Origin of the sequence: Aminobacter sp. SR38, assembly GCF_014843375.1 — a bacterium.
Classification (GTDB): domain Bacteria; phylum Pseudomonadota; class Alphaproteobacteria; order Rhizobiales; family Rhizobiaceae; genus Aminobacter; species Aminobacter ciceronei.
In genome coordinates, this window is record NZ_CP062112.1 from 3932934 (window position 1) to 4027500 (window position 94567).

At 63.4% G+C, this 94567-nt stretch carries 99 protein-coding genes, 1 tRNA gene, 1 pseudogene and 1 riboswitch (1 of these 102 running past the window's edge); of the genes and pseudogenes, 53 read left to right on the forward strand and 48 right to left on the reverse strand.

Annotated elements, in window-relative coordinates; genetic code table 11:
* The first annotated feature begins 10 nt into the window (after positions 1 to 10).
* On the forward strand, positions 11 to 637 hold the full coding sequence (gene betI / locus IG197_RS19310) for a transcriptional regulator BetI (RefSeq protein ID WP_192314345.1): 627 nt from the start codon (positions 11 to 13) through the stop codon (positions 635 to 637).
* 486 nt (positions 638 to 1123) lie between these two features.
* Positions 1124 to 2014 (forward strand): NAD(P)-dependent oxidoreductase, encoded by an 891-nt coding sequence (locus IG197_RS19315; RefSeq protein WP_192319861.1) that lies wholly within the window; start codon positions 1124 to 1126, stop codon positions 2012 to 2014.
* 307 nt (positions 2015 to 2321) lie between these two features.
* Here IG197_RS19315 and IG197_RS19320 read toward each other — a convergent pair.
* The 8 genes and pseudogenes from IG197_RS19320 to IG197_RS19355 all read right to left on the reverse strand — a co-directional run.
* Positions 2322 to 2471: pseudogene (locus tag IG197_RS19320) on the reverse strand (homoserine O-succinyltransferase); the annotation flags it as partial.
* Between the two features lie 39 nt (positions 2472 to 2510).
* A complete protein-coding gene (locus IG197_RS19325; RefSeq protein ID WP_192314348.1) occupies positions 2511 to 2744 on the reverse strand; it encodes a hypothetical protein in 234 nt (77 codons plus the stop codon).
* 39 nt (positions 2745 to 2783) lie between these two features.
* Positions 2784 to 3134 (reverse strand): metal-sulfur cluster assembly factor, encoded by a 351-nt coding sequence (locus IG197_RS19330; protein ID WP_192314351.1) that lies wholly within the window; start codon positions 3132 to 3134, stop codon positions 2784 to 2786.
* Positions 3131 to 4282, reverse strand: coding sequence for an amidohydrolase family protein (locus IG197_RS19335; protein WP_192314354.1), 1152 nt, complete (start codon positions 4280 to 4282; stop codon positions 3131 to 3133). Before IG197_RS19335 ends, IG197_RS19330 begins: the two co-directional genes overlap by 4 nt.
* Positions 4283 to 4322: 40 nt before the next feature.
* Positions 4323 to 5051 (reverse strand): alpha/beta fold hydrolase, encoded by a 729-nt coding sequence (locus tag IG197_RS19340; RefSeq protein ID WP_192314357.1) that lies wholly within the window; start codon positions 5049 to 5051, stop codon positions 4323 to 4325.
* Between the two features lie 101 nt (positions 5052 to 5152).
* Complete coding sequence (locus IG197_RS19345) at positions 5153 to 6151, reverse strand: ABC transporter permease (protein ID WP_192314361.1); 999 nt, start codon at positions 6149 to 6151, stop codon at positions 5153 to 5155.
* Positions 6148 to 7662, reverse strand: a complete 1515-nt coding sequence (locus IG197_RS19350; protein WP_192314364.1) for a sugar ABC transporter ATP-binding protein — start codon at positions 7660 to 7662, stop codon at positions 6148 to 6150. Before IG197_RS19350 ends, IG197_RS19345 begins: the two co-directional genes overlap by 4 nt.
* A gap of 83 nt (positions 7663 to 7745) precedes the next feature.
* The gene (locus IG197_RS19355) at positions 7746 to 8873 is read right to left on the reverse strand and encodes a substrate-binding domain-containing protein (RefSeq protein WP_192314367.1); all 1128 of its coding nucleotides are present in this window, start codon (positions 8871 to 8873) and stop codon (positions 7746 to 7748) included.
* Between the two features lie 183 nt (positions 8874 to 9056).
* Between IG197_RS19355 and IG197_RS19360 the strand changes: the two genes are divergently transcribed.
* On the forward strand, positions 9057 to 10004 hold the full coding sequence (locus tag IG197_RS19360; RefSeq protein WP_246765406.1) for a helix-turn-helix domain-containing protein: 948 nt from the start codon (positions 9057 to 9059) through the stop codon (positions 10002 to 10004).
* Positions 10005 to 10316: 312 nt separating this feature from the next.
* On the opposite strand, the gene metA is transcribed toward IG197_RS19360, so the two are convergent.
* The gene (gene metA / locus IG197_RS19365) at positions 10317 to 11240 is read right to left on the reverse strand and encodes a homoserine O-succinyltransferase (protein WP_182575175.1); all 924 of its coding nucleotides are present in this window, start codon (positions 11238 to 11240) and stop codon (positions 10317 to 10319) included.
* A gap of 50 nt (positions 11241 to 11290) precedes the next feature.
* Positions 11291 to 11368: riboswitch (SAM riboswitch) on the reverse strand.
* A gap of 153 nt (positions 11369 to 11521) precedes the next feature.
* Between metA and hisC the strand changes: the two genes are divergently transcribed.
* Together hisC and IG197_RS19375 are read left to right on the forward strand one after the other, a co-directional pair.
* Entirely contained in the window at positions 11522 to 12634 is a 1113-nt protein-coding gene (gene hisC / locus IG197_RS19370) for a histidinol-phosphate transaminase (protein WP_067957633.1), read from the forward strand.
* Positions 12635 to 12637: 3 nt separating this feature from the next.
* Positions 12638 to 13573 (forward strand): prephenate/arogenate dehydrogenase family protein, encoded by a 936-nt coding sequence (locus tag IG197_RS19375; RefSeq protein WP_192314372.1) that lies wholly within the window; start codon positions 12638 to 12640, stop codon positions 13571 to 13573.
* A gap of 67 nt (positions 13574 to 13640) precedes the next feature.
* Here the strand turns inward: IG197_RS19375 and IG197_RS19380 are convergent, their stop codons facing one another.
* Positions 13641 to 14639, reverse strand: coding sequence for a DUF2125 domain-containing protein (locus IG197_RS19380; protein ID WP_192314375.1), 999 nt, complete (start codon positions 14637 to 14639; stop codon positions 13641 to 13643).
* Positions 14640 to 14695: 56 nt separating this feature from the next.
* Between IG197_RS19380 and IG197_RS19385 the strand changes: the two genes are divergently transcribed.
* On the forward strand, positions 14696 to 15214 hold the full coding sequence (locus IG197_RS19385) for a gamma-glutamylcyclotransferase (protein WP_192314378.1): 519 nt from the start codon (positions 14696 to 14698) through the stop codon (positions 15212 to 15214).
* Between the two features lie 73 nt (positions 15215 to 15287).
* On the forward strand, positions 15288 to 16343 hold the full coding sequence (locus IG197_RS19390; RefSeq protein WP_192314379.1) for a bifunctional transcriptional activator/DNA repair enzyme AdaA: 1056 nt from the start codon (positions 15288 to 15290) through the stop codon (positions 16341 to 16343).
* Between the two features lie 9 nt (positions 16344 to 16352).
* Here IG197_RS19390 and IG197_RS19395 read toward each other — a convergent pair whose 3' ends face one another.
* The 5 genes from IG197_RS19395 to ftsE form a co-directional block, all read right to left on the reverse strand.
* Entirely contained in the window at positions 16353 to 16787 is a 435-nt protein-coding gene (locus IG197_RS19395) for a hypothetical protein (protein WP_192314382.1), read from the reverse strand.
* Positions 16784 to 17569 carry a 1-acyl-sn-glycerol-3-phosphate acyltransferase gene (locus tag IG197_RS19400; protein ID WP_192314384.1) on the reverse strand — a complete coding sequence of 262 codons (786 nt, stop codon included), beginning with the start codon at positions 17567 to 17569 and terminating at the stop codon, positions 16784 to 16786. The genes IG197_RS19395 and IG197_RS19400 overlap by 4 nt, the downstream gene beginning before the upstream one ends.
* 105 nt (positions 17570 to 17674) lie before the next feature.
* On the reverse strand, positions 17675 to 18292 hold the full coding sequence (locus tag IG197_RS19405; RefSeq protein WP_246765191.1) for a YdcF family protein: 618 nt from the start codon (positions 18290 to 18292) through the stop codon (positions 17675 to 17677).
* 173 nt (positions 18293 to 18465) lie between these two features.
* On the reverse strand, positions 18466 to 19479 hold the full coding sequence (locus IG197_RS19410; protein ID WP_192314386.1) for an ABC transporter permease: 1014 nt from the start codon (positions 19477 to 19479) through the stop codon (positions 18466 to 18468).
* Positions 19472 to 20131 carry a cell division ATP-binding protein FtsE gene (gene ftsE, locus IG197_RS19415; RefSeq protein ID WP_067957659.1) on the reverse strand — a complete coding sequence of 220 codons (660 nt, stop codon included), beginning with the start codon at positions 20129 to 20131 and terminating at the stop codon, positions 19472 to 19474. The genes IG197_RS19410 and ftsE overlap by 8 nt, the downstream gene beginning before the upstream one ends.
* A gap of 439 nt (positions 20132 to 20570) precedes the next feature.
* On the opposite strand from ftsE, the gene IG197_RS19420 reads away from it, so the two are divergent.
* From IG197_RS19420 to IG197_RS19430, 3 genes are all read left to right on the forward strand, one after another.
* Positions 20571 to 21002: a hypothetical protein gene (locus IG197_RS19420; protein WP_246765192.1), complete on the forward strand. Its 432-nt coding sequence runs from the start codon at positions 20571 to 20573 to the stop codon at positions 21000 to 21002.
* 9 nt (positions 21003 to 21011) lie between these two features.
* Positions 21012 to 21554: a hypoxanthine phosphoribosyltransferase gene (hpt, locus tag IG197_RS19425; RefSeq protein WP_067957665.1), complete on the forward strand. Its 543-nt coding sequence runs from the start codon at positions 21012 to 21014 to the stop codon at positions 21552 to 21554.
* Positions 21555 to 21621: 67 nt separating this feature from the next.
* On the forward strand, positions 21622 to 22017 hold the full coding sequence (locus IG197_RS19430; protein ID WP_192314390.1) for a response regulator: 396 nt from the start codon (positions 21622 to 21624) through the stop codon (positions 22015 to 22017).
* Here IG197_RS19430 and IG197_RS19435 read toward each other — a convergent pair.
* Positions 21984 to 22928 (reverse strand): DMT family transporter, encoded by a 945-nt coding sequence (locus IG197_RS19435; RefSeq protein WP_192314392.1) that lies wholly within the window; start codon positions 22926 to 22928, stop codon positions 21984 to 21986. The genes IG197_RS19430 and IG197_RS19435 overlap by 34 nt on opposite strands.
* A gap of 306 nt (positions 22929 to 23234) precedes the next feature.
* Here IG197_RS19435 and IG197_RS19440 point away from each other — a divergent pair, with 306 nt between their 5' ends.
* Both IG197_RS19440 and IG197_RS19445 read left to right on the forward strand, forming a co-directional pair.
* A complete protein-coding gene (locus IG197_RS19440; RefSeq protein WP_067966130.1) occupies positions 23235 to 24095 on the forward strand; it encodes a LysR substrate-binding domain-containing protein in 861 nt (286 codons plus the stop codon).
* 96 nt (positions 24096 to 24191) lie between these two features.
* Positions 24192 to 24818: a glutathione S-transferase family protein gene (locus IG197_RS19445; protein ID WP_192314394.1), complete on the forward strand. Its 627-nt coding sequence runs from the start codon at positions 24192 to 24194 to the stop codon at positions 24816 to 24818.
* 291 nt (positions 24819 to 25109) lie between these two features.
* Here the strand turns inward: IG197_RS19445 and IG197_RS19450 are convergent, their stop codons facing one another.
* The 4 genes from IG197_RS19450 to argH all read right to left on the reverse strand — a co-directional run bounded on the left by IG197_RS19450 (position 25110) and on the right by argH (position 30848).
* On the reverse strand, positions 25110 to 27695 hold the full coding sequence (locus tag IG197_RS19450) for a TIGR02302 family protein (RefSeq protein WP_192314396.1): 2586 nt from the start codon (positions 27693 to 27695) through the stop codon (positions 25110 to 25112).
* A gap of 176 nt (positions 27696 to 27871) precedes the next feature.
* A complete protein-coding gene (gene lysA / locus IG197_RS19455) occupies positions 27872 to 29140 on the reverse strand; it encodes a diaminopimelate decarboxylase (protein WP_192314399.1) in 1269 nt (422 codons plus the stop codon).
* A 30-nt stretch (positions 29141 to 29170) separates the two neighbouring features.
* Positions 29171 to 29377, reverse strand: a complete 207-nt coding sequence (locus tag IG197_RS19460) for a lipoprotein (RefSeq protein ID WP_154386139.1) — start codon at positions 29375 to 29377, stop codon at positions 29171 to 29173.
* A gap of 70 nt (positions 29378 to 29447) precedes the next feature.
* The gene (argH, locus tag IG197_RS19465; protein ID WP_192314402.1) at positions 29448 to 30848 is read right to left on the reverse strand and encodes an argininosuccinate lyase; all 1401 of its coding nucleotides are present in this window, start codon (positions 30846 to 30848) and stop codon (positions 29448 to 29450) included.
* Positions 30849 to 30881: 33 nt separating this feature from the next.
* On the opposite strand from argH, the gene IG197_RS19470 reads away from it, so the two are divergent.
* The 6 genes from IG197_RS19470 to IG197_RS19495 all read left to right on the forward strand — a co-directional run bounded on the left by IG197_RS19470 (position 30882) and on the right by IG197_RS19495 (position 37239).
* Positions 30882 to 31574 carry a TlpA disulfide reductase family protein gene (locus tag IG197_RS19470; protein ID WP_192314405.1) on the forward strand — a complete coding sequence of 231 codons (693 nt, stop codon included), beginning with the start codon at positions 30882 to 30884 and terminating at the stop codon, positions 31572 to 31574.
* Positions 31575 to 31928: 354 nt separating this feature from the next.
* Positions 31929 to 33239 carry a sn-glycerol-3-phosphate ABC transporter substrate-binding protein UgpB gene (ugpB, locus tag IG197_RS19475; protein WP_192314408.1) on the forward strand — a complete coding sequence of 437 codons (1311 nt, stop codon included), beginning with the start codon at positions 31929 to 31931 and terminating at the stop codon, positions 33237 to 33239.
* A 213-nt stretch (positions 33240 to 33452) separates the two neighbouring features.
* Positions 33453 to 34337, forward strand: coding sequence for a sn-glycerol-3-phosphate ABC transporter permease UgpA (gene ugpA, locus IG197_RS19480; RefSeq protein ID WP_192314411.1), 885 nt, complete (start codon positions 33453 to 33455; stop codon positions 34335 to 34337).
* Between the two features lie 40 nt (positions 34338 to 34377).
* Positions 34378 to 35226: a sn-glycerol-3-phosphate ABC transporter permease UgpE gene (ugpE, locus tag IG197_RS19485; RefSeq protein ID WP_192319863.1), complete on the forward strand. Its 849-nt coding sequence runs from the start codon at positions 34378 to 34380 to the stop codon at positions 35224 to 35226.
* Entirely contained in the window at positions 35226 to 36272 is a 1047-nt protein-coding gene (gene ugpC, locus IG197_RS19490; protein WP_192314414.1) for a sn-glycerol-3-phosphate ABC transporter ATP-binding protein UgpC, read from the forward strand. The genes ugpE and ugpC overlap by 1 nt, the downstream gene beginning before the upstream one ends.
* 226 nt (positions 36273 to 36498) lie before the next feature.
* Complete coding sequence (locus IG197_RS19495; protein WP_182575180.1) at positions 36499 to 37239, forward strand: GGDEF domain-containing protein; 741 nt, start codon at positions 36499 to 36501, stop codon at positions 37237 to 37239.
* Positions 37240 to 37282: 43 nt separating this feature from the next.
* On the opposite strand, the gene IG197_RS19500 is transcribed toward IG197_RS19495, so the two are convergent.
* The 7 genes from IG197_RS19500 to IG197_RS19530 all read right to left on the reverse strand — a co-directional run bounded on the left by IG197_RS19500 (position 37283) and on the right by IG197_RS19530 (position 42687).
* On the reverse strand, positions 37283 to 38164 hold the full coding sequence (locus tag IG197_RS19500) for a 3-hydroxybutyryl-CoA dehydrogenase (RefSeq protein WP_192314417.1): 882 nt from the start codon (positions 38162 to 38164) through the stop codon (positions 37283 to 37285).
* A 111-nt stretch (positions 38165 to 38275) separates the two neighbouring features.
* Positions 38276 to 39205 carry an electron transfer flavoprotein subunit alpha/FixB family protein gene (locus tag IG197_RS19505; RefSeq protein ID WP_067957700.1) on the reverse strand — a complete coding sequence of 310 codons (930 nt, stop codon included), beginning with the start codon at positions 39203 to 39205 and terminating at the stop codon, positions 38276 to 38278.
* A gap of 24 nt (positions 39206 to 39229) precedes the next feature.
* Entirely contained in the window at positions 39230 to 39979 is a 750-nt protein-coding gene (locus IG197_RS19510; protein WP_067957703.1) for an electron transfer flavoprotein subunit beta/FixA family protein, read from the reverse strand.
* Between the two features lie 221 nt (positions 39980 to 40200).
* A complete protein-coding gene (locus tag IG197_RS19515) occupies positions 40201 to 40989 on the reverse strand; it encodes a rhomboid family intramembrane serine protease (RefSeq protein ID WP_067957706.1) in 789 nt (262 codons plus the stop codon).
* A 39-nt stretch (positions 40990 to 41028) separates the two neighbouring features.
* Entirely contained in the window at positions 41029 to 41610 is a 582-nt protein-coding gene (locus tag IG197_RS19520; RefSeq protein ID WP_192314419.1) for a cob(I)yrinic acid a,c-diamide adenosyltransferase, read from the reverse strand.
* A 12-nt stretch (positions 41611 to 41622) separates the two neighbouring features.
* A complete protein-coding gene (locus tag IG197_RS19525; RefSeq protein ID WP_192314422.1) occupies positions 41623 to 41817 on the reverse strand; it encodes a twin transmembrane helix small protein in 195 nt (64 codons plus the stop codon).
* Positions 41818 to 41844: 27 nt separating this feature from the next.
* Complete coding sequence (locus IG197_RS19530) at positions 41845 to 42687, reverse strand: SDR family oxidoreductase (RefSeq protein ID WP_246765193.1); 843 nt, start codon at positions 42685 to 42687, stop codon at positions 41845 to 41847.
* A 148-nt stretch (positions 42688 to 42835) separates the two neighbouring features.
* Between IG197_RS19530 and IG197_RS19535 the strand changes: the two genes are divergently transcribed.
* Positions 42836 to 43687 (forward strand): YihY/virulence factor BrkB family protein, encoded by an 852-nt coding sequence (locus tag IG197_RS19535; RefSeq protein ID WP_192314424.1) that lies wholly within the window; start codon positions 42836 to 42838, stop codon positions 43685 to 43687.
* Here the strand turns inward: IG197_RS19535 and IG197_RS19540 are convergent.
* Positions 43654 to 44547, reverse strand: coding sequence for a DMT family transporter (locus IG197_RS19540; RefSeq protein WP_192314426.1), 894 nt, complete (start codon positions 44545 to 44547; stop codon positions 43654 to 43656). The genes IG197_RS19535 and IG197_RS19540 overlap by 34 nt on opposite strands.
* A 198-nt stretch (positions 44548 to 44745) precedes the next feature.
* On the opposite strand from IG197_RS19540, the gene IG197_RS19545 reads away from it, so the two are divergent.
* Complete coding sequence (locus IG197_RS19545) at positions 44746 to 45042, forward strand: hypothetical protein (RefSeq protein WP_067957722.1); 297 nt, start codon at positions 44746 to 44748, stop codon at positions 45040 to 45042.
* Between the two features lie 66 nt (positions 45043 to 45108).
* Here the strand turns inward: IG197_RS19545 and gluQRS are convergent, their stop codons facing one another.
* Positions 45109 to 46023 (reverse strand): tRNA glutamyl-Q(34) synthetase GluQRS, encoded by a 915-nt coding sequence (gluQRS, locus tag IG197_RS19550; RefSeq protein WP_192314428.1) that lies wholly within the window; start codon positions 46021 to 46023, stop codon positions 45109 to 45111.
* A gap of 75 nt (positions 46024 to 46098) precedes the next feature.
* Between gluQRS and IG197_RS19555 the strand changes: the two genes are divergently transcribed.
* Positions 46099 to 46752, forward strand: coding sequence for a DNA-3-methyladenine glycosylase (locus IG197_RS19555; RefSeq protein WP_192314429.1), 654 nt, complete (start codon positions 46099 to 46101; stop codon positions 46750 to 46752).
* A gap of 118 nt (positions 46753 to 46870) precedes the next feature.
* Positions 46871 to 47428 carry an HNH endonuclease gene (locus tag IG197_RS19560; protein WP_067966138.1) on the forward strand — a complete coding sequence of 186 codons (558 nt, stop codon included), beginning with the start codon at positions 46871 to 46873 and terminating at the stop codon, positions 47426 to 47428.
* A gap of 75 nt (positions 47429 to 47503) precedes the next feature.
* Here IG197_RS19560 and IG197_RS19565 read toward each other — a convergent pair whose 3' ends face one another.
* From IG197_RS19565 to IG197_RS19575, 3 genes are all read right to left on the reverse strand, one after another.
* Positions 47504 to 48019, reverse strand: coding sequence for a disulfide bond formation protein B (locus IG197_RS19565; protein WP_182575187.1), 516 nt, complete (start codon positions 48017 to 48019; stop codon positions 47504 to 47506).
* Between the two features lie 37 nt (positions 48020 to 48056).
* Positions 48057 to 48644, reverse strand: a complete 588-nt coding sequence (locus IG197_RS19570) for a YqaA family protein (RefSeq protein ID WP_067957734.1) — start codon at positions 48642 to 48644, stop codon at positions 48057 to 48059.
* Between the two features lie 203 nt (positions 48645 to 48847).
* Positions 48848 to 49456, reverse strand: a complete 609-nt coding sequence (locus IG197_RS19575) for a DUF6506 family protein (RefSeq protein WP_192314431.1) — start codon at positions 49454 to 49456, stop codon at positions 48848 to 48850.
* A gap of 99 nt (positions 49457 to 49555) precedes the next feature.
* Between IG197_RS19575 and IG197_RS19580 the strand changes: the two genes are divergently transcribed.
* From IG197_RS19580 to IG197_RS19590, 3 genes are all read left to right on the forward strand, one after another.
* Positions 49556 to 50467 carry a LysR family transcriptional regulator gene (locus IG197_RS19580; protein WP_192314433.1) on the forward strand — a complete coding sequence of 304 codons (912 nt, stop codon included), beginning with the start codon at positions 49556 to 49558 and terminating at the stop codon, positions 50465 to 50467.
* A gap of 130 nt (positions 50468 to 50597) precedes the next feature.
* Positions 50598 to 50682, forward strand: a tRNA-Leu gene (locus IG197_RS19585).
* A gap of 217 nt (positions 50683 to 50899) precedes the next feature.
* Complete coding sequence (locus IG197_RS19590; RefSeq protein ID WP_067957740.1) at positions 50900 to 51754, forward strand: rhamnan synthesis F family protein; 855 nt, start codon at positions 50900 to 50902, stop codon at positions 51752 to 51754.
* A 20-nt stretch (positions 51755 to 51774) separates the two neighbouring features.
* On the opposite strand, the gene IG197_RS19595 is transcribed toward IG197_RS19590, so the two are convergent.
* Positions 51775 to 52707 carry a rhamnan synthesis F family protein gene (locus IG197_RS19595; RefSeq protein WP_192314435.1) on the reverse strand — a complete coding sequence of 311 codons (933 nt, stop codon included), beginning with the start codon at positions 52705 to 52707 and terminating at the stop codon, positions 51775 to 51777.
* 27 nt (positions 52708 to 52734) lie between these two features.
* On the opposite strand from IG197_RS19595, the gene IG197_RS19600 reads away from it, so the two are divergent.
* Together IG197_RS19600 and IG197_RS19605 are read left to right on the forward strand one after the other, a co-directional pair.
* Entirely contained in the window at positions 52735 to 52953 is a 219-nt protein-coding gene (locus tag IG197_RS19600) for a hypothetical protein (RefSeq protein WP_192314436.1), read from the forward strand.
* Positions 52954 to 53055: 102 nt separating this feature from the next.
* Positions 53056 to 54687, forward strand: coding sequence for an AMP-binding protein (locus tag IG197_RS19605; protein WP_067957746.1), 1632 nt, complete (start codon positions 53056 to 53058; stop codon positions 54685 to 54687).
* 17 nt (positions 54688 to 54704) lie between these two features.
* Here the strand turns inward: IG197_RS19605 and IG197_RS19610 are convergent, their stop codons facing one another.
* Positions 54705 to 55988 carry a GNAT family N-acetyltransferase gene (locus IG197_RS19610; RefSeq protein ID WP_192314439.1) on the reverse strand — a complete coding sequence of 428 codons (1284 nt, stop codon included), beginning with the start codon at positions 55986 to 55988 and terminating at the stop codon, positions 54705 to 54707.
* On the reverse strand, positions 55988 to 57247 hold the full coding sequence (locus tag IG197_RS19615) for a lipopolysaccharide biosynthesis protein (protein ID WP_371746556.1): 1260 nt from the start codon (positions 57245 to 57247) through the stop codon (positions 55988 to 55990). Before IG197_RS19615 ends, IG197_RS19610 begins: the two co-directional genes overlap by 1 nt.
* Before the next feature lie 250 nt (positions 57248 to 57497).
* Here IG197_RS19615 and IG197_RS19620 point away from each other — a divergent pair, with 250 nt between their 5' ends.
* Both IG197_RS19620 and mgtE read left to right on the forward strand, forming a co-directional pair.
* Positions 57498 to 57725: a hypothetical protein gene (locus IG197_RS19620; RefSeq protein ID WP_154386149.1), complete on the forward strand. Its 228-nt coding sequence runs from the start codon at positions 57498 to 57500 to the stop codon at positions 57723 to 57725.
* Between the two features lie 229 nt (positions 57726 to 57954).
* Entirely contained in the window at positions 57955 to 59343 is a 1389-nt protein-coding gene (gene mgtE, locus IG197_RS19625; protein ID WP_192314445.1) for a magnesium transporter, read from the forward strand.
* A 67-nt stretch (positions 59344 to 59410) separates the two neighbouring features.
* On the opposite strand, the gene secA is transcribed toward mgtE, so the two are convergent.
* A complete protein-coding gene (secA, locus tag IG197_RS19630) occupies positions 59411 to 62134 on the reverse strand; it encodes a preprotein translocase subunit SecA (RefSeq protein WP_067957754.1) in 2724 nt (907 codons plus the stop codon).
* Positions 62135 to 62374: 240 nt separating this feature from the next.
* Here secA and IG197_RS19635 point away from each other — a divergent pair, with 240 nt between their 5' ends.
* Positions 62375 to 63289, forward strand: a complete 915-nt coding sequence (locus tag IG197_RS19635) for a peptidylprolyl isomerase (RefSeq protein WP_192314448.1) — start codon at positions 62375 to 62377, stop codon at positions 63287 to 63289.
* 85 nt (positions 63290 to 63374) lie between these two features.
* On the opposite strand, the gene IG197_RS19640 is transcribed toward IG197_RS19635, so the two are convergent.
* Complete coding sequence (locus tag IG197_RS19640) at positions 63375 to 64301, reverse strand: hypothetical protein (RefSeq protein ID WP_192314451.1); 927 nt, start codon at positions 64299 to 64301, stop codon at positions 63375 to 63377.
* A 6-nt stretch (positions 64302 to 64307) separates the two neighbouring features.
* A complete protein-coding gene (locus tag IG197_RS19645; RefSeq protein ID WP_067957759.1) occupies positions 64308 to 64907 on the reverse strand; it encodes a TetR/AcrR family transcriptional regulator in 600 nt (199 codons plus the stop codon).
* Between the two features lie 97 nt (positions 64908 to 65004).
* On the opposite strand from IG197_RS19645, the gene IG197_RS19650 reads away from it, so the two are divergent.
* From IG197_RS19650 to IG197_RS19675, 6 genes are all read left to right on the forward strand, one after another.
* On the forward strand, positions 65005 to 65238 hold the full coding sequence (locus IG197_RS19650) for a hypothetical protein (protein WP_246340917.1): 234 nt from the start codon (positions 65005 to 65007) through the stop codon (positions 65236 to 65238).
* Positions 65239 to 65342: 104 nt separating this feature from the next.
* Positions 65343 to 66584, forward strand: a complete 1242-nt coding sequence (argJ, locus tag IG197_RS19655) for a bifunctional glutamate N-acetyltransferase/amino-acid acetyltransferase ArgJ (RefSeq protein WP_192314454.1) — start codon at positions 65343 to 65345, stop codon at positions 66582 to 66584.
* Complete coding sequence (locus IG197_RS19660; protein WP_067957768.1) at positions 66553 to 67359, forward strand: N-acetyltransferase; 807 nt, start codon at positions 66553 to 66555, stop codon at positions 67357 to 67359. Before argJ ends, IG197_RS19660 begins: the two co-directional genes overlap by 32 nt.
* A 1-nt stretch (position 67360) precedes the next feature.
* Positions 67361 to 67774: a (deoxy)nucleoside triphosphate pyrophosphohydrolase gene (locus tag IG197_RS19665; protein WP_154386154.1), complete on the forward strand. Its 414-nt coding sequence runs from the start codon at positions 67361 to 67363 to the stop codon at positions 67772 to 67774.
* A gap of 110 nt (positions 67775 to 67884) precedes the next feature.
* Complete coding sequence (locus IG197_RS19670) at positions 67885 to 68199, forward strand: hypothetical protein (protein WP_192314457.1); 315 nt, start codon at positions 67885 to 67887, stop codon at positions 68197 to 68199.
* A 102-nt stretch (positions 68200 to 68301) separates the two neighbouring features.
* Positions 68302 to 68463, forward strand: coding sequence for a Flp family type IVb pilin (locus IG197_RS19675; RefSeq protein WP_083948485.1), 162 nt, complete (start codon positions 68302 to 68304; stop codon positions 68461 to 68463).
* Between the two features lie 98 nt (positions 68464 to 68561).
* On the opposite strand, the gene IG197_RS19680 is transcribed toward IG197_RS19675, so the two are convergent.
* Positions 68562 to 69434, reverse strand: coding sequence for a methyltransferase domain-containing protein (locus IG197_RS19680; RefSeq protein WP_192314459.1), 873 nt, complete (start codon positions 69432 to 69434; stop codon positions 68562 to 68564).
* A 56-nt stretch (positions 69435 to 69490) separates the two neighbouring features.
* Here IG197_RS19680 and IG197_RS19685 point away from each other — a divergent pair, with 56 nt between their 5' ends.
* Genes IG197_RS19685 through IG197_RS19700 form a run of 4 tightly spaced genes read left to right on the forward strand, consistent with a single transcriptional unit; the run spans position 69491 to position 71867 of the window.
* A complete protein-coding gene (locus tag IG197_RS19685; RefSeq protein WP_067966144.1) occupies positions 69491 to 70276 on the forward strand; it encodes a ComF family protein in 786 nt (261 codons plus the stop codon).
* Positions 70277 to 70302: 26 nt separating this feature from the next.
* The gene (grxC, locus tag IG197_RS19690; RefSeq protein ID WP_067957776.1) at positions 70303 to 70566 is read left to right on the forward strand and encodes a glutaredoxin 3; all 264 of its coding nucleotides are present in this window, start codon (positions 70303 to 70305) and stop codon (positions 70564 to 70566) included.
* A gap of 15 nt (positions 70567 to 70581) precedes the next feature.
* Positions 70582 to 71445 (forward strand): carbon-nitrogen hydrolase family protein, encoded by an 864-nt coding sequence (locus IG197_RS19695; protein WP_192314461.1) that lies wholly within the window; start codon positions 70582 to 70584, stop codon positions 71443 to 71445.
* The gene (locus IG197_RS19700) at positions 71442 to 71867 is read left to right on the forward strand and encodes a DUF1178 family protein (RefSeq protein ID WP_192314463.1); all 426 of its coding nucleotides are present in this window, start codon (positions 71442 to 71444) and stop codon (positions 71865 to 71867) included. The genes IG197_RS19695 and IG197_RS19700 overlap by 4 nt, the downstream gene beginning before the upstream one ends.
* 53 nt (positions 71868 to 71920) lie before the next feature.
* On the opposite strand, the gene IG197_RS19705 is transcribed toward IG197_RS19700, so the two are convergent.
* The 3 genes from IG197_RS19705 to IG197_RS19715 form a co-directional block, all read right to left on the reverse strand.
* The gene (locus IG197_RS19705) at positions 71921 to 72298 is read right to left on the reverse strand and encodes a VOC family protein (protein ID WP_192314465.1); all 378 of its coding nucleotides are present in this window, start codon (positions 72296 to 72298) and stop codon (positions 71921 to 71923) included.
* 129 nt (positions 72299 to 72427) lie between these two features.
* Complete coding sequence (locus IG197_RS19710; protein ID WP_067957787.1) at positions 72428 to 72769, reverse strand: MmcQ/YjbR family DNA-binding protein; 342 nt, start codon at positions 72767 to 72769, stop codon at positions 72428 to 72430.
* Positions 72770 to 72872: 103 nt separating this feature from the next.
* A complete protein-coding gene (locus IG197_RS19715; protein ID WP_067957790.1) occupies positions 72873 to 73451 on the reverse strand; it encodes a winged helix DNA-binding protein in 579 nt (192 codons plus the stop codon).
* Between the two features lie 112 nt (positions 73452 to 73563).
* Here IG197_RS19715 and IG197_RS19720 point away from each other — a divergent pair, with 112 nt between their 5' ends.
* Positions 73564 to 74688 carry an LLM class flavin-dependent oxidoreductase gene (locus IG197_RS19720; protein ID WP_192314467.1) on the forward strand — a complete coding sequence of 375 codons (1125 nt, stop codon included), beginning with the start codon at positions 73564 to 73566 and terminating at the stop codon, positions 74686 to 74688.
* A gap of 14 nt (positions 74689 to 74702) precedes the next feature.
* On the forward strand, positions 74703 to 75218 hold the full coding sequence (locus tag IG197_RS19725) for a flavin reductase family protein (protein ID WP_192314469.1): 516 nt from the start codon (positions 74703 to 74705) through the stop codon (positions 75216 to 75218).
* Between the two features lie 25 nt (positions 75219 to 75243).
* Here IG197_RS19725 and ubiG read toward each other — a convergent pair whose 3' ends face one another.
* A complete protein-coding gene (ubiG, locus tag IG197_RS19730; RefSeq protein WP_067957794.1) occupies positions 75244 to 75990 on the reverse strand; it encodes a bifunctional 2-polyprenyl-6-hydroxyphenol methylase/3-demethylubiquinol 3-O-methyltransferase UbiG in 747 nt (248 codons plus the stop codon).
* A 293-nt stretch (positions 75991 to 76283) separates the two neighbouring features.
* On the opposite strand from ubiG, the gene IG197_RS19735 reads away from it, so the two are divergent.
* From IG197_RS19735 to IG197_RS19780, 10 genes are all read left to right on the forward strand, one after another.
* Positions 76284 to 77558 carry an aspartate kinase gene (locus tag IG197_RS19735; protein WP_067957796.1) on the forward strand — a complete coding sequence of 425 codons (1275 nt, stop codon included), beginning with the start codon at positions 76284 to 76286 and terminating at the stop codon, positions 77556 to 77558.
* Between the two features lie 76 nt (positions 77559 to 77634).
* Entirely contained in the window at positions 77635 to 79911 is a 2277-nt protein-coding gene (ptsP, locus tag IG197_RS19740) for a phosphoenolpyruvate--protein phosphotransferase (protein WP_371746468.1), read from the forward strand.
* Entirely contained in the window at positions 79908 to 80987 is a 1080-nt protein-coding gene (gene prfA / locus IG197_RS19745) for a peptide chain release factor 1 (protein ID WP_154386163.1), read from the forward strand. Before ptsP ends, prfA begins: the two co-directional genes overlap by 4 nt.
* The gene (gene prmC, locus IG197_RS19750) at positions 80980 to 81834 is read left to right on the forward strand and encodes a peptide chain release factor N(5)-glutamine methyltransferase (RefSeq protein ID WP_192314471.1); all 855 of its coding nucleotides are present in this window, start codon (positions 80980 to 80982) and stop codon (positions 81832 to 81834) included. The genes prfA and prmC overlap by 8 nt, the downstream gene beginning before the upstream one ends.
* Before the next feature lie 334 nt (positions 81835 to 82168).
* The gene (locus tag IG197_RS19755; protein ID WP_192314474.1) at positions 82169 to 82933 is read left to right on the forward strand and encodes a DUF4167 domain-containing protein; all 765 of its coding nucleotides are present in this window, start codon (positions 82169 to 82171) and stop codon (positions 82931 to 82933) included.
* Positions 82934 to 83246: 313 nt separating this feature from the next.
* On the forward strand, positions 83247 to 85853 hold the full coding sequence (gene clpB, locus IG197_RS19760) for an ATP-dependent chaperone ClpB (RefSeq protein WP_192314477.1): 2607 nt from the start codon (positions 83247 to 83249) through the stop codon (positions 85851 to 85853).
* A 67-nt stretch (positions 85854 to 85920) separates the two neighbouring features.
* Positions 85921 to 86283: an MmcQ/YjbR family DNA-binding protein gene (locus tag IG197_RS19765; RefSeq protein ID WP_067957809.1), complete on the forward strand. Its 363-nt coding sequence runs from the start codon at positions 85921 to 85923 to the stop codon at positions 86281 to 86283.
* Positions 86284 to 86460: 177 nt separating this feature from the next.
* Positions 86461 to 87837, forward strand: coding sequence for a L,D-transpeptidase (locus IG197_RS19770; protein ID WP_192314480.1), 1377 nt, complete (start codon positions 86461 to 86463; stop codon positions 87835 to 87837).
* A 102-nt stretch (positions 87838 to 87939) separates the two neighbouring features.
* A complete protein-coding gene (locus IG197_RS19775; protein ID WP_192314483.1) occupies positions 87940 to 88788 on the forward strand; it encodes a phosphotransferase family protein in 849 nt (282 codons plus the stop codon).
* A 60-nt stretch (positions 88789 to 88848) separates the two neighbouring features.
* Positions 88849 to 89343 carry a GNAT family N-acetyltransferase gene (locus IG197_RS19780; protein ID WP_192314486.1) on the forward strand — a complete coding sequence of 165 codons (495 nt, stop codon included), beginning with the start codon at positions 88849 to 88851 and terminating at the stop codon, positions 89341 to 89343.
* Here the strand turns inward: IG197_RS19780 and IG197_RS19785 are convergent.
* The 4 genes from IG197_RS19785 to IG197_RS19800 all read right to left on the reverse strand — a co-directional run bounded on the left by IG197_RS19785 (position 89340) and on the right by IG197_RS19800 (position 91999).
* Positions 89340 to 90278, reverse strand: coding sequence for an IS481 family transposase (locus IG197_RS19785; RefSeq protein ID WP_192314489.1), 939 nt, complete (start codon positions 90276 to 90278; stop codon positions 89340 to 89342). The genes IG197_RS19780 and IG197_RS19785 overlap by 4 nt on opposite strands.
* A 111-nt stretch (positions 90279 to 90389) precedes the next feature.
* Positions 90390 to 90860, reverse strand: coding sequence for an SRPBCC family protein (locus IG197_RS19790; RefSeq protein ID WP_192314492.1), 471 nt, complete (start codon positions 90858 to 90860; stop codon positions 90390 to 90392).
* Entirely contained in the window at positions 90857 to 91195 is a 339-nt protein-coding gene (locus IG197_RS19795) for a helix-turn-helix transcriptional regulator (protein ID WP_067957831.1), read from the reverse strand. Before IG197_RS19795 ends, IG197_RS19790 begins: the two co-directional genes overlap by 4 nt.
* A 123-nt stretch (positions 91196 to 91318) precedes the next feature.
* The gene (locus tag IG197_RS19800) at positions 91319 to 91999 is read right to left on the reverse strand and encodes a glutathione S-transferase family protein (protein WP_182576217.1); all 681 of its coding nucleotides are present in this window, start codon (positions 91997 to 91999) and stop codon (positions 91319 to 91321) included.
* Positions 92000 to 92280: 281 nt separating this feature from the next.
* Here IG197_RS19800 and IG197_RS19805 point away from each other — a divergent pair, with 281 nt between their 5' ends.
* Positions 92281 to 93801: an MFS transporter gene (locus IG197_RS19805; RefSeq protein WP_192314495.1), complete on the forward strand. Its 1521-nt coding sequence runs from the start codon at positions 92281 to 92283 to the stop codon at positions 93799 to 93801.
* Between the two features lie 92 nt (positions 93802 to 93893).
* Here IG197_RS19805 and IG197_RS19810 read toward each other — a convergent pair whose 3' ends face one another.
* On the reverse strand, positions 93894 to 94567 hold the 3' end of the coding sequence (locus IG197_RS19810) for a M23 family metallopeptidase (protein WP_067957839.1). 1297 nt of this gene lie beyond the right edge of the window; only the last 674 of its 1971 coding nucleotides appear in the window; its start codon lies beyond the right edge, outside the window; it ends in the stop codon at positions 93894 to 93896.

Below are 94567 nucleotides of genomic sequence, written 5' to 3' on the forward strand. Positions count from 1 at the left end.
ATGTATTGAAATGCCGAAACTGGGCATGGCGCCCATTCGCCAGAAGCAGTTGATCGACGCCACTTATCTAGTTCTGCATCGTGATGGCATCGATGACCTAACCCTGAAGAAGATTGCTACTCAGGCAGGGGTCGCCACCAGTATTATCACCCACTATTTCGGCACCAAGGAAGCGCTGATCGCCGAGACGATGTCGGACCTGGTCGGCAGTTTGCTCCGCGAAGTCCGCGACAGGCGCAAGCAGGCAAAAAGCACGATTGACGAGATCGTGGCGATCGTCGATGGCAATTTCGCGCCCTCGCAGGTGTCCCCCCTGGCGGTGTCGGCCTGGCTCTATTTCTGGAGCCGCGTCCCGTACGACCCGGCTTTCGATCGCATGCAGCGCCTCTGCGACTATCAATTGCGCAAGTATCTCGCCAGATCGCTGAAGGACTTGGTGTCGAAGGAAGAGGCCGACGACATCGCCGAGACCATTGTCTGCCTGTCCTATGGGTTCTGGCTGCAATTCGCCCATCGCCAGGGCGAATTCGACGTCGCGCGCGCTCATCGCATGGCACTCCAGGTCATCGAAGCCCGAATCCAGACCGCCTGGCAAAAGAACCTTCACCTCACCGAGCGAACCTCTCTGGGGGGATGAAGGGCATGGTGTCAGACACAGCGTGCATTGCTGCCGAACGGCGATCTACGAACCCAGAAATCAATTGGTCAGCGCGGACTGGAGCGGTCAGGGCGATGGTAGTGACAAGGACAAGCGAAACACCGGTAGCGGACACAGTCGACAGCTTCGGCATCGCATCCTCCACGACACTGGAAAACATGGTCTACAACCCAGAATCGATGCGATCAATTCGGTTCTGTTGCTAGTTCAGTATTTGATCAGAAATTCGAGCAGACCGGGCGCCGGTGAAAGGCGAAAGCGACTTGATTTGAGCTCATCCGCACAAATTTCGCCATGCTCCCGGCATCGGCTCCAGCCCTGCCACAGTCGTTCACGACATGCCATAGTGAACCATAAAGCGGTCCATCCTGAAGCAGCGGCCTGCGGTTGTGCCCTTCGCGGAAATCAGGCGTAGACGTGTCGCTTTATTGGGTTTTTGCGACAATGACCGTCGAGAAACAAGATATGCGAATAGTGATTACTGGTAGCTCCGGGCGGGTGGGTCGCGCTATTTTCAGCGCTCTGGCAAGCGACCACGATGTGGTCGGTATTGACCGCTCGCCTTTCTCAACCACGCATCTTGTTGGAGACTTCGCCAATGAACGGCTCTTGAGATCGGCATTCGAGGGGGCTGACGCGGTGGTTCATGCGGCCGCGCTGCACGCACCCCATGTCGGTCTCGTTCCGGACGAGGAATTTCACCGCATCAACGTAGAGGGCACTCGCCTCGTTGCAAAGGTTGCGCTTGCCTCAGCTGTGAAACGACTGGTCTTCACCAGCACGACAGCCTTGTATGGTCACGCCGTTGCCCCTGGCTCTTGCACCTGGATCGATGAAAATACCCCTCCCAAGCCCAAGAGCATCTATCATCGCACCAAGCTTGAAGCCGAGCGGGTCCTGGAAGACATGGCGTGCCCGAATCTGGACGTGCGCGTGTTGCGAATGTCGCGGAGTTTTCCGGAACCGGGCGACGTGATGGCGTCATATAGGCTGCATCGCGGCGTTGACGTTCGCGACGTTGCAGACGCCCATGTGTTGGCGCTGCGCAACGAAGGAGCGCATTTCCAACGCTATGTCATCTCGGGCGCCACTCCGTTTGTCAGGCAGGACTGTAACGCCCTCGCGCATGATGCGGCATCCGTCATCAGCCTGCGCGCGCCGTCCCTTGCTGCCGAATTCGGCCGGAGAAGATGGATACTGCCGCAGTCCATAGACCGGGTATATTGTTCCGTTGAAGCCATAGGTCGGCTTGCCTGGGTGCCGCGGTTTGGGTTTGAAGAGCTTCTCGCGCAGATGGATCGGCGCAGCTTGGAGGTGCTTCCCGCCGGTTCGCGCGTCAGCAGGAAGCCTGAATAGCCTGTGTCGCTGCAAAGCTTGAGCAAACATGTCGAGCATGGTTCGGGATGTTTGCGACGACAGGCGGATCTGCGACTTCTCCGGCCAAACCCGACAGTCCGCAAACCACCTGGAATTGCTCTGGCGTGTGCTCGATCGGATCAATGAGGTCCTCCGTTTGCTTGTCGACGTTGTGCGCGTTCTCGATGCCCACGCGGCTGGCGATGACGGCCTGTTCGAGTCACCATCGCCGCCTGCAGTCGAAGGGTTTCCAGCAGGGCGCCAAAGGGACGCGCCCGGGTAACGGACGCGGCCTTGTGACGGTCGGCTAGCGACCCTCGCCGATTGTTTCCAGATCATACTCGGTGGTCTGGTAGACCCGGTTGATCCAGTTGCCGAACAAAAGATGGGCATGCGAGCGCCAGCGGTTGAGCGGCTTACGCTGCGGGTCGTCATCGGGGTAATATTCGTGCGGCACGCCGTCCACTGCGGACAGCGGAGCCTTCCTTCTCCAGCGTTACTCGGAGAGTCGGGCTGCCTGCAATGCCCCTTCGACGTCGATCCTGGTGAAAGCATTGAAGCGCGCATCCACCACGTCTGCCCGCTTCAACACGGCATGGATCACTTCGACGGGCGACAACGATCCCGACCCGTAAGCCGAGGCCAGTTGCCGTGCGTCGAGCCTGCAAATGTCGTCCGCGTCAGCCAGCGGAGCAGGACATGGGTTACGACGGCTCATCGTCGCAGCCATGCGCGCTGGCCCAGGACGATCCGATCGGGCAAGACCTTGCTATGCCTCCGGGTAGCCAATCCGCGGACCGCTGAGGGTAGCGCGATAGGACGGGGCCATGTGGCCCGGCGTCCAGTCGATCTCCGGGGAGATGGTCACCTCGACCGAACAGATGCCGGGCAGGCTCATGAGCTTCTCCTTGGCTTGCGCCGTGAAGCTGGGGCCCATCATGCAGCAGGGCGACGTCACGCGCAGCTGCAATCTTACTGCTACAGCGTCGCCCTCCATCGCAAGATCGAGTTCCTTGATCAGCCCCATCCTGACAAGCCCGACCGGCTTGCCGATCCCGGCGCTGCAGGGATCGATGATCTGATCCAGGGCGTCCTCGACCGCGCTACGCATATCCATCATTTCGTCCCCCTGCCGCTTGTCCACGGTTCGGCGAGCCGGTCGCGTTTCGCAAACTCGTCGGTTGCGGCAACCCGCTTTAGATTTTCCACGTCGAGGCTGAGGATACGCGCCTGTGTCCCTCCAAGCATCATGCGCTTGATCTCGGGAGTCAGCGCTGGATAGGCATAACCTTCCTGCATGCTGAGCGGAATCTGGAAATTCCAGAAAGCCTCCAAGAACGGCTGGGGATGGATGACCGGCACGCCGGTTCCCCAAACGATGCGATCCGCAGCGCCCGCCTGAACCAGAGAACCCAGTATGTGGGCCAGCCGTTCCGGGGCGTAGAAGATCAGGGCGCTTGTGCCCTCAAGGTTGATCGTCACGTTGGAATTGTAGGTCGCCTTCAGCACGGTATCCTCGAGGAAGGCAAAGCCACCGTGGAAGATTTCGAAGTTCATCTCCGGGAAACTGGTCGCGGCATCGTTGACATCATCGACCATGAAATACTCGTGGCCGACGTTACCGAACGGGATTGCCTTGTGCATGGCAACGGTCTTGATGCCGCGCTTGAGCATCCGCTCGTAAAGCGGAAACATCAGTTTCTCGTCGTCCATCCTGGTGCCGCGCACCGTGCCGCCCACCAGATCAAGCGGGTAGAACTTGAAGCCCGACACTTTCTCCTCGTCCAGGAAGCGGTCGATCTCATCCAGCACGTTGTCGTGATAGGGGCTGATACCGCCATAGATGAGGACGCGTCCGGGCCACCGCTCGCGCATCTCCTTGCCGACATAGAGCGGACCGCCGCCATCCTTGAACAGGTTGAAGATCGGCAGGTGGTGATAGACGCAGGCATCGACCTGGCTCTCGCCGAAGAGCGAATGGCCGATCAGATCGGCGTCCTGCATGATCCGATGCTGTTGCGGGACAAGCCATTTGGGCGTGTCGCGCGGCGTGTAGAACTCGTGGATCCCCCACAACATCTGCGTCATCATGGGGGCATAGGAGCCGGGTATCAGGTTGTCGGGCGCATGATTGTAGGTATGCGCTACCCCATCTATGACGAAGATGTCGTCGGGAAGCGGTTCCCAGGCTTTTCCGTCGGATATCCGGGCGGCGATCTTCGGGTCGATTCCGGTCTTCCCACCGAATTTCGCTGTTTGTTCTGGCATCGTTTTTCCCCTGGCTCTGTGGCGTGGATCTGGCCGACCTTTATGTCTGCTTGTGGCGAAGCAGGAAGTTCAGCGCGGCATTGTTGAAAGCTGCCGGATTCTCGATGTTGAGAAGATGGCCGGCATCCGGCACCACGGTCAGCGTCGCATGCGCAATGAGCTGCGCGATCTCCTTGGACATGGAGAGCGGGGTGAGCGGATCGTCCGCCCCGCACATCACATGGACGGGCACGGTCATGTGGTCGAGGCCCGCATGAGTGTCGAGGTTCACCAGCGCCTCGATGCTCTTGATGTAGCTGTGCTTGTGCAGTCTCGACATGCTGTCTACGAGTTGCGCCAACGCCGCCTCGGACGCCTTCGGGCCCATCAGCGATCGCGCTACGGGTTCGGCGATGTCGGCTGGTTCCTTGCCACTCATCAGCGGTTCTTTGCGGGAGCGGATGAATTCCGCTCGGGCCTCCGGCGTGAAGCGGGAAAAACCAGTGTTGGTCGCGCACAAGGTAATCGTACTAAGCCTGTGAGGGTAGGCATGAGCGAAATCCATAGCGATGCGCCCCCCCATCGACAGCCCGATGATATGCGCGCGCTCCTCGCCAAAATGATCGAGGACTCTGGCCAGGTCGTCGGCAAAATCCCTGAACCGCAACGCCGCTTCGTAGTCGTCGCTGTCGCCATAACCCCTGGCGTCCCAGGCGACGGCGCGGAAATGCTCTCCGAAAACCGGCAGATTGTCACGCCAGTTCCGCCGGTTGCCGCCGATGCCGTGCATGAAGACGACAAGCTCTCCCTTGCCGACGCTCTCCACCGCTATCCGGGGCGATGACCCGACGAAACTCGTTTCGATTGTAGCGAGACCAGGCATGACAGACTTCACTTGCGCAGCAGGTGGCGGACGCGTGAACCACCGGTCGCAGCGATAAGCACGGCTCCCGCGAACAGTTGCTGCGAATAGGCCGGAGCGCCGATCAGAAGCAGGCCGAGCGTTCCGGTCCCGATGATGTAAACGCCGATTACCGTGCCGAGGATGTGGAAGCGCCGGTTGGCAAGGGTCACGTATCCAAGGAATGCCGCGGCATAGGCCGGGAGCATCATCGACGTGCCGAACAAAGGGGTAAGCGAACCCTGCCTGGCGGTGTACATGAAGCCGGTGATGCTCGCCAGGACGGCGCAGGCAACGAAGGCGAGAAGTACGTTTCGGTTGACCCGAATTCCGGCCATACGGCTGGCCGCCCGATTGCCGCCTGTCGCGTGCAGATGACGCCCTGTCACCGTATAGCGCAGCGCTATGGCGATCAGTATCGCCAAAACCAGGAGATAGAAGAAGGGCGCCTGCAACCCGGCGATGCGCCAGGAACCGTACCATATGAAAGCGTCGGTGAAGCCCATGAAAATAACCGAATTACCGGTCACCCAGAGGGTCGCGCCGTCAAGCAGGCTTGCCGTGCCGATTGTCGCAACCAGGGCCGGGATTTCGAGCACCGTTACGAGGACGCCGTTGAAGGCTCCAATGATCAGCGCGCTGGCGAGGACCACAAGGAACGCTGTCGGGACCGGCCATCCGAGCTGCGTGATCAGGACGGTTGCAAGCGCGCCCGCCAAGGATGCGGTCGCAGCGATGGAAAGATCGAATTCGCCGACGACCAGGACCAACGTCAGGCCGCACGCGAGGAGGGCGAGCAGCGCTCCGTCGTTGAGGATCGTTACGAAATTTTCGCGCGTGGGAAAATAGGCAGGTTCGGCGATCGAAAAGCCGACGATCAGCAGCACGAGGAAAATTACGGGTGCCGCGGATGCGGTGTCAAAACTGCCAATCCATGACGAGCGCGCCGATGTGTTGGGCGGTGTGTCGGTGATTTCCTGAATCGTCATACGGCGACCTTTGTGCTGTCAGAGGAAGACAGGAGGCGATGCAGCATCGCATCCTTGGAAATATCGGAGCCCCTTAGTTCGTCGATGATCGTCCCGCCCTTCAGCAGAAGGACTCGATCGCACAGGGCTTGCAGTTCCTCCAGTTCGGAAGACACCACCAGAATGCCGCGCCCTTCATGGGCAAGCTCGCGAATGGCGCCATAGATCTGGGTCTTCGAACCGATATCGACGCCATGCGTCGGCTCGTCGAGCAGGAGCAGGCGAACCGGACCCAGCACCCAGCGCGCGAAGATCACCTTTTGTTGGTTTCCGCCGGATAGGGCCAGCATCGAGGCGTTTATCGAGGGCATCCGTACAGAGAACCGTCGCGTCGCTTCCTCGGTTTTGCGCTGCTCGACGCGAAGGTTCAAAAAGCCCTTTGTTTTAAAACGGCTTCCCCAAGGCAGCGATACGTTCTGCCAGATAGGCAGCGTTTCGACGAAACCGTCATGGCTGCGCTCTTCCGTCACGAGGGCGATGCCCTCCTGCAACGCCTCCCGCACCGAGCCGATTGCGGCAGGCCTGCCTTCAACAAGGACATCGCCGGCAGTTCGCGGCGATGCGCCCGCAATCATCCGCAGTATGCGCGACCGGCCCGAGCCTCCAAGGCCGGCTATCCCGACGATCTCGCCCTTGGCAATGTCAAAGCTTATGTCGGTAAGTCTGTTGTCGCTGAGCCCCTGAACTGAAACCAGCGTTTCCCGTTTCTGGCCGACCGGTCCGTCTTCGCGCGCAAACAGGTCCTGCATGTCGGAGCCGACGATGTCGCGCACCAGTCCGGCCTCGGTCATCTCGTCAAGCCGCGTGGTCGATATGCGCCGACCGTCGCGCAACACGGTCACGCGATCGGCGATCCGGAAGACCTCTTCAAGGCGATGGCTGACATAGATGACGCTGACGCCCCGCTTCCTCAGTTTGCGGATGGTGTCGAGGAGGGTGCGGACCTCCGGTTCGGACAGGGACGCCGTGATCTCGTCGAGCACCAGGAGTCTGGGCTTGCGGAGCAACGCCCTTCCCAATGCCACCATCTGGCGTTGATGCGCGCTCAGCGAGGCGAGAGGCGTCCGCGGATCGACGGACAGTCCCAGCGACGCCAGGCTTGCCTCACACTCGCGATGCTGGGCTTTCCAGTCGATCAGGCCGGCCCGACGATGTTGATATGGAAGGCCGAGGAGAAAGTTCTCGGTAATTGAAAGATCGGCAATGAAGGGCGGCCGCTGATGGACGAAGCCGATCCCTGCAGCCAGCGCATCGCTGGGATGCAGGAGCCGCAGCGGACTTCCGGCCAGCATCATGGAGCCCGTATCAGGTGGGAAATCTCCCGCGAGTATCCGGATGAGAGTCGATTTCCCCGCGCCATTCTCACCGACCAGCGCGTGGATTTCGCCCTCGTGCAAATCGAAATCCACTCCCTTCAGTGCACGGGTCTCACCGAAGGTCTTCGAGATGTTGGAGAACTGGAGAATGGACATATCGATGCTTGCTCCGCGAGCGAATGAAGCCGGCGGCGGACTGCATGTCCGCCGCGACGGCCCTGACGCGTCTGTTCCGCAGGCTACTCAGCCGCCGCCCAGCTCTCACGGAACTTCGCCTTGAAATCGAAGCCCGGATCGTAGCGCTTGCCCGGCGCAGCATTCGACTGGATGGTCAGTTGAAGCGGGAAGTCCTTGTTCACGCCGACCTCGGCCTTGTTGATGGCGCGATTGCATTCGTCGATACCGGCCCAGGCCACCCATTCCAGGCCCCAGCTGATCGTCGCGACCTGACCGCCGCCGGAAACGATGGAGTCCAGCGCGACAGGTTCGCCGTCGAAGCCCAACGCCTTGATCTCGGTCCGGTCACGTTGCCGCGCGGTTGCGAGCACCGGAACGAGCGCTTCGTCATACGGCCCCAGCACCCACCGGATGCTATCCTTTGGATGCTTGGTCAGCAGCGCCTGTGTCTTGGTGATCAGGTCGGAAGCGCCCGCGCCTACATTGAACTCCACGTCTTCCACGACCTTGGCGACGTCGCCGCCATGTTCTGCGAGATAATCCTTGAACCCCTGGAGACGCTCCCCCAGTTGCGGAAAGGCGGAGGCGGTAAACATGACGACATTGCCGCCACCATTGGCAACCACATAAGCCGCAAGAAGCTTGCCCGCTGCGGTCTGATCAATGCCGAAGCCGATGTCGCCGCCAAACTCCCTCGGGTCGTCGGCGAAGCCCGTCACGAAGGCAATCCCCTTTTCCTTCCCGCGCTGGATCTGGGCGCGGATATCTCGCGAAGGTGAGCCGATGGTAAGCACGCAACTCACATCGCGGTTGATTGCCGCCTCGACGGCTTTTTGAGCGACGGCGGGATCGCCTTTCGAATCTATTGGGATGACTTTCCACCCTATGGCTTCGGCGGCGGCTGTGGCGTCGGCAAGAGCGGTCTGGCAGACCGAGAGTGCGAGAGGACATGGAACAACCGCGATCGTCGCGTCCTTCACGGGTTTCGGTGATGTCTCGGCGCCGGTCCAGCGCGACGAGCCCGCACCGAGCGGGTCACGCGACATCACCGTGTTGGTGGCCTGATCGACCACCTTCCTGGCGAAATCGATGGCGCCCTGATCTACGGCCGAGGCCGGCAAGGCGGTGGTCGCGGCCAATGCGAACGCAATCAGCGCGACTCCTGTCATTTTCCGTGAAGTACCGTTCATCCCGTTGTTCCCCAATGCGTGGTTGTGATCACCACTGCTTGGCCTTAGTAAAGCGTCGGCGCGGACAAATGTCGTGGTGCAATCGTGCACGACAAATGCTGCGTTTGTGCACTCCCATGGGTAGCGTTGCGGGCTTGTGAGAGACCAATCGCTGCGGTAACGTATCCAGGGTTGTTGGTGCCGATGATTACTGTCTTATCCACCGATGCGGTCGATCCGACCGCCCGATTTACGAGTTTCCAGCAGGCAATCTGCCAGATCGCTGATTTGTCGGCGCATCGGTCCGAAACCGACGCCTACCACGCCAAGATTCGAAAGAGCCGGGTTGGTTTCCTCGACTGTTCGTTCGTCGACTGCGAATCCGTCGTGATCGAACGAAGCCTTGCCAATATCGGGCGGGACAATGGCAAGGATTATCTGCTGGCACTGCAGATAGACGGGAGCGGTGTAACCCGCCACATAGGCCGCGATGTCCGGCTGACGCCCGGGGACTTCACCATCGTTGACGCCACTCTGCCCTATTCTGTCGAGTTCGATGGTCCAGTTCGGCGGATCGTCGTCCGGTTTCCGCGCAACGAGTTCGTCCACCGGGGGCTGAGTACCGACAGGCTGTGCGGACATGTATTCCGTGGGCAAAGCGGTGCCAGCGGCCTAGCCTCCCAGATACTTGGCTCGCTCGCTGCCGATCCCGCAGGTATCGGCCCGCAGGCCGGATACTCGCTGGCCACCGCCATTCTCGACCTCATAGCCGATTCCGAGCCCAATGACGGTTCATCGCGCGGCAATGGCCTCACGCAATCCCACGATCATCTCATCCGCCGCATTCGCAGCATCGTGCTAGTCAACCTCTCGGATCCGGAGCTTTCGGTTTCTTTCGTTGCGGCAAAGGCGGGTATTTCTGTTCGCTACCTGCACAAGCTTTTCAGCGCCACAGGAACGTCACTTCATAAATGGATCGAGAACGAGCGTCTCGATCGCTGCTACCGTGCGCTCCAACGCCTAAATCAGCGCAGCCAGACGATACAGGACATAGCATTCGCGAACGGTTTCAACGATCCCGGCTACTTCAGTCATCGCTTTACCCGCAAATATGGGAAGAGTCCGCGTCAGGTGCGAATGAAGGCGCTTTAGCTGCTTGTTCAATTCGCTAACCCACCAATGTCTGCTTTTCCTGGAGACTCTTCCAAAAGCCGACAGCCGCTGCCCACCCCTGACCTGCCCTAAGCGTCGGCTACCAGGCGTCAGGCTTTCACCACCAGCGCATGCTCGATCGGATCAAGCGTCTTCCGTTTGCTTGTCGACGTTGTGCGCGTTCTCGACGGCCACAGCGATATCGATGACGGCATGTTCGAGCCCATCGCCGGCTGCAGACGAAGGGTTTCCAGGACCAGCAGGGCATCAAAGGACCGCGCCCGGCGTCGAGCGCGGTCCTGTTCGGGGAGGCTAGCGGCCCTTGCCGATGTTTTCCAGATCGTACTCGGTGGTCTGGTAGACGCGGTTGATCCAGTTGCCGAACAAAAGATGGGCGTGCGAGCGCCAGCGATTCAGCGGCCGGCGCTGCGGGTCGTCGTCGGGGTAATATTCGTGCGGCACGGCAATCGTCACGCCGGCGGCCACGTCGCGGTCATACTCTTCCTTGAGTGAGGTCGAGTCGTATTCGATGTGGTTGAACATGTAGAGCCGGTTGCCGGCTTCTTCGGCCAGCAGGCTCGGGCCGGTCTCTTCCGATTCCATCAAAAGCTCCAGGCCGGAGCCTTCGGGGATGTCCGAGGCACGGACCTCGGTCCAGCGCGACACCGGTATGGCGAAATCGTCGGAGAAGCCGGCGAGATAGGGCGAGGCAGGCGCGTTGTTGTTGTGGCGGTAGACGCCGAACGCCTTGTGCTCAAGCGTGTGCTTGGGAACGCGGTGAAAATGCCAGGCGGCCGCCATCGCGCCCCAGCAGATGAAGAACGGCGAGTGCACGTTGGTCGTCGTCCAGTCCATGATCTGCTTGAGTTCGTCCCAGTAGGTCACGTCCTCGAAAGGCAGCAGTTCCACCGGCGCACCGGTGATGATGAAGCCGTCGAACTTGCGATCCTTGACCTCTTCCCAGGTCTGATAGAAGGCGATGAGGTGATCTTCTGAGGTGTTCTTGGCCTTGTGGGTGCCGATGCGCACCAGCGTCAGTTCGACCTGCAGCGGGCTGGCGCCGATCAGGCGCGCGATCTGCGTTTCGGTCCTGACCTTGTTGGGCATCAGGTTGAGCAGGCCGATCTGCAGCGGACGGATGTCCTGGCGGAGAGCTGTCTGCTCATCCATGATGGACACGCCCTCTTTTTCCAGCACTTGGCGGGCGGGGAGTTGATCCGGGATCTTGATCGGCACTGTGCGAACTCCAAAAAAACAAAACCGGCATTGCTGTCGCAAAGCCGGTTTACGGATCGCAAACGGCCCTTTAGCGACTTGTTTAACGTGGCTGCAAGCCGACCGGCCAAATCACCACGGGTCTATGCCCTGCTATTACGCCCGGTCGGGGATTGCGTCAACCGCGACCCATTCGTCCGGCCAGACCGCCCGGTTCCGCCGGTTTTCCTCGACATTGCGTGCACCGGGCGGTATTTCCGCTGCGGCCTCCGGCCGGAGGCGCCAATCCAGGATATTTCGAAATGACCAAGGCACCCGAGCAGATTCGCCCCGAACCCCGCGCCGGCATCATGGACATCGCAGCCTATGTCCCCGGCAAGAGCTCCGCTCCGGCAGGCGTCGCCAAGGTCCATAAGCTGTCGTCGAACGAAAATCCGCTCGGAGCCTCGCCCCATGCGATCGAGGCCGTCCAAAGGCTATCGCATAAGATGGAGTATTATCCCGACGGGTCGGCGTCACGCCTGAGGCAGGCGATCGCGGCGACCCATGGGCTGAATCCTGCCAACATCCTGTGCACCAATGGCTCCGACGAAGTGCTGGGCCTGTTGTCCCAGAGCTATCTCTCGCCGGGCGACGAGGCCGTCTACACCGAGCACGGCTTCATGGTTTACAAGATCTACACCCAGGCAGCCGGTGCCACGCCGGTCGTTGCCAAGGAGGATGCCGAGAAGGCCAGCGTTGACAACATCATCGCGGCGGTGACGCCGAAGACCAGGATCGTCTTCCTCGCCAACCCCAACAACCCGACCGGCACCTACCTGCCGTTCGAGGAGGTGCGCCGCCTGCACGCGGCACTGCCCAGGAACGTGCTGCTCGTCCTCGACGCTGCCTATGCCGAATATGTCCGCCGCAACGACTATGAGTCGGGTGTCGAACTGGTCGCGGCCAACGAGAACGTCGTGATGACGCGCACCTTCTCCAAGATCCACGGCCTCGGCGGCATGCGCATCGGGTGGATCTATGCGCCGGCGCACGTCATCGACGTGCTCGAGCGCATGCGCGGTCCCTTCAACGTCAATGCGGCGGCGATCGAAGCCGGCGTGGCGGCGATGGAAGACCGCGGCCATGTCGAGCGCACCATTGCCCACAATGCCAAATGGGCGGAATGGCTGGTCGCCGAGTTCGAAAAGCTCGGCCTGCGCGTCACGCCTTCTGTCGGCAACTTTCTGCTGGTGCACTTCCCCGATGACGGCAAGCACTCGGCCGCAGCCGCCGACGACCATCTCACGGCGCGCGGCTATATCCTGCGCAGGGTCACCGGCTACGGTTTCCCCAACGCGCTGCGCATGACCATCGGCACCGAAGAAGCCAATCGCGGCGTCGTTGCCGCACTCACCGAATTCCTGAAAAGTTGAACCATGTCAGATCCTCTCTTTGAAAAGATCGCCCTCGTCGGCATCGGCCTGATCGGCTCGTCGCTGGCACGCGTCATCCGCCGTGAAGGACTCGCCCGTCACATTGCGATCTCCACCCGCAGTGCACCCACGCTCGCCCGCGCCGAGGAACTCGGTCTCGGCGACAGCTACTCGACCGACGCCAAGGCAGCCGTCAAGGATGCCGACCTCGTCATCGTCTCGGTGCCGGTCGGCTCTTCGGAAGCGGTGGCTGTCGACATCGCCTTAGCGCTGAAGCCGGGCGCCATCCTCACCGACGTCGGCTCCACCAAGGCCTCCGTCATCGCGCAGATGGCCCCGCATGTACCCGCGGGCGTGCATTTCATCCCCGGCCATCCGCTGGCCGGTACCGAGAAGTCGGGCCCCGATGCCGGTTTCGCCGAGCTGTTCGAGAACCGCTGGTGTATCTTCACGCCACTGCCTGATACCGATCCGGTGGCGCTGGAGAAGCTGTCGGAGTTCTGGCGCCGCTGCGGCTCCAACATCGATACGATGGATCCCGAACATCACGATATGACGCTCGCCATCGTCTCGCACCTGCCGCACATCATCGCCTACAACATCGTCGGCACAGCCGACGATCTGGAGTCGGTGACCAAGTCGGAAGTGATCAAATATTCGGCTTCCGGTTTCCGCGACTTCACCCGTCTGGCGGCTTCCGACCCGACGATGTGGCGCGACGTCTGCCTGCACAACAAGGACGCGATCCTGGAAATGCTGGCGCGCTTCTCGGAAGACCTGGCGTCGCTGCAGCGGGCGATCCGCTGGGGCGACGGCGACAAGCTGTTCGAGATGTTCACCCGCACCCGTGCCATCCGCCGCTCGATCATCGACGCCGGCCAGGAAGTCGACGTGCCGAACTTCGGCCGCGAGGCCATCGAGCATCCGGCGAAGGGTTAGGGAATACGCGAATAGGGGAATAGGGGAATAGGGGATCGTCCCCCTACTCCCCTACTGCCTTACTCCCCTAATCTACCGCCGGCACCATGCCGAGCGGAATGAAGCCCAAAGTCGCCTTGCCCTTGACGATCTTGAGCGGCAGGGTCGGCGCGTCGCCGAGCAAAGCGAGGCCGGTGAAGGCGGTCTCGAACTGCTTGGCCTGCTCCGGAATGACCTGAGACAGGATGCGCGACAGCTCGCGCGGGTTCTGGATCGTCACCTTGAGATCTGCATCGATCAGCCCATCGTCGCCGACCGACCATGGGCCACTGAGTGCGACGCCGGTCGTACCGCCCGACGTCAGCGTCAGCGAGCGAATGCTGCCCGACTGGCCGCGCAGCGCCGGCTGCCTGCTTTCCACAAGGGCAACACCATTGTTGAGCGAGGTGTCTGCGCTGCCGTCGAGCTTGGGCAGCGTGCGTCCGCCGATCGCCTGCGGGTCGATCTGCAGACCGGTGAAGGTACCGGCGAGATCGATGTCGGCGCCGTTCGGGCGCAGATGCGTCTGCGTCTGCTCGGCGGTGAACAGCGGCTTGGCGACGCCGTCGATGAACGCTGCCTGGCCGGAAAGCTTGAGCGTTTCGACCGAGATTCGCTCTGGCAGGGGTTTTGCGATCCTGGCGCTGGCATGCAGCAAATCCCAGTTGAATTGCAACTGAGGCAGGTCGGGCGCGGCGATCCTGAGCGGGCCGTCGATCTCCAGCACCGAGTGCATAGGTTGATAGACCTGGGCGGCGGTGCGGAAACTGCCGGCGCTGGCCGAAATCCTGCGCCCCGCATCCTCGTAGTCCAGCCGGTCGCAGAACAGGCCGATGCGGAACGGAAAACCCTTGATCTCTGGGTTGGCGCATTCGAGCGACACGCCATCGCGGTTGATGCCGGCGATCGCCTTGCGCACCTCGCTCTCGGCCTTGCCGGCGAACCAGAACCATCCGGCGCTGTAGCCGCCGAACAGGAGCACGATGAAAAGCCCGAGCCACATGAAGCGGCGGCTGTAGTTTGCTCTTGGTTCCTGACTTGACGGCATGCTCGGGCTCTCGCTAACGCGGTTCTGTTCACCGCGATCACCAACAGGCTGGCGATATGGGCGATTTTTGGGTTTTTGGCTACGGTTCGTTGATATGGCGGCCAGGTTTCGCGCATGTCGAGACGCGCCGTGCCCGGTTGATGGGGTTTCGTCGTTCGCTCTGCATCCGCTCCTGGGTCCATCGTGGCACCGAGCAGCGGCCGGGCCTGGTGCTCGGCCTCGACCGTGGCGGCTCCTGCGTCGGCCTCGCCTTCCGCGTGCCGGGCGACCTGCGCGACGAGGTGCTTGCCTATCTCAGGGACCGCGAGCTCGTCACCAGCGTCTATCTCGAACGCCAGCTGACCATCCAGCTCGATGGCGGCGGAAAGGCGGAGGCGGTGTGCTACATCGCCGACCGCAAGCATCATCAGTATGCCGGCAATCTCGACGCGGCGCACGCGGCCGAAATCGTCACCGGAGCCGTCGGCCAGTCGGGCCGCAACGAGGATTATGTGCTCAGCACCGTCGAGCATCTCAGGGCGCTCGGCATTCGCGACCATTGGCTCGAAGAGGTGGCACGTCTGGTCGGCAAATAGTTCTGTGTCAGGAGGCAAAATCAACGCCCGTTTTTCGGCGGCGCGCCGAGCGGAGACGCGCTAAGGATCGGCCATGCTGTTCCAACGCCCCGATGACGACACGCTTTATGATGCCCTGATCGCCCGCGATGCAGGCTATGACGGTTTTGCCTATGTCGGCGTCAGGACGACCGGCATCTTCTGCCGTCTGACCTGCTCGGCGCGCAAGCCCAAGCGCGAGAACGTGCAGTTCTTCGACACCACCGCCGAATGCCTGCATGCCGGCTTCAGGCCCTGCTTGCGCTGCCGGCCGATGATGGGCTCGGGCGAAGCTGAGCCACTGGTCGCAGCGCTGGTCGAAGCACTCGAACGCGAGCCGGAGCGGCGCTGGCTGGAGGCCGATATCGTCGCCATGGGCCTCGATGCCTCGACAGTGCGCCGCGCCTTCAAGCGTCGTTTCGGCATGAGCTTTCTCGAAATGGCGCGGCTGCGCCGGTTGGGGCAAGCGGCAGAGAGGCTGACGTCAGGTGACAGCGTCGTCGACGCCCAGGTCGAGGCGGGTTTCGATTCCGGCAGCGGATTTCGCGCGGCTGTCACCCGGCTGCTCGGCGAGGCGCCGGCCAAGCTGCGCGGCAAGACCATGCTCAAGGCCGACTGGATCGAGACGCCCATCGGCCCGATGATCGCGATTGCGGACCAGCATGCCCTTCACATCCTCGAATTCCTCGAGCGAAAGGCGCTGGCGACAGAGGTGCGCAAGCTGCAGGCGGTCACCGGCTCGGCCATCGCCTTCGGCAGGGCCGCACCGATCGATCAGATCGAGGCGGAACTCTCCGCCTATTTCGCTGGCACGTCTGCAGAGTTCGCAACTCGGCTGGCACCGCAGGGCACGTCCTTTGAACGTCAGGTCTGGGACGGCTTGCGCCGCATTGCTGCGGGCGTCTGGGTGACTTATTCCGGCCTCGCCGCCGAGATCGGCAACCCCGCAGCCATACGTGCGGTCGGCCGCGCCAACGGCGCCAACCCGATCGCCATCGTCATCCCGTGCCACAGGGTGGTCGGCGCCAGCGGCGACCTGACGGGCTATGGCGGTGGCCTCTGGCGCAAGCGCTGGCTGCTCGAACACGAGCGGCGAATGGTACCGGGCTAATCAGGATGGTCACGCGCGAGTAAGCCGTCTTTCTATGTACGGACCAGAAGTCGAAACCACATCGATGACGTGATCCGCGCAAATAAGCTCCCAGTGCGAATATTTTCCCGGGAAATCGTCGGACGCGAAGGTTGACGCCCCGACGAAATCAAGGAAGGCCGATTGCGATCGCACTAGCAGGCGATCATCACAATCTGGCCGATTATCCGACTGCCAATAGCTCTCGTTGCGAACCGCATAGGCAATGTAGGAATCCCACGTCAGTTGCCAGGACTGTTCGTTGGTTACCGGCATGACTGGTCGGGCTATGAAGTCTGTCCCAGGAACTGTTGTTGCGTTCTCCTGGGCACTCGCCTCTGCCACGACAACGCGAAGGACGTTCGCCTCCGGCTCCCCGATTTCTTGCAGGAAGAATGTTCGGCGGCCGGTCGGGAACAGTGTCACGTGTTTACGCCCAGTTCCTTCAGCCGCTTCAGCGCCGTGGGCGGCATGGGGGGCGGGTTCTTCGAGCGGGCGGCTTCGATCAGGAACTCGTCGCAGGCGGCCTCGGTCTCCGAGATCAGGCGCTGCATGAATTCCTCGCGCGAAAGGCCCGCCGGAATCGGCTTCAGGAAACGCGCCTTGATGGTGCCGGGGTAACGCAGGAACTTGCGACGCGGCCAGTATAGGCCGGCGACATGGGCGACGGGCACGACGGGCATGTTGAGCGCCGCATAAAGTTCGGCGATACCCCACTTGTAGGCCGGCTCGTCGCCGGGCGCGCGGCGGGTGCCCTCGGGATAGATGATCAGTTGGCGGTCGTTCTGCATTTCCCGGCGGGTTGCCACGACAACGGCCTTCAGGGCTGCCGAGCGCTTGCCACGGTTGACCGGGATCATCTTCATTTTGGCGATGTACCAGCCGAAGAACGGGATCCACATCAGCTCGCGCTTGAGGATGTAGAGCGGGTCGCGCAGGTAGGGGAAAAAGGCGATGGCGTCCCAGAACGACTGGTGCTTGGGCGCCAGGATGAACGAACCCGCAGGCAGGTTCTCGAGCCCCATGACCTCGCTCTTCGTGCCAGCGATCTTTTCCTGCAGCCACAGGCTCGAACGCGCCCAGAATTTGGGGACCAGCCAGGCGCGGTGGCGTGGCGACAGGAAATAGTAGGGCGTCCAGAAGATCATCTGGGCGATCAGGCTGACATAGAAGACGAAGTTGAATGCCAGCGAGCGGATATGGAGCATTGGTGAGGGGCGCCTGAGGACGGGATTTCGCCGTTGGTTACACCAAGCCGTCCAAAAAGGAAAACGCCGCTTCGCCTTGGAATGAGCTTTTGCGTGGCAGAGTGCCTATTCGGCGGCGGCCTGCACCACGACCATGCCGTCCGAGGTCGGCTTGACCGGCACGATGCCGCGCGCCAGCGCCAGCAGGTACTTGTTGTATTCGGTGAACAGCACGCGGAACGCTTCGGGCTTGGTCAGCCATCGGCCTTCGCCAAGCTTGGAGTTGACGACCGGGTAGGGCTCCAGGCTGGCCTTGCGCAAAAGCCGGCCCATTTCCAGCATGCTGCGCGGCATGTGGTAGTTGTTGGTGACGAGGATGACACGGGCGTAGTCGTGGCTTTCGACCCATTTGGCGCTTTCCTCGGCATTACCGATGGTGTCGAGCGCGGCGCGGTCGATGTCGACACGGTTGAACAGCGACTTGTCGCTGCGAGTCGCCAGCTGCAGTTGCCGGCGCGTCGCCGAGGGATGGACGCCGCTGATCAGCAGGCGTTCGCCTTTGCCGGCCTTGAGCAGGTCAAGTGCCGCATCCAGCCGCGACTGGCCGCCGGTCAAAACGATGATGGCGTCGGCCTTTGCAGGGTTGGCCGGCGTGGTCAGTCGACTGACATGGGTTGCAAACAGCGCGAAGCCACCGGTGAAGATGAAGGCTGCTGCGACGAGGATGAACAAAATGCGGCGCAAAAAAACACTTCTCCGGCGCGGCTTGAGCCCGGCCGGGTAGGTTTTTGATCCGGAAACCGTCCCCGATGCGGCGAGCGCGTTCTGACCCATCACGAAGCCATGGTTAAGCAGGGATTGCGGCTTTTGCAGCGCCTATCTAAGCACATTCTGCAACAAAGTGACATCATCGGTGATCACATCCTTTCCGGATGCTGCACGTCGATGTCGCCGAGATAGCTGACGACGGTGAAATGTGATGTCGCGGCAGTCAATGCGCCAATGACAGCGACGATCACGGCGACGCCGAGATAACCGTTCAGGCCGATGGCGAAGTTGCCGAACAGGGCGGTTGCCTGGTCGGCTTCCGGCGTCGCGAGATTGAGCGACGACCACCACGAAAAGATGATGAAGACCACCACAGCGGCAACGCCACCGGCGGCCGCACCCGTCATGCCGGTGAGCAGGAAGTGACGGCGGAACTCGCTGGCTATGAAATTGGCCTCGGCGCCGACGAAATGCAGCACCTCGATGATGTGGCCGTTGCCGGCCATGGCGCCACGCGTCGCAAACACCACAGACAGCACAGTCGCTGCCAGCATCAGCACCAGCACGCCGGTGCCGATGGTGACCGTCGTGCGCGCCATCGCCACCAGCCGGTCGACCCAGGTGCGGTGATCGTCGAGCGTGGCGGTTGGCACCTTGGGGCTGATCGCCTGGCGCATCGCGCCGAAATCGGGCGGGCTGCTCTGGTCGATGGTGACGATCACCAGCCGCGGCACCGGCAGCTCGTCGATGTTCAATCCCGAGCCGAGCCACGGTTCGAGCAGCCGCGCGGTAGCGGCGCGATCGACGATCTTGGTGCCGCTGACGCCGGCGAATTCGCCGGCGATGCGTGCGGCCGTCTCCAGTGCCGCCTCCATGTCCAGCCCTTCGGCGGGCTTGATCTGGATCGTCGCCTCGCGGGCGATCTGGTTTTCCCACACCGAGGCGGTGTCGCGCACCAGCGTGACCGCACCCAGCGTCAGGCACGACAAGAACGTCATGATGGCGATGACCAGCACCAGCGCACGGCCGGCGATGTTCTGTGACGGCACGATGGGGGCGGTCTTGCGCTGCAGCCTTGGCGCCGGCTGCTGGAGCGGCGCATCCTCGAATTCGTCCTCGAATTCCTCGTCGTGTGTGCTGCTGTCGGCTTGGGCCTCAGTCATAGATGTCGAGCCTTCCGCCGGCGAGAATCATGCGCCGAGCATCGACCTGGTCCATCAGGCCGAGATCGTGGGTTGCGATCACCACCGCGGTGCCAAGCCGGTTGAGCTCGATGAACAGCCTGAGCAGGCGCCGCGCCAGTGGCGGGTCGACATTGCCGGTCGGCTCGTCGGCCAGCAGGATCTCGGGCTGCTCGATCAGCGCGCGGGCGATCGCGGCGCGCTGCTTTTCGCCGCCCGAAAGCACCGGCGGCAGCACATGCATGCGCTCGCCGAGGCCGACCCATTTGAGCAGTTCGGTGACGTCGGTGCGGTAGCTTGCCTCTTCGCGCCCGCGCACGCGCAGCGGCAACGCCACATTCTCGTAGGTGGTCATGTGGTCGAGCAGGCGGAAATCCTGGAACACCACGCCAATACGCCGGCGCATCAGCGGCAGCTCGGTGCGCGAGATGCGCGAACGGTCCTTGCCGAAGACGCTGATCAGGCCACGCGTCGGCTTGAGCGACAAAAACAGCAGCCGCAGCAGGGTGGTCTTGCCCGCGCCCGACGGCCCGCTCAGGAACTGGAACGAGCGCTCGGGGATGTGGAAGGAGATGTCACGCAGGATCTCCGGTCCCATCCCGTATCTGAGGCCGACATTCTCGAAGCGGATCACGTGCTGCAGACCTTGAACTTGCGAAACATTGGGAACTTACGAAACCCTGGGAACTTGCGAATCCACGGAGATTCATCGGGACCCTGGCTGCCCGTTTCTACGAAACGACCATGGGTCCGCATGGTTAAGAGACGGTTAATTTTCCGTCCGGAATGGGGCGCCGAAGCACCTCGGTGGCGAAGCATTAACCATTTCCGTTTACCCCCTCTCGGCAGAATGTCTAAGGGGTCTGATGGCTGAGCAGCGGAAAGCACGCCCGGTTTCCGGCGAAATCATGACCGATGACGGCCGCGACACATCCGCCCAACCCCGGCGCGCGCCTGCCTTGGACATTATCGACGCCGATTTCGAAGTCGTGGCTCGCGCCGATCGCCGAAACGAATCATCCGCCGTCCAGACTGTCCTCGCCACTCAGCCAGCCAATCGGGGCGGAATGGAGATGCTCAGGCCAGCGCATTCGCGGCTGGACGCCCGGCCGACGCGCGGCGGGCCGATCTTCTGGCTCTCCGGTATCTCCTTGGTGGCAATGGCGTTTTGGGTCGCCGGCGGACACCAGGTGCTGCATGCTGCGGCGTTTCCGCTGTCATGGCAGGCGCCGAAGCTGCGCCTCGCCGACGTCGTTTCGCGCATCGACAGCTCCGGCCGCAAGCCGCTTCTGCTCGTCGACGGCACCGCCTTCAACGACGGAAACAGGGCGGCATCGCTGCCGCCGATCGTCATCGCCGTCACCGGCGATGACGGTAAAGTCCTGCGTTACAGGCTGGGGACAGGCACGGTTCCGGTGGCAGCCGGCGCAAGATGGGACTTTTCGAGCCGGCTCGACGTGCCTATGAACGGGGTAAAGACCGTCACGGTCGCTTTCTCGGAATAGGATGCTGTCATGCCTGTTGTGCGCGACAAGGAAATCGAAGTGCTGTTCTCCGCCTCGGCGATCGCACGGCGCAATCTCGAACTCGCCAAGGATATCGCGGCGCACGACTACACTGACCTTCTGGTCATCTCCGTGCTGAAGGGCTCGTTCATCTTCGCCGCCGACCTGATCCGCGCCATGCACGACGTCGGCCTGTCGCCGGAGGTCGAATTCATCTTCATTTCAAGCTATGGTGCCGGCACCACGAGCGGCGAGGTCCGCGTGCTGCGTGACATCGACAACGAGGTTGCCGGCCGCGACGTCCTGCTGATCGACGACATTCTCGAATCGGGCAAGACGCTGAAGTTCACCCGCGAGCTGATGATGTCGCGCGGCGCCAAGAGCTGCTCGATCGCTGTGCTGCTCGACAAGCGCATGCGCCGCAAGACCGACCTCAATGCCGATTATGTCGGCTTCGACTGCCCCGACTATTTCGTCGTCGGCTATGGCATGGATGTGGCGCACGCCTTCCGCGAGCTGCCCTTCGTCGGAGTGGTCAAGGGCGAAGACTGATCAGCCGCTAATCACAAATTTTGCGGCATTCAGGAATCGTCAACCAGTCGCGGCAAATATCGCCGCCATGGCAAAACTTCTGATCGTTGAGGACGATGAGTCCGTCCGCACTCTCGCAGCCCGCGCGCTCGAACGCGCCGGCCACAAGGTCGACGTCGCTTGCGATGGCGCCGAAGGGCTCGACTCCATTCACGCAGAGCGCGGCGGGTACGACCTGATCGTCTCCGACATCCGCATGCCGGAGATGGACGGCATCAAGATGGCGCAGAATGCAGCACGCGCCTATCCCGGGCTGCCGATCCTGCTGATGACCGGCTATGCCGACCAGCGCGAGCGCGCAGAGGAACTCGACGCCATCATCATCGATGTGGTGCAGAAGCCGTTCACGCTCAACGACATTCGTGACCGCGTTTCGCGGGCGCTGGCTGCTCAGTCGGCAGTGGCGCTCGCCGGCGCCGCCTGAGGCGTCCGCGTCCCGACATTCAGCGCGAATATACCGGCGCCGACGATCAGCAGCGCGCCGATCACCGTGCCGGTTCCGGGCACCTCGGCGAAGAACAGGAAGCCCCACAGCGGTGCCCACAACAGCCCGGTGTATTCGAAAGTCGCCGCCTTGTTGGCGGGCGTCAGCCGATAGGCTTGGCCAAGCAGCACCATGCCGACAGCGGCAATGATGCCGCAGGCGCCCATCATCAGGAAGTCGGGCAGGCTCGGCCAGATCCATGGCCGCATCAAAAAATCGAGGCTGGGATGGCCTGTCTGCTGGAAGCCGGCGGCCGAGAAGATCGTGGTGATCAGCACGGCGCCGAAGAGATAGGCGGCGTTCTGGTAGAAGGCCATTGTCGTCGCACTTTCCGTCACGCCGACCTTGCGCGCCATCAGCTGCGAGAAGCTGTAGAGAAACGCCGAGGCGAGCGACAGCAAGGCCGCCCATTCGAAGATGCCGGCGCCGGGATCGACCATGATGACCACACCGAACAGCCCGACCGTGCCGGCGGCAAGGCTTTGCCACGGCACCCGTTCGCCGAGATAGGGACCGGCCATGGTCATGATCAGCAATGGCGTCAGGAAGAAGAGCGCCGCCGCATCGGCGATCGGCAGCGCCGGGATCGCCAGGTAGTAGGCGCAGTAAGACACGAACAGGATCGTCGAGCGCGTTGCGAGGAAGCGCCAGTTGGGCGAGGCGAGTGCCGGAAGCCCGACATCGCGATGCACCAGCAGGAGCAGGATCGGCAACGCCACCACGGCGCGGATCAGCAGCGCTTCGCTGACCGGATAGGTGCCGGCCACGGCCTTGATCAGCGCGTCCTGGATCGAAAACACCAGCACGCCCAGGCAAAGGCAGAGGATGCCGAGAAGCGTTCTGTTGTGCATGGTGCAGGAGTGCCTGGCTAAGAGGTCGTCCCGATATTTGTACCTTGAGATCGGGCAGAACGAGAGCGCTTGTCGGCGCCTCCTGTTGGGCCAGCGGCGACAGCGACTGGCGCACAGCTGCCCCAAAAAAATACCCGCCGGCAAGATTGCGGCGGGTGAAAGTGAGGACGGTATTACCAGTCCGCAGCCGCATCTCTTGCGACCACCTTCCAATGGGTAGCGGGACTATTCCCCGCCGTTTGACACGATGCAAACGAATTGGAATGATGGCAGCCATTAGAATTTCTTATGGCTGAAAACGTTTTCATGACCGCACGCCTCGACAGCGACCTGCTGCGCACCTTCCTCGCGGTTGCCGAGAGCGGCAATTTCACCCGCGCGGCCGAAGGTGTCGGGCGCACCCAGTCCGCGGTCAGCATGCAGATCAAGCGCCTCGAGGAGGTCGTCGGCGAGGTGCTGTTCACGCGCGGCGCGCGCGGCGTCGCCCTGACCGAACGCGGCACCGAGCTCGTCGGAAATGCGCGCCGCATCGTTGCCCTGCTCGATGAAACGGCGTCGTCGATGCGCGCGGCGCCGCTTGGCGGACCGGTCCGCATTGGCATCCCCGAGGAATATGGCCAGCCTGTTCTGTCGCGTGCCCTGGGTGCCTTTGCCAAGCGCCATTCGAAGGTGGAGGTGACGGTGCGGTTCGGCTATTCGGTCTCCCAACTGGCTTCGCTCGCGGCCGGCGAACTTGATCTTGCCGTGGTCTTCGAGTGGCAATTTCCATCGGGCGCCGAAGTCCTGATGAATGACCCGACGGTCTGGGTGACCTCCATTCACCACCAGCTGCATCTGGAGCGGCCGCTGCCGGTTGCCATGTACACTCGCCACGGCTGGTCGCGGGAGTATGCGCTTCGCTCACTCGAGCAGCGCGGCATCGATTACCGTTTCGCCTACACCAGCGATACCACCAACGGCCTCTCCCTTGCCGTCACCGCCGGACTGGCGCTGGCGCCGATGGCCCGCAGCAACATTCCACCGGATTGCCGCGAGCTGACGGAGGCCGAAGGCTTCGGGGCGATCGACACGACCAGGGTCGTCATGCATCGCAATCCGCGCGCCAACAGCGAAGCCGTCGACGCCATGGCCGACGCCATCCGCGAGGCTTTCCATCAGCGGCGCTGATCGCTGGGAACAAGCCGTATCCTGCCATGCCTCCTGACAAAAGGCTGTCAGGAGACCAATGTTATGCAGGCGGCATTCTGAAATGAGGAGGAAGTGATGATCACCTTTTACCACGCGCCCTGGTCGCGCGCGTCCAACGTGCTTTGGCTGCTTGAGGAACTCGGCACCCCCTACACGGTCGAGAAGGTCGATATCCGCGCACCTGGCGGGGTGCCGGAAGAGTATCGTTCGATCCAGCCCAACAAGAAGGTACCGGCGATCATCCACGATGGCATCCTGGTCACCGAGCGGGCGGCAATCTGCACCTATCTCTGTGATGTCTTCCCCGAGGCCGGCCTTGCACCTGCCATAGGCGACAAGCTGCGCGCGCCTTACCTGACCTGGCTCGTCTATGCCGATTCGGTGTTCGACCCAGTGCTGGCGGCCAAGGCGCATGGTCACGAATTCATGGGCAGCGGCTATTCCTACGGTTCGTTCAGCGAGATGGTCGACAATCTCGAAAGGACGCTGTCCTCGCGCCCCTACATCGCAGGCGACAGCTTCACCGCAGCTGACACTCAGATCGGCGGCGGCATCAATTTCGGCATCCGTGTGCTGAAGACGCTGCCCGAGAAGCCGGTGTTCCTGGACTATGTCGAGCGCTTGGCAGCACGCCCCGCTTTTCAGCGTGCCAGTCAGAAGGATTTTGCGATGGCGCAGGAGGCGGGCATGGTTCCCGGCTGAGGCTGGGTGTGCGGCGCCAAGGCGTGAGCGATTTGAGCATTACGCCTTCGAACTCGCGCCTCTCGCACCCCTCTCTGTCCCGCCGGATCTCCCCCGCAAGGGGGGAGATCATGCCGTCATCGACCCCCACCGCCAACCACCAGCCACACGGCCCGTTGCTACCATGTGACAGGATGAGCAGTGCCGGTGACGAGACTAATCTCCCCCCTTGCGGGGGAGATGTCCGGCAGGAAAGAGAGGGGTGGGACGGAGTGCGTCGGTACAGGAGGAGCAAACGTAGTGAGCTCCCGGCTACCGCAGCTCCAGCAAGCGTTCGAGATAACTCCGCTCCAGTTCGGGGCTGAGCGCATTGCCCAGGCGCTTGCGGATGGCGTCGAGGATCTGGCGGGCGCGCTGCACGTCGATCTCGTCGGGCACCTTGGTCGAGTCGCCGAAGTCGGGACCGGTGGTGGCGCGGGGCCGGCCGAGCGGGTCGCGGTCGGCATTCTGCTGGCGGCCGCCTTCGCCGCTGCCGCCCTGGTCGCCCTGCATGGCCTGCATCTGCTGCATCATGTCCTGGGCGCCCTTGCGCAGCGCTTCGAGCGCGCGGCCCTGGTGGCCGACGGCGCGTTCGCTTTCGCCCTTGCCGAGTGAACCCTCGGCCTGGTTCATCGATTCCCCGGCGTCGCCAAAACCTTCGCCCGGCTTGATGCCGAGGCCCTCGAGCCCCTTCATCAGCGCTTCGAGGTCCTTTTCCAGCTGCCCTTGGCCCTGCTGCAGCTGCTTCATCGCGTCGGCAAATTCCTGCGGCGTCATCGGCCGGCCCTGCTGGCCCTTGTTTTGCTGGCCTTGCTCGCCCTGTTGCTGCTGCTGGCCGGGCTCGCCGTTCTCGCCGAAGGGATCGCTCTGCTCGCCTTGGCCGCGCTGCATCTGGTCCATGCGGAAGGTCTCGTTCATCATCTCCTGCTGGCGCCGCATGATCTCGCCGAGCTTGTCCATCTGCTGGCGCATCTCGGAATTCTGCTGGCCCTGCTGACCCTGCTGCCGTTTGCCGGCCTGCAGGTTGTTCATCATGTCCTGCAACTGCGACAGCAACTCGCGCGCCTGGTCGCGGTTGCCCGACTTGGCGAGGTTCTCGATCTGGTCGAGCATGCGCTGCAGGTCGCTCTGGCGCAACTCCTGGGCCGGCGTCTGGTCCTGCGCGGTCTTGTTCTGCTGGTTGCGTTCGGCGAACTCGCGCAGGAAGTCGTTCATCGCCTCGCGCAGCTCGGCCATCAGCTTGTCGATTTCTTCGTCGCTGGCGCCGCGTTCGAGCGCGTCCTGCAAGGCCTGCTGGGCCTGGCGCAGGCGCTTTTCCGCCGCCGACAGGTCGCCGTCCTCGATGCCGAGCGCCACCTGCCAGAGATAGGTGACCACCTCGCGCAGTTGGTCGTCAGAGCTGGCCATCTTGAGCCGCGAGCGGGCGCTCATCAGCGCCAGGTAGTGCGAGAGATTGTCGATCGTGTCCTCGGGCCGCAGTGTGATCGCGTCCATCAGATCAAGCACGCGCCGCTTGGCGTTGGCGTCGAGCGCCAGCAGGCGCCGCTGTTCGATCACCGCCCGGGCGAGCGGGTTGGTGAACGGTTTTTCCGGCAGGATGATCGTCTTGGTTTCGCTCTTGGCTTCCTGGCCGGCATCGTCGCTAACATGCAAGGTGAGCTTCACCGAAGCACCAGCCCAGACATGCTCTGTCAGGTCGCGCGTCGCCTTCACCGGCTTCTTGGTCGCACCACGGCGGGGCAGGGAAAGCGGCATTTCGGGCGGGCCATAGAGCGGGCGTGCATCCACCGGCTGCGCGTCGGCAAGGGCGAAGTCGGCCTTGGCCGAGGCCGCGCCATAGTCGTCCTCGATATTGTAGGTCAGTTCCAGCGTGCCGTTGACGGCGCGTTTGGGCTCACCGACGAAGCTGATTTTCGGCGCGCTGTCGGGAATGACGGTGAAGGCCCAGCTGTCGAGCTCGTCGTCGCCGGATTTCAGCGTGAGCTTACCCTGGGCGGTGAGCTTTTCGGCAAACTGCCTGACCGTGGCAACCGGGCCTGTCGCGACAGGCGTTGCTGCGTCGGTGTTGACGCCATTGGGTACGATGTCGCGCACTGTGCCTGCGGCATCGGTGAAGGCGAGCGTTTCGTCGCCCGAGCCGCCGGTGACGCGTAGCGACAGTTCGCTGCCCTCGGGCACGTCGATGACAGGAACGTCCCTGCTTGCATCGGCGGTCAGGAAGATCGGTGCCTTGCCGGTATATGTCGGCGGCGTCACCCAGGCGTCGATGCGCGGCGGCACAGTGTCGTGCGCCGCATGCGCCCGGAAGGCGTCGCCCAGCCGGCCGCCGGTCGGGCCGAAGGAAAATGCGAAGGCGCAAACGAACAACAGGGCAGCGGCGGCGCGAAGTGCCCATGGGTCGCGTTCGGGTACTTGCGTCCGGGGCAGGTCGCCGCCCAGCGTGCCTAGCCGTTCGGCCATGCGCTTCTGGTGCTCGCGCCACAAGGCGTCGGCAAAGCTGTCCGGCTTGCCCGATGGCTTGTCGGTCTGGACCTGCACCGGCGTGTGCAGCAGCTGGTTGGCGCGTTCGAGACGGCGGTCGATCTCAGCCCAGTTCGGCAGGCGGAAAAAGCGCAGCGGATAGAGCGAGGCCAACGCGGCTGCGACGAAGGTCACGGCCAGCCCCAGTCGCGCCATGTCGGGCAGGAGCCGGAACAGGCCGAGCCAGGACAGACTGACGAACAGGCTGGCAATAACGATCAGCGGCAACACCAGCGGCCAGCCGCGCTCGACGATCATCGCCGTGGCGATAGCCAAGCGCGTCCTGCCCAGGCCGGCGGCAATGCTACGATGCAGCGCTGGTCGTGTCGGTTCCGTCATCGGCCCTTCCGCTTGGGCGGCGCGGGATGCAGCCACCCTGCCTCTGGGAGAATACCATCAATCGCGGCGAAGGCGAGGCGACCAACGTAATCGTGAAGCTCAACGCACAGCACTTCCGGGGCGGGCGTAAGGAACGCCGTAGAATTCCCTGCTCACCCTGACAATCTGGTGCGCCGTCAGGCGAGCCAGTCGGGCACGGAATCGAGGCCGATCAGCTCTTCATAGGTCCGGCGCTGGCGGACGACATGGAAACGGTCGCCGTCGACCAGAACTTCGGGCACCAGCAGCCGCGTGTTGTAGGTGCCTGCCTGAACCGCGCCATAAGCGCCGGCCGTGCCGACGGCAATCAGGTCGCCGGCCTTCAGCCTGGGCATGTCGCGGTCGAGGCCGAGGTAGTCGCCGGTTTCGCAGACGGGGCCGACGATGTCGACGGTCATGCGCGGCGCGTTTGCTGCCGGCTGCACCACCGGGCGGATGTCGTGATAGGCATCGTAAAGCGTCGGCCTGATCAGGTCGTTCATCGCCGCATCGACGATGAGGAAATTCTTGGCGTCGCCTTCCTTCACGAAGATGACTTCCGAAACCAGGATGCCGGCATTGCCGACGATCAGCCGGCCCGGCTCGAACATCACTTTGAGGCCGAGCTTGCCGACGTGCTTGTGCACGATCTGGGCATAGGCGTCGGGCAAAGGCGGCGGGTTGTTGTCGGTCTTGTAAGGAATGCCCAGGCCGCCGCCGAGGTCGACATGGTCGATCTCATGGCCGTCCGCCTTCAGCGTTTCCACCAGCTCGGCCATCAGCGCAAAGGCGTCGTCGAAAGGCTGCAGCTCGGTGATCTGGCTGCCGATATGCATATCGATGCCGGTCACCTTGATGCCGGGCAGGGCTGCTGCGCGGGCATAGGCTTCGCGCGCCCGCTGACGCGGGATGCCGAACTTGTTTTCGGCAAGCCCGGTCGAGATCTTCTTGTGCGTCTTGGCGTCGACATCGGGGTTGATGCGCAGCGACACTGGTGCGGTCTTGCCGTTGGCAACAGCGCGTGCCGACAGAAGCTCGAGCTCCGGCTCGGATTCGACGTTGAAGCACAGGATGCCGGCCCGCAGCGCGAAGTCCATTTCGCGCGCCGTCTTGCCTACGCCCGAAAATACGATCTTCCCGGCCGGGATGCCCGCCGCCAATGCGCGTCGCATCTCGCCTTCCGACACCGTGTCGGCGCCAGCACCCAGCCTTGCCAGCGTCTTCAGGACCGCCTGGTTCGAATTGGCCTTGAGCGCGTAGCAGACCAGCGCATCGAGATCGGCGAAGGCTTTGGAGAAGACCTGGAAATGGCGCGTCAGCGTCGCGGTCGAGTAGCAGTAGAACGGCGTGCCGACGGCAGCGGCGATATCGGTCAGCGCCACGTCTTCGGCGTGGAGGACGCCGTCACGATAGTCGAAATGGTTCACGGCAGCATGCTTTCGAAAATGAACAGCGGCTCAGAGCAGCGGGTCGAGGATGAAAGGCTTGTCCTCGACCGGTTTTACCGGTGCCGGGCCAGCCGGCTGGCCGGCTTTCTGGGCATCCTTCTGCGCCTGCACGGCAGCCTCATAGGGGGTGTCGAGGTCGCCCTTGCGGCCGCAGGCGGAAGCCATGCCAACCGCCGCAATCAGCCCGAGCGTCACCAGAATCCTGCCAGCGGTCATGTTCCATCCGTCCGCGAAAATTTCCCCGCTGCTTGTAGCGGAGATTCTTGGGCTTTGCACCCCGGCTAGATCACGCTTTTGCCAGCCGTTTCTTCCAATAGCGAACCTGCTTCTTGACCTCTGCAGGTGCTGTTCCACCGAAGGACGTGCGGCTCTTCACCGAGTTCTGCACCGACAGCACGGAGAAGATGTCGTCGGTAATGCCGTCATGGATCGACTTGAGGTCTTCCAGTGCCAGCTTTTCGAGCCCGACCTTCTTGCTTTCGGCCAGCGCCACGGCACGGCCGGTGACGTGGTGTGCCTCGCGGAACGGCATGCCCAGCGTCCGCACCAGCCAGTCGGCTAGGTCGGTGGCGGTCGAGTAGCCCGAGCCGGCGGCCTTCTTCATCGCCTGCTCGTTGATCGTCATGTCGCCGACCATGCCGGTCATCGCTGCCAGCATCAGGTCGAGCGTCTCGGCGGCGTCGAACACCGCTTCCTTGTCTTCCTGCATGTCCTTGGAATAGGTCAGCGGCAGGCCCTTCATGACGGTCAAGAGGCCGATCAGGTGGCCGTTGACGCGGCCGGTCTTGGCGCGCACCAGCTCGGCGGCGTCGGGGTTCTTCTTCTGCGGCATGATCGACGAGCCGGTCGAGAACGAGTCCGACAGGCGCACGAAGCCGAATTGCGGCGTCGACCAGATGACGATCTCTTCGGCAAGGCGCGACAGGTGGGTGGCTGAGATCGCGGCGATCGACAGGAATTCGAGCGCGTAGTCGCGGTCCGACACGCTGTCGAGCGAATTGCGCGTCGGTTCGCGGAAGCCGAGGGCCTTGGCCGTCTTGAAGCGGTCGATGGGGAAGCCGGTGCCGGCAAGCGCTGCCGCACCCAGCGGGCTCTCGTTCATGCGTTCGATGGCGTCGCGCACGCGGCTGAGGTCGCGGGCGAACATCTCGACATAGGCCATGCAGTGATGGCCGAAGGTCACCGGCTGCGCCGTCTGAAGATGGGTGAAGCCGGGCATCACGGTAGAGGCATGCTGCTCGGCGCGTTCGAGGAAGGCGGCGATCAGCCCCTTCAGTGCCTCGGCGACGCGATGGAACTCGTCCTTGACCCAGAGCCGGAAGTCGACGGCCACCTGGTCGTTGCGCGAGCGTGCAGTGTGCAGGCGTCCGGCGGAGGCGCCGATCAGTTCGGCAAGGCGCGACTCGACATTCATGTGGATGTCTTCGAGCCGGGTCGAGAAGGCGAACTTGCCGTCCTCGATTTCTCGCAGGATCGTGTTCAGGCCGTGAGCGATTTTCTGTTGATCGCCAGCCGAAATAATGCCCGTTTCCGCCAGCATCTCGGAGTGGGCGACGGACCCTCGGATGTCCTGGGCATACAGCTTCTTGTCGAAGCCGATCGAGGCGTTGATCGCTTCCATGATCGCAGCCGGGCCCGAGGCAAAACGTCCGCCCCACATCTGGTTGCTGGCCTTCTTGTCGCTCATCGTGATACCCGGGCTCCGGAGAAAATTGATTAGATGTCGGACCGCAGAAAAATGTTTCCAGCCCCACGCCATATACTGATTGCCGCCGTTGCGGGCGTGATCGCCGGCGCGGTCGCGGTATATGTCAGCACGACCCTTCCTGGCAACAAGACGCCGCAGCCGACGGTCGCCGCCGACACCAGTTCTGCAAGCCCCGACGACAAGCTGTGCGCGGCGAAGGCCGAAAGAGCCAAAGCCGTAGGTGCAGCCGCCGTCGGCCATGTCGCCGCGATGATGCCGGCCGACCCGCCGCAGTCGCTGAAGACGCTTGCCTTCAACGATCCCGAGGGCAAGCCGATGACCATCGCCGACCATGCCGGTCGCACGTTGCTGGTCAATCTCTGGGCCACCTGGTGCGCGCCGTGCCGCGCCGAGATGCCGGCGCTCGATGCTCTGGAGCGCGAGATGGGCGGCGAGGAGTTCGAGGTCGTGGCGATCAATGTCGACACCGGCGACGACACCAAGCCGAAGAAGTTCCTCGAAGAGATCGGCATCTCCTCGCTTGGCCATTACCGCGACAACACGCTCGCCGTGTTCAACGATCTGAAGAAGCGAGGGCTGGCGCTTGGCTTGCCTGTCACCTTGCTGATCGACGGCGAAGGCTGCCTGCTGGCCAACATGAACGGCCCGGCTGAATGGGCTAGCCCTGATGCGAGGACGCTCATCGAGGCCGCACTCGCCAAATAAGGCCGGCGTGTCCACACACGTTTATCTGTCCGTCTTTGCAATTTCAGATTGCAGGATTTGAGCGTGCATTTTCGCGATTTTCTTCCGCGAAGGACGCTTCGCGGCATGTTCATTCCATTTCCAGCCTTTCATTAGCCGGCGCGCTGGCAGTTGAGGTGGGTCTAATTCTCGGCAAATTGCTTTCGTTTTTTGGAAAACCGAAAGCTTCTCATAAGGTTGTGGCGAAAGCGAAATCGAAGCGAGCCGAATGCGACCTTCATACGATCGCTACAAAACTGTTGTGGCGCTGTCATAATCCGACAATACTGGTCCTCGCGGAACTAAACATTTCGCCAACCAGAACGGGAGCGAGACATGAAGACCCTAGGCTTCGCGGCCGGTGTTGCCGCCACCATGACGCTGTTGTCCAGCACCTCCGCCTTCGCCGTCACCGAGATTTCATGGTGGCACGCCATGACCGGCGCGAACAACGAGGTCGTCAACCAGCTTTCCGAAGAGTTCAACAAGAGCCAGAGCGAGTACAAGATCGTTCCGGTCTTCAAGGGCACCTATCCCGAGACGCTGAACGCCGGCATCGCCGCCTTCCGCGCCAAGCAGCCTCCGGCGATCATGCAAGTCTTCGACGCCGGCACGGGCACGATGATGGGCGCCGAAGGCGCCATCAAGCCGGTCGCCGAGATCCTGTCGATGGGCGGTCAGGCCTTCGACAAGAGCCAGTACCTGCCGGGCATCGTCGCCTACTATTCCAAGCCTGACGGCACGATGCTGTCGTTCCCCTACAATTCGTCGTCGCCGATCCTCTACTACAACAAGGACATCTTCCAGAAAGCCGGCCTCGACGTCGACAACCCGCCCAAGACCTGGGGCGAAGTCTGGGATGCCGCCAAGAAGATCAAGTCGAGCGGTGCTGCCCCCTGCGGCTTCACCTCGACCTGGCTTACCTGGATCCACACCGAGAATTTCGCCGCCTGGAACAACCTGTCCTACGGCACCAATGAAAACGGCATCGGCGGCACCAATGTCGAGCTCAAGATCAATGCGCCGGCCTTCGTCAAGCACTTCCAGGAGCTCGCCGACCTCGCCAAGGACGGCACCTTCAAATATGGCGGCCGCACGTCCGAGGCCAAGCAGATCTTCCTCGCCGGCGAGTGCGGCATCTTCACCGAATCCTCTGGCGGCCTTGGCGACATCGTCAAGTCGGGCATGAACTACGGCACCGGCCAGCTGCCCTACGAGGCTGACGCCGCCGGTGCGCCGCAGAACACCATCCCGGGCGGTGCTTCGCTCTGGGTTTTCGCCGGCCTGCCGGAAGAGCAGTACAAGGGCGTTGCCGCCTTCTTCAACTTCCTGTCGCAGACACCGATCCAGGCCCGCCTGCACCAGGTTTCGGGCTACCTGCCGGTCACGCTCGCTGCCTATGAGGAGACCAAGAAGTCGGGATTCTACGACAAGAACCCGGCCCGCGAGATCCCGATCAAGCAGATGATGGGCAAGGCCCCGACCGAAAACTCGAAGGGCGTCCGTCTCGTTAACCTGCCGCAGGTCCGTGACATCGAGAACGAGGAGCTCGAAAAGATGCTCGCCGGCCAGCAGACCGCCCAGCAGGCGCTCGACAATGTCGTCACCCGCGGCAACAAGGCGATCCAGGAAGCGCTGGGGAACTGAAGCGCTCCAATGTCATCGTAGCGTGCCCCTCATCCGCCTGCCGGCACCTTCTCCCCGCAATGACGGGGAGAGGGGACATGCGGCAACGTAGAAGCCCTCCCTCTCCCGTCCTTGACGAGGAGACGGTAAGGGTGAGGCAGCGCGAACGCTGAGCCGAAGGATCCGGCAGTGATGCCATCCAGCTTCTGACCAACGCGTAACGAGAGGCCCTCATTGTCCCCACGCGTCGTCTTCCCCAACAAGATCCTGCCCTATCTGCTGGTCGCGCCGCAGCTGGCGATCACGCTGGTGTTCTTCTACTGGCCGGCCAGCCAGGCGCTGCGCCAGTCCATGCTGAGGGAAGACCCGTTCGGCCTGTCGTCGAAATTCGTCTGGTTCGACAATTTCAAGAAGGTCCTGTCGGACCCCAACTATCTCAACTCGATCCAGGTGACTGCGATCTTCTCGATCTCGGTCGCCGCCGTCGCCATGGCTACCGCCCTGCTGCTCGCCGTCATGGCCGAGAAGGTGGTGCGCAGCCGCGGGCTCTACCGCACGCTGATGATCTGGCCATATGCGGTCGCACCCGCCATTGCCGGCATGCTGTGGCTGTTCCTGTTCAACCCCTCGATCGGCTCGCTTGCCTATGGCCTGCGCTGGCTCGGCATCAACTGGGACCCGCTGCTCGATGGCGAGCAGGCGATGGTGCTCGTGGTGGCTGCTGCGTCCTGGAAGCAGATCAGCTACAATTTCCTGTTTTTCGTCGCCGGCCTGCAGGCGATCCCCAAGACTTTGATCGAGGCGGCGGCCATCGACGGCGCCGGCGAGAAAAAGCGTTTCTGGACCATCGTCTTCCCGCTGCTCGCGCCGACCACTTTCTTCCTGCTGGTGGTCAACACCGTCTACGCCTTCTTCGACACCTTCGGCATCATCCATGCGGTGACCGGCGGCGGGCCGGGCAAGGCCACCGAGACCCTGGTCTACAAGGTCTACAATGACGGCTTCGTCAATCTCATCCTCGGCGACTCGGCGGCGCAGTCGGTGATCCTGATGGTCATCGTGATCGCGCTCACCGCCATCCAGTTCCGCTATGTCGAGAGGAAGGTGCATTATGGCTGAGCCGAAGCCGCTTCCGCCCGCAAGCGGGCACGACAAGCTGATGATCGGCCAGTCGATGGCTGGCGTATATATGGCGCACGCCATCCTGATCCTCGGCATCGTCATCGTCGCGTTCCCGATCTACTACACCTTCGTTGCCTCGACGCATTCGCTGCAGACAATCCTGCGTCCGCCGCTGCCTCTTTTGCCCGGCGACCGCTTCCTCGAAAACTACTCCGAGGCGCTGTTCGGCGGCGTTGGCCGCATCGGCGGCGTCAGCGTGGCGACGCTGCTCATCAACACCACCATCGTCGCTTTCGGCATCGCCATCGGCAAGATCATCATCTCGATCCTGTCGGCCTATGCGATCGTGTTCTTCCGCTTTCCCGGCCGGATGTTCTTCTTCTGGCTGATCTTCATCACCCTGATGCTGCCGGTCGAGGTGCGGATCCTGCCGACCTACAAGGTGATGGTCGACCTCGGCCTGATCGACACCTACACTGGGCTGATCGTGCCGCTGATCGCGTCCGCCACCGCGACGCTTTTGTTCCGCCAGTTCTTCCTCACCATTCCGGGCGAGCTGGTCGAGGCGGCGCGCGTCGACGGCGCCGGGCCATGGCGCTTCTTCAAGGACATCCTGCTGCCCTTGTCGCGCACCAACATCGCGGCGTTGTTCGTCATCCTGTTCATCTATGGCTGGACGCAATATCTCTGGCCGCTGCTCGTCACCAACCGCAACGACATGAACACCATCGTCATTGCGCTGAGGAAGATGATCTCCTTCGCCGATGCCGATACCGAATGGCATCTGGTGATGGTCACCTCAATGCTGGCCATCGTGCCACCCATCCTGGTCGTTGTGCTGATGCAGCGCTGGTTCGTCCGCGGCCTCGTCGATACGGAGAAATAATGGCAACCGTCGATCTCAAGGACGTACGCAAGGTCTATGCCGGCGGGGTCGAAGCGGTGAAGGGCGTCTCCATCGCCATTCCCGACAAGGCTTTGTGCGTGCTCGTCGGCCCCTCGGGCTGCGGCAAGTCCACGCTGCTGCGCATGATTGCCGGGCTGGAAACTATTTCGGCCGGCACCTGCTCGATCGACGGCAAGGTGGTCAACGCCATCGGCCCGACCGAGCGCGACATCGCCATGGTGTTTCAGAACTATGCGCTCTACCCGCATATGAAGGTCTACGACAACATGGCCTACGGCCTGCGCAACCGCGGCATGCCGAAGGACGAGGTCGACAAGCGCGTGCGGACCACTGCCAAGACGCTGGAACTCGAGCACCTGCTTGAACGTCGCCCGCGTGAGCTCTCGGGCGGCCAGCGCCAGCGCGTCGCCATGGGCCGCGCCATCGTGCGCAACCCGAAGGTGTTCCTGTTCGACGAGCCGCTCAGCAACCTCGACGCCAAGCTGCGCGGCCAGATGCGCGTCGAGATCAAGAGCCTGCAGCGCCAGCTCGGCGTGACCTCGGTCTACGTCACCCATGACCAGCTCGAGGCGATGACGCTGGCAGACGTTCTGGTGGTGATGAACGCCGGCCTGGTTGAACAGCTCGGCGCGCCGCTCGACATCTACGAAAAGCCGGCTTCTACTTTTGTTGCTTCGTTCATCGGCGCGCCGCCAATGAACCTTCTGCCGCTGCGCAGCGGCCAGCTCGAAGGTGCAGTGACACTTCCGGAAGTCGCGGGCAATGCCGCGACGATCGGCTTCCGCCCCGAGGATTGCGAAGTCGGCGCCGATGCTGCTGCATCCAGTGACGGCCTCCGGCTGATGGCCAGGGTCGAGGGCGTCGAACCGGTGGGTGCCGAGAGTTTTCTCTATTGCGCGGCAGGCGGCGGCAAGATCGTCGTGCGTGTCGCTGGCCGCACCGAGGTGCAGGCGGGTGACCAATTGCCGATGTTTGCGCGCCGCGAAAAATTGCATTTCTTCGGCAGCGACGGCAAGCGCGTCTAGAGGGAGGGCGACGAACCTCGCTGCTGTCGTGTCTTGCTGAGCTTTCGACGTGCGCATGGCTGTCCGACAGCAATCGTGAGCGATCGCTTGAATTTGACGACCTGTGCTAACCTCTTGTTCATGCAGCCTGATCGAAAATCGGCTCACGATCCAGGAGGTGTCAGATTTGCCGGCATCGTTGACGAAACTGTCTTCAAGGGCATGGTTGCAACTCGCGGGCTGGACAGTGTTCGGAACGCTCGGTTGTGTCGCCGTCTCGCTCGTGGTCACGATTGCCCTGTTTCGCAATGCCGGCTCGGAAATGCTCGGTCTCGCCTTGATCGAAGCGACGCTCGTGCCGATACTTTTGGCAGCACCGCTGTTTTTCTACCTGACGCTCAAGCTGCGCGAACTGGCCGTCGTCAACCACAAGCTCGTTGTCGCCGCCTCGACCGACGCACTGACCGCCTGCCTCAACAGGGGGGCGTTCTCATCCCGCGTCGAGAATGTGCTTACCCGCGAGATCGCGCGCCGCCAGCGCGCCATGGGCGCGTTGCTCGTCATCGACGCCGATCACTTCAAGATGGTCAACGACCGTTTTGGCCATGCCGAAGGCGATGAGGCACTGCGCGTCATCGTCGCGGCGATCCAGCCCTGCCTGAGGGGAGACGACATGCTCGGCCGTCTCGGCGGCGAGGAGTTTGCCGTCTTCCTGCCCGGCGCGTCGCCGCTCAGTGCCGCAGATATCGCCGAGCGTATCCGCCGTTCGGTGGCCGACGCACCCTTCCGGCCCGGCGGCAACCGCCACACGCTGACGGTCAGCGTCGGTGGCGCCCTGTTCGACCGGCCGGTGTTGTTCGAGGAGCTGTTCCGCGTCGCCGACCTGCATCTCTACGAAGCCAAGGGCGCAGGCCGCAACCGCGTCGAACTGGCGCCGATGCCGCCGGAACGGACGCCGAGCTGGTATTATCAGGGACGTCCGAACTGAGGCAGCAGGTTCATGGTGGGCGAGGCGCCCGCCGGAACGCCGCTCAGCGTGTCGGGACCGGGTGCTCGCCGCGATAGTCGTAGAAGCCGCGTCCGGTCTTGCGGCCGAGCCAGCCGGCTTCGACATATTTCACCAGCAGCGGGCAGGGGCGATACTTCGAGTCCGACAAGCCGTCGTGGAGCACCTGCATGATCGACAGGCAGGTGTCGAGGCCGATGAAGTCGGCGAGCTGCAGCGGCCCCATCGGGTGATTGGCGCCGAGCTTCATTGCCGTGTCGATGGCTTCGACGGTGCCGACGCCTTCATATAGCGTGTAGATCGCCTCGTTGATCATCGGCAAAAGGATGCGGTTGACGATGAAAGCCGGGAAATCCTCCGAGACCGTCACCGTCTTGTCGAGGTTGGCGACATAGGCCTTGGCGGATTCGAAAGTCTTGTCTTCGGTGGCGATACCGCGCACCAGCTCGACCAGCTTCATCACCGGCACCGGATTCATGAAGTGGATACCGATGAAGCGCTCGGGTCGATCGGTCTGGGCGGCCAGCCGCGTGATCGAGATCGACGAGGTGTTGGTGGCGAGGATCGCCTCCGGGTTCAGCTGCGGACACAGCTGCGCATAGATCTTGCGCTTGATCGTCTCGTCTTCGGTCGCCGCCTCGATGACGAGATCGGCGCTGGCGAGGTCGGCCATGGCGGGTGCGGACGAGATGCGGTTCATCGCATCCTTGCGGGCCTGGTCCTCGAGCTTGCCCGAAGCGACCTGGCGCGCCAGATTGCCATTGATGGTGGCGATGCCTTTTTCGATGCGCTCCGGCGACACGTCGTAGAGCAGCACACTGTAGCCGGCGAGTGCCGAAACATGTGCGATACCGCCGCCCATCTGGCCAGCGCCGACAATGCCGATCGTCTCGATCTTACCCGTCATCACACCTATCCCGTCGCAGGCTCTTTTAGTTTTGTGCAATGCAAACTAAATGGCCGGGGTAGCACTCGTCTACCCCGGCCATCACATTTTAATCCCTGAGCTGATCGGGCGTCAAAGCGCCTTTTCGAGCTCGGGCAGGACAGTGAACAGGTCGCCGACGATGCCATAGTCGGCCACCTGGAAGATCGGGGCCTCTTCGTCCTTGTTGATGGCGACGATGACCTTCGAGTCCTTCATGCCGGCGAGGTGCTGGATCGCACCCGAGATGCCGCAGGCGATGTAGAGATCGGGGGCGACCACCTTGCCGGTCTGGCCGACCTGCCAGTCGTTGGGAGCGTAGCCGGCGTCGACCGCAGCACGGCTGGCGCCGACGGCGGCGCCGAGCTTGTCGGCGACGGGCAGGATGACTTCCTGGAACTTCTCCGACGAACCGAGCGCGCGGCCACCCGAGATGATGATCTTGGCCGAGGTCAGCTCCGGACGATCGCTCTCCGACAGCTTGTTCTCGACGAAGCTCGACAGGCCGGGATTTGCGGCTGCAGCAACCGCCTCGACGGCGGCTGAACCGCCCTCGGGGGCTGCCTGGAACGAGGCAGTGCGCACGGTGATCACCTTCTTGGCCCCGGGTGCCTGCACCGTCTGGATGGCGTTGCCGGCATAGATCGGACGCTTGAAGGTGTCGGCCGAGACGACCTCGATGATTTCCGAGACCTGGGCGACGTCGAGCAGGGCAGCGACGCGCGGAGCAACGTTCTTGCCGGTCGAGGTGGCAGCGGCGACGATGGTGTCGTAGTTGCCGGCGAGGCCGACGACGAGTGCCGCAGTCGGTTCGGCCAGGCGTTCGGCCAGTTCTTCGCTTTCAGCGAGCAGAACCTTGCGCACGCCCTTCAGCTTGGCGGCTGCATCGGCCGCTGCCTTGGCGCCCTTGCCGGCGACCAACACGTCGATGTCGGAACCGATCTTCAGGGCCGCCGACAGCGCCTTGGCGGTCTGGTCGGAGAGCGAAGCGTTGTCGTGTTCGGCGATGAGGAGAATTGCCATGTTTTTGATCCCTTTCCGCTTCGCTTAGAGCACGCCGGCTTCGTTGCGCAGCTTGTCGACGAGCTCAGCCGCGGTCTTGACCTTGATGCCTGCCTTGCGGCCACCCGGCTCCTCGGTCTTCAGCACCTTGAGGCGCGGCGTGATGTCGGCACCGAAGTCGGCGGCCGACTTCTCGTCGAGCGGCTTCTTCTTGGCCTTCATGATGTTGGGCAGCGAGGCATAGCGCGGCTGGTTGAGGCGCAGGTCGACTGTGACGATCGCCGGCATCTTGAGCGACACCGTCTGCAGGCCGCCGTCGACTTCGCGCGTCACGTTGGCATGATCACCGGCGAGCTCGATCTTCGAGGCGAAGGTGCCCTGGGCCCAGCCCAGCAGGGCCGCCAGCATCTGGCCGGTCTGGTTCGAATCGTCGTCGATCGCCTGCTTGCCGAGCAGCACCAGGCCCGGCGTCTCAGCCTCGACCACGCCCTTCAGCACCTTGGCGACGCCGAGCGGCTCGACGGCTTCGTCGGTCTTCACCAGGATGGCGCGATCGGCGCCCATGGCGAGAGCGGTGCGCAGCGTTTCCTGGGCCTGCGCAGGTCCGATCGAAACCACGACGATCTCTTCGACCTTGCCGGCTTCCTTGAGGCGGATGGCCTCTTCGACGGCGATCTCATCGAACGGGTTCATCGCCATCTTGACGTTGGCGAGCTCAACGCCCGAGCCGTCCGATTTCACGCGCACCTTCACGTTCGCATCGACAACCCGCTTGACCGGGACGAGAACTTTCATGGGCTGGTACCTCTCTGAACAGCGATATTGTGCGCGCTATAGCAGCGCTTGGCCCCACGCAATTGTCGATTGCCGACATATTGGGCGGAAAAACAGACTTGATCTCGCGCTTTTGGTGGCGGGAGGGCTGCCGCAAGCGGCGGGACCGTAGTTGCGGCTAACCTTAGCGTCAATATCTGCTTGAAGCTCAAATCGTTTGAAAAAAGCTGTGCCAGTGACCGCTATTGCCGGCCCCAGCGCGTGGTCGGCTGGGCTGTCGGCGGCTCGGGCGTAGCGGGCTCCGGCATGGCCGGCGCCTCGGCCTTGTCAGGGCTCGGCACGGCCTCTTCGGCATCGGCAAACAGCGGCACCTCGCGGCGGCGCAGGACGAGCACCATCACGGCACCGGCGACGATGCCGCCGACATGCGCCGCCCAACTGACCTCGTCGTCGCCGCCGATGGCGATCATCAGGAACTGGAAGGCGACCCACAGGATCAGTGGGATCCAGGCCGGAATGCGCAGCGGGATACGGGCGAAGGCCAGCACCCACACCTTCACCCGGGGGTAGAGGATCAGGTAGGCGGCGACGATGCCGGCGATGGCGCCCGAGGCGCCGATCAGTGGCGTCTGCGAATCCGGCAGGATCAGCCCGTGCAGGAAAGCGCCGGCGACCGCGCAGAGCAAGTAGAACACCAGGAAGCGGAAATGCCCGAGCGCATCTTCGACATTGTCGCCGAACACCCAGAGGAACAGCATGTTGCCGCCGAGATGGAAGATGTCGCCATGCAGGAAGGAATAGGTGACGTAGCTCAGGTTTTCCGGAATGATGATCAGATCCGGCGACAGCTCCGCCAGATCGTGCACGACGGAGGGGATGTAGCCGAGCCCGAGCACGGCAGCGGTGGCAAAGTCCTCGCCGCCGACCGTGGTCAGGAGATACACGATGACGTTGATCGCGATCAGGCTGAGCGTGACATATTGCAGCCTGATGTGGCGCAGGTGATTGGAATCATAGAGCGGAATGAACATGCGGCTCGCTTCCGCCCTCCCGGCAACCTGATCAGCAAATCAGCGGTTCTTGCCGGGAACCCATAGCACATCGGCTTTTCCGTTGTCATTGACCACACGCGCGGCAACGAACAGCAGGTCGGAAACCCGGTTGATGTAGCGGATGCCCTCACGGTTGACGTGTTCGCCGGGGTCCTGCGCCAAGGCCACCATCACACGCTCGGCGCGGCGGGCAACCGTGCGGGCCAGATGCAGCGCTGCTGCCGCCGCCGATCCGCCATTCAGCACAAACGAGCGCAGCGGCTCGAGACCGGCGTTCAGCACGTCGATGTCGGCCTCGATGCGCGCGGTCTGGCTGGCGATGATGCGCAGCGGCTCGTAGCCAAGGTCCTTGCCGGTGTCGGGGGTCGACAGGTCCGCGCCGAGATCGAACATGTCGTTCTGGATGCGGTAAAGCATGGCGTCGACGTCGGGGTTCTCCGTCGCGGTATGCACCCGCGCCATGCCGATGCAGGCATTGGCCTCGTCGACGGCGCCATAGGCTTCGACGCGCAGGTCTGATTTCAGCCGCCTTTCGCCCGAGCCCAGGCCGGTGGTGCCATCGTCGCCGGTGCGGGTGTAGATCTTGTTGAGCTTGACCATTCCGCGCTCCGCTCAGCTGCCACGGGTGAAATAAAGGGTGAGCAGGATGAACACCAGCGCCACTGCCTGCAGCAGCACGCGTGCCTGCATCAGCTTGTTCGAGGTGTTGCCGGAGCCGCCGCGCAGCATGTGGATCAGGCCGCGGATCAGGACCACCACCACGGCGAACATGAAGACGACGGCGAGGATGTTGAAGACGGTAGCCATATTGGTTCCAGTTCAGTCGTAGGCCGGTCAGGCTTGGCGGGCCAGAATTCTGTAAAGCAGCGAAGCAGGCAGCAGGCGCTTCAGCACGACGCCGATTCTCGCGGGCGTCGTGACAACATAATGCGGGCGCGGCCGGTGCGACAGCAGGGCGTGTCGCAATACCGCATGAACCGCTTCCGGTCCCAGCTTGAGCCGCGATTTCGAGCCGCCGCTGGACAGCCTGTCGAGTTGGGCGCGATAGGCCACGTGGTGGGGCGAGTTTTCGTGGTCGATGTAGCGCAGGAACCAGTCGAGCCCGTTGGTGGCGATCTTCGAGCGTATCGGGCCGGGCTCGATCATCGCGACATGGACGCCGCTGCCGGCGAGTTCCTGACGCATGCACAGCATAAGCCCCTCCAGCGCATGCTTGGAGGCGGAGTAGGCGCCGCGGAACGGCACCGGCGTCAGGCCGAGGATCGACGAGCAGTTGACGATGCGGCCGTGGTTCTGCGCACGCATCACCGGAACGACGCGCCGTGTCAGGTCGTGCCAGCCGAAGAAGTTGGCCTCGAATTGGTCCCGCAGTGCCGCCATCGGCAGATCCTCGACTGCGCCCGGCTGGGCGTGCGCACCATTGTTGAACAGCGCGTCGAGCCTGCCGCCGGTACGTTCAAGCACGGTTTCGACCAACGCCTCGATCGATTCCGGCTTGGCGTAGTCGAGGAACAGCGCCTCGAGACCGTCGGTCTCGAGTGCCGCCAGATCCTCGGTCTTGCGCGCCGTGGCGAACACGCGCCAGCCCTCGGCCTTCAGTGCGCGGGCGCAATGGGCGCCGATGCCCGACGACGCGCCGGTCACGATTATCGTGCGTAACTCGTTGATCGGGTTCACTTCGTTTTTGCCCGGCCTTGCAAATGAGGGCAAAGCCTTCCCATATTCGCCGCCACGAAACAATTGGCCAATTCATGATTGGCCGTGTCACTGTCGGCCGCTAGGTAGTTGGCCAGGACCCAACGGACGGAGCGGAAAACTGGAGCTGATGCGCAAGATCGTCGCCACGAGGCGCGTGCTCTTCGACGCAGCCGGCCATTTCCATGATGACGACGGTTGGGCGATGGCCAGTCATCTCGCCATTTCGGCGCTGATGGCGCTGTTCCCGTTCCTGATCTTCGCCACCACGCTCGCCAGCTTTCTGGGCGCCGATGCGTTCGCCGAAACGGCCGTGCATCTCGTCTTCGACACCTGGCCCGACCAGATCGCGGCCCCCATCGCCCGCGAGGTGGTCAATGTTCTCACCGTGCCGCGCACCGATCTTCTGACCTACGGCGTCGTGCTCGCCGCCTATTTCGCTTCCAACGGCGTCGAGGCGCTGCGCACCTCGCTCAACCGCGCCTACCGCATCACCGAGACCCGCACCATCTGGTACCGGCGCACCCAGAGCCTGATTTTCGTTTTGATCGCCACGATCAGCTTCGTTGCCATCTCGGTGCTTCTGGTGTTCGCGCCGATCATCGCGCGCATCCTCGAAGCCAAGTTCGAATGGATCCAGCCCTATATGGGCACCATTACCGTCTGGCGCTTCACCATCGCTTCGGCGGTCATCGTATTCGGCCTGTTTGCCGTGCACATGTGGCTGCCGGCCGGCCGCCGTCGCTTCCTCAGCATCATCCCCGGCATCGTCTTCACGCTCATCGCCTGGGTTGTCGGCTCGACGATCTTCGCCGCCTATCTCGATACCTTCTCGTCCTACGTCACCACCTATGCCGGCCTCGCCTCGATCATGATCGCGGTGGTCTTCCTCTACATCGTCTCGGCGATCTTCATCCTCGGCGGCGAGCTCAATGCCGCGATCAGCCGCTATCTCGAAGCCCGCGCCCGCGTGCCGGGTTGAGCCGTCGCCAGGCCGACGCCGAGCGTGGCGATCGCCATGCCAACCAGTTGGATCGCCGACAGTTCTTCGCCGAACAGCAGCCAGGCAAGGACAGCGGTCACCGCCGGCACGAGGTAGAAAAGCGATGCCACCTTCGACATGGCGCCGTCGCGGATCATCACCATCAACAGGAAGATCGCGCCGATCGACAGCACGAACACCAGCCAGGCCATGGCGAAGATCAGCTCGCCATTGATCGTCACCTGCTGGTGTTCGAAGGCGAAGGAGGCGATGGTCATCAGGATCGCAGCGCCGACATATTGCCAGAATGTACCTGATACCAGGTCGCTGGCCGCGCCGACGCGCTTCTGCCAGATGGTGCCGGCACTGATGCCGGCCATGGCGATCACTGACGCAGTCAGCGTCTGCCAGGTCACGCCGCCGCCGATCGCGCCGAGCTTGGGGGAAAGCACGATCACCACGCCGACGAAGCCAATGGCAAGCCCGACCCAGTGCTTGGGCTTGATCTCCTCGCCGAGCAGCTTTCCTGCAAGTACGGCGGTGACCAGCGGCTGCAGCCCGGCGATCAGCGCCGACAGGCCCGCCGGCAAGCCCTGGTGGATCGCCCAGAACACGCCGCCGAGATAGACCCCATGCAGCAGCATGCCGATGAGTACGGAGTGCAGGGCGGCCCGCCGCGTGAGCCTGGTGGAGCCGAGCGCCAGCATCACTGCGCCGAGCAGCAGGAAGGCGAGGACGAAGCGCACGGCCAGGAAGGTGAACGGCTCCGCCCAAGGCATGGCGTAGCGCGCGCCGATGAAGCCCGTTGCCCAGAGCAGCACGAAGGTGGCCGGAATCAGCCGCTTTGGAGAAGATGTCATGGATACCCCTGGCGCCGCCGGACGCCGCTTCCGGAAGGAATCTTACCGGGATCGCTCTAATGCCGAACATTAGGACAATCAAAATGAAACGATTGATCCATAGATTCACCGGACCTGATCTGACGACCTGATCTGGGAGAAGCTTGCCCGGGAGGGGGCCTGGGAGAACTGCACAGTCGGCCTCTGAAAGGACCGCGCATGCTGTGGAATCTCGATCCGGGCTGGTTGATGATGGCGGTCGCCTTCGTCGCCGTCATGGCCTTCTTCTTTGGTGCTGCACTCGACGCCATCATGAAGGACGACGGCTTCGGCCCGACCGGCAACATGCTGCTGTTCACCACTGGCTTCTTCGGCGCGGTGCTCGTCGCCAACAGCTACGGCATCACGCTGCGCGACCTGCAACTGGCGACCGCCTGGGGGCTTGGCGGCGCCTTCATCTTCATCAGCGTGCTTGCGCTGATCAAGGCGGCGATCGCCCGGATGCTACAACCTTAGTGCATTGGCCTGGTGCATCGGCTCGAAAATCGGCATCGATCTTCGGAACGCACGAGGCACAGATTCTTAGGGACTGGAGCGTCCTTTGTGCGGCCAATCGGACGCACGGCGCTCCAGCATCGCCTTGACCGATTCTGGCGTCTCACCGGCCTCCCGCAATGCGGCGAGGCCGGTGTCGCGTTGGCTTTTCGACAGCTTTCGTCCATCAGGACCTGTTATCAGCCGGTGGTGGAAATAGCCCGGCTGCGGCAGGCCGAGCACCTGCTGCAGCAGGCGCTGTACCGAGGTCGCGAAATAGAGGTCCTTGCCGCGCACGACATGGCTCACGCCCTGCAGTGCGTCGTCGAGCACCACCGACAGGTGATAGCTCGTCGGGATCTCCCGTCGGGCGATGATCACGTCGCCCCATTGCAGCGGGTCGGCGGCAATTTCCGCCATGCCATCCATCGCCTCGTCGGCCCATTCGCGCCAGCTCAAATGGCCGTCCAGCCGCGCCAGTGCTGCGGCGGTATCGAGCCGCCAGGCAAAGGGCGCGCCCGCATTGATGCGGCGCCGGCGCTCCCGCTGCGACATCTGCTTGTCTGCGCCGGGATAAACCGGCGCGCCGTCTGGATCGCGCGGCCAGCTTTCTCCCGACGCCTCATGGTCCATGATCGCGCCGCGTATCTCGCCCCGGCTCATGAAGGCGGGATAGACGAGTTCGTCCTTCTTCAGCCGTTCGAGCGCTGCCTCGTATTCGGCGAAATGGTCCGACTGGCGCCGTACCGGCCGCTCGTAGGCGACACCCAGCCAGGCGAGGTCGCGGAAGATGCCGGCCTCGAACTCCGGATTGCAGCGAGTTACGTCGATGTCCTCGATGCGCAGCAGCAGCCGGCCGCCGGCACTGGCCGCCATCCTTTCATTGGTCAACGCCGATAGCGCGTGGCCGAGGTGCAATTCGCCGTTGGGACTGGGCGCGAAGCGAAAGACAGGAGCCGTCATGAGCGTTGCTGGTGCCGGATTGAAGGTGTGCCTTGCCGATTGCTACGTTGCCTGCCGCAACCTAACAAGTGACGCATGCGCCGCATCTCCAATCTCGACGACGTCAATTTCGGCCTCGACGCGTTATGCGCGATCGATCCGCGCCTGCAGGCGGTTCGCGGCATGGCCGGTGAGGTGCCGCTCAGGCTGACCGAACCGGGCTTTGCCAGCCTCGCCTCGATCATCGTTTCGCAGCAGGTGTCGACGGCAAGTGCCAAGGCGATCTTCGGCCGCCTGACAGCTCTGGTCGATCCACTTACGCCGCAAGGCCTGCTTGCCGCAGGTGAGGGCATGTTCCGCGAGGCCGGCCTGTCACGGCCAAAGCAGCGCACGCTTCTGGCGGTGGCACAGGCAGCGACCGACGGCCTCGACCTCGACGGGCTCTGCCGACTCGACGCCCAGGAAGCGATGGCGGCGATGATCGCAATTCCCGGTATCGGCCCGTGGACGGCGGAGGTGTATCTGCTGTTCGCCGCCGGCCATCCCGATATTTTTCCGGCCCGCGATGTCGCCTTGCAATCGGCCGTAGGCCATGCGCTGGGCATCGATCCGCGCCCCGCTGAGAAGGCACTGATTCGGCTTGCCGAATCATGGGCGCCGTGGCGAGGGGTCGCATCGAGGCTGTTCTGGGCGTATTATCGCGAGACCCGTGGTCGCGATGGCGCGCCGCCGGCTGGAAATCCTGCGTAAATCCGCAAAATCGCGGTTTTTTGACGGGTTATATGACCGGCCAGACGCTTCACATTCCTGTCACCTCGGGCTTACAGTATTCGTGCCGTTAGGTTCGAGGACCAAGGAGGTGCAGGAAGTGACGGTTGCCGTGTCTCCGGATGGGCTCCCAGCACTAGTGCTGAATGCGGATTATCGTCCGCTCAGCTACTACCCCTTGTCGTTGTGGTCCTGGCAGGACGCGATCAAGGCGGTGTTCCTCGACCGCGTCAACATCGTCGCCGAATACGAGCACGCCGTCTCATCGCCGACCTTTTCGATGAAGCTGCCCAGCGTCGTCAGCCTGAAGCATTATGTGAAGCCGTCGCGCTATCCCGCCTTCACCCGTTTCAACGTCTTCCTGCGCGACCGCTTCCAGTGCCAATATTGCGGCACCCCGGAGGATCTGACCTTTGACCACGTCATCCCGCGCCACAGCGGCGGGGCGACCACGTGGGAAAATGTCGTCGCGGCCTGCTCGCCCTGCAATCTCAGGAAGGGCGGCATGATGCCGTCGCAGGCCAAGATGTGGCCGCTGCAGAAGCCGTTCCAGCCGACGGTGCACGACCTGCACAACAATGGCCGGCTGTTTCCGCCCAACCATCTGCACGAAAGCTGGATGGACTATCTCTACTGGGATGTTGAGCTCGAGCCTTGATGAAGGCCGATCTCCCCTTTTTGGGGGAGATGTCCGGCAGGACAGAGGGGGCGAAGCATCGCGCCCCCCGAGGCGCTACCCCTTCCTGAAAGCCCCACGCAACGCCACCGCCGCCAGGAAAGCGCTGGCGAGAACGTTCCAGCCGGCGAAGGACAGGCCGAGCACGCGCAAGGCGGCATCCTCGCAACGTGGCGGCACGACGTTGTTGAGCACGTCGAGCAGGCCCTTGCCGCCGGTGTCGATCGTGCCGCTGACGGCCGCGCAATCGGTCGGGCCGGCCCACCAGCGCCATTCGACGCCGGCATGGTAGGCGCCGAGATAGAGCCCGTAGAGCATCAGCAATCCACCGACGGCCAGGAGCGCGCGGGTCATCCATGCCGGCCAGTGCAGCGCCGACGACAGCGCCGCCAGCGCCATCAGCGGCACTCCGACATAATAGGGCGTGCGCTGCTCGAGGCAGAGCTTGCAGGGCAGGTAGCCGCCGATGTGCTGGAAGCCGAGCGCTGTGCCGACGACGGCTGCCATGGCGACGGTGAGGAAGATTGCGGTCAGCGTCTGGCTGCGGCCGGTCGGAGAGGCGAGGGAGGTCATTCTTGGGTGCCCAGCTGTTGTTACCGGCATTCGCCGTTCAGTGGAGGTATCTGACGAGAAGATAGAGCAAAATAAGGGCAGCGGCGGCGAGGCCGGCGAGCAGCCCGAGGCGCTTTTCGATGAATTCGCGGATCGGCTCGCCATAGGTGCGCAGCAGCCAGGCCAGGAACAGGAAGCGGGCGCCGCGGGCGACGATCGCCGAGACGATGAACCAGCCAAGCGGGAAGCTGACGACGCCGGCGAGAATGGTCACCACCTTGATCGGCGGCAGGTGCGACAGCCCTGAGGTGACCAGCATCAACAGGATGATGCCGGCGCCCGACGAGACCTTGAGCGCTTCGAACTCGTCATACTTGCCGTAGAATTCGAGCACCGGCTTTGCCACCGCCTCGAAGGCGTAGTGGCCGATATACCAACCGGCGATGCCGCCGAGCACTGAGGCCACGGTGGCGATGATTGCGTAACGATAGGCCTTGTCCGGTCGCGACAGCGCCATCGGCAAGTAGAGCACGTCGGCCGGTACCAGGAAGACCGAGCTTTCGACGAAGGCGATGAAGGCCAGCCACCATTCGGCGGATTTCCTTGCCGCGAGCGACAAGGTCCAGTCGTAGAGTCGGCGAAGCATCTGGCCCCCTTGAGATATGCGCTGCCTGTTTAGGAAGAATTGCTGTGGCGCACAATGCTTGGGGTCTTCACGAATGTGAAAGCCGGGGCAACGTTACATTCTGTCGCGTGATCACGCTTGAGACATACTTGCCCGGGCCATCGCCGCAGATGCAGCGCGATGGCACGCAATCGGCGGCCGTGGCCGCCGATCATGGTGTGGTGCTATGCGGCGCGCCCGGCCGCCACATGCTGCCCGGGCTGCAGCGCATCGAGCGCGAAGCTGCCCACGCCTACCGGGGCCAACCCGCCCACCGCCTGGATGATCTCGGCCACGTCCTCGGTCGAAAACCCGCCATAGAGCTCGATCAGGCCAAATCCTTCCCGGGCGAGCCGTGCTGCAACCTCGGCGGCCGTTGCCCCATCTGGAACGGCAATGAAATGCGTGTCGAGCGGCGGAAAACTGCTCACGAACCTGTCACGCTCCGGTTCGGCATCCCGCTTCAGGATGATGAAGGCCGCCAGCGGCGGCTTGCCGTCGATGAAGGCCTGATTGTAGGCAGCCGCCGGCTGCAAGGATTCGATGCCAAAGGTCACCGAGCTCACCTTGACGTCGTGTCCGACGACGGCCGAGACCTTGGGGCGCCACGCCGGCGAGATGCCGCCGCACAGCTCGATCAGCTTGGCTCCCTGCGCGGCGAGCTCATGCGCCACCGCCGGTGCCTGTATCGGATGGCCCAGGGCAATGATGGTGATCCTGCCGTCCGGCACGCTTCGGTCGATGGTCGGGTCGGCGCCGGGAGCTTCATAGATCAGGGCCTTGTCGATATGCATGTTGTGTCCTCGTTTGTCTTCGATAGCGACAAGTTGCGACAGAACACTGATCTTGGTAATTGCCATAGTTCTGCAGCCACTGATCGAAGAAATCGAACTGTGCTTGACAATCTGACGCTGGACCAGATGCGAACCTTCGTTGCCGTCGTCGAAGGTGGCAGCTTTCGCGCCGGTGCTGCGCGGCTGTCGCGGGTGCAATCGGCGATCAGCCATGCCATCGGCAACCTTGAAGCCGAGCTCAACGTGGCGCTGTTCACCCGCACCGGCCGGAAGCCCGAATTGACCGCCGAAGGGCAGGCGCTGCTCACTGATGCCAGGGCGATCCTGATCAAGGTCGACGCCATGCGCGCCCGGGCGCGCGGGCTGGGGCAGGGGCTGGAGCTTTCGCTCGCAATAGCCGTCGATCCGGTCATCCCTGCCGGCATCCTGGCCGGCGCGCTTCTCGACCTCAGGGCCGAGCACCCTTCGGTCAGCGTCGCACTGAAGACGTTGCCGATGCGCGCGGCATTGCATGCGCTCATCAACCGGCACTGCACGCTCGCCATCACCACCGATACCCAGCGCGACAGCCTCGTCGAAGCCGAGTGCCTTGGCCCGGCGCAGCCCTTCGTCGCCGTGTGTTCTGCCCATCACCCGCTCGCGGCGCCGCCCGCAGCCGGTTGGTCGGCGGTCGACCTGTCCGACCACCTACAGATCGTCGTCAGCGATCCCTCGCCGGTGAGCGAAGGGCTGGATTTCGGCGTGCTGTCACCCGGCACCTGGCGTGTCAGCGATCTCGCGACCAAGCTGGCACTGATCCGGGCCGGCATCGGCTGGGGCAATCTTCCCAGCTGGATGGTCGACGTCGGCCTCGCCCATGGCGCCCTTGTGCGCGTCACTGCCACCGCCCTGGGCTCACAGTCCGAGACAGCGCTGTCCGCCTATTTGCTCTGGCGCATCGACCAGCCCCCAGGCCCCGCCGCGCGCCACCTGCGCGAACGGCTGCTGGCACATCTTGACGGAGGCAGGTAGTTGCGCGCGACCGCTTTCGCTGCGCCGGCGAACGCCGTACCGGCATGAAGTTGCGCAAAGGCGCCGCTCCCCAGTTGACGAAGGGCCGCCCGACCGTATAGTCCGCGACCATTCTGTCCGTTTAGGGCAGGCCCCTATGGCGGAATTGGTAGACGCGCTCGACTCAAAATCGAGTTCCGCAAGGAGTGCTGGTTCGATCCCGGCTAGGGGCACCATTGACCTTCACGCAGCACTGCGGCGCGGAAGGCGGCTTTGTTCCTCGATCATGCCTTGCATTGTGCCGTCGCGGTGAGGTGAGCCTTCGGGCAAAAATCCGGCAGGCAAGGTCGCAAGCGCCTTTCAAATACTACCAAAAATAGATCGTTTGCGCGTTTGTCACGGTGTACAAAATCGGCCATTGAAGCGTTTATCGTCTATTAACAGGCTTTGCACATGCGCGGAGAGCTTCGGGTCGCGATTGTCATCCATGCATTCTACATGGATGCATTCGATGAAATCCTCGACCTCGCCCAAGCTCTCCCGGCACAACACAAGCTCTTCGTAACGACCGTTCCGGTTCACGAGGCGCTGGTGCGCTCGCGGCTCGATGCCGCGGAGCGAGACTACAGCCTTGGCGTCTTCGAAAATCGGGGCCGCGACATCCTGCCTTTCCTTCGCATGTTTCCAGCTGTTCGCGCCGAGGGCTTTGACGTCGTCATCAAGGTTCACACCAAGAAATCGCCGCATCTGAAGGATGGTGACGGCTGGCGCCGTATGTTGGTCGCTGCATTGCTGCAGCCCCAGGCGCTGCAGCAATTGACTTCGGCATTTCAGGCCGACGCTTCGCTGGGCATTGTCTGTCCCGAAGGTCATTTCCTCTCGCTCGACCGCTACATGGGCGGAAACGAAGCGCGTGTCCTTGCCATCGCCCAGCGCCTTGGCCTGGGCCGGGCGCAGCTGCTTGATGCCGGCTATTGCGCTGGAACGATGTTCATGGCGCGTACAGACGTCATCGCGCCACTGGCCGATCTCGGCTTCACGGCCAAGGCCTTCGAGGCGGAGGCCAACCAGGTCGACGGGACGATGGCGCATGCGTTCGAACGCTGTCTGGGTCTGGGGGGCGTCGCCCTTGGCCGCCGCATCGCCTCGAGCGCCGATCCGTTTGGACATGCCGGCTTCAACGACAGCTACGCCTTTACGAGACAGCCACGCCGCCCATCCGCGTCGGCACGCCTGAAATCGGGCTTCAAGGCCGCCCAGGGCAAATTCGGAAATGCGCTGCGGCGGATGCTCGTTCGGCCCGGTTGAACGACCCAGCTGGCAGGGCACTATATGATGCCCTGGTCGAAGAGCTGCCTTCTCGTCGAGCGCAACTGGTCCCCCGAGCCTTTCCTCGTCATGTCCGAAAGGATGTCGGCCAGGTGTCCCTCGTGTCCGACCGCGATAAGGTTTTGTTCGATCTCGCCGATGTCGAACTGCAGGCGGTAGACAAGGTCGCGCTTCATCAGCGGGCAGTTGAGATGTTTCTTGTAAAGGAACCCGGCCGTGTGAATCTGAGAACGCGTGGCGATGCGTTCGCATATCTTCGCGATGATTGCGGCCCAGCTTTCGCTGCCCAAGCTCGCCGCCGGAAGCCTGAGATCCCGACAGATCTGGCCATTCATCGCCACAACATCCCCGCCGTCAATTTCGGTCAGCCGCAGCCTGAGCTTGTCCGGCGTGTAGACGGTGGTAACGGATCTTGCGATCGGCAGGATTGCCGCGGAGAAACCGATTTCCCCTTTTCGGATCGCCCATAGCCGCGAATTCACCGGCAGGTATTGCTTCCAAAAGCGCGCGAATTCGGAACTTGCAACGATCCTATGCCCCACGGAGAAGCAAAAGGACTGCATGTGGTAGCCATGTTCCCGGTTTTCGAACGAACCGACGATGTCGGCTTCCGCGCCTGCCAACTCCCTGAACAGCGGAGTGAGCCCGTTGCTGAAGAAGTACACGCTGTCATTCAGGTAGAGCAGGCGCGTTGCCTCGGTATTTTCGAGCAGGTGAAGTGTCGCATCCCGAAAACCGCCAAAGTCGAGGCCGGCATTGTCGCGAACGATGAGCTTCGAACAGCGTTGCTTGAGATCGGCCAGTCGCTCGGCGTCCAGGCCGTGATTGACCACCAGGACGACGTTCGCCTGGGCCTCGTCCAACGATGCCAGTGCATTGTCGACATACCATGGCGTCTTGTTGGGCTGCCAGACCAGGAAGATGGCGTACACGCTGCCCGGGTGATGCCGCCTGCCCTGATGAACCTGATATGGCTCGTCCCTGCCGAGGCTTCGATTGAACCTGGACTTGATGACCTCGAATTCGTGGTGGCGGATCTTGGCAACACGCTTCTTGAGGGACCGCAGAAGTCGCAATTTCGGCATTCCGATCCCGATCTGGTGTTGCTTTGGCGGCCGGACACCGGCAGACGCAATGGAATGCCTGCCGAGGCGCGGCGCTCTGGACCGTTTTCTTGACGCCGAGCGCTTCCGATATTAGGCAGGCTTTCTGTTGGTTGGTAGGTCAACCCCGATCCAGCCACAATGAAATCCCTCGCGGAGGAGCGGAGACGACCGTCCATGCTCGAACGGCGCGACACTTACGACGCCCTCTATCGCGATTTCCGCTGGCAGATTCCGCAAAAGTTCAACATCGGCACCGCTGTTTCAGACCGCTGGGCAGCCGTCGACCCTGACCGAACGGCGCTGCTCGACTACCGCATCGACGGTGCAGCCGAAGAGCTTTCTTTCGGCGAGCTTTCGCGACGCTCCAACGCATTCGCCAATTCCTTGCGGGCCAGGGGCGTACGCCGCGGCGACCGGGTGGCGCTGCTGTTGCCGCAAAGCTTCGAGACGGCGATCGCCCATGTCGCGATCTACAAGCTCGGCGCGATCGTCGTGCCGCTGGCCTTGCTGTTCGGCGTCGAGGCGCTCGAATACCGGCTGCAGACAGCTGGCGTCAGGGCGATCGTCACCAACGAGGCAGGTTTCGCAAAGGTCAGCCAGGTCAGCGGCCGGCTGCCCGAGCTCGAAGCGATCGTCGTTGTCAGCGGCGGCGATGTCGACGATTTCCATCGCCTGCTCGCCGCGCATTCGCCTGACTTTACAGCCGAGGACACTGGCCCAGACGATCCGGCGATGATGATCTTCACTTCCGGCACGACGGGCCCGCCGAAGGGCGCGCTGCACGGCCACCGAGTCCTGCTCGGCCATCTCCCCGGTATCCAGATTGCGCAGGAGTTCATGCCGCAGTCGGGCGACCTGTTGTGGACCCCGGCCGACTGGGCCTGGGCCGGCGGCCTGCTCAACCTGCTGCTGCCCGGGCTCTATTTCGGCCTGCCGGTGGTCGCTGCCCGCTTCGACAAGTTCGCACCCGAGGCCGCACTGCTGCTGATGGAAAAGATGGCGGTGCGCAACGCCTTCATCCCGCCGACGGCGCTGCGCATGCTCAAGGTCGTGCCCGACATCGGCAAGCGCTTCCGGCTCAGCCTGCGCAGTGTCGGCTCCGCCGGCGAGTCGCTTGGGCGCGAAACCTACGATTGGGCCACAGCCGAGCTCGGGCTTGTCGTCAACGAGTTCTACGGCCAGACCGAATGCAATGCGGTGCTCGCCTCCTGCGCCGGCCTCGGCATCAGCAAGGGTGGGGCCATCGGCAAGGCGGTACCAGGCCATCGCGTCGCCATCATCGACGGCGACGGCCGCCGCGTGCCGCCGGGCGTGTCGGGCCAGATTGCCATTGCCCGGCCGAACCCTGTCATGTTCCTCGAATATTGGCAGAGCCCCGAGGCGACCCAGAAGAAGTTCATCGGCGAGTGGATGACGACGGGCGATCAGGGCATCGAGGACGAGGACGGCTACGTCTCCTTCTTCGGTCGCGACGACGACGTCATCACCTCGGCCGGCTTCCGCATCGGCCCCGGCGAGATAGAGGACTGCCTGACAGGCCACCCGGCGGTGGCGCTTGCAGCAGCCGTCGGCAAGCCCGACGCGCTGCGCACCGAGATCGTCAAAGCCTATGTCGTGCTCAAGGATGGGCTTGTGGGCGACGCGGCACTCGCCGACGAGATCAAGCTCTGGGTGCGCGAGCGCCTGTCGGCACATGAATATCCGCGCGAGGTCGAGTTCGTCGATTCCATGCCGCTGACCACCACCGGCAAGGTCATTCGCCGCATCTTCCGCGACCGGGCAAAGCGCGAAACGAAGACAAGCTGAGCTTGATCCGGAGCCTTCTAGCGCTTCTTGAGCAGGCTGCGCACGCGGTCGCGCAGCCTGACGGCGAGCTTGCGTGTCTCGCGGTACAGGTGCAACTGCGAGGCCGCCTGCCGTGCAACGCGGTCGGCGTCCGGCGTCAGCCCGACGACGAAGGTGCCCATCGGTTTGCGCTCGCTCCACATCTTGCCGACCAGCGGATGGTCGGGCACAGCGCAGCTGTCGGTCATCATGATGTTGGGGTCGTCGAGGTGATGTCCGGTCACCGCCATCATCAGCAACGCGCCCGGTGAACAAGCCGACAGCGTCTCGTCATAGGCGGTCTTCCAGGTGTAGGCGACGCCGGCCTCGACGAAGACGACAAGGCTGGCGATGGTGCGGCCGTCGAGCGTCAGTGAATGGATGCGGCACATGTCCTGTTCCGACATGCGGTGCACCGCCTCGCGGGCGAAGGCGGCGCGGTAGCGGTCGATCGCCATGGCGGTGCGCTGGCGTCCCTTCCAGCCGGAAGCTTCCAGCGTCAGGAACTGTTCGATGGCGTGGCGAACTTCGTCCTGGGTGCGGGCAACCTTGTGCTCGACGACGCCCTGATCAGCGAGTCGGCGGCCCAGCCGGCGGAATTCCTTGTAGTGGCGGCTGCCGAGCGCCTCCTTGAGATAGTCTTCGCCCTCGGCGTCGCTTTCGAGGAAGGGCCGTTCGAACTGACCGGTCACCACCAGCGGCAGGTTACGCGATTCGGCCGTTGCGCTCAGCATCCGCGCCACGGCGCCGTCGAGGCGCATGTCAGGCATGACGAACACTTTCGGCAGCTTGAGATGCGGCCGTGCCAGCATGGCGAAGAAGTCGGCGATCACCCCTTCAGGATCGTCGCGGTCGAGCAGCGGCGTGCCAAGCGGGCCAAACGGGCTCGACCATGTCCGCATGACAGGTATGCCCAGCGGCACCGCCGGCTTCTCCACCGAGTAGGGCACCAGCAGCCGCAGCCGGCTGCGATACTCGGTACCGTCGCGGATCACAGCGAGGCGCACCTCGCGGTCCTCGAGCCGCGGCATGGCGGGCGCCAGGAAACGCGGGTTGAAAAAGACGTTGGGCTCGATTGTGCGGGCGCAGAGATGGTCGAGCTCCTCGACGAGGTCGAAGCCGGCCGAGGCCGGATAGATCGCCAGCCTGCGCAGCGGTCTTTCGGCCGATGTCAGTTCGAGATGGGCTGCTTCGGCGGCGTCGGTCGGCACGCCGGCAATGCCGGCGATCAGCGAGCCCGCCGGGCCGCCACTTGTTTCCTCGAGAAGCGGTATGGCTGCCATCAGGCGTTCTCTGCCGTGCGTTTCGTGGGAATGAACAGGACCATGACGATACCGAGTTTGCGCCAGACGGTGAAAGACAGGGCGGTGGCCTCGAAGATCATCGCCGCCGAGGTGGCGATCGCCGCGCCCCACAGTCCGAGCGTCGGGATCAGCAGCACGTTGAGGCCGATGTTGAGTGCGAGCGTCGCGGCATAAACCATGGCACAGACATTCTGGTGACCACTCATCGTCAAAAGGCTCTCGCATGGGCCTACCGCCGAACGCGCGACGACGGCTGAAACCAGCAGGAACAGCAGCGGGTAACCATCGCTGAAGCCGGGGCCGAACATGGCGAGCAGCGGCTCGCCGAGCAGCAGCACCACGATGCCCATCGCCAGTGACGGCCAGAACGTCCACGATACCGTCTCGCGGGCAAAGCCGTCGAGCTTTTCGGTGTCGCCATGGGCGATCCGCGCATAGCGCTGGGCGACGCCCGCCTTGACCGCGAAATAGACGAAATGCACCAGCGCCAACGTCTTCACGGTGGCGAAATAGACCGCCACCTTGTCCGGCTCCATGTAGGCGCCGACCATCAGCACGTCGGCGTTGGTGAGCAGGAAGAAGAAGCTCTCGACCAGGAAGATCGGCAGCGAGATCTTCAGCCAGTAGCCGAGCCGGTAGTTGCGCGGGCCAGCGGGGATGCGCCTGTCGGCGCGTGAGGTGATGCGGACGAGCTGGCTGAGCGTCGTCACATAGGTGGCGAGGATGGAGGCCATGACCGCGGTCTCGGCCGTCGGCGCAAAGCCTGTGGCGACGGCTCCGGCCATGAACACCAGGATCAGCACCGGCCGTGTTATGTAGGTCGGCACAAGCGCGGCGAAGGCCCAGGAATTGGCCCGGGCGACGCCTTGCAGCACGTCTGACAAGGCCAGCATTGGCAGGCAGATCATCCCGAGGAAGAACGGCACGATATAGTAGCTCTCGATCCGGCCGGAAAATGCCCAGACGCCGGCCATGCCAAGTGCTGCGATGATTGTCGAGGCGATGATCACCAACAGGCGGCTCGCCACCAGCACGCCGCGCAGATCGTCCAGCAGGCCCTTTTCACGGTATTCGGACATGAAGCGGATGATCGAGGTGTGGAAGCCGAAGCACGACAGCGAGCCGACGATGATCATCGTCACCCACACCAGGACGAAGATGCCGTATTCGAAGCTGCCCATCCAGCGCGCCAGCAGCACCTGGCTGACGAAGGCGATGGCAGCACTGACGATGCGCACGGCGAACGCAAACAGCGACATGCGGCCGGCCTCGCCGCGCTCGTCGCTGCTGAACAGGACTGCGTCGACGCGGCGCAACAGCGGCATGATGCGCGAGGCGATCTGCCCCGGCAGCCACCGTTCGGCCGTCATCGCTGCGGAAAAACGCAACTCGATACACTCCATCTTCCGCGATTTCGCTCACAGCATGTAGCCGATAGCGATTAAGAAACGGTTGGGTGGACCAGACAACCGGGAGGAGAGGGGCGGCATGATCTCAGACGACGAACGCAAATCGATGCTGCGGGCGCATTCGATCGGCCCGAAGATGATCAGCTATCTCCAGGACATCGGCATCACGCGTCTCGATGATCTCAAGGGCGCCGATCCGCTTGAGATCGTGATGCGCATCGACATATCAGTCGGGCGCAAGCACATGAACAGCCTGGGCGTGGCGGCGCTGCGCAACCTCATCGAACTGGCGAACACCAAGGCTTGATCGGGAAGCCGGGCGCGTGGGGTTGACTGGCTCGCTTGTCGGAGCCATCTAGGCCGCGTGGGCAGTTTACCCAACGGACTGCGCCGCATGAACCCAAGGAAACAACCATGAACAGCGACAGTCATAGTCGATCGACCAAGCCGTCGACGCCGACCGAAGGGACTGATCGCGGTTGATCGCTCCCCCGGGTCGCCGCCGATGGCTTTCGGCGCGACTGAAGGGGTGAGAAATGAGCTACACCACCATCATCGAAGAGCTGCGCGACGACGCAGTCATCCGCGACAACGCGGCCATCGCTTCGCGTCTTGCGGAGGAAACCGCACCCGACGTCGTCGAGGTGCTCAACACCTGCGATATTGGGCAAACCGCCCAACTGCTTGAGTTGATGCCGGTGGAGCGGGCTGTCGAAGTGCTCGACCAGCCGGCATTCGACCACGCGGCCGAACTGCTTTCGATTCTGCCGGGGCATACGGCCGCGCGCCTGCTTGCGGGCATGTCGGCCGACCGTGCCGCCGATGCGCTACGCGCGTTCGATCCCGGCGTACGGGCCGAATTGCTGACCGGCCTCGACGGCGAAACGCGCGCGGCGCTGGAACGGCTTCTGGCCTATCCGGAAGGCTGCGTCGGCGCCATGATGACCACGGAGTTCGTCTCGGTGCCGTCCAATTGGACGGTGGCCGAGGTACTTCGCCACGTGCGGGCGGTCGAGAACACGCGCGAAACCGTCTATGCCGTGTTCGTTGTCGATCCGTTGCGGCAAACCCTTGTCCATGCGGTGCCGCTGCGGCGCGTCATTTCGGCTGATCCGAGAGCTTCTATCCTGTCAGCCGTTCCGAAGCGCCGGCTGATCAAGACGTCCGCGCTGGCGCCGCGTGAGGAGGCCGTGCGCCTGATTGCCAAATACGACCTGCTGGCGGTACCGGTTGTCGACAGCAGGAACCACCTCATCGGCATCGTCACCGTCGACGACGTCATCGACACCATGGTCAAGCGCGACACTGAGCAGGTTCATCGCATGGGCGGCATGGAGGCGCTGGACGAGCACTATATGGACATCGGCTTCCTCAGGATGATCCGAAAGCGGGCCGGCTGGCTGAGCGTGCTGTTCCTGTCCGAAATGCTGACGGCTTCTGCCATGCAGAGTTTCGAGGGCGAGCTCGAAAAGGCCATCGTGCTGACGCTGTTCATTCCGCTGATCATGAGCTCGGGCGGCAATTCCGGCAGCCAGGCAAGCTCGCTGCTGATCCGGGCACTGGCGCTGCACGAAGTGCGCCTGGGCGATTGGTGGAAGGTGGTGTTGCGCGAGTTGCCGGCCGGCCTCACGCTGGGCTCGATCCTTGGCGTCATCGGCATGGTGCGCATCGTCACCTGGCAGATGCTCGGCTTCTACGACTACGGTCCGCACTGGCAGCTGGTCTCCCTGACCATCGGCGCCACGCTTGTCGGCATCGTGACCTTCGGCTCGATGACCGGCTCGATGCTGCCGTTTGTGCTGAAGCGACTTGGTTTCGACCCGGCGACTGCCTCGGCGCCGTTCGTCGCGACGCTGGTCGATGTCACCGGATTGGTGATCTATTTCAGCATCGCGCTGGTGATCCTCCACGGCACGCTGCTGTAAGCCAAAGCACAAACGAAAACGGCGGCCCGCTGGGCCGCCGTTTTCGTTTTCCGATCAACAATGCATATTAGGCGAAGCTGCCGTGGCAGTGCTTGTACTTCTTGCCCGAGCCGCAAGGGCAGGCTTCGTTGCGGCCGACGCGACCCCAGGTCGACTGGTCGTTGGGGTTGCGGTCTTCGGCGGCGACAACGCGGCTGTCCTCGAGCACGGCAACCGAGCCCTCGCCGAAATCGTCCTCGCCGGTGGTGCCGTCGATGTGGTGGCCGTGCATTTCGGGCGCTTCCGGTGGCGGCGCATCCGCTGCCTGGCGCACCAACTCGACGCGCATCAGCTGTGCGGTCACGGCCTGGCGCAAATTACCGAGCATCGCCTGGAACAGTTCGAAGGCCTCGCCCTTGTACTCGTTCAGCGGGTCGCGCTGGGCGTAGCCGCGGAAGCCGACGACCGAACGCAGGTGGTCGAGATTGACCAGATGCTCGCGCCAGAGATGGTCGATGGTCTGCAGCACCACGGAGCGCTCGACATAGGTCATCACTTCGGGACCGAAGCGTTCGGCGCGGTCGGCCGCTGCCTTGTCGGCTTCGGCGGTGATGCGGTCGCGCACTTCCTCTTCGGCAATGCCTTCTTCCTTGGCCCACTCTTCGATCGGCAGGTCGAGGTTGAGATACTGGATCACGCCTTCCTTGAGGCCTGCGACATCCCACTGTTCGGCATAGGCGTTTTCGGGAATGTGCTTGGCGACGAGATCCTCGATTACGTCATGGCGCATCTCGGCGACAGTATCGGTCAGGCTGGTCGCATCCATCAGCTCGATGCGCTGCTCGAACACCACCTTGCGCTGGTCGTTCGACACGTCGTCATATTTGAGCAGGTTCTTGCGGATGTCGAAGTTGCGCGCCTCGACTTTCTTCTGCGCCTTTTCCAGCGCCTTGTTGATCCAGGGGTGGACGATGGCCTCGTCTTCCTTGAGGCCGAGCTTGGTCAGCATGCCGTCCATGCGCTCGGAACCGAAGATGCGCATCAGGTCGTCCTGCAGCGACAGGAAGAACTTCGAGCGGCCCGGATCGCCCTGGCGGCCGGAGCGGCCACGCAACTGGTTGTCGATACGGCGGCTTTCATGGCGTTCTGTGGCCAGCACGTAGAGGCCACCGGCAGCCAGCGCCTTTTCCTTGAGACGGGCGACATCCTCGCGGATCGCCTTTTCCCTGGCGTCGCGCTCAGGGCCGGCCGGCATGTCGGCCAGTTCCTCGGCAATGCGCATGTCGGCGTTGCCGCCGAGCTGGATGTCGGTGCCGCGGCCGGCCATGTTGGTGGCAATGGTGATCGAACCCGGCTTGCCGGCCTGGGCGACGATCGAGGCCTCGCGCTCGTGGTGACGGGCGTTCAGGACCTCGAAGTCCTTGAAGCCGTCCTTGCGCAGGCGCTCGGCCAGCTGCTCGGATTTCTCGATCGAGGTCGTGCCGACCAGCGTCGGCTGGCCCTTGGCGTTGGCTTCCTTGATCTCGCGGACAATCGCCTTGTACTTCTCCTCGACCGTCCGGTAGACCTCGTCGTCCTCATCGATACGGCTGACGGGCAGGTTGGTTGGAACCTCGGTGACGTCGAGATTGTAGATGTTGCCGAACTCTTCGGCTTCCGTCAGCGCCGTACCGGTCATGCCGGCGAGCTTTTCATACATGCGGAAGTAGTTCTGGAAGGTAACCGAGGCCAGCGTCTGGTTTTCCGGCTGGATCGCCACGTGTTCCTTGGCTTCCAGCGCCTGGTGCAGGCCTTCCGAGAAGCGGCGGCCGGGCATCATGCGGCCGGTGAACTCGTCGATGATGACGATTTCATTGTCCTTGACGATGTAGTCCTTGTCCTTCTGGAAAAGGCGATGCGCCTTGAGCGCATTGTTGACGTGGTGGACCATGGCCACGTTTTCGACGTCGTAGAGCGACTCACCCTTGAGCAGGCCTGCCTCGCGCAGCAGGTTCTCCATCTTCTCGGTGCCTTCTTCAGTGAAGATGGCGGTCTTCTGCTTCTCGTCGACTTCATAGTCGGACGGAACCATCTGCTGCATGAAGGCATCGACGGTGTTGTACATTTCCGAACGGTCCTCGAGCGGACCAGAAATGATCAGCGGCGTGCGGGCCTCGTCGACCAGGATCGAGTCGACTTCGTCGACAATCGCGAAGAAGTGACCGCGCTGCACCATCTGGGCGCGCTCATACTTCATGTTGTCGCGCAGATAGTCGAAGCCGAGTTCGTTGTTGGTGGCGTAGGTGATGTCGCAGGCATAGGCCGCGCGGCGCTCTTCGTCGGACAGGCCGTGCACGATGATGCCGACCGACAGGCCGAGGAACTTGTAGAGACGGCCCATCCATTCGGCGTCGCGGCGGGCCAGGTAGTCGTTGACGGTAACGACATGCACGCCCTTGCCGGTCAGGGCATTGAGGTAGACGGGCAGGGTGGCGACCAGCGTCTTGCCTTCGCCGGTGCGCATCTCGGCTATGCCGCGGCCGTGCAGAACCATGCCGCCGATCATCTGGACGTCGAAGGGACGCATGCCGAGCGCGCGCTTGGCGCCTTCGCGCACCGTGGCGAAGGCCGGGACGAGGAGGTCGTCAAGCGAGGCGCCGTTGGCGATGTCCTTGCGGAACTGCTCGGTCCGCGCCCGAAGCTGGTCGTCGGTCAGCGCCTGCAGTTCATTTTCCATTGCAGCGATCGCTTCCACCCGGGGCCGGGTCGACTTGACTCGGCGGTCGTTGGAGGAACCGAAAATCTTACGGGCGAGACCGCCGAGACTGACCATCAAGTGGTCCTTTCAATTCGAATGAAGCCGACTGTCCGCCGGCCAAGCCTGCCGAGGAACATAGGCTGGCAGACTCAACACGAAAAGCGCCCGGAAAAACCCTTCTGGACGCGAAGACGATGGACAGATAAGAGGGGGCACAACTTATGTCAACGTTGCAGAGAGCCTGCCGGAGACGCCAAATTCCGCCACATTCAGGTTGATTTGGAAGTGCGGTCATCACCCCACCGGAGAGTTTAGATGTCTTTTTCGTTCCGTAGCGCCTCGCTTGCCCGCGTCGGGCTTGCCGCCGGGCTTGTGGCGCTGTCGTCGCTGCCGCTGGTTGCACAGGAAACAGCGCCTGCACCCCAGGTCGCTGCCCCTGCAGCCGCTGCCGTCGATCCGAACGCGATCGTGGCGACGATCAATGGCGAGAACGTCACTGAAGCCGACATCACCTTGGCCGAGCAGGACCTTGGCCAGCAGTTCGGCAACCTGCCGCCGGAGCAGCGCCGTGCTGCTGCCTTGTCGTCGATCATCGAAATCCGCCTGATGGCCGCCCAGGCCGTCGAAAAGGGTCTCGACAAGGACGCCGACTTCCAGCGCCGCGTCGCCTTCCTCGACCAGCGCGCCCTGCATGGCGAACTGGTGGAGAAGGAAGTCGCCGGCAAGATCACCGACGACGAGATCCGCGCCCGCTACGACAAGGAAATCGCGGCCCAGAAGCCGGTCAACGAGGTCCATGCCCGCCATATCCTGGTCAAGACCAAGGAAGAGGCCGACGCGATCATCAAGAAGCTCGAAGGCGGCGAAGACTTCCAGAAGCTCGCCAACGAAAACACCACCGACCCGTCCGGCAAGACCTCGGGCGGCGATCTCGGCTTCTTCGGCCCTGGCCAGATGGTGCCGGAATTCGAGAAGGCGGCACTCGCCCTTGAAGTTGGCGCCTATTCCAAGGAGCCGGTGCAGACGCAGTTCGGCTGGCACATCATCAAGGTCGAGGACAAGCGCGCCCAGCAGCCGCCGGCATTCGAGACCGTCAAGGACCAGGTCCGCTCGCTGCTGATCCGCGAGAAATACATCGAGTTGGTCAAGCAGGTTCGCGGCGCCGGCAAGGTCGAGATCACCGATCCGGCGCTGAAGAAGGCCATCGACGCCATAGACGCGTCGAAGTAATTTTCTCACCAGAGACAACAAAGAGGGCGGTACCTACGGTGCCGCCCTCTTTGTTTGCGCGCGCCATTTCGCCGCCGTGAAGCGGTCAGCGATAGCGGGTCGAAGCCTTGAATGCGACCGGGTCGGCGGCCGCCAGCGCGCCGACGAACTCAGGCACGCGGACCGCCAGCATCATCAGCCACAGCAGCGGCCGGTCGGATGGCCGGCAGAACTGGTCGCCCACCGCATCGATGGTCCGGTGATTTTCCCGAAACGATGCCATCACTGCGCTGACCGCCAGCCCCAGCCGCGAGCGATCGCGGCGTTTGCGCAGTTTCATCAACGCAAACTGGTATCCTTTGTTACGCCGGACGTCCCAGATGAAGCCGAGGCCGTCATAGGCGTGGATGGAGACGGCGCGCGGGTCCACCGCAAATTCCACGTTGTCCTCGTTCATCGCGTCTTGCCTGATGTGGGCGCTGACGAACGGTCCTTGTCCAGGCCGAAAACGATAACGCTCGAGCAGTGCGTGCCGGTAGATCGCACCGTTGCTGGAGACGTGGATCACCTTGCCACGGCGGTCGCGGCACTCGATGAAGCCGCGGTCGAGCAGTGACATCACCCGCTTCATCATGCTGCCGTCGCCATAGGAGGTTCGCCCCGACACCGCTGCGACGGTGGGGTTGTCGTCGAGGGTCTTGTGCAGCGTGGCCATCCATCCTGGCTGCGGCAGGCAATCGGCCTCGACGACCGCGATCAGCGGCTGGTGGCAGTAGGGCAGGGCCGCATCCTTGAGCTGGGAGGATTCGTCACTGTCGTGGGTGACGAGGACGACCGATGGTTCGCCCGGACCAGAGCTGTACGAAAAAGTGCTTTCCGCAGGCAGCATGACGATGATTTCAGCCGGCACCCCCGCTCGGTCGTACAGATAGGCCTCGAGCGACTGGCGCAGCTCGCCATCGCCGTCGGCCGACAGATAGTCGGAAACCACGATCAGGCTTATCGGCAATACCGCCGGCTTCATGTCGTCCATGGTCGCTTACCTCCTGACGGCGATGCCATGCACGATATGCCTGATAGCCCGCCTTAGCATAGCCTCGTCCTCGTCGAGCCGTCCGGTCAGGAGATGCACCCAGGCGTAGGACGAAACCATGTCGGCGACCTGGCTGGGGTCGACATCGGCGGCCACCTCGCCACGGGCCTTGGCCCGCTCGATCAGCTTGCCGGTATGGGCGCGGCGCCCGGCAGAGTATTCTGCCAGCGCCTCGGCGGCGGCTGGGTCCTGCTGCGCCTCGGCGACCAGCGAGCGGAAGATGTCGCCGGCCGGCGTGTCGCGCCACTGTGCAAACAGGCTTCTGGCGAAGATGAACAGGTCTTCCTCGATGCCACCGGTGTCCGGGTAAGTGATGTCGCGCTTCTGGCGCTGATAGACCTCGAGCAAAAGCGCGGTCTTGCTCGGCCACCAGCGGTAGATCGTCGGCTTGCCGGCGCGGGCCCGACGCGCCACCGCCTCGATGGAGAAGCCGGAATAGCCGTTCTCGATCAGCACCGCCTCGGCCGCCTCGAGGATGGCTTCCGCACTTTCCAGGCTGCGTTTGGCGCCGATCGATTTGCGCGCGGCTTCGGCTTCAATGCTCATTCCGGTCTCCAATGCTCGATTATCTCTACACCACCTCTTGACGAAACGAAACGGGCCGTTTTATTTAACGAAACGTTTCGTTCCGATGGAGTTGAAGATGACTGCCTCCCAAACCCGCTTTTCCCGCCCGCGTTTCGCCCTGATGGTCCTGCTAGGGGTCTATCCGCTGATCACCGCACTGCTCTACATCATCATGCCTCTGACCGACGGCTGGACGATCTGGCAGCGCACGCTGCTGATTGCGCCGCTGATGGTATCAGTGATGATCTGGGGCTTGATCCCCGCGGTTCAGCGCGTCTTCCGCGGTTTCCTCAATCCGGTCGTCGGCTGAGGCTGGCCCACATCTTCGTGAGGTGAAAACGCCTTGCGAAGCCTCGCGCTATCGGGCAAACGGTGCCAACTTCAACCGTTTCCCGAGCCCGCAGAGGTTCCTTCATGTCGACTGCCGTTTCCCCGCTCGCCCCCAAGAAGTACCCCAAGATGCCTGCCATCGAGGGCGTGCGCATCGCCACAGCCGAAGCCGGGATCAAGTACAAGGGTCGCACCGACGTGCTGGCCATGGTGTTCGATGAGGGCACGGCGGCCGCCGGCGTGTTCACAAGGTCCAAGTGCCCCTCGGCCCCGGTCGATTTCTGTCGCCAGAACCTCACCGGTGGCAAGGCACGCGTCCTGATCGTCAACTCCGGTAACGCCAATGCCTTCACCGGCAAGAAGGGCCGCGAGACCACGACGTTGACCGGCGAGGCGGCGTCCAAGGCCGCCGGCTGCAAGTCGAGCGAAGTGTTCCTGGCATCCACCGGCGTCATCGGCGAGCCGCTCGACGCCGGCAAATTTAGCCACTTGCTGTCAGGTATGGTCAAGGATGCCCGGCCCGACCAGTGGACCGAAGCCGCCAAGGCGATCATGACCACCGACACCTATCCCAAGGTGGTTACCGCGACCGTCAAGCTCGGCGACACCGACGTCACCATCAATGGTATCGCCAAGGGCGCCGGCATGATTGCACCCGACATGGCGACAATGCTGTCCTTCGTTGCCACCGATGCACCCATTGCGGCCGACGTGCTGCAGGACATGCTTTCGCGCGGCACCGCCAAGACCTTCAATGCCGTCACCGTCGACAGCGACACCTCGACCTCCGACACGCTGATGCTGTTTGCCACCGGGGCCGCAGCCAAGCGCGGCGCGCCCAAGATCACCGACCCCAAGGATGCGCGCCTCGGCGCCTTCCGCCGCGCGCTCAACAAGATGCTGAAGACGCTGGCGCTGCAGGTCGTGCGTGACGGTGAAGGCGCGCGCAAGCAGGTCGAAGTTACTGTCACCGGTGCCAAGTCGGCGCGCTCGGCCAAGCGCATCGCGCTTTCGATCGCCAACTCGCCGCTGGTCAAGACCGCGGTTGCCGGTGAGGACGCCAACTGGGGCCGCGTCGTCATGGCCGTCGGCAAGGCCGGCGAGCCCGCCGACCGCGATCTCCTGTCGATCTGGTTTGGCGACAATCGCCTCGCCCACAATGGCGAGCGCGATCCGGGCTATTCGGAAGCGGCGACCTCGGCCTATATGAAGGGCGACAACATCGTCATCCGCGCCGACATCGGCCTTGGCCGTGGCAAGGCAACGGTGTGGACCTGCGACCTGACCAAGGAATATGTCGCCATCAACGGCGACTACCGGAGCTGACGTGAACCAGAACCGCCCGTCGCACGAACTTGCGATCGTCCGCCGCTACGAGGCGGCGGGTTTTCGCGCATGGCCGGCGGCGGCCGTTCATTACGACGGCACTTGGCTTGTCCGGTTGACGGCGGGCCATCCGGCCAAGCGGCTCAATTCGGTCAATCCGCTTGATCCGGCCGACATCCGCAACATTCCCGACCGCATCGCCCGCGCCAGCCGCCGCTTCGAGGCCTATGGCCGGCCGCTCACCTTTCGCATGTCGCCCTTGTCGGGGCCGGCGATCGCCGCCCATCTCGACCGCGAGGGCTGGAGCACGTTTTCGGAATCGATGGTGATGCGGCTGTCGCTCGACGACGGCGTCGTCGAGCATGCGATGGACCAGATTCCGCTCAAGGACATCGGCCGCTTCGTCAGCGCTTCCATGGTGGTGCACGGGCTAGACGCATCGCTCAGGCCCGGCCTGTCCGAGATCATCGGCGCCATTCAGCCGGAAGCCGGCATGTTCGTGCTCGAGCAGGACGAGCAGCCGGTGACGGCGGCGATCTGCGTCCACGACACCGACCTTGCCGGCCTGTTCGAGATCGCCACCACCGAGGCCGAACGCGGCAAGGGTTTTGGCCGCAGGCTGATCCTGTCGGCGCTGAAATGGGCACGCCTGCGTGGCGCGCGCCAGGCGTGGCTGCAGGTCGAGGCTGACAATGCGGGCGCCATCCGCCTGTACGAAAAAATGGGCTTCAAGGAAGTCTATCGCTACCACTACCGCCGCCCGCCGGAGGCCTGACTTGACCCATCAGGGAAAACGCCTGCTTCTGGTGGCTGCCTGCGCGCTCGTCGACGCCGATGGTCGCGTGCTTCTGGCCCAGCGTCCCGAAGGCAAGTCGCTTGCCGGCTTGTGGGAATTCCCAGGCGGCAAGGTCGAGCAGGGCGAAACGCCGGAAGAAACCCTCATTCGCGAGCTGCGCGAGGAGATCGGCATCGAGACCAAGACGGCGTGCCTGGCACCGCTGACCTTCGCCAGCCACACCTATGACGACTTTCATCTGCTGATGCCGCTCTATGTCTGCCGCCGCTTCTGGGGCATTCCGGAGCCGAAGGAAGGCCAGACCCTTAAATGGGTGCGGCCCAAGCAGATGCGCGACTACCCCATGCCGCCTGCCGACGAGCCGCTGATTCCGTTCCTCATCGACCTGCTTTGATGGGCATGTCTGCCAGCGTTAAGCCAAAGTTTATCCAATCGTGAAAAATTGAATGGCCGCCGCCCGCCCCGGCTGCGCATCGACACGGCTTTTCGCGAGGGACGTTGCCAATGCAAGCTGACAACGAGTGGGACCTCATCCGCCCAGAGCGATTGTCCCCGACTGCGAGGGCGCGGGCCGGCATCCTGCGCGTCTCGCTGCTGTTCGGCCTTATCGCGATAGCCCTGACCCTGTTCGCCACGCCGTTCCTGGAAGACAGGGCGCGTCCAATCCTCGGCCAGTTGCGCCTTGACGGGCTCGACTACACCGCCACAGGATCGGTCAGCCGCACCAACACCTACACGCTACGCCGTTCGGTGCTGCAGGAAACGCCGCAGTCGGTGTGTGTCATTCATCCGCACGGCGAGCATACCGGCGACTGCTGACGATACCCGCTTATCGCTTCACCGCCTGTTAAGCGTGCGCCGTTAACCTTTCTTAAGACGTCGGCGTTATGGTCGGTCAACAATGACGGGTGGACGCGACCGATGATCAGGCGATTTCTCAGGAACGAAAGAGGCGCTACGGCGATCGAATACAGCCTGATCGCGACGCTCATCGCCCTGGGGATCATCGGCGGCCTGGGCCAGTTCGGCACAGCCCTTCAGCTCTACTGGGAAAACATCGGCACCAAGGTCGCCGTGCACTAGAGGTTTTCCGCTTTTCTTCGATTTGCGAAATCCCTCTCTTTGTTTTTACTCGATTCCGGACGGAAAGCCGCCGTACATTTTTCATGGAATTGTAACCGCTATTGCTTGCCGTCCTCGCCAAGCACCTTTGTCAGCGACACCTGCGCCGAACCCGGCTTGAGCGGCTTCTGCTGCGAGGCATCAGGCGCCCAGCCTGACAACCAGACGAACGAAAAGCTCGCCCGCACCCGTCCATCAGGATCGGAGAAGCGCTCGGCGTAGATCTCGGCCGCGCGCTGGAACAGCCGGCGTGTCGCAGGTCTCCGTGACCGGTCGGCAAGCGCGCTGGTGGCCCCCATCGCGCGCAGGTCCTGCATCAGCCCGAACATCGTGTCGTAGCGCACCGTCACCGTCTCGACATCGGCGACCGGCAAGGCAAAGCCCGCCCGCTGCAGCAGCCCGCCGGCATCGCGTACGTCGGTGAAGGGGATAACGCGCGGGCTGGCGCCGCCCGAAAGCTCCGTCTCGGCGGCGAGCAGGCTTTCGCGCAGTTCGACGAGCGTGCCGGCACCAGCAAGCACGCCGAGGAACAGCCCGTCCGGCTTCAGTGCGCGGCGGATCTGGATCAGCTGGCCGGGGATGTCGTTGACTTCCTGCAGCGCCAGAAGCGATACGGCAATGTCGATGCTCGCCGGATCCAGCGCGATCGTCTCGGGATCCGACACGACGCCCGGTCCGCCGCCGAGAAAGGCCCTGTCGGCTTCGACGCGAAGCAATTCGTCGACCTTGCCGCTGGCAGCCAGAACCGCGGTTGCCGCCGGGCTGACCGAGAAGATCGCTGCGCCGCGCGTGAACTTGCGCTCGACCGTCGAGAGACGTTCGCCGAGGTCTTCAGCCGCGCGGGCCATCAGGAAGTCGGCGCCTGGTGTAGCTTGCGCCAGGGCTCGGCGCCGGTGCGCGATCACGAGGCTGGCGTCGAAAATGGCTTGCACGTCGAGATGTCCTTGTTTGCCGGGTTTCTGCTATGGTCGCCCGACCCGAACCTGTCGTGGCCGATCCTATGCCTGAGATCAAGAGCCTCGCATTGTCAGTTGCCGCTTGGCCGGCGCGGATGCTGTTCCCGCCGGTCTGCGCCGGCTGTCGCCGCCAGGTCACGCAACCCGGTGCCTTGTGCGGTGCCTGCTGGCCGCAATTGCGCTTCCTCGAAAAGCCCTGGTGCGAGGTGATGGGCACGCCGTTCAGCCATGATTTCGGCACCGGCTTCCTGTCCGCCGAGGCGATCGCCAACCCGCCGCCCTTTAGCAGGGCCCGCGCCGCCGTCGCCTATACCGGCATCGCCCGGCGCATGGTCCAGGGCCTCAAGTTCCACGACCGCACCGACCTCGCGCCGTGGATGGCGCGCTGGATGCTGCGAGCGGGCGCCGAGCTCGTTGCCGATGCTGAGGTCGTCGTGCCCGTGCCCTTGCACTGGCGGCGTTTCTTCTGGCGCCAGTACAACCAGTCGGCGGAACTCGCCCGTGCCATAGCGTCGCTCTCCGGCCTGCCGTTTGCGCCGATGGCGGTGCGCCGCACCAAGCGCACGCGCCAGCAGATCGGCCTTGGCCAGCGCGAGCGAGAGGACAATGTGCGTGCGGCCTTCCTGGTCCCGCCCGAAGCCGAGATCGACGTCAGAGGCAGGCGGGTGCTGGTGGTCGACGACGTCTACACGACAGGCGCCACTGTCGCGGCGGTGACACGTGCGCTCAGGAAAGGCGGCGCCGGCGCCGTCGACGTGCTGACTTTCGCCAGGGTTTTGCCGGGGGACTTCCGGCCCGACGATACGGACACTATATAGTCGACCAAGGACAACGGATTTTCGTCATGGTCGATGTGACTATCTATACGCGCATGATGTGTGGCTACTGTACTGCGGCCAAGCGCCTTCTCGAGCGCAAGGGCGTTGCATTCACCGAGCATGACGCCAGCTTCTCGCCCGAGCTTCGGCAGGAAATGATCACCCGCGCCAATGGCCGTGCGACCTTCCCGCAGATTTTCATTGGCAACACCCATGTCGGCGGTTGCGACGACCTGCATGACCTAGACGCGCAAGGCAGGCTCGACCAGCTTCTTGCCGCCGGCGCATAGACCCGAGGACGGACAATGGCGATTTTCAAGGCGGCAGCGGTGCAGATGCGTTCGGGCAAGGAGCCGGAGCGTAATGCGCTCGATTTCGAGGCACTGGTGCGCGAGGCTGCCGGTCTCGGCGCCACTTATGTGCAGACGCCCGAAATGACCGGCGCCATCGTCGGCGACAAGGAGGCGCGCGCCGCGGCCTTCACCTCCGAGGATCGCGACCTGATCGTCGCCTTGGGCCGCAAACTTGCAGCCGAGCTTGGCATCCATCTGCATGTCGGCTCGACCGCGATCGTGCGCGCCGATGGCAAGCTCGCCAACCGCGCCTTCCTGTTCGGCCCCGACGGCGGCGCGCTTGCCACCTACGACAAGATCCACATGTTTGACGTCGACCTCGACAATGGCGAAAGCTGGCGCGAATCTTCGGCCTATGAGCCGGGCACCGAAGCCATCGTTGCCGACACGTCGCTGGCAAAGATCGGCTTTGCCATCTGCTACGACCTGCGGTTCCCGCAACTTTTCCGCGCCGAGGCGCTGGCTGGTGCCGAGCTGCTCACCGTTCCCGCCGCCTTCACGCGCCAGACCGGCCTTGCCCATTGGCATCCGCTGCTGCGGGCGCGCGCCATCGAAAACGGCGCCTTCGTCATCGCCTCCGCCCAGGGCGGCAAGCATGAGGACGGCCGGGAGACCTTCGGCCATTCGCTGATCATCGATCCGTGGGGCCGCATCCTGGCCGAAGCCGACCATGACGAGCCGGGCGTCATCATCGCCGAGATCGACACCCAGCATTCGGCCGACGCACGCAAGAAGATCCCCAATCTCAAGAACGCTCGCGAATTCGGCGTCGCGCTTCGCGCGGGCCAGGGAGCGCTCCGGGGAGCCGCATCTTGATCCGCTTTTCGCTGCATTGCGACCACGCGCATGACTTCGAGGGCTGGTTCCGCAGCAACGACGACTTCGAGACCCAGCGCAAGCGCGGTTTCGTCTCCTGCCCGGAATGCGGCTCGCAAAAGGTCGAAAAGGCGCTGATGGCGCCGGCCGTCTCGACCTCGCGCAAGCAGGAAAAGATGGCGCTCGCCATGGGAGAGCAGCAGCGCAAGATGATGGCCGCCCTCAAGGACCTGTCCGAGAAGGTTCGCGAGAATGCCGAGAATGTCGGCGACAAGTTCGCCGAGGAGGCGCGCAAGATCCATTTTGGCGAGACCGAAGCCCGTGGCATCTACGGCGCCGCCACCCTCGACGAGGCCAAGGGCCTTGCCGAAGACGGCATCGAATTCATGCCGCTTCCGGTGTTCCCCGAAGACCGGAACTGAGCCGGAGACGTTCCTCTTCTCCCGAAAAGGTCTGCCGCGTCCTCGGCGCCGAGCTAGATACGCTGTCCCACGTCGATCCTGTTGCCGTCGGGGTCGGCAAACACGAAGGCCCGCTGGCCGTAGTCCTTGTCTTTCAGGGACTTGATGATCCGAACGCCGGCGGCCTCGCAGATGGCGTAGAGCGCGTCGATGTCGTCGACGAACATGTGGAACGCGTTGACGGTTGAACGCGCGTGGTCGCGGCTCTGGCTCAGATGGATCTCGGCGGCGTCCTTCTTCAGCACCATGAAACCCACGGGACTGCCGTTCTCGAACACTTTCTGCATGCCGAGGATCTCGGAGTAGAAGCGGAATGCCGCCTGGATGTCACGGACGGCAAGGCCTGGGGCCGCCCGGCCGAAGGTGATCGAATGAATGGGGGATGGACTCATTATGTGCTCCTGATGGCGAAAAGGCAGGGGCGGCGATGCGCATACCAGGTGAGGAGCGGTGTCCTGCGGGCAAGCTCGCATGGAAACGGACATGAGGGAAGACCCGTCGCACCTCAGGTGCGATCGTCCTCAGCCACCCGCCAGGTCGAAGGCCTTGCGCAAGGTGACTGGTGCGGTGTTGCGCCAGGCGGCGACCAGCGCGCTGCGCAGCGTCGGCTCGTCGGCAGCTTGAAGCATCACCCGCGTCCAGCCCTGCTTGCCCCAGCCGCCTTCGACCGGCCGGAACACCGTGGTCTCCGCTCCGCACATCACTTCCTGCTGGTCGCGCGTCAGCTTGATCACGGCATTGCCGTCCTCGGGCAGGGTGGCGAAGACACGGTCGCGGACACGGAAGTCGGGCTTGCCGAAATGCGATTTCTCGGTCGCCCCTGGCAGTTCCAGGGCGATGCGTCTGACATCTTCAGGTGTCATGGTATTCGAACCCGTAATTGTCTGCCCTTAATGTCGAGAGTTGCGGCGGACAGCGCAAGTTGCGCAGGGGCGCTTCACGACCAAATCGCTGCCGAGGACGTCCTCAGTCACCTTCGGCCTCGGGATCGAGCTGCGGATGGCGGCGGCGGTGGGTGGCGGCGGCGCGGGCGGCCTGTTCGTAGATACCTGTCACCAATTCCAGCGTGTGTGCTGCGTCGGCCAGCTTGGCGGCCAGGTCGGGCACGCGGGTCACCGCATCGATGAGCAGCACCGAGCGGATATCAGCGTAGCGCTCTGTGACGCGATGGCCGAGCGGCGTCACCTCATAGGTCACGCCGGTCCTGCCGCTGCCGGTGCGCTTGACGAAACCGCCCTTGATCAGCTTGCGCAGGCTGTACTGGATGTTGGGAATATCCTCGCGATTGGTCATGTGGGCGAGGTCATGGATGGTCTTTGGCCGATCGTTCATTCTGATGACGTGCAGCAAGGCGTTCTCTGCACCCGTCGCCGAAAATTCGATCACCGTGGCGAGGCATTCCGCCTGCCAGCGTCCGAACGCTTCGTAGGAGCGCATCAACGCATATTCCACTTCGGTGACGTCGATTTCGAGCGGCGTCCGGGCGAGATGCCAGCCGCGATCAAGCAGTTCGGAGCCCGGTACAGGTTTGTTTTCCTTGCTCATTCTTCGCCCTCCTGAACCTTCGGACCATGCCTTGCCGCGGCACATTGCGTCTACATGAATTTATGATAGACTTTCTATTATAAAGTTCATTTTATGGGGAGGAGACCCAAACATGAGCATGCTCGGCGCCACTGCATCCGCAGTGCAACCCTTCTTTCTCGGCACCTTTGCGTCCAACTGTTCCAGCGGCATGACCGTCACCAAGATCCCGGATCGCTGGGACAATTCATGGGGCAACAATCTGCGCCTCGGCAAGCTTCTCGACGACGCCGGCATCGACTTCATGCTGCCGATCGCCCGCTGGATCGGTTATGGCGGCGAGACCAATTTCCACGGCAACGTGCTGGAGACGATGACCTGGGCGACGGCGCTTCTAGCCCACACCCGCAACCTCACGGTCTTCGCCACCATCCACACTGTCGCCAACCATCCTGTCGTCGTTGCCAAGCAACTGGCGACGATCGACCAGATCAGCGGTGGACGCGTCGGCCTCAACATCGTCGCGGGCTGGAACAAGCCCGAATATGAAGCGCTTGGCCTGACGCTGCCCGACGATCACGTCACCCGCTATGGCTATGCCCAGGAATGGTTCGACGTGGTCAGGGCATTGTGGAGCCGCGCCGAGGCCTTCGACTGGGACGGCACCTATTTCAAGCTCAAGCAGGTCCTTGGCGATCCCAGGCCTTCGGCGCGCCTGCCGATCCTCAACGCTGCCGGCTCCGATCATGGCCGCAAGTTCGCGATCCAGAACGCCGACTTCCTGTTCACCTCGGCGATCGACCTGGCCCGCTCGAAGGACGAGATCGCCGCGCTGAAGGCGCAGTCGAAGCAGGCCAGCCGCGCAGTCGATGTGCTGACCTTCTCGCATGTCGTCTGCCGTCCGACTGAAAGGGAGGCGCTCGACTTCCTCAACTATTCGGCCCGGGAGAACGCCGATTGGGAGGCCGTCGACAATCTCGTCCGGCTACAGTTCGCCCATGCACAGTCCTTCCCGCACGATCTGCTCGCACTCATCCGCGACCGCATGGCGGCGGGTCATGGCGGCTTCCCGCTTGTCGGCACGCCTGAGCAGGTGGCGGATGGCATCACCGCGCTTCATGAAACAGGCTTCCGCGGAACCACCTTGTCGTTCGTCGATTACGCCGAGGAATTCCCCTATTTCCGTGACAACGTCCTGCCGATCCTGGAGGCGCGAGGCATACGCATCCCGCCTCTGGCGCAGCGTTCGGCGGCGTGAAGGGCGACGAGGTCATGACGATCCCCATTTCCGTTCCTCTCGTCCCCGTGGGGGGCGCTGATTTCCGCGCCGCCATGCGGCTCATCGTCGGCAATGTCAGCGTCATCACCGCCGGCGTCGGCGATGACCGCTCAGGACTGGTGGTGATTTCGGTCGTTTCACTGTCGGCCGAGCCACCCAAGGTCATCGCCTGCGTCAACCGGTCGTCGTCGACCTGGTCGGTCATCGAGCGGCATGGCCATTTCGCCGTCAATTCGCTTGGGTCGCAGCATCAGCAGGTCGCCGAGCGTTTTTCCGGCTTCGGCGGCATCAAGGGCAATGAACGCTACGAAGGTGCTGACTGGCTCACGCTGAAGACCGGGGCGTCGGTGCTGTCGGATGCGGTCGCCGCTTTCGATTGCAGCCTCGACGAGATGATTGATCGCGGCACGCATTCGATCATCATCGGCTCGGTCGAGGCGGTCAGGACGCAGGATGCCGGTCAGGCGCTGCTCTACTGGCGCGGCGGCTACCGGCCGCTCGACGCCTGATGTCGGACCGACGGGAGAGGCGGCCTCAGGCCGCCTTTTCCGCCAGCACCATGTAGTTGACGTCCATGTCGCGGGATTTCTGCCAGCGGTCGGCCAGCGGATTGTAGATCACGCCGGTGCGGTCGATGGTGGCAAGGCCGGCGCCCGTCAGCGCCTTGTCCAGCTCTTCGGGGCGCACCAGCTTGCCGTACTGGTGAGTGCCGCGCGGCAGCCAGCGCAGCACGTATTCGGCGCCGACGATGGCGAGACCGAGCGCCTTTAAGGTGCGGTTGATGGTGGCGACGAACATGATGCCGCCGGGCTTGACCATCTCGCCGCACTTGCTGACGAACAGCTCCACGTCGGCGACGTGCTCGACAACTTCCATGTTGAGGATGATGTCGAACTTCTCGCCGGCGTCAGCGAGATCCTCGGCCGTGGTGGCGCGGTAATCCACCTTTACGCCGCTTTCGGCGGCATGGATCTTGGCTACCTCGATATTGGTGGCGGAGGCGTCGGCGCCGACCACTTCGGCGCCCAGGCGTGCCATCGGCTCGCACAGCAGGCCGCCGCCACAGCCGATGTCGAGGATGCGCAGGCCCTCGAAGGGCCTTGCGGCGTGAGTGTCGCGGCCAAAACGCTGGGCGACCTGGTCGCGGATGTAGCCGAGGCGGACGGGGTTGAATTTGTGCAGCGGACGGAACTTGCCGTTGGGGTTCCACCATTCGGCTGCGAGCGCCGAGAACCGCTCGACTTCTCCGGCATCGATCGTCGATGGGCGGGGATCTGGCATTGCTGTGGTCTCCGTCGGGCGCAAGGAATTGGGCGAGCGCAAGGAAGTCGTGTCTGGCGTCCCGATTGTCAAGGTGACATTTCCGCGAGCACCCATGCACTGCCCCGCGAGCCGTACCCATGGCGCTGTGCCGGCAAAAAAGTCGCGATGATTTGTCTGGCCGGGCGTCCTTGCGGAATGCGTGGGTTTTGGCTATGCAGGCCGCGCATTCGACACCGTGCAATTCATCGGTGTTTTCATTCATTTTCCGGCCCCGTCGGGGCCGGCGTATATGGCAAGGGCATTTCGCTTCTATGGCGCGCATCGTGATGAAATTCGGCGGGACATCCGTCGCCGACATCGCCCGAATCCGCAACGTGGCGCGTCATGTCAAGCGCGAGGTCGACGCCGGCCACGAAGTCGCTGTCGTCGTCTCGGCGATGTCGGGCAAGACCAACGAGCTGGTCGGCTGGGTGCAGGAGGCTTCGAAGGCCGAAGGCGCCAATTTCAACATTTACGACGCCCGCGAATATGACGCTGTGGTCGCCTCGGGCGAGCAGGTGACGTCGGGATTGCTGGCACTTGCGCTGCAGGCGATGGGGATAAATGCACGCTCCTGGCAGGGCTGGCAGATTCCGATCAAGACCGACAACGCCCATGGTGCCGCCCGCATCCTCGACATCGACGGCTCGTTCCTGATCAAGCGTTTCCAGGAAGGCCAGGTTGCTGTCGTCGCCGGTTTCCAGGGCATCGGCCCGGACAACCGCATCGCCACGCTTGGCCGTGGCGGGTCCGATACGTCGGCTGTCGCAATCGCGGCAGCGGTGAAGGCCGATCGCTGCGATATCTACACCGATGTCGACGGAGTCTATACGACCGACCCGCGCATCGAGCCCAAGGCGCGTCGCCTGTCGCGCATTTCGTTTGAAGAAATGCTCGAAATGGCTTCGCTCGGCGCGAAGGTGCTGCAGGTCCGTTCGGTCGAACTGGCCATGGTGCACAAGGTCCGTACCTTTGTGCGTTCTTCCTTCGAGGATCCCGATGCGCCCGGCATGGGCGATTTCCTCAACCCGCCTGGTACTCTCATTTGTGACGAGGATGAAATCGTGGAACAGCAGGTCGTCACCGGAATTGCCTATGCCAAGGACGAAGCCCAGGTCTCGCTGCGCCGTGTCGCCGACCGGCCGGGCGTTGCAGGCGGGATCTTCGGCCCATTGGCCGAGGCCAACATCAATGTCGACATGATCGTCCAGAACATTTCCGAGGACGGCAAGTTCACCGACATGACCTTCACCGTGCCGTCGGGCGACGTCAACAAGGCGCTTGCCGTGCTCGAGAAGATCCGCCCCGACATCGGCTATGATGCCGTCCAGCACGACGAGGGCATGTCCAAGGTGTCGGTCATCGGCATCGGCATGCGCAGCCATGCCGGCGTCGCCGCCACGGCCTTCCAGGCACTGGCATCGAAGGGCATCAACATCCGCGCCATCACCACCTCCGAGATCAAGATTTCGATCCTTATCGACGGGCCTTATACTGAACTTGCGGTTCGGACTTTGCATTCCGTCTACGGTCTGGATAAGCAGTAGTATTAGGAGTCGAGCGTCACCGCGTTGCCGGCGTGGCAAGCACGTGCCGCGCCGGGTCCAACCATGGAGACGGTGAATGATACGTGACATGGCCGCTGGGCCGCGCGTACTTCTGAAACGGCTCCGCGAATTGATGGCGGAGCCCCTCGAGCCACAGGAACGGCTCGACAGGATCGTGCGCGATATCGCCGCCAACATGGTGGCCGAAGTCTGCTCGCTCTATGTGCTCCGCGCCGACTCGGTGCTCGAGCTCTATGCGACCGTCGGTCTCAATCCCAACGCCGTCCACCTGGCGCAGTTGCGTCTCGGCCAAGGTCTGGTCGGCACGATTGCTGCCAGCGCCCGCGCGCTCAACCTGTCCAACGCCCAGGAACATCCCGCCTTCGCCTACCTGCCGGAGACAGGCGAGGAGATCTACCATTCGTTCCTCGGCGTGCCGGTGCTCAGGGCAGGGCGCACGCTCGGCGTTCTGGTCGTCCAGAACAAGACCATGCGGCACTACCGCGACGATGAGATCGAGGCGCTCGAAACCACCGCCATGGTGATTGCCGAGATGATCGCCTCGGGCGACATTGGTCGCCTCAGCCGTCCCGGCCTCGAACTCGATCTGTCGCGCCCGGCGAGCTTCACCGGCATTGCCTTCAACGAAGGTGTCGGCCTCGGCCATGTCGTGCTGCACGAGCCGCGCATCGTCGTCACCAACCTGTTCAACGAAGACAGCGACGAGGAGCTGCGCCGGCTCGAGGATTCGCTCGGTTCCCTGCGCTTGTCGATCGACGACATGCTCGAACGCCGCGACGTCGCCTTCGAGGGCGAGCACCGCGAGGTTCTCGAAGCCTACCGGATGTTTGCCAACGACCGTGGCTGGGTGCGCCGTCTCGAAGAGGCGATCCGCAACGGCCTGACGGCGGAAGCCGCGGTCGAAAAGGTGCAGAGCGACATGCGCGCGCGCATGATGCACATGACCGATCCTTATCTGCGCGAGCGGATGAGCGATTTCGACGACCTCGCCAACCGCCTTTTGCGCCAGCTGCTGGGTCGCGGCCCCGAGACCATCGCCGAGAGCCTGCCCAAGGACGCCATCATCGTTGCGCGTTCGATGGGGGCGGCCGAGCTGCTCGACTATCCGCGGGATCGCTTGCGCGGCCTGGTGCTGGAAGACGGTGCGCCGACGTCCCACGTCGTCATCGTCGCGCGCGCCATGGGCATCCCCGTCGCCGGACAGATGAAGGGCGTCGTTTCCATGTCGGAGAACGGCGATCCGATCATCGTCGACGGTGTCGAAGGCGCTGTCCACCTTCGGCCGCAGCCCGATCTCGAAGCAGCCTATGCTGAAAAGGTGCGATTTCGCGCCCGCCGCCAGGAACTCTACCGCGAACTGCGCAAGAAGCCGTCCGAAACAAAGGACGGCGTCAAGGTCGACCTGTTGATGAATGCCGGCCTCGCCGTCGACCTGCCGCAGCTCGCCGAGGCGGGGGCTGCCGGCATCGGCCTGTTCCGCACCGAGCTGCAGTTCATGGTGGCCTCGACGTTCCCGCGCGCCGAAGCGCAGGAAAAGCTCTACCGCGACGTGCTCGACACTGCGCGTGGCCGTCCCGTCACCTTCCGCACCATCGACATTGGCGGCGACAAGGTGCTGCCCTATTTCAAGGGCTCGGCGCAGGAGGAAGAAAACCCCGCACTTGGCTGGCGCGCCATCCGCCTCACGCTCGACCGTCCCGGCCTGTTGCGTACCCAGATCCGGGCGCTGCTCAAAGCCGCCGGCGGACGCGAGCTCAAGGTCATGCTGCCGATGGTCACCGAGCTTGGCGAGATCGTCCAGGCGAGGGAGATTATCGACCGCGAGGTCCGCCACCTCTCCCGCTTCGCGCACCATTTGCCGACGAGCCTGAAACTCGGCGCGATGATCGAGGTGCCGTCGCTGTTGTGGCAGCTCGACGAGCTGATGCAGGCCGTCGATTTCGTCTCGGTCGGCTCAAACGATCTGTTTCAGTTCGTCATGGCCGCCGACCGCGGCAACACTCAGCTTGCCGACCGCTTCGACACGCTGTCGGTGCCGTTCCTGCGCGTGCTGAAGCAGATCGCCGATGCCGGCCTGCGCAACCACACGCCGGTGACCCTGTGCGGCGAGCTCGCGGGGAAGCCGATCTCCGCGATGGCGCTGCTTGGCCTCGGCTACCGCTCTATCTCGATGTCGCCTGCTTCCATCGGTCCGGTCAAGGCGATGCTGACCGAACTGCCGCTTGGCGAACTTACCGCCTTCCTCGACGATAACCTTGCCGGTCCTGCCGCCCGCCTGCCGATGCGCGCGCTGCTCCAGGCCTTTGCGGACGACCGTTCCATACCATTATGATCAGCCTGCCCCACGACAGAATGAACCAAGTCGTCAAACGCTTCGACATGCTCGAAGCGCAGATGGCCGCCGGTCCGGCGCCCGACGTCTACGTCAAGCTCGCCTCCGAATATTCCGACATCCAGGACCTCGTGGCCAGGATCCGCGAATTGCGCTCCGCCGAGCAGGAGCTCGTCGATCTCGATGCGATGCTGTCCGACAAGGGTACCGACGCCGAGATGCGGGCGCTGGCCGAGATGGACAAGCCCGAGGTCGAGGAGCGTATCGAGGCGCTGCAGCGCGAAATCCAGATCCTGCTGTTGCCCAAGGATGCTGCGGACGACAAGAACGCCATCCTCGAGATCCGCGCCGGTACCGGCGGCGACGAGGCAGCGCTTTTTGCCGGCGACCTCTACCGCATGTACGAACGCTATGCTGCCTCCAAGGGCTGGCGGTTCGAGGTCGTGTCGGCAAGCGACGGCGATGCCGGCGGCTTCAAGGAAGTCATTGCGGGTGTCTCGGGCAAGGGCGTGTTCGCGCATCTGAAGTTCGAGTCGGGCGTGCACCGCGTCCAGCGCGTGCCGGCGACCGAGGCCAGCGGCCGCATCCACACCTCCGCCGCCACAGTCGCGGTGCTGCCGGAGGCGGAGGAGGTCGACATCGATATCCGCGCCGAAGACATCCGCATCGACACCATGCGTGCCTCGGGCTCCGGCGGCCAGCACGTCAACACCACCGACTCGGCGGTGCGCATCACCCATCTGCCCACCGGCATCATGGTGGTGCAGGCGGAAAAATCGCAGCACCAGAACCGTGCGCGTGCGATGCAGATCCTGCGTGCCCGCCTCTATGACCTGGAGCGCAGCCGTGCCGATGAGGAACGCTCGTCGTCGCGCAAGTCACAGGTGGGTTCCGGCGATCGCTCCGAGCGCATCCGCACCTATAATTTTCCGCAGGGGCGCCTGACCGACCACCGCATCAACCTGACACTCTACAAGCTCGACCGGGTGATGATGGGCGAACTCGACGAGGTCGTCGACGCGCTGATCTCCGATCACCAGTCGAAGCTGCTGGCCGACATGGGCTCGGATGGCTGAGCGTCCGCTCGGCGAACTTCTGCGCCACGCGCGCCAGCGCCTTGCCGGTGCGGGCATCGCCGACGCGGCATTCGACGCGCGGCTGCTCGTCGAGCACTTTTCAGGCACCACGCGCAGCGACGCAATTGCTTCGCCAGACAGGCCTGTGGCGCAGGTGGCCGAGATCGAGGCGGCGCTCGATCGCCGTATCGCGGGCGAGCCCGTGCATCGCATTCTCGGCTACCGCGATTTCTATGGCATGCGGCTCGGCCTCTCCACCGAGACGCTCGAACCGCGCCCCGATACTGAAACGCTCGTCGACGCCGTGTTGCCTTTCGTCCATGCGACCGCTGTGCGTGAGAGTGTCTGCCGCATCCTCGATCTCGGCACCGGCACAGGCGCGATTGCACTGGCGCTGGTCACCCAGGAGCCAAAGGCCGAGGCCATCGGCGTCGACGTCTCGGAGGATGCACTGGCGACCGCCGCGGCCAACGCCGAAGCTCTTGGCGTGTCATCACGCTTTTCGGCAAGAAAATCCAACTGGTTTGCCGAGATTCAGGGCCGCCACCATTTAATAGTCTCAAATCCTCCCTATATATCCACTTCAGAGATCGACGATTTGCAGAACGAGGTTCGCAATTTTGATCCGCGCCGCGCGCTCGACGGTGGCCCGGACGGTCTTGAGCCATACAGGATGATAGCGTCGGGTGCCGGGCGCCACCTTGAAGAAGGTGGCCTTATCGGGCTCGAAATCGGGCACGACCAGCGCCACGACGTGACCGTGATATTCGAGCAAGCCGGCTACCATTTATCTGCCCATTACAAGGACTTGGGTGGCAATGACCGGGTGCTCGTATTCAGCTGCTGAGCAAGGCTTTTGGGCACTGCAAAAAACCGCTTGGCAAGGAAAGTGAATGCCGCTAGGTTCCCGGCAACCGGATGAGACGAAGCAGGCAGTGCTGTTACAAGATTCGGTTTCCATCGAAACTAGCTGCCTTCTTGCGTAGACGACGCTCTAGCTTCGTGCGGGGATCGTCCGGCAAGTGACATGAACCGAAACAGGATGGCATGTGGCGCCGACGCAGCAAGACTGCGGGCGATCACCGGCGGAAAGATACGAAACGGCAGGCCGCCTAAGTGCCCCCGTTCGGATACTTCAACACAAAGAGAATCTGATGAGGCCACAACAGCAGAATAGGCGCATGCGCGGTCGGAATAACAACAATAATAACAACAATAATAACAACAACAGCAATAACAACCGCAAGGGTCCAAACCCGCTTACGCGTAACTACGAGAGCAACGGTCCGGACGTTAAGATCCGCGGCTCTGCGCAGCAGATCGCCGAAAAATACGCCACGCTGGCGCGCGATGCGCAAAGCTCAGGCGACCGCGTGATGGCCGAGAACTACCTGCAGCACGCAGAGCACTATAATCGCATCATTGCCGCCGCCATGGCGCAGATGCCGATCCAGCAGCAGCAGCAGAGCCGCGACGACTTCGACGCCGACATGGACGACGAGCGCGACGAGGACAGCATCGGTAACAACGTTGCCGAGGTCCAGGTCCAGCAGCCTCAGCCGCAGCCGGTCGTCAACGGCACTGGCCCGCAGCCCGACATCGAAGGCACGCCGGCCGAGGTCGCTCTCAATCCGGAAGCCGCCGAAGGCCAGCCGCGCGAAGGCCGCCGCGAACGTCGTCCCAACCGCAACGAACGCCGCCCGCGCCATCAGGAGCAGCAGGCCGAAACTGCACCGACGGACGTCGTCGCCGTGGTCGAACAGCCACAGCCTGACGTCGTGGTCACCGAGGCCGTCGTTGCTGAAGTTGCCCCTGCCACTGAGGCTGCCGAGGGCGCGGCACCGCGTCGTGGCCGTCGTCCGCGCCGTGGCGAGCGCGCCGCAACCGAGGTGCAGGGCGAAGCCGGCGATACGCCGGCAGCCGAGCCTGCCGCCGTCGAAGGCTGATCGCCTTCGTAACCACGGGCTTCAAGCCATCTGAAAACGGCGGGATGAAAATCCCGCCGTTTTTGCTTTGACGTCGGCCAGGCGTGCCGGCCCGCAAATCGGGTTTGCTTTCGCAACGCACGACGCGCAGACTCCGGAAAACCCCGTATCATTTGGGCGTCAAAAAATGACGCCCAGCACTCCAGGTGTGCCTTGAGGTATATCGTCCTACGCACCATATCAGCCTCAGTTGGATCCGGCCCGGTCGGGAGGGTCCGTCACCTTGAACCTGGCCGGTGCCGCAAAGCGGGCCGGTACGGAATGGAGACACCGAATGAATCTTGAGAAGTATTCCGAGCGCGTCCGCGGCTTCATCCAGTCGGCCCAGACCTATGCGCTTTCCAACAATCACCAGCAGTTCACGCCCGAACACATCCTCAAGGTGCTGATGGATGATGACGAAGGCCTTGCCTCGTCGCTGATCGAGCGCGCCGGCGGCAACGCCCGGGATGTCAGGCTCGGCGTCGAGGCCGCCATCAAGGCGATGCCGAAGGTCGAGGGCGCCGGCGGCCAGCTCTATCTGGCGCAGCCGCTCGCCAAGGTGTTTTCAACCGCAGAAGACCTAGCCAAGAAAGCCGGCGACAGCTTCGTCACCGTCGAGCGTCTGCTGACTGCGCTTGCCGTCGAGAAGTCGGCCAAGACCGCCGATATCCTCGCCAAGGCAGGTGTTACGGCGCAGGCGCTCAATGCTGCGATCAACGATATCCGCAAGGGCCGCACCGCCGACTCGGCTAGTGCCGAGCAGGGCTATGACGCGTTGAAGAAATACGCGCGCGACCTCACCGCCGATGCCCGCGCCGGCAAACTCGATCCGGTCATTGGCCGCGACGACGAGATCCGCCGCACCATCCAGGTGCTGTCACGGCGCACCAAGAACAATCCCGTACTGATCGGTGAGCCGGGCGTCGGCAAGACCGCCATCGCCGAAGGATTGGCCCTGCGCATCGTCAATGGCGACGTGCCCGAAAGCCTCAAGGACAAGCAACTGATGGCGCTCGACATGGGCGCGCTGATTGCCGGCGCCAAGTATCGCGGCGAGTTCGAGGAGCGGCTGAAGGCCGTTCTGTCGGAAGTCACCGCGGCTGCCGGCGGTATCATCCTGTTCATCGACGAGATGCACACGCTCGTCGGCGCCGGCAAGGCCGATGGCGCGATGGATGCGTCCAACCTGCTGAAACCGGCCTTGGCGCGCGGTGAGCTGCATTGCGTTGGTGCCACCACGCTCGATGAGTACCGCAAGCATGTCGAAAAGGACGCGGCCCTTGCTCGTCGCTTCCAGCCCGTGTTCGTTTCCGAGCCGACGGTCGAAGACACCATCTCGATCCTGCGCGGCCTGAAGGAGAAATACGAGCAGCACCACAAGGTGCGCATCTCGGACTCGGCACTGGTCGCGGCTGCCACGCTGTCGAACCGCTACATCACCGACCGCTTCCTGCCCGACAAGGCTATCGACCTCGTCGACGAGGCCGGCTCGCGGCTGCGCATGCAGATCGATTCCAAGCCGGAAGCCCTCGACGAGATCGACCGCCGCATCATGCAGCTGAAGATCGAACGCGAGGCGCTCAAGCTCGAAAAGGACGACGCCTCCCGCGACCGGCTCGAAAGGCTCGAGAAGGAGCTGGCCGGGCTCGAGGAAGAGTCGACCAGGGTGACCAGCCAGTGGATGGCCGAGAAGGAAAAACTCGGTCTCGCCGCCGACCTCAAGGGCCAGCTCGAGGAAGCCCGCAACGAACTCGCCATCGCCCAGCGCAAGGGCGAGTTCCAGAAGGCGGGCGAGCTTGCCTATGGCCGCATCCCCGAGCTCGAAAAGAAGCTCGTCGAGGCCGAGGCTCAGGAAAGCCGCGGCACGATGGTCGAGGAGACCGTCACGCCCGACCATGTCGGCCATGTCGTTTCGCGCTGGACCGGCATCCCGGTCGACAAGATGCTCGAAGGCGAGCGCGAGAAGCTGTTGCGCATGGAAGACGAGATCGGTGTTCGCGTCGTCGGCCAGGGCGAAGCCGTCCAGGCGGTGTCCAAGGCCGTCCGCCGTGCCCGTGCCGGCCTGCAGGATCCGAACCGGCCGATCGGCTCGTTCATGTTCTTGGGCCCGACCGGTGTCGGCAAGACCGAGCTCACCAAAGCGCTCGCCGACTATCTGTTCGACGACGAGCATGCGCTGGTGCGTATCGACATGTCCGAGTACATGGAGAAGCACTCCGTTGCCCGGCTGATCGGCGCACCTCCCGGCTATGTCGGCTACGAGGAGGGCGGGGCGCTGACCGAGGCCGTGCGGCGCAGGCCCTATCAGGTCGTGCTGTTCGACGAGATCGAAAAGGCGCATCCTGATGTCTTCAACGTGCTGCTGCAGGTGCTCGACGATGGCCGCCTGACCGATGGTCAGGGCCGCACCGTCGACTTCCGCAACACGCTGATCATCATGACGTCCAATCTCGGCGCCGAATATCTCGTGGCGCTCGGCGAGGACGAGGATGTCGACAAGGTCCGTGACGAGGTCATGGGCGTGGTCAAGGCGTCGTTCCGGCCGGAGTTCCTGAATCGTGTCGACGAGGTCATCCTGTTCCATCGCCTGCGTCGCCAGGACATGGGCCGGATCGTCGAGATCCAGCTCAAGCGGCTGGAAAAGCTGTTGTCCGATCGCAAGATCACGCTGTCGCTCGACAAGGACGCAATCGACTGGCTCGCCAACAAGGGGTACGACCCGGCCTATGGCGCCCGCCCGCTCAAGCGCGTCATCCAGAAGGAGCTGCAGGATCCGCTCGCCGAGAAGATCCTGCTCGGCGACATTCTCGACGGCTCGACCGTCAAGATCACCTCGGGCTCGGACCGGCTCAACTTCCGCTCCAAGGCAACGGTGGTGAGCGAAGAGGCGGCTGCCTGAGCAGCGACAAAAGCCCTCTCCCTTCCTGGGGAGGGCTTTTTCTTATCGGCCGCCTGGGGGAGCTGCGATGACACTCGACGATTACAACGGCTTCTGCGCCTCGTTGCCACACACGACCCATGTCGTGCAGTGGGGCGGGGCGCATGTCTGGAAGGTCGGCGGCAAGGTCTTTGCCATCGCCGGCTGGAGCGACGGCGTGGGGCTTGCCGTTACCTTCAAGGTTTCCGAGATGGCATTCGACATTTTGAAGGAGCAGCCCGGTCTCCGGCCAGCGCCCTATCTTGCCTCGCGCGGCATGAAGTGGATCCAGCGCCAGAACGGCGAAACCATGGACGACGAGGGGCTGCGCGACTATATCGGCGAGAGCCACCGGATGATCGCGGCCAAGCTGCCGAAGGCAATGCGCAAGCAGCTCGGCCTTCCCGCCTGACCCGCGATTCTCAGGCGCCGCGCGGTCTGCCAAGGCCTCAAAATCCTGCTAACACGGTCATTTTCATGCCCCGTTCATGTTGGAAGGGTTAGCAGATCGTTATTGGATGTCAGTGGATAACATTGATTCACGGCGGCCGGCCTGTGGGCGGCCGAGATTCGGAGAGATGTGGCGACCATGTTGCGCAAGATCGTTGTGCTTTCGGCCATGGCCACCGGCCTGTCGGCGCTCCAGGCAGCGGCCGCGATCGTGCCGTCAGGCGAGCCCGTCTCGCCACGCGTGCGGGTTGGCCAGAACCTGCTCCAGCTTGCCCAGAGCGAGGTCGAGGTCTTCTACGACAGCCGCGGCAACCGTGTGCTCGTCGATCCCTACACCGGCAAGGTCATCGCCGTGCAGCCGCCGGAGAGCCGCCTCAACCGCCAGGCCTTGCGCCGCGAACTGCGCCGCCAGGAGCTGCGCCGCGACTACCGCCAGGGCGACGTGCTGATCGGACCGGCGGATGACGGCTATTACAGCGACGACGCGCTTGCCGTTCCGGCCGAACCCAATGGTGACGACTACTATAACAACGATCCCAACGCCTTCCCCGAGGCGCCAAGCGGGCCGCGTGTCGTTTCGCGCGAACCGCTCCAGAGCCCGGACGACCAGCCGGCGCTGCCGGCCAACCCGCGCATCACCGATCGGCCGCTCGAGCCGTCCATCGCGGTCAAGGGCCGCGAGGACGTCGCTTCGCTGCAGATACTGCTCGATCGCCTCGGCGCTTCGCCCGGTGTCATCGACGGGCGTTTCGGTTCGAACGTCGACAAGGCGCTTGTCGCCTATAACGAGATGACCGGCGCCAGCCTGAAGTCGACTGACGCCGAAGGCATCAAGCAGGCGCTTGCCGAAACAGGCGGCGACGCCTTCGGCTCCTACACCATCACGCCGGAGGATGCCGCCGGCCCTTACATCGCCTCGGTTCCGGCCGACTACAGCGAGAAGGCCCAGCTCGAGCGCATGGCCTTCACCTCGGTCACCGAAATGCTCGCCGAGCGTTTCCACATGGACGAGAACTACCTCAAGGCGATCAATCCGGACGTCAATTTCAACCGCCCGGGCACCATCGTGAAGGTCGCCAATTTCGGCAAGCTGGTGAACAAGCCGGTGTCGCGCATCGTTGCCGACAAGGGGCTGAAGCAGGTTCGCGCCTACAACGAGGCCGGCCAGCTCGTCGCCGCCTATCCGGCGACCATCGGCTCGGGCGACACGCCGTCGCCGACCGGCATTCACGCGGTGTCGCGCGTCGCGCTCGACCCCAACTACACCTACAATCCCAAGATCAATTTCAAGCAGGGCGAAAACAACAAGGTCCTGACCATCCCGCCGGGCCCGAACGGCCCTGTCGGTTCGGTCTGGATCGCGCTGGACAAGCCGACCTACGGCATCCACGGCACCCCGGATCCCTCCAAGATCGGCAAGACCGAAAGCCATGGCTGCGTGCGCCTGACCAACTGGGACGCGCGCGAACTCGCCAAGATCGTCAAGGCAGGCGTGCCGGTCGAATTCATGGAGTAGCTCCGCTAGTGCCGCAATGGCCGTGGAGAGACCCTCCGCGGCTCGGAACTTTTGCCACCTGCGGCGACACGGTTCCGGCTCATTGCCGACGGACGATTTTCGATGATCCAGCCGACAGCTCGGGAAATCGCCGAGGCCCTGCATCAGCCCGAATTCCTGTCCGCAACCGTCATCGACAGCGGCCAGAACAACCGCATCTTCGATACGGGCAAGGTCATCGTGCGGATACCCCGGCACGACGAGGCGCGCCGCGATCTTGCCCGCGAGGCCGACGTGCTCGCCGTCCTGGCGCCGATGCTTCCCGTGCCGGTGCCCGCGCCGAAGCTGAGAAATGTCGGCGCGTATGTCGTCGCCGTCCATCGCAAGCTGCCCGGCGAGCCGCTGCTGTCGCTCGATGGAATGACTGCTGCGCAGGCGCAGGAACTGGCCCGAGACCTCGCGCTGTTCCTGTGCGCGCTTCATGCGCTCCCACAAGACATGCTCAGGGACGCCGCTCCCGCTGACCCCATGGCCGAATGGCGCGATCTTCTTGAGCGGCTTGAAGCCAAGGCGCTGCCGTTGCTGCCGGCTGCCGTCGCCAATTCCATCCGCAACAGTTTCATCAGGTTTCTAGGGCGTGTCCCCGACGCTCCGCGCACCATCACGCATGGCGATTTCGGCACCGGCAACATCCTCGTCGACAAGGGCAGGGTTTCAGGCGTCATCGATTTCGCCGGCTGCGGGGCGGGCGATCCCGCCTATGATCTCGCCAGCCTGTCGGCCGGGCTGGGCGACGATGTCCTCGCGCTGATGGCGCCGCATTATTCCGGCATCGCCGGGATGCGGGATCGCATCACCTTCTACCGCAGCACCTTTCCGCTGCTCGACGTTCTATTCGGTGTCGACCATGGCGATGCGGTCGCACTCGACGCCGGGCTGCGATCCCTGACGGCCGGCAACGTACCGGCCTGACTTGCGCCTTGCATTTGGGCCATGGCTGCCGGCAAATGTCCGGAGAATCGAGGTAGCGAGATGTACATCCGTTCCGAACGGCCGGCCGACGTCGACACGATCCGCGCGCTCACCCGTGCCGCCTTCGCGGACGCCCCGCATTCGAGCCAGACCGAAGCGGCGATCGTCGATGCCTTGCGCGATGCCGGTGCGCTGACGCTGTCGCTGATAGCCGAGGACGGCGGCAAGATCCTTGGGCATGTCGCCTTCTCGCCCGTCACCGTCGGCGGTGACGCAGGCTGGTATGGCCTCGGGCCGGTGTCGGTCTGGCCCGACAACCAGGGCAAGGGCATCGGCCAGGCGCTGATCCGCCTCGGGCTCGACGCGCTGCGTGGGATGGGCGCCAAGGGCTGCGTCCTCATCGGCGACCCGGCCTATTACAGCCGTTTCGGTTTCGTCGCCGACCCCGCCGTCACCTATGCCGGCCTGCCGCCGCAATATGTCCAGCGGCTGGCCTTCGGCGACACCGTCCCCGGCGGCGAAATCGTCTATCACGCCGGCTTCGAGGCGAGCTAAGTGTCGTTTCCAAGAAGGTTGTTCAGTCTTTGGAACGGGCTGATGCCTCCAAGAGCCGAGTGTGGGCGTGCCAGGTTGTAGTTGGCTGCCCATTGGTGAATGGCCTTGGCGCGTTCGTTCGATGAGGCGTATGGCCTGGCATAGGCCCATTCGGGCAGCGAAGTCTGGATGAAGCGCTCGGCCTTGCCGTTGGTGCGCGGGGTGTAGGGCCTTGTGCGGATGTGTTGGGCACCGGCACCTTGGAGTGCCTGGGCGAACAGTTTGGAGCGATACGCCGAGCCGTTGTCGGTCATCACCCGCTCAACCCTGGCGCCCAGCCTGGCGTACCAGGCCAGTGCCCGGTTGAGGAACCCGGTGGCATCATCCCGGCCCAGGCTTGGCAGCAGTTCGACATAGGCGAGGCGCGAGGCATCGTCGATGGCGACATGCAGGTGTTCGTAGCCGATGCCTCGGGCGCGATGATGGCCTTGGTGCTGACCCGTGATCCGATGGCCAACGCCGTCGATACGGCCCAAGGTCTTGATGTCGATATGGATCAGTTCGCCCGGCCGCTGCCGTTCGTAGCGCAACACCGGGGGCCGGGGATCGAGCCAGGCCAGCCGGTTCAGTCCCAGCCGGCGCAGCACCAAGCCTACCGTCGAACGCGCCAGGCCCAAGGACCGGGCAATCGCCGGCCCGGTCATGCGCTGGCGCCGCAACTGCTCGATCCGCGACACCTGCATGGCTGCCAGCCGATGCCGGCAGCGGTGCGGCGCTGAACTGCGATCGTGCAGAACCCGGTCGCCGGCCCGGTAGCGGTCGAGCCAGCGATAAGCCGTTCGTTCCGAAACCCCGGCCGAACCGGCAGCACGCCGCACGCTCCAGCCCTGTTCAATCCGTTGCACCAAAAGCACTCGACCTGACGGCGTCAGACGCGCATTCTTATGGACGTTCATTCGGGGAGCTCCACTGAAGGTTGGTTGGCTTCGCAACCCCAGCTTCTCAGTCCCTCCTCGAATGAACAACCTTCATAGCTTCGACAGCTAAGCCAGCTGGGCTACAGGCACTCAGTGTACGCTCGCCGTTTCCCTGCTGAGGATGTCCACCAGCCGGTCGAAGCCAGTTTCGGTGCCCGAAATGCGCGCCGCCATCGCCTCGGCGGTGCCGAGAAAAGCCAGTTGCTCGGTGAACCGCATCCGCGTCCGGCCGGCTTCGGGCAAAAGCTGGATCGTGGCCAGCGATGCAGAGATGCGTTTGCCGCCATGGCTCATCTCGAAACCATAAATGATGCGCTCGCCGGCCACGATGTCGAAGTAGTCGGCGCGGAATGCCAACTCGGCACCGTCGGGCATACGCCAGCGCTTGGCCTCGATGCCGCCGACGCGAAAATCGAAACTGTCCTCAAGCGTCACCCAGTCGGCATGGCAGTCGTTCCACGCCCGCTTCAGCGCCTGGTCCGACCAGAAGCGGAAGGCGTGCCTGGGCGACGCCGGGAGCTCGCGCTCGACGACGAAGGTCTTGTGGGCCACGTCGGTCATTCACCTTCCTCCCCGGGAAAATCCTTCATTGCCTGGACAAGGCGGTCGAATGCCTTGTTCATCGCAGTCTGCCGCTGTCTCACCCAGTCGTCTATCTCGGACAGTGCTGCGGGTTCGATCGTGTAGGTGCGGGTCCGGCCGACCTTGCGCGAGGCGACGATGCCGCCGTCCTCGAGCACCTTCAGATGTTTCAACGCCGAGGGCAGCCGCATGCCTTGCGGTTCGGCCAGCTGCTTGACGGTTGCCGGACCCATGCTCAGCCGCTCGACCATGCCGCGCCGGCCGGCGTCGGCAAGGGCGGTGAAAACGCGGTCCAGTCGTTGTGCCTCGATCATCGGCCTGCCCTGTTGCTGTGCTCAGAGCAATTCCAGGAAAAGTGTGCAGCGATTTTCAGTCCGGAATTGCTCGAAAACAGAGAGATGGAGAGATTCCGCGATTCGAAGAAAAGCGGAAACGCTCTAGTCATGAAGGAAGCGCTCCGGCATCAGTTCGCGATAGGGGAAGAAACGGAAATAGGGCCGCGCTTCGCCGACCGTCCGTCGCACCGACGGCCGCGCCATCAGCCGCTCGAAATAGGCGGCGAGATTGTGCTGGTCGCTGGCGAAGGGATGAACGATCGAGGCGTAAAACAGGCCCGGTGCCGCCGCGCAGTCGGCAATGGTGAAGTCCTCGCCCGCCGCCCAGTTCTTGTCCGCCAACTGGCGCTCTATCATCACATAGGCGGTGTCGAGCGTCCGCCGCGCATCGGCCACGCCGACCGGATCGTTGCCGCCTTCGGGCCGTATCCTGTCGGTGACGACCTTCTGCATCGGCACGCTGACATAAAGATCGAAGAAGCGGTCCCACAGCCTGGCGTCAAGCCGGCGCTCGGCATCCGCCGGCAGCATCGGCGCCGGCCCGGGATAATGCCGATCGAGATATTCGATGATGATGCTGGTCTCCGGCACCGTGCGATCGCGGAAGTCGTCGCGCAGCACCGGAATCTTGCCCACCGCCCATTTCGCCGCCAGCGCCGCCGTCTCTTCCGGATCGCCGAGGTCCACTGTCACAGGGATAAATTCGGTCCCATTCTCATAAAGCGCAATCAGCACCTTGTGGCAGAAGGCAGCGAGAGGGTGGGAATAAAGCGTCAGCGCCATTGCAGGGCTCCAGATAGTTGCCATACTCGGAAACTATTGCAGCGAGTTCGACTGCGCAAGAGAAAGTTTCCTTATGTGGAAACTATTCGCAGGGAGTTGGAGATCGAAGAGGGAGAGCTTTTCCAAGGGGGCAGAGGGTCCCGGGCCTCGTTTTGCTCGCCCGGATGACGAGCTCGACCTGCTGCCGAGCGCCACGATACGGCAAGCCCATGTCGCCTGGCTTCCAGAATTCGTCCCCCTGGTCGCTTCCTGCGCAAAGCTTGCCCACATAGTCTCCAGCCATGGACATTTCCGACACCGCACCGACCCCGGCCAACAACAGCCACGTCTTCTGTCCGCCCGATGCGCGGCGCTATGTGCTCATCTCGGCGATCCTTGCCTCCAGCATGGGCTTCATCGACGGCTCGGTGGTGTCGCTGGCGATGCCGGTCATCCGGGCTGATCTCGGCGCCTCGCTCGTCGACGCACAGTGGATCAGCAACGGGTACATGCTGTTTTTGTCGGCGCTGGTGCTGCTCGGCGGCGCTGCCGGCGATGTTTTTGGGGTGCGCAACATCTTTGCTGCCGGCATCATCCTGTTCATGGTCACTTCGGCGGCCTGCGCGCTCGCTGTCGACGCCGAGATGCTGATCATCATGCGCGCGGCACAAGGCATCGGTGCCGCGCTGATGGTGCCGGGCAGCCTCGCCATCATTGCCAAATCCTATCCCAACGCGACGCGCGGCAAGGCCATCGGCCAATGGGCGGCGTTCTCGTCGCTGACAACCGCGATGGGGCCGTTCGTCGGCGGCATGGTGCTGTCTTTCGGCGCCGAATGGATGTGGCGGCTGATCTTCGCCATCAACGTACCGATCGGGCTCGTCGCCCTCACCATGCTGCTCAGCAAGGTGCCACAGGACCGGCCGTCGTCCAAGCGTCGGCTCGACATTGCAGGTGCGATGCTGGCAACCGTCGGCCTCGGCCTGATGGCCTGGGGCCTGACCGCCTTCGGCCTGCCCGCAGACGTTCGCGCTGTCTCGCCATGGCTGTGGATCGCGGTCGGGGGTGCAATCTTCGCCGGCTTCATTGTCTGGGAGAAGTGGGCGCGGGCGCCGATGGTCAAACTCGAGCTGTTCGCCTCACGTGCCTTCACCGGCGCCAATCTCTACACGTTGATCCTGTTCTTCGCCTTCAATGCAGTGCTGTTCTTCCTGCCGATGACCGTCGTTTCCGGCTGGGGTGCCAAGGAATGGGAGGCGAGCCTGCTGTTCCTGCCGCTGTCCTTGTTCATCGCAGGCTTGTCGAGCTATTCGGGCCGGCTGTCCGACGCCATCGGCCCGCGCTGGCCGCTGACCGTGGGTGCGGCAATCGTCGGCATCTCTTATGCAGGCCTTGCGCTGACAATGCCGCTGATGATGCTCTGGCAGGTGACGTTCCCCATCCTGCTGCTCAAGGGCCTCGGCATGGCCATCGTCGTCTCGCCGGTGTCGGCGGCGGTGATGCGGGCGACACCGGAGGAGGACACCGGGCTTGCCTCCGGCATCAACAACGCGCTCGCCCGGGCCGCCGGCCTGATGGCGGTGGCCTCGCTTGGTGCCATTGCAGGTGTGGTCTTTGCGAATATCCTGGGAACGGCTGCACCGGGCGTCGAGTTCGGCGCTTACGTGGCTGCGCCTGTCGACGCGGGTGCGGAAGCCTTGCGGGTTTCGGCGACAAACAGCGCCTTTGCGGCGATCGCGGCGATTGCGGCCGCGATGTGCTTCGTCGCTGCAGCCGTCGCCTGGTTCACCCAGCCGTCGTGGAAAAGGCAGGAAAAAGCCTAGTTGTCGTTACGCAATTCCTGGGAAAACCGCCGCGCATTTTTCCTGGAGTTGCTTGAAATGGCCATATCCCTCCCTTGACCAACACGGATACTCTAGCCGCTGACCTTGGCGGTGCTCGCGACCTTCAGTGCGTCCTTGTTTTCGTCCTTGAGCAGGTCGTCGATTCTCTCGCGCTCGCGTTTGAAGGCGACCAGTTCCTCGCCCTTGAGCACGCGGCCGGTGGGCAGGCGCACGCGCATCGGGTCGACCTTGGTGCCGTTGACGATCAGCTCGTAATGCAGGTGCGCGCCGGTCGACAGGCCGGTGGTGCCGACATAGCCGATGACCTGGCCCTGACGGACGCGGGCGCCGGGGACGACGCCGGGTGCGATGCGGCTCTGGTGATTGTACGACGTCTCGTAGCCATTGGTGTGGCGGATGATGGTCTGCTTGCCGTAGCCGCCGGCCCAGCCGGCCTTCTCGACGACACCATTGCCCGAGGCGATGATCGGCGTGCCGGTGGGGGCGGCCCAGTCGACGCCGGTGTGCATCTTGACGTAGCCGAGGATCGGATGCTTGCGGCCGCCGAAACCGGAGCGGAACTTGCCGTTGGGCAGCGGGTTGCGCAGCAGGAACTGGCGCGCGCTGCGGCCGTCCTCGTCGAAATAGTCGACTGCGCCGTCGCCCATCTGGAAGCGGTAGAAGTTGCGCGTGTTGCCACCGAAATTCGCCGAGACATAAAGCAGTTCGGAATCGGCCGAGGCCTTGTCGTCGCCATCGGGCTGCG

Coding starts and splice junctions, on each gene's coding strand:
- IG197_RS19670 (WP_192314457.1), top strand. CDS start 67,885: ATGCAAGCTGACAACGAGTGGGACCTCATCCGCCCAGAGCGATTGTCC.
- IG197_RS19510 (WP_067957703.1), bottom strand. CDS start 39,979: ATGAAAGTTCTCGTCCCGGTCAAGCGGGTTGTCGATGCGAACGTGAAG.
- IG197_RS19335 (WP_192314354.1), bottom strand. CDS start 4,282: ATGCCAGAACAAACAGCGAAATTCGGTGGGAAGACCGGAATCGACCCG.
- IG197_RS19570 (WP_067957734.1), bottom strand. CDS start 48,644: ATGCTTCGCCGACTCTACGACTGGACCTTGTCGCTCGCGGCAAGGAAA.
- argJ (WP_192314454.1), top strand. CDS start 65,343: ATGTCGACTGCCGTTTCCCCGCTCGCCCCCAAGAAGTACCCCAAGATG.
- IG197_RS19355 (WP_192314367.1), bottom strand. CDS start 8,873: ATGAACGGTACTTCACGGAAAATGACAGGAGTCGCGCTGATTGCGTTC.
- IG197_RS19635 (WP_192314448.1), top strand. CDS start 62,375: ATGTCTTTTTCGTTCCGTAGCGCCTCGCTTGCCCGCGTCGGGCTTGCC.
- IG197_RS19345 (WP_192314361.1), bottom strand. CDS start 6,151: ATGACGATTCAGGAAATCACCGACACACCGCCCAACACATCGGCGCGC.
- IG197_RS19505 (WP_067957700.1), bottom strand. CDS start 39,205: ATGGCAATTCTCCTCATCGCCGAACACGACAACGCTTCGCTCTCCGAC.
- ptsP (WP_371746468.1), top strand. CDS start 77,635: ATGATACGTGACATGGCCGCTGGGCCGCGCGTACTTCTGAAACGGCTC.
- ugpB (WP_192314408.1), top strand. CDS start 31,929: ATGAAGACCCTAGGCTTCGCGGCCGGTGTTGCCGCCACCATGACGCTG.
- IG197_RS19715 (WP_067957790.1), bottom strand. CDS start 73,451: ATGAGCAAGGAAAACAAACCTGTACCGGGCTCCGAACTGCTTGATCGC.
- mgtE (WP_192314445.1), top strand. CDS start 57,955: ATGAGCTACACCACCATCATCGAAGAGCTGCGCGACGACGCAGTCATC.
- IG197_RS19525 (WP_192314422.1), bottom strand. CDS start 41,817: ATGGCTACCGTCTTCAACATCCTCGCCGTCGTCTTCATGTTCGCCGTG.
- IG197_RS19775 (WP_192314483.1), top strand. CDS start 87,940: ATGATCCAGCCGACAGCTCGGGAAATCGCCGAGGCCCTGCATCAGCCC.
- IG197_RS19375 (WP_192314372.1), top strand. CDS start 12,638: ATGTCAGATCCTCTCTTTGAAAAGATCGCCCTCGTCGGCATCGGCCTG.
- ugpC (WP_192314414.1), top strand. CDS start 35,226: ATGGCAACCGTCGATCTCAAGGACGTACGCAAGGTCTATGCCGGCGGG.
- IG197_RS19545 (WP_067957722.1), top strand. CDS start 44,746: ATGCTGTGGAATCTCGATCCGGGCTGGTTGATGATGGCGGTCGCCTTC.
- IG197_RS19610 (WP_192314439.1), bottom strand. CDS start 55,988: ATGGCAGCCATACCGCTTCTCGAGGAAACAAGTGGCGGCCCGGCGGGC.
- prfA (WP_154386163.1), top strand. CDS start 79,908: ATGATCAGCCTGCCCCACGACAGAATGAACCAAGTCGTCAAACGCTTC.
- gluQRS (WP_192314428.1), bottom strand. CDS start 46,023: ATGACGGCTCCTGTCTTTCGCTTCGCGCCCAGTCCCAACGGCGAATTG.
- IG197_RS19380 (WP_192314375.1), bottom strand. CDS start 14,639: ATGCCGTCAAGTCAGGAACCAAGAGCAAACTACAGCCGCCGCTTCATG.
- IG197_RS19325 (WP_192314348.1), bottom strand. CDS start 2,744: ATGGCTGCGACGATGAGCCGTCGTAACCCATGTCCTGCTCCGCTGGCT.
- IG197_RS19435 (WP_192314392.1), bottom strand. CDS start 22,928: ATGCACAACAGAACGCTTCTCGGCATCCTCTGCCTTTGCCTGGGCGTG.
- IG197_RS19385 (WP_192314378.1), top strand. CDS start 14,696: ATGGGCGATTTTTGGGTTTTTGGCTACGGTTCGTTGATATGGCGGCCA.
- IG197_RS19515 (WP_067957706.1), bottom strand. CDS start 40,989: ATGTTCATTCCGCTCTATGATTCCAATCACCTGCGCCACATCAGGCTG.
- ubiG (WP_067957794.1), bottom strand. CDS start 75,990: ATGCCAGATCCCCGCCCATCGACGATCGATGCCGGAGAAGTCGAGCGG.
- IG197_RS19590 (WP_067957740.1), top strand. CDS start 50,900: ATGCGCGGAGAGCTTCGGGTCGCGATTGTCATCCATGCATTCTACATG.
- IG197_RS19540 (WP_192314426.1), bottom strand. CDS start 44,547: ATGACATCTTCTCCAAAGCGGCTGATTCCGGCCACCTTCGTGCTGCTC.
- betI (WP_192314345.1), top strand. CDS start 11: ATGCCGAAACTGGGCATGGCGCCCATTCGCCAGAAGCAGTTGATCGAC.
- IG197_RS19450 (WP_192314396.1), bottom strand. CDS start 27,695: ATGACGGAACCGACACGACCAGCGCTGCATCGTAGCATTGCCGCCGGC.
- IG197_RS19785 (WP_192314489.1), bottom strand. CDS start 90,278: ATGAACGTCCATAAGAATGCGCGTCTGACGCCGTCAGGTCGAGTGCTT.
- IG197_RS19710 (WP_067957787.1), bottom strand. CDS start 72,769: ATGACACCTGAAGATGTCAGACGCATCGCCCTGGAACTGCCAGGGGCG.
- IG197_RS19640 (WP_192314451.1), bottom strand. CDS start 64,301: ATGGACGACATGAAGCCGGCGGTATTGCCGATAAGCCTGATCGTGGTT.
- IG197_RS19440 (WP_067966130.1), top strand. CDS start 23,235: ATGACCGCACGCCTCGACAGCGACCTGCTGCGCACCTTCCTCGCGGTT.
- IG197_RS19645 (WP_067957759.1), bottom strand. CDS start 64,907: ATGAGCATTGAAGCCGAAGCCGCGCGCAAATCGATCGGCGCCAAACGC.
- IG197_RS19330 (WP_192314351.1), bottom strand. CDS start 3,134: ATGATGGATATGCGTAGCGCGGTCGAGGACGCCCTGGATCAGATCATC.
- IG197_RS19790 (WP_192314492.1), bottom strand. CDS start 90,860: ATGACCGACGTGGCCCACAAGACCTTCGTCGTCGAGCGCGAGCTCCCG.
- IG197_RS19800 (WP_182576217.1), bottom strand. CDS start 91,999: ATGGCGCTGACGCTTTATTCCCACCCTCTCGCTGCCTTCTGCCACAAG.
- IG197_RS19535 (WP_192314424.1), top strand. CDS start 42,836: ATGCGCAAGATCGTCGCCACGAGGCGCGTGCTCTTCGACGCAGCCGGC.
- IG197_RS19765 (WP_067957809.1), top strand. CDS start 85,921: ATGACACTCGACGATTACAACGGCTTCTGCGCCTCGTTGCCACACACG.
- IG197_RS19605 (WP_067957746.1), top strand. CDS start 53,056: ATGCTCGAACGGCGCGACACTTACGACGCCCTCTATCGCGATTTCCGC.
- IG197_RS19315 (WP_192319861.1), top strand. CDS start 1,124: ATGCGAATAGTGATTACTGGTAGCTCCGGGCGGGTGGGTCGCGCTATT.
- grxC (WP_067957776.1), top strand. CDS start 70,303: ATGGTCGATGTGACTATCTATACGCGCATGATGTGTGGCTACTGTACT.
- hisC (WP_067957633.1), top strand. CDS start 11,522: ATGACCAAGGCACCCGAGCAGATTCGCCCCGAACCCCGCGCCGGCATC.
- IG197_RS19460 (WP_154386139.1), bottom strand. CDS start 29,377: ATGACCGCTGGCAGGATTCTGGTGACGCTCGGGCTGATTGCGGCGGTT.
- IG197_RS19675 (WP_083948485.1), top strand. CDS start 68,302: ATGATCAGGCGATTTCTCAGGAACGAAAGAGGCGCTACGGCGATCGAA.
- IG197_RS19720 (WP_192314467.1), top strand. CDS start 73,564: ATGAGCATGCTCGGCGCCACTGCATCCGCAGTGCAACCCTTCTTTCTC.
- IG197_RS19445 (WP_192314394.1), top strand. CDS start 24,192: ATGATCACCTTTTACCACGCGCCCTGGTCGCGCGCGTCCAACGTGCTT.
- prmC (WP_192314471.1), top strand. CDS start 80,980: ATGGCTGAGCGTCCGCTCGGCGAACTTCTGCGCCACGCGCGCCAGCGC.
- IG197_RS19695 (WP_192314461.1), top strand. CDS start 70,582: ATGGCGATTTTCAAGGCGGCAGCGGTGCAGATGCGTTCGGGCAAGGAG.
- IG197_RS19410 (WP_192314386.1), bottom strand. CDS start 19,479: ATGACTGAGGCCCAAGCCGACAGCAGCACACACGACGAGGAATTCGAG.
- IG197_RS19805 (WP_192314495.1), top strand. CDS start 92,281: ATGGACATTTCCGACACCGCACCGACCCCGGCCAACAACAGCCACGTC.
- IG197_RS19565 (WP_182575187.1), bottom strand. CDS start 48,019: ATGACCTCCCTCGCCTCTCCGACCGGCCGCAGCCAGACGCTGACCGCA.
- IG197_RS19735 (WP_067957796.1), top strand. CDS start 76,284: ATGGCGCGCATCGTGATGAAATTCGGCGGGACATCCGTCGCCGACATC.
- IG197_RS19390 (WP_192314379.1), top strand. CDS start 15,288: ATGCTGTTCCAACGCCCCGATGACGACACGCTTTATGATGCCCTGATC.
- IG197_RS19400 (WP_192314384.1), bottom strand. CDS start 17,569: ATGCTCCATATCCGCTCGCTGGCATTCAACTTCGTCTTCTATGTCAGC.
- IG197_RS19500 (WP_192314417.1), bottom strand. CDS start 38,164: ATGACGGGTAAGATCGAGACGATCGGCATTGTCGGCGCTGGCCAGATG.
- IG197_RS19555 (WP_192314429.1), top strand. CDS start 46,099: ATGCGCCGCATCTCCAATCTCGACGACGTCAATTTCGGCCTCGACGCG.
- IG197_RS19350 (WP_192314364.1), bottom strand. CDS start 7,662: ATGTCCATTCTCCAGTTCTCCAACATCTCGAAGACCTTCGGTGAGACC.
- secA (WP_067957754.1), bottom strand. CDS start 62,134: ATGGTCAGTCTCGGCGGTCTCGCCCGTAAGATTTTCGGTTCCTCCAAC.
- IG197_RS19725 (WP_192314469.1), top strand. CDS start 74,703: ATGACGATCCCCATTTCCGTTCCTCTCGTCCCCGTGGGGGGCGCTGAT.
- IG197_RS19650 (WP_246340917.1), top strand. CDS start 65,005: ATGACTGCCTCCCAAACCCGCTTTTCCCGCCCGCGTTTCGCCCTGATG.
- IG197_RS19340 (WP_192314357.1), bottom strand. CDS start 5,051: ATGCACGGCATCGGCGGCAACCGGCGGAACTGGCGTGACAATCTGCCG.
- IG197_RS19705 (WP_192314465.1), bottom strand. CDS start 72,298: ATGAGTCCATCCCCCATTCATTCGATCACCTTCGGCCGGGCGGCCCCA.
- argH (WP_192314402.1), bottom strand. CDS start 30,848: ATGAGCGACAAGAAGGCCAGCAACCAGATGTGGGGCGGACGTTTTGCC.
- ugpE (WP_192319863.1), top strand. CDS start 34,378: ATGATCGGCCAGTCGATGGCTGGCGTATATATGGCGCACGCCATCCTG.
- IG197_RS19600 (WP_192314436.1), top strand. CDS start 52,735: ATGAACCTGATATGGCTCGTCCCTGCCGAGGCTTCGATTGAACCTGGA.
- IG197_RS19660 (WP_067957768.1), top strand. CDS start 66,553: ATGTCGCCATCAACGGCGACTACCGGAGCTGACGTGAACCAGAACCGC.
- IG197_RS19780 (WP_192314486.1), top strand. CDS start 88,849: ATGTACATCCGTTCCGAACGGCCGGCCGACGTCGACACGATCCGCGCG.
- IG197_RS19755 (WP_192314474.1), top strand. CDS start 82,169: ATGCGCGGTCGGAATAACAACAATAATAACAACAATAATAACAACAAC.
- IG197_RS19430 (WP_192314390.1), top strand. CDS start 21,622: ATGGCAAAACTTCTGATCGTTGAGGACGATGAGTCCGTCCGCACTCTC.
- IG197_RS19575 (WP_192314431.1), bottom strand. CDS start 49,456: ATGCATATCGACAAGGCCCTGATCTATGAAGCTCCCGGCGCCGACCCG.
- clpB (WP_192314477.1), top strand. CDS start 83,247: ATGAATCTTGAGAAGTATTCCGAGCGCGTCCGCGGCTTCATCCAGTCG.
- IG197_RS19620 (WP_154386149.1), top strand. CDS start 57,498: ATGATCTCAGACGACGAACGCAAATCGATGCTGCGGGCGCATTCGATC.
- IG197_RS19520 (WP_192314419.1), bottom strand. CDS start 41,610: ATGGTCAAGCTCAACAAGATCTACACCCGCACCGGCGACGATGGCACC.
- IG197_RS19770 (WP_192314480.1), top strand. CDS start 86,461: ATGTTGCGCAAGATCGTTGTGCTTTCGGCCATGGCCACCGGCCTGTCG.
- hpt (WP_067957665.1), top strand. CDS start 21,012: ATGCCTGTTGTGCGCGACAAGGAAATCGAAGTGCTGTTCTCCGCCTCG.
- IG197_RS19470 (WP_192314405.1), top strand. CDS start 30,882: ATGTCGGACCGCAGAAAAATGTTTCCAGCCCCACGCCATATACTGATT.
- IG197_RS19795 (WP_067957831.1), bottom strand. CDS start 91,195: ATGATCGAGGCACAACGACTGGACCGCGTTTTCACCGCCCTTGCCGAC.
- IG197_RS19360 (WP_246765406.1), top strand. CDS start 9,057: ATGATTACTGTCTTATCCACCGATGCGGTCGATCCGACCGCCCGATTT.
- IG197_RS19420 (WP_246765192.1), top strand. CDS start 20,571: ATGCTCAGGCCAGCGCATTCGCGGCTGGACGCCCGGCCGACGCGCGGC.